At 69.0% G+C, this 114,701-nt stretch carries 97 protein-coding genes and 1 riboswitch (1 of these 98 running past the window's edge); of the genes, 37 read left to right on the top strand and 60 right to left on the bottom strand.

What is annotated here, in order from left to right; genetic code table 11:
- Positions 1–814, bottom strand: partial view of a 5'-nucleotidase C-terminal domain-containing protein gene (locus FHW79_RS16120; protein WP_183179868.1) — the 5' portion only. 722 nt of this gene lie to the left of the window's left edge; only the first 814 of its 1,536 coding nucleotides appear in the window; it begins with the start codon at positions 812–814; its stop codon lies off the left edge, out of view.
- A gap of 287 nt (positions 815–1,101) precedes the next feature.
- Positions 1,102–1,797, bottom strand: a complete 696-nt coding sequence (locus FHW79_RS16115) for a hypothetical protein (RefSeq protein ID WP_183179867.1) — start codon at positions 1,795–1,797, stop codon at positions 1,102–1,104.
- A 367-nt stretch (positions 1,798–2,164) separates the two neighbouring features.
- Between FHW79_RS16115 and FHW79_RS16110 the strand changes: the two genes are divergently transcribed.
- The gene (locus FHW79_RS16110) at positions 2,165–3,610 is read left to right on the top strand and encodes a PLP-dependent aminotransferase family protein (protein ID WP_183179866.1); all 1,446 of its coding nucleotides are present in this window, start codon (positions 2,165–2,167) and stop codon (positions 3,608–3,610) included.
- Between the two features lie 29 nt (positions 3,611–3,639).
- Here FHW79_RS16110 and FHW79_RS16105 read toward each other — a convergent pair whose 3' ends face one another.
- Positions 3,640–4,089, bottom strand: a complete 450-nt coding sequence (locus FHW79_RS16105) for a carboxymuconolactone decarboxylase family protein (RefSeq protein WP_183179865.1) — start codon at positions 4,087–4,089, stop codon at positions 3,640–3,642.
- Positions 4,090–4,215: 126 nt separating this feature from the next.
- The gene (locus FHW79_RS16100) at positions 4,216–4,815 is read right to left on the bottom strand and encodes a helix-turn-helix domain-containing protein (RefSeq protein WP_348984177.1); all 600 of its coding nucleotides are present in this window, start codon (positions 4,813–4,815) and stop codon (positions 4,216–4,218) included.
- Between the two features lie 73 nt (positions 4,816–4,888).
- On the opposite strand from FHW79_RS16100, the gene bdcA reads away from it, so the two are divergent.
- Positions 4,889–5,602 carry an SDR family oxidoreductase gene (bdcA, locus tag FHW79_RS16095; protein ID WP_145690016.1) on the top strand — a complete coding sequence of 238 codons (714 nt, stop codon included), beginning with the start codon at positions 4,889–4,891 and terminating at the stop codon, positions 5,600–5,602.
- Between the two features lie 9 nt (positions 5,603–5,611).
- On the opposite strand, the gene bluB is transcribed toward bdcA, so the two are convergent.
- From bluB to cobA, 3 genes are read right to left on the bottom strand one after another with little or no spacing between them, the layout of a single operon-like run.
- Positions 5,612–6,271 (bottom strand): 5,6-dimethylbenzimidazole synthase, encoded by a 660-nt coding sequence (gene bluB, locus FHW79_RS16090; protein ID WP_183179864.1) that lies wholly within the window; start codon positions 6,269–6,271, stop codon positions 5,612–5,614.
- A complete protein-coding gene (locus FHW79_RS16085; protein ID WP_211108320.1) occupies positions 6,268–7,614 on the bottom strand; it encodes a cobyrinate a,c-diamide synthase in 1,347 nt (448 codons plus the stop codon). The genes bluB and FHW79_RS16085 overlap by 4 nt, the downstream gene beginning before the upstream one ends.
- The gene (cobA, locus tag FHW79_RS16080) at positions 7,607–8,413 is read right to left on the bottom strand and encodes a uroporphyrinogen-III C-methyltransferase (RefSeq protein WP_183179863.1); all 807 of its coding nucleotides are present in this window, start codon (positions 8,411–8,413) and stop codon (positions 7,607–7,609) included. The genes FHW79_RS16085 and cobA overlap by 8 nt, the downstream gene beginning before the upstream one ends.
- Here cobA and FHW79_RS16075 point away from each other — a divergent pair.
- Positions 8,412–9,554 carry a cobalt-precorrin-5B (C(1))-methyltransferase gene (locus FHW79_RS16075; RefSeq protein ID WP_211108319.1) on the top strand — a complete coding sequence of 381 codons (1,143 nt, stop codon included), beginning with the start codon at positions 8,412–8,414 and terminating at the stop codon, positions 9,552–9,554. The genes cobA and FHW79_RS16075 overlap by 2 nt on opposite strands.
- A 125-nt stretch (positions 9,555–9,679) precedes the next feature.
- Here FHW79_RS16075 and cobM read toward each other — a convergent pair whose 3' ends face one another.
- Genes cobM through cbiE form a run of 3 tightly spaced genes read right to left on the bottom strand, consistent with a single transcriptional unit; the run spans position 9,680 to position 12,071 of the window.
- On the bottom strand, positions 9,680–10,441 hold the full coding sequence (cobM, locus tag FHW79_RS16070; protein WP_183179862.1) for a precorrin-4 C(11)-methyltransferase: 762 nt from the start codon (positions 10,439–10,441) through the stop codon (positions 9,680–9,682).
- A complete protein-coding gene (locus FHW79_RS16065; RefSeq protein ID WP_183179861.1) occupies positions 10,438–10,848 on the bottom strand; it encodes a cobalamin biosynthesis protein in 411 nt (136 codons plus the stop codon). Before FHW79_RS16065 ends, cobM begins: the two co-directional genes overlap by 4 nt.
- Entirely contained in the window at positions 10,845–12,071 is a 1,227-nt protein-coding gene (gene cbiE, locus FHW79_RS16060) for a precorrin-6y C5,15-methyltransferase (decarboxylating) subunit CbiE (protein ID WP_183179860.1), read from the bottom strand. The genes FHW79_RS16065 and cbiE overlap by 4 nt, the downstream gene beginning before the upstream one ends.
- A gap of 23 nt (positions 12,072–12,094) precedes the next feature.
- On the opposite strand from cbiE, the gene FHW79_RS16055 reads away from it, so the two are divergent.
- Complete coding sequence (locus FHW79_RS16055; RefSeq protein ID WP_183179859.1) at positions 12,095–12,829, top strand: cobalt-precorrin-6A reductase; 735 nt, start codon at positions 12,095–12,097, stop codon at positions 12,827–12,829.
- Positions 12,830–12,996: 167 nt separating this feature from the next.
- On the opposite strand, the gene cobJ is transcribed toward FHW79_RS16055, so the two are convergent.
- From cobJ to hexR, 7 genes are all read right to left on the bottom strand, one after another.
- A complete protein-coding gene (gene cobJ, locus FHW79_RS16050) occupies positions 12,997–13,776 on the bottom strand; it encodes a precorrin-3B C(17)-methyltransferase (RefSeq protein ID WP_183179858.1) in 780 nt (259 codons plus the stop codon).
- Positions 13,773–14,513, bottom strand: coding sequence for a precorrin-2 C(20)-methyltransferase (locus tag FHW79_RS16045; RefSeq protein WP_183179857.1), 741 nt, complete (start codon positions 14,511–14,513; stop codon positions 13,773–13,775). Before FHW79_RS16045 ends, cobJ begins: the two co-directional genes overlap by 4 nt.
- Positions 14,510–15,151: a precorrin-8X methylmutase gene (locus FHW79_RS16040; RefSeq protein WP_183179856.1), complete on the bottom strand. Its 642-nt coding sequence runs from the start codon at positions 15,149–15,151 to the stop codon at positions 14,510–14,512. Before FHW79_RS16040 ends, FHW79_RS16045 begins: the two co-directional genes overlap by 4 nt.
- Positions 15,141–16,508, bottom strand: a complete 1,368-nt coding sequence (gene cobG / locus FHW79_RS16035) for a precorrin-3B synthase (RefSeq protein WP_183179855.1) — start codon at positions 16,506–16,508, stop codon at positions 15,141–15,143. Before cobG ends, FHW79_RS16040 begins: the two co-directional genes overlap by 11 nt.
- Positions 16,505–19,891, bottom strand: a complete 3,387-nt coding sequence (gene cobN, locus FHW79_RS16030) for a cobaltochelatase subunit CobN (RefSeq protein WP_183179854.1) — start codon at positions 19,889–19,891, stop codon at positions 16,505–16,507. The genes cobG and cobN overlap by 4 nt, the downstream gene beginning before the upstream one ends.
- Before the next feature lie 161 nt (positions 19,892–20,052).
- Complete coding sequence (gene cobW, locus FHW79_RS16025) at positions 20,053–21,126, bottom strand: cobalamin biosynthesis protein CobW (RefSeq protein ID WP_183179853.1); 1,074 nt, start codon at positions 21,124–21,126, stop codon at positions 20,053–20,055.
- A gap of 187 nt (positions 21,127–21,313) precedes the next feature.
- Positions 21,314–21,530, bottom strand: a riboswitch (cobalamin riboswitch).
- 210 nt (positions 21,531–21,740) lie between these two features.
- Positions 21,741–22,625 carry a transcriptional regulator HexR gene (gene hexR, locus FHW79_RS16020; protein ID WP_183179852.1) on the bottom strand — a complete coding sequence of 295 codons (885 nt, stop codon included), beginning with the start codon at positions 22,623–22,625 and terminating at the stop codon, positions 21,741–21,743.
- A 443-nt stretch (positions 22,626–23,068) separates the two neighbouring features.
- Here hexR and FHW79_RS16015 point away from each other — a divergent pair, with 443 nt between their 5' ends.
- The 3 genes from FHW79_RS16015 (at position 23,069) to FHW79_RS16005 (ending at position 25,973) form a co-directional block, all read left to right on the top strand.
- Positions 23,069–23,587, top strand: a complete 519-nt coding sequence (locus tag FHW79_RS16015) for a TRAP transporter small permease (RefSeq protein WP_183179851.1) — start codon at positions 23,069–23,071, stop codon at positions 23,585–23,587.
- A gap of 18 nt (positions 23,588–23,605) precedes the next feature.
- Complete coding sequence (locus tag FHW79_RS16010) at positions 23,606–24,883, top strand: TRAP transporter large permease subunit (RefSeq protein WP_183179850.1); 1,278 nt, start codon at positions 23,606–23,608, stop codon at positions 24,881–24,883.
- A gap of 70 nt (positions 24,884–24,953) precedes the next feature.
- The gene (locus tag FHW79_RS16005; RefSeq protein WP_183179849.1) at positions 24,954–25,973 is read left to right on the top strand and encodes a TRAP transporter substrate-binding protein; all 1,020 of its coding nucleotides are present in this window, start codon (positions 24,954–24,956) and stop codon (positions 25,971–25,973) included.
- 164 nt (positions 25,974–26,137) lie between these two features.
- Here FHW79_RS16005 and FHW79_RS16000 read toward each other — a convergent pair whose 3' ends face one another.
- Together FHW79_RS16000 and FHW79_RS15995 are read right to left on the bottom strand one after the other, a co-directional pair.
- Positions 26,138–27,397 (bottom strand): hypothetical protein, encoded by a 1,260-nt coding sequence (locus tag FHW79_RS16000; protein WP_183179848.1) that lies wholly within the window; start codon positions 27,395–27,397, stop codon positions 26,138–26,140.
- Positions 27,398–27,429: 32 nt separating this feature from the next.
- Positions 27,430–28,281, bottom strand: coding sequence for a fumarylacetoacetate hydrolase family protein (locus tag FHW79_RS15995; protein WP_183179847.1), 852 nt, complete (start codon positions 28,279–28,281; stop codon positions 27,430–27,432).
- A gap of 156 nt (positions 28,282–28,437) precedes the next feature.
- Between FHW79_RS15995 and FHW79_RS15990 the strand changes: the two genes are divergently transcribed.
- From FHW79_RS15990 to FHW79_RS15970, 5 genes are all read left to right on the top strand, one after another.
- Positions 28,438–28,896, top strand: a complete 459-nt coding sequence (locus FHW79_RS15990; protein WP_183179846.1) for a hypothetical protein — start codon at positions 28,438–28,440, stop codon at positions 28,894–28,896.
- Positions 28,897–29,000: 104 nt separating this feature from the next.
- Positions 29,001–29,318, top strand: coding sequence for a hypothetical protein (locus tag FHW79_RS15985; RefSeq protein WP_183179845.1), 318 nt, complete (start codon positions 29,001–29,003; stop codon positions 29,316–29,318).
- Positions 29,319–29,420: 102 nt separating this feature from the next.
- Positions 29,421–30,584 carry an aminotransferase gene (locus tag FHW79_RS15980; RefSeq protein ID WP_183179844.1) on the top strand — a complete coding sequence of 388 codons (1,164 nt, stop codon included), beginning with the start codon at positions 29,421–29,423 and terminating at the stop codon, positions 30,582–30,584.
- A 147-nt stretch (positions 30,585–30,731) separates the two neighbouring features.
- Positions 30,732–32,360, top strand: a complete 1,629-nt coding sequence (locus tag FHW79_RS15975) for an ATP-binding protein (protein WP_183179843.1) — start codon at positions 30,732–30,734, stop codon at positions 32,358–32,360.
- A 186-nt stretch (positions 32,361–32,546) separates the two neighbouring features.
- A complete protein-coding gene (locus tag FHW79_RS15970; RefSeq protein ID WP_183179842.1) occupies positions 32,547–37,397 on the top strand; it encodes an alpha-2-macroglobulin in 4,851 nt (1,616 codons plus the stop codon).
- Positions 37,398–37,502: 105 nt separating this feature from the next.
- On the opposite strand, the gene FHW79_RS15965 is transcribed toward FHW79_RS15970, so the two are convergent.
- Entirely contained in the window at positions 37,503–37,685 is a 183-nt protein-coding gene (locus FHW79_RS15965) for a hypothetical protein (protein WP_183179841.1), read from the bottom strand.
- A gap of 289 nt (positions 37,686–37,974) precedes the next feature.
- Between FHW79_RS15965 and FHW79_RS15960 the strand changes: the two genes are divergently transcribed.
- From FHW79_RS15960 to FHW79_RS15940, 5 genes are all read left to right on the top strand, one after another.
- On the top strand, positions 37,975–38,460 hold the full coding sequence (locus FHW79_RS15960) for a MerR family DNA-binding transcriptional regulator (protein ID WP_247884418.1): 486 nt from the start codon (positions 37,975–37,977) through the stop codon (positions 38,458–38,460).
- Positions 38,457–39,620 (top strand): thiolase family protein, encoded by a 1,164-nt coding sequence (locus tag FHW79_RS15955; RefSeq protein ID WP_183179840.1) that lies wholly within the window; start codon positions 38,457–38,459, stop codon positions 39,618–39,620. The genes FHW79_RS15960 and FHW79_RS15955 overlap by 4 nt, the downstream gene beginning before the upstream one ends.
- Positions 39,621–39,647: 27 nt before the next feature.
- A complete protein-coding gene (locus tag FHW79_RS15950) occupies positions 39,648–41,981 on the top strand; it encodes a 3-hydroxyacyl-CoA dehydrogenase/enoyl-CoA hydratase family protein (protein WP_183179839.1) in 2,334 nt (777 codons plus the stop codon).
- A 17-nt stretch (positions 41,982–41,998) separates the two neighbouring features.
- Entirely contained in the window at positions 41,999–43,789 is a 1,791-nt protein-coding gene (locus FHW79_RS15945; RefSeq protein WP_183179838.1) for an acyl-CoA dehydrogenase C-terminal domain-containing protein, read from the top strand.
- Positions 43,790–44,237: 448 nt separating this feature from the next.
- Positions 44,238–44,882: a response regulator transcription factor gene (locus FHW79_RS15940; protein ID WP_183179837.1), complete on the top strand. Its 645-nt coding sequence runs from the start codon at positions 44,238–44,240 to the stop codon at positions 44,880–44,882.
- A gap of 93 nt (positions 44,883–44,975) precedes the next feature.
- Here FHW79_RS15940 and FHW79_RS15935 read toward each other — a convergent pair whose 3' ends face one another.
- The 7 genes from FHW79_RS15935 to FHW79_RS15905 all read right to left on the bottom strand — a co-directional run bounded on the left by FHW79_RS15935 (position 44,976) and on the right by FHW79_RS15905 (position 52,949).
- Positions 44,976–45,410: a CBS domain-containing protein gene (locus FHW79_RS15935; protein WP_183179836.1), complete on the bottom strand. Its 435-nt coding sequence runs from the start codon at positions 45,408–45,410 to the stop codon at positions 44,976–44,978.
- A 161-nt stretch (positions 45,411–45,571) separates the two neighbouring features.
- Entirely contained in the window at positions 45,572–46,270 is a 699-nt protein-coding gene (locus FHW79_RS15930; protein ID WP_183179835.1) for an OmpW family outer membrane protein, read from the bottom strand.
- A 160-nt stretch (positions 46,271–46,430) separates the two neighbouring features.
- On the bottom strand, positions 46,431–46,904 hold the full coding sequence (locus FHW79_RS15925; RefSeq protein WP_183179834.1) for a hypothetical protein: 474 nt from the start codon (positions 46,902–46,904) through the stop codon (positions 46,431–46,433).
- A 14-nt stretch (positions 46,905–46,918) separates the two neighbouring features.
- A complete protein-coding gene (locus tag FHW79_RS15920; RefSeq protein WP_348984176.1) occupies positions 46,919–48,064 on the bottom strand; it encodes an FAD-binding oxidoreductase in 1,146 nt (381 codons plus the stop codon).
- A gap of 114 nt (positions 48,065–48,178) precedes the next feature.
- Complete coding sequence (gene smc, locus FHW79_RS15915; protein WP_183179832.1) at positions 48,179–51,640, bottom strand: chromosome segregation protein SMC; 3,462 nt, start codon at positions 51,638–51,640, stop codon at positions 48,179–48,181.
- Between the two features lie 25 nt (positions 51,641–51,665).
- The gene (locus FHW79_RS15910; protein ID WP_348984175.1) at positions 51,666–52,346 is read right to left on the bottom strand and encodes a DsbA family protein; all 681 of its coding nucleotides are present in this window, start codon (positions 52,344–52,346) and stop codon (positions 51,666–51,668) included.
- 123 nt (positions 52,347–52,469) lie between these two features.
- On the bottom strand, positions 52,470–52,949 hold the full coding sequence (locus tag FHW79_RS15905; RefSeq protein WP_183179831.1) for a DciA family protein: 480 nt from the start codon (positions 52,947–52,949) through the stop codon (positions 52,470–52,472).
- Between the two features lie 128 nt (positions 52,950–53,077).
- Between FHW79_RS15905 and mutY the strand changes: the two genes are divergently transcribed.
- Entirely contained in the window at positions 53,078–54,160 is a 1,083-nt protein-coding gene (gene mutY / locus FHW79_RS15900; RefSeq protein WP_183179830.1) for an A/G-specific adenine glycosylase, read from the top strand.
- A gap of 46 nt (positions 54,161–54,206) precedes the next feature.
- On the top strand, positions 54,207–54,968 hold the full coding sequence (locus FHW79_RS15895; protein WP_183179829.1) for a DUF1194 domain-containing protein: 762 nt from the start codon (positions 54,207–54,209) through the stop codon (positions 54,966–54,968).
- 87 nt (positions 54,969–55,055) lie between these two features.
- On the opposite strand, the gene FHW79_RS32745 is transcribed toward FHW79_RS15895, so the two are convergent.
- Positions 55,056–55,223, bottom strand: a complete 168-nt coding sequence (locus FHW79_RS32745) for a hypothetical protein (RefSeq protein WP_247884417.1) — start codon at positions 55,221–55,223, stop codon at positions 55,056–55,058.
- 84 nt (positions 55,224–55,307) lie between these two features.
- On the opposite strand from FHW79_RS32745, the gene FHW79_RS15890 reads away from it, so the two are divergent.
- Positions 55,308–57,623 carry an ATP-binding protein gene (locus FHW79_RS15890; RefSeq protein WP_247884416.1) on the top strand — a complete coding sequence of 772 codons (2,316 nt, stop codon included), beginning with the start codon at positions 55,308–55,310 and terminating at the stop codon, positions 57,621–57,623.
- Between the two features lie 4 nt (positions 57,624–57,627).
- Here the strand turns inward: FHW79_RS15890 and FHW79_RS15885 are convergent, their stop codons facing one another.
- From FHW79_RS15885 to FHW79_RS15870, 4 genes are all read right to left on the bottom strand, one after another.
- On the bottom strand, positions 57,628–58,011 hold the full coding sequence (locus FHW79_RS15885; protein ID WP_246653798.1) for a dihydroneopterin aldolase: 384 nt from the start codon (positions 58,009–58,011) through the stop codon (positions 57,628–57,630).
- 133 nt (positions 58,012–58,144) lie between these two features.
- Positions 58,145–59,230, bottom strand: a complete 1,086-nt coding sequence (locus tag FHW79_RS15880) for a DNA methyltransferase (protein WP_035678616.1) — start codon at positions 59,228–59,230, stop codon at positions 58,145–58,147.
- Between the two features lie 90 nt (positions 59,231–59,320).
- The gene (locus FHW79_RS15875) at positions 59,321–59,992 is read right to left on the bottom strand and encodes a ribonuclease HII (protein ID WP_183179827.1); all 672 of its coding nucleotides are present in this window, start codon (positions 59,990–59,992) and stop codon (positions 59,321–59,323) included.
- Complete coding sequence (locus FHW79_RS15870) at positions 59,989–60,765, bottom strand: cyclic nucleotide-binding domain-containing protein (protein WP_247884415.1); 777 nt, start codon at positions 60,763–60,765, stop codon at positions 59,989–59,991. Before FHW79_RS15870 ends, FHW79_RS15875 begins: the two co-directional genes overlap by 4 nt.
- A 175-nt stretch (positions 60,766–60,940) precedes the next feature.
- Here FHW79_RS15870 and FHW79_RS15865 point away from each other — a divergent pair, with 175 nt between their 5' ends.
- Both FHW79_RS15865 and FHW79_RS15860 read left to right on the top strand, forming a co-directional pair.
- Complete coding sequence (locus FHW79_RS15865) at positions 60,941–61,438, top strand: YchJ family protein (RefSeq protein ID WP_183179825.1); 498 nt, start codon at positions 60,941–60,943, stop codon at positions 61,436–61,438.
- 242 nt (positions 61,439–61,680) lie between these two features.
- Positions 61,681–62,256 (top strand): cold shock domain-containing protein, encoded by a 576-nt coding sequence (locus FHW79_RS15860; protein WP_183179824.1) that lies wholly within the window; start codon positions 61,681–61,683, stop codon positions 62,254–62,256.
- Positions 62,257–62,460: 204 nt separating this feature from the next.
- Here FHW79_RS15860 and FHW79_RS15855 read toward each other — a convergent pair whose 3' ends face one another.
- From FHW79_RS15855 to FHW79_RS15810, 10 genes are all read right to left on the bottom strand, one after another.
- Positions 62,461–63,909: a S41 family peptidase gene (locus tag FHW79_RS15855; RefSeq protein WP_183179823.1), complete on the bottom strand. Its 1,449-nt coding sequence runs from the start codon at positions 63,907–63,909 to the stop codon at positions 62,461–62,463.
- Between the two features lie 317 nt (positions 63,910–64,226).
- Entirely contained in the window at positions 64,227–64,949 is a 723-nt protein-coding gene (locus tag FHW79_RS15850; RefSeq protein WP_247884414.1) for a sugar transferase, read from the bottom strand.
- Between the two features lie 174 nt (positions 64,950–65,123).
- Positions 65,124–66,170 (bottom strand): hydrogenase expression/formation protein HypE, encoded by a 1,047-nt coding sequence (gene hypE / locus FHW79_RS15845; RefSeq protein ID WP_183179822.1) that lies wholly within the window; start codon positions 66,168–66,170, stop codon positions 65,124–65,126.
- Positions 66,171–66,186: 16 nt separating this feature from the next.
- Positions 66,187–66,432 carry a HypC/HybG/HupF family hydrogenase formation chaperone gene (locus tag FHW79_RS15840; protein ID WP_183179821.1) on the bottom strand — a complete coding sequence of 82 codons (246 nt, stop codon included), beginning with the start codon at positions 66,430–66,432 and terminating at the stop codon, positions 66,187–66,189.
- Complete coding sequence (gene hypF / locus FHW79_RS15835) at positions 66,405–68,684, bottom strand: carbamoyltransferase HypF (protein WP_183179820.1); 2,280 nt, start codon at positions 68,682–68,684, stop codon at positions 66,405–66,407. Before hypF ends, FHW79_RS15840 begins: the two co-directional genes overlap by 28 nt.
- Entirely contained in the window at positions 68,681–69,586 is a 906-nt protein-coding gene (gene hypB, locus FHW79_RS15830) for a hydrogenase nickel incorporation protein HypB (RefSeq protein ID WP_183179819.1), read from the bottom strand. Before hypB ends, hypF begins: the two co-directional genes overlap by 4 nt.
- Positions 69,586–69,927, bottom strand: a complete 342-nt coding sequence (gene hypA, locus FHW79_RS15825) for a hydrogenase maturation nickel metallochaperone HypA (RefSeq protein WP_183179818.1) — start codon at positions 69,925–69,927, stop codon at positions 69,586–69,588. The genes hypB and hypA overlap by 1 nt, the downstream gene beginning before the upstream one ends.
- 3 nt (positions 69,928–69,930) lie before the next feature.
- A complete protein-coding gene (locus FHW79_RS15820; RefSeq protein ID WP_183179817.1) occupies positions 69,931–71,100 on the bottom strand; it encodes a nickel-dependent hydrogenase large subunit in 1,170 nt (389 codons plus the stop codon).
- Positions 71,097–71,798: a [NiFe]-hydrogenase assembly chaperone HybE gene (hybE, locus tag FHW79_RS15815; RefSeq protein ID WP_183179816.1), complete on the bottom strand. Its 702-nt coding sequence runs from the start codon at positions 71,796–71,798 to the stop codon at positions 71,097–71,099. The genes FHW79_RS15820 and hybE overlap by 4 nt, the downstream gene beginning before the upstream one ends.
- Positions 71,795–72,067: a HypC/HybG/HupF family hydrogenase formation chaperone gene (locus FHW79_RS15810; RefSeq protein ID WP_183179815.1), complete on the bottom strand. Its 273-nt coding sequence runs from the start codon at positions 72,065–72,067 to the stop codon at positions 71,795–71,797. The genes hybE and FHW79_RS15810 overlap by 4 nt, the downstream gene beginning before the upstream one ends.
- Positions 72,068–72,303: 236 nt before the next feature.
- Between FHW79_RS15810 and FHW79_RS15805 the strand changes: the two genes are divergently transcribed.
- From FHW79_RS15805 to FHW79_RS15795, 3 genes are all read left to right on the top strand, one after another.
- Complete coding sequence (locus tag FHW79_RS15805) at positions 72,304–72,906, top strand: HupE/UreJ family protein (RefSeq protein ID WP_183179814.1); 603 nt, start codon at positions 72,304–72,306, stop codon at positions 72,904–72,906.
- Positions 72,907–73,096: 190 nt separating this feature from the next.
- Positions 73,097–74,122, top strand: coding sequence for an MBL fold metallo-hydrolase (locus FHW79_RS15800; RefSeq protein ID WP_348984174.1), 1,026 nt, complete (start codon positions 73,097–73,099; stop codon positions 74,120–74,122).
- Between the two features lie 179 nt (positions 74,123–74,301).
- Positions 74,302–75,306, top strand: a complete 1,005-nt coding sequence (locus FHW79_RS15795) for an MBL fold metallo-hydrolase (RefSeq protein ID WP_183179813.1) — start codon at positions 74,302–74,304, stop codon at positions 75,304–75,306.
- 22 nt (positions 75,307–75,328) lie between these two features.
- Here FHW79_RS15795 and FHW79_RS15790 read toward each other — a convergent pair whose 3' ends face one another.
- From FHW79_RS15790 to FHW79_RS15765, 6 genes are all read right to left on the bottom strand, one after another.
- Positions 75,329–75,808, bottom strand: coding sequence for a HyaD/HybD family hydrogenase maturation endopeptidase (locus FHW79_RS15790; RefSeq protein WP_183179812.1), 480 nt, complete (start codon positions 75,806–75,808; stop codon positions 75,329–75,331).
- A gap of 152 nt (positions 75,809–75,960) precedes the next feature.
- Entirely contained in the window at positions 75,961–77,664 is a 1,704-nt protein-coding gene (locus FHW79_RS15785; protein ID WP_119506681.1) for a nickel-dependent hydrogenase large subunit, read from the bottom strand.
- A gap of 18 nt (positions 77,665–77,682) precedes the next feature.
- A complete protein-coding gene (hybB, locus tag FHW79_RS15780) occupies positions 77,683–78,852 on the bottom strand; it encodes a Ni/Fe-hydrogenase cytochrome b subunit (protein ID WP_183179811.1) in 1,170 nt (389 codons plus the stop codon).
- 12 nt (positions 78,853–78,864) lie between these two features.
- Positions 78,865–79,944, bottom strand: a complete 1,080-nt coding sequence (gene hybA / locus FHW79_RS15775) for a hydrogenase 2 operon protein HybA (RefSeq protein ID WP_183179810.1) — start codon at positions 79,942–79,944, stop codon at positions 78,865–78,867.
- A gap of 9 nt (positions 79,945–79,953) precedes the next feature.
- The gene (locus tag FHW79_RS15770) at positions 79,954–81,117 is read right to left on the bottom strand and encodes a hydrogenase small subunit (protein ID WP_183179809.1); all 1,164 of its coding nucleotides are present in this window, start codon (positions 81,115–81,117) and stop codon (positions 79,954–79,956) included.
- A gap of 320 nt (positions 81,118–81,437) precedes the next feature.
- Positions 81,438–83,129 carry a methyl-accepting chemotaxis protein gene (locus FHW79_RS15765; protein WP_183179808.1) on the bottom strand — a complete coding sequence of 564 codons (1,692 nt, stop codon included), beginning with the start codon at positions 83,127–83,129 and terminating at the stop codon, positions 81,438–81,440.
- 63 nt (positions 83,130–83,192) lie between these two features.
- Here FHW79_RS15765 and FHW79_RS32740 point away from each other — a divergent pair, with 63 nt between their 5' ends.
- The 3 genes from FHW79_RS32740 to FHW79_RS15750 all read left to right on the top strand — a co-directional run bounded on the left by FHW79_RS32740 (position 83,193) and on the right by FHW79_RS15750 (position 86,297).
- Positions 83,193–83,621 carry a hypothetical protein gene (locus FHW79_RS32740; protein ID WP_247884413.1) on the top strand — a complete coding sequence of 143 codons (429 nt, stop codon included), beginning with the start codon at positions 83,193–83,195 and terminating at the stop codon, positions 83,619–83,621.
- Positions 83,622–83,715: 94 nt separating this feature from the next.
- Positions 83,716–85,425 (top strand): adenine deaminase, encoded by a 1,710-nt coding sequence (gene ade, locus FHW79_RS15755; protein ID WP_183179807.1) that lies wholly within the window; start codon positions 83,716–83,718, stop codon positions 85,423–85,425.
- Positions 85,426–85,580: 155 nt separating this feature from the next.
- On the top strand, positions 85,581–86,297 hold the full coding sequence (locus FHW79_RS15750) for a hypothetical protein (protein WP_183179806.1): 717 nt from the start codon (positions 85,581–85,583) through the stop codon (positions 86,295–86,297).
- Positions 86,298–86,334: 37 nt separating this feature from the next.
- Here the strand turns inward: FHW79_RS15750 and FHW79_RS15745 are convergent, their stop codons facing one another.
- Positions 86,335–87,183: a DMT family transporter gene (locus FHW79_RS15745; RefSeq protein ID WP_183179805.1), complete on the bottom strand. Its 849-nt coding sequence runs from the start codon at positions 87,181–87,183 to the stop codon at positions 86,335–86,337.
- A gap of 180 nt (positions 87,184–87,363) precedes the next feature.
- Between FHW79_RS15745 and FHW79_RS15740 the strand changes: the two genes are divergently transcribed.
- Positions 87,364–88,302 carry an EamA family transporter gene (locus tag FHW79_RS15740; protein ID WP_183179804.1) on the top strand — a complete coding sequence of 313 codons (939 nt, stop codon included), beginning with the start codon at positions 87,364–87,366 and terminating at the stop codon, positions 88,300–88,302.
- Positions 88,303–88,775: 473 nt separating this feature from the next.
- Complete coding sequence (locus FHW79_RS15735) at positions 88,776–89,339, top strand: histidine phosphatase family protein (protein WP_348984173.1); 564 nt, start codon at positions 88,776–88,778, stop codon at positions 89,337–89,339.
- A gap of 156 nt (positions 89,340–89,495) precedes the next feature.
- Here FHW79_RS15735 and FHW79_RS15730 read toward each other — a convergent pair whose 3' ends face one another.
- From FHW79_RS15730 to FHW79_RS15680, 11 genes are all read right to left on the bottom strand, one after another.
- A complete protein-coding gene (locus tag FHW79_RS15730) occupies positions 89,496–89,765 on the bottom strand; it encodes a ribbon-helix-helix domain-containing protein (RefSeq protein WP_183179802.1) in 270 nt (89 codons plus the stop codon).
- Between the two features lie 322 nt (positions 89,766–90,087).
- On the bottom strand, positions 90,088–94,200 hold the full coding sequence (locus FHW79_RS15725; protein ID WP_183179801.1) for a hypothetical protein: 4,113 nt from the start codon (positions 94,198–94,200) through the stop codon (positions 90,088–90,090).
- 34 nt (positions 94,201–94,234) lie between these two features.
- Positions 94,235–96,103 (bottom strand): hypothetical protein, encoded by a 1,869-nt coding sequence (locus FHW79_RS15720; RefSeq protein WP_183179800.1) that lies wholly within the window; start codon positions 96,101–96,103, stop codon positions 94,235–94,237.
- Positions 96,104–96,148: 45 nt separating this feature from the next.
- Positions 96,149–97,651 carry a S41 family peptidase gene (locus FHW79_RS15715; protein WP_183179799.1) on the bottom strand — a complete coding sequence of 501 codons (1,503 nt, stop codon included), beginning with the start codon at positions 97,649–97,651 and terminating at the stop codon, positions 96,149–96,151.
- Entirely contained in the window at positions 97,648–98,433 is a 786-nt protein-coding gene (locus FHW79_RS15710; protein ID WP_183179798.1) for a hypothetical protein, read from the bottom strand. Before FHW79_RS15710 ends, FHW79_RS15715 begins: the two co-directional genes overlap by 4 nt.
- Positions 98,430–98,978, bottom strand: a complete 549-nt coding sequence (locus FHW79_RS15705) for a hypothetical protein (protein ID WP_183179797.1) — start codon at positions 98,976–98,978, stop codon at positions 98,430–98,432. The genes FHW79_RS15710 and FHW79_RS15705 overlap by 4 nt, the downstream gene beginning before the upstream one ends.
- Positions 98,979–99,002: 24 nt before the next feature.
- Positions 99,003–99,659 carry a glycine zipper domain-containing protein gene (locus tag FHW79_RS15700; RefSeq protein WP_183179796.1) on the bottom strand — a complete coding sequence of 219 codons (657 nt, stop codon included), beginning with the start codon at positions 99,657–99,659 and terminating at the stop codon, positions 99,003–99,005.
- A 28-nt stretch (positions 99,660–99,687) separates the two neighbouring features.
- Positions 99,688–101,418: an SUMF1/EgtB/PvdO family nonheme iron enzyme gene (locus FHW79_RS15695; protein WP_183179795.1), complete on the bottom strand. Its 1,731-nt coding sequence runs from the start codon at positions 101,416–101,418 to the stop codon at positions 99,688–99,690.
- Complete coding sequence (locus FHW79_RS15690; protein ID WP_183179794.1) at positions 101,408–103,273, bottom strand: FtsX-like permease family protein; 1,866 nt, start codon at positions 103,271–103,273, stop codon at positions 101,408–101,410. Before FHW79_RS15690 ends, FHW79_RS15695 begins: the two co-directional genes overlap by 11 nt.
- A 10-nt stretch (positions 103,274–103,283) precedes the next feature.
- Positions 103,284–104,060: an ATP-binding cassette domain-containing protein gene (locus FHW79_RS15685; RefSeq protein WP_183179793.1), complete on the bottom strand. Its 777-nt coding sequence runs from the start codon at positions 104,058–104,060 to the stop codon at positions 103,284–103,286.
- A 20-nt stretch (positions 104,061–104,080) separates the two neighbouring features.
- Positions 104,081–106,276, bottom strand: coding sequence for a vWA domain-containing protein (locus FHW79_RS15680; protein WP_183179792.1), 2,196 nt, complete (start codon positions 106,274–106,276; stop codon positions 104,081–104,083).
- Positions 106,277–106,926: 650 nt separating this feature from the next.
- Between FHW79_RS15680 and FHW79_RS15675 the strand changes: the two genes are divergently transcribed.
- The 7 genes from FHW79_RS15675 (at position 106,927) to FHW79_RS15645 (ending at position 114,667) form a co-directional block, all read left to right on the top strand.
- The gene (locus FHW79_RS15675) at positions 106,927–107,538 is read left to right on the top strand and encodes a VWA domain-containing protein (protein WP_183179791.1); all 612 of its coding nucleotides are present in this window, start codon (positions 106,927–106,929) and stop codon (positions 107,536–107,538) included.
- Entirely contained in the window at positions 107,442–108,347 is a 906-nt protein-coding gene (locus tag FHW79_RS15670; protein WP_183179790.1) for a PP2C family serine/threonine-protein phosphatase, read from the top strand. Before FHW79_RS15675 ends, FHW79_RS15670 begins: the two co-directional genes overlap by 97 nt.
- Positions 108,348–108,351: 4 nt before the next feature.
- Positions 108,352–110,124: a hypothetical protein gene (locus FHW79_RS15665; protein ID WP_183179789.1), complete on the top strand. Its 1,773-nt coding sequence runs from the start codon at positions 108,352–108,354 to the stop codon at positions 110,122–110,124.
- Between the two features lie 230 nt (positions 110,125–110,354).
- A complete protein-coding gene (locus tag FHW79_RS15660; RefSeq protein ID WP_211108316.1) occupies positions 110,355–110,549 on the top strand; it encodes a transcriptional regulator in 195 nt (64 codons plus the stop codon).
- 239 nt (positions 110,550–110,788) lie between these two features.
- On the top strand, positions 110,789–111,367 hold the full coding sequence (locus FHW79_RS15655) for a hypothetical protein (protein ID WP_183179787.1): 579 nt from the start codon (positions 110,789–110,791) through the stop codon (positions 111,365–111,367).
- A 1,108-nt stretch (positions 111,368–112,475) separates the two neighbouring features.
- A complete protein-coding gene (locus FHW79_RS15650) occupies positions 112,476–114,218 on the top strand; it encodes a class I SAM-dependent DNA methyltransferase (RefSeq protein WP_183179786.1) in 1,743 nt (580 codons plus the stop codon).
- Positions 114,215–114,667: a hypothetical protein gene (locus FHW79_RS15645; protein ID WP_183179785.1), complete on the top strand. Its 453-nt coding sequence runs from the start codon at positions 114,215–114,217 to the stop codon at positions 114,665–114,667. Before FHW79_RS15650 ends, FHW79_RS15645 begins: the two co-directional genes overlap by 4 nt.
- Positions 114,668–114,701 lie beyond the last annotated feature (34 nt).

Below are 114,701 nucleotides of genomic sequence, written 5' to 3'. Positions count from 1 at the left end.
CCTTGGTCACCTTTTCGGCGGTGATGTCCAGGGCCAGCGCCCAGGCGGCCTGCGGCTCCACCGTCGCGTTCAGGGTCTTGCCGTCATATTCCACGGCGACCACCCGCCCGCGGTCCTGGTAGAGCACGATGTCGGCGGCGCCGGAGGCGATCACCTCGCGGTGGGTGCCGCCGGAATCGCCGGTCAGCGCCACCACCAGATCGGCGCCGGCGTTGCGGAGGTCCTTCGCCTTCTGGGCCAGCACCGGACCCGGCGGCAGGAAGTCGGTGCGCGGCGAGCGGGTGATTTCCCCCGTCCGCGCCGGCGTCGCGGCCAGCACCCCGACGCGCACCGGCCCGGCGTTGAGCATCGCCCGGTCCTCCAGCCCGTCCAGCGGCTTGCCCGTCTGGCGGTCCACCGCGTTGGAGACGACCATGGGGAAGTTCGCTTCGAAGGCGCGGGTCATCAGCACGTCGTCACCGTGATGGAATTCCCGGTTCAGCGCCGCCATGGCGTCGATGCCGACCCCGTTCAGCAGGTCGATGACGTGCGCGCCCTGGTCGTAGAAGGACAGGACGGAGGGGGCGAGCGCCTGCCCGCCGTGCAGTACCAGCACGGTTCCGCCCGCTGCCCGTTCCTGCCGGACCAGCGTGGCGAGCCGGGCGATGCCGCCGCGTCCCTGCACGTCCTCCAACTCGGTCGTGCTGTGGGCGTAGAGGATGGTGAAGCGGGTGGGGTCCGCCCACGCAGGTCCGCCGGCCGAAATCTCGCTGGTTAGAATCCCGAGAACCAGCGCGACCACCGGGCGTAGCCAGACGCCCCTGCCGAATCCCATGCCGTCGTTCCCCATCCAGCGCCCGCACGGCCGTTTCCGCTGCGGGCCGCACCCCCAGTTCCGCGCCGGATTATGCGCGTTCGCGCGTCGGTGGTGAAGCTGTACCGAGGATGACAAATCGCCCCGTTCCACGACGGGACGGCACCTGAACACCATAGGACGGAGGAAATGCCGAAAGGCCATTGACTTCGGCGAGTCTAAAGCTTGCCCGAGCAGGCTTTGCGCCTGCTCTCAAATGGCGGACGCGGCTTGTGGGAGCGGATGCTCCTGCACGGCCGCGGGGCGGATTAGTCGGTGCGGTCCGCGAAGCCGGTGAGCATCTTGTAGGTAATCTCGGTGCTCGTTGCTGAGAGTATTTCAAATCGGGCTCCCTTGAAGCCGATGACTCGACTCTCTGAGAGATCGAATTTCAGATCCTGCGAAAAGGCCGGGCGGTCGAGCTCGCTGGTATGCTCCTTGTATCCGAGATGAATTACCGGCCCAGACTTGCCGGTGTAGACGAGGTAGCGCCGGAAACCAACGCTGTCGAACGCGGCCGCGCGGCTATACCGGATCAAGTTCGGATTGATGTTGATGGCTTCGAGTCCAAATTTTCCCAGAACATCAATTTGGGACGATGATTTTCCCTTAACAAAGCAGACGGGCTGCCCTTCCTGGCAATCGTTGTTAAACCCGCCGCAAATAAATCCCTGTCCACAGTAAGCTTTTTGGCCGTTGATGATCTGATCTGCCACATATGGGGTATCTTTTCGGAAGCCGACATACAATGCAGTCATGGCATATTTGAGATCATGGCTGAAATAGGCTGCAGGAAAGACTTTAATATTTTCCTGATCAATGATTGTTTCGCCGACTTCGCGAGTGACGGTCTTGCCAATTTCTGGGAAATCCTTGACGGAAACCTCCGGGGTGGCTGGTGTCATAGCAACACAGCCGCTCAATGTTAAGACAAAAGCTACGAAAATCGCGAGTCTCTGACCCATAACTATCTCCACACATGCAGGCGAGGGTGAGTCCCTGGAATATACCACGGTAGGTTTTGGGTTTTTTAAACCTCCCACGAACGGAAGAAGTGGTCAGTTCAGCTGCGACGCCGTTGCTCACAGGGCAACCCTGGCCTATGCGGGTGCTGCACTGCACCTATTCCTGATTGGTAATACCAGTTCGAAAGGGGTGCTCCTATTCTCCGCCAGCCCATTCTCGGGGCGTTTCCTCCCTAGACTCAAGGCCGGAGCGATTGCTCCGGCCTTTTTTTCGTTCACGACGCGCCGGACGCCGGGGCCAGCCGGCGTGAAACCGGGGGGCTTGCGTTGGATTGCGGACGGACAGGGTTGCGCTATCCTGCGGCCCATGCCCGCCCTGCCGCCGCCGGAAACTCTGAACATCGCCCTCAGCCGGACCACGAAGGTTCCGCTGTCCGCACAGATCCACGCCGCCTTGCGCGACGCCATCCGCAATGGCCGGCTGGCCGGAGGGGCGCGGTTGCCGTCCTGGCGGGATCTGGCTGTGCAACTCGGGGTGTCCCGCGGCACGGTGCGCGACGCCTATGAGCGGCTGATTGACGAACAGCTTGCGGTCGGCCTGGGCGCCGCGGGGACGCGGGTGGCCGAGGGGGCCATGGCGGGGCCGTCCCCCGACGGGCCGGTCAAGGCCCCGTCGATCCTGGAACTGTTCTCCAGTGTCGAGCGGGCGCCGCTGCCTTTCCAGATGGGCGTGCCGGCGCAGGACGCCTTCCCCTTCACGCTGTGGTCCCGGATCGTCGGGCGGGCCGCTCGGGCCGCGGCGGCGGCCCCGGTCGGCTATCCCGATCCTCGCGGCCATCCGGATTTGCGGCGCGAGATCGCCGCCGTGCTGGCCATCGCCCGAGGCATCCGCTGCACGCCGGAGCAGATTTTCATCACGGCAGGCTATTCCGGCGCGCTCGGGCTGGTGATTCGGGCCTTGCGGCTCGACGGCGCCACCGCCTGGATGGAGGAGCCCGGCTTTCCCCTGACCCGCCGCGCCCTTCACCTCGCCGGCCTGACCGTGGTGCCCGTGCCGGCGGACGCCGCCGGGATCGACGTGGATGCGGGACTCGCACGGGCGCCGTCGGCGGGCTTGGCCGTGGTGACGCCCGGCCAGCAGGCGCCGCTCGGCGTGACCATGACGTTGCAGCGCCGCCTCGCCCTGCTGGAATGGGCGTCGCGGGCCGGGGCATGGATCGTCGAGGACGATTATCTCAGCGAACTGCAGTTGAAGGGCCGGGCCGCTCCGGCGCTGGCCTCCCTCGACCGTGATGGGCGGGTGCTGCACGCCGGCACCTTCAGCAAGACGATCACCCCGGCGCTGCGGCTCGGCTTCCTGATGGTGCCGCCGGGGCTGGCCGGCCTGTTCGGCGAGGCCGCCGCCTGCCTGTCCCCGGCTCCGGCGGCGGCAATGCAGCGGGCGGTGGCCGACTTCATGGCGGGCGGGCATTACTTCCGACACCTGCGCCGGATGAAGCGGCTCTACGCCGTCCGCCAGCAAGCGCTTCTGGCGGCCATGCGTGACGCTGTGGGAGCGGAGTCGCCAATGGCGGTGGAGGCGTCGGGGAGCCTGTCGGTCCGGCTGGTCCTGCCACCGGGCAGCCGCGACATCGCCATCGCCGCGGCGGCGCAGGCGGACGGCCTCGCTCCGGTGCCGCTGTCGCCCTGGTACGCCGATGGCCCGGAGGCCGCTCGCCCCCGGGGCCTGCTGCTGGGCATCACCAACCTTCAGGAACGGCGCCTGTCCGACGACTGCCGCCGGTTGGCCGAGCTGGTGAGGCGGCACGGCTGATCCGGCATGACTGATCCGGCGGACCGCGCTCAGCGGGCCGCGGCGGGAACCGTGCGGAAGCTGATGGCGAGGCGGTTGTAGAGGTTCATCAGGCCGATGGCGATCGTCAGGTCGGCCACCTCCTTCTCGGAGAACTGGGCCGACACCGCCTGGAACTCCGCATCCGGGACGGCGGTGTTGGCCACCTGCGTCACCGTCTCCGCCCAGCGCAGCGCGGCGCGCTCACGGTCGGTGAACAGCGCTTCGGCCTCGTGCCAGACCGGCACCAGCACCAGCTTGTCGATGGTGACGCCGTTCTTCAACAGATCGCGGCTGTGCAGGTCGATGCAATAGGCGCAGCCGTTGATTTGCGAAACGCGCAGGTACACGAGATCGATCAGCGTGACCGGAAGCCCGCACTGGCTGACGTAGCCGTGCGCGCCGGCGAGGGCCTTCATGCCGGCGGGGGCGGTTGCGTGGTAGTCGAGACGCGGGGGCATGGCGGTTGGTCCTCAATGGGGATGCGGGAGTTTCCCGGCTGCCGCTGATCCTGCACCGCCCGCCGGTCAGCCGTAAGGACCAAGACGTGGCGAAAATCCTGCACTATCCACCGCAGGGGGAACCGGTCAGGCGCCCGCCAGCTCCCGGCGGAAGGCGCGGTCCATCATGGCGGCCACCCGCTCCAGCCTTTCCCGGTCCGCGCCGTCGCGGGCGGCGGCCGACATCCCCATCATCGCGACCACCACCAGATCGGCCAGCGCGTCGGCGCGGTCCGGCGCTTCGGTGGCGATGAAGTCGCGAACCGCGGCGCGGCCCTCCCGCTTGGCCGCGTCCGCCAGGGCCTGCGCCTCGGGGTCGGCGCTGTTGCGCGCCCCGTCGAGCACGAGACACCCCGCCGTTCCGCCCTGGCCGGGATAAAGCTCGGCGGCGAGCGCCAGCGTCCGTCCGATCACCGTCGCCACATCACCGCCCGCCGCCAGCGCCCGCGCGAAGACGTTGGCCTCGCCCGCCGCGTAGCGCCGCAAGGTCCGTTCGAACAGCCCGGCCTTGCTGCCGAAAGCGGCGTAGAAGCTCGGCGGCTTGATGCCCAGCTCGGCGCCCAGTTCGGCCACACCGACCGCGTCGTAGCCGCGGGCGTGGAACAGGCGCATCGCCGTCTCCACAGCCTCGTCCACATCGAAGGAACGCCGCCGTCCGCGCGGCTCCGATTTTTTTGTAGCGACCACTATAAAAAATCCTTGCGCGATGCCCCTCGCTGATTTTATATAGCGGTCACTACATTAAATCAAGGAACCGATCATGAGCGACTTCGCGGGCAAGAACATCCTGGTGCTGGGCGGCAGCCGGGGCATTGGCAAGGCCATCGTCCAGCGTTTCGCGGCAGGCGGCGGGCAGGTCGCCTTCACCTACGCCGGTTCGGCGGAGGCCGCCGCGGCGCTGGCCGCCGAGACCGGGTCCGAGGCGATCCGCACCGACAGCGCCGACCGCGACGCGGTGATCGCCACGGTGGCCGGGCGTGGCGCGCTGGACGTGCTGGTCGTCAACGCCGGGGTCGCGATGATCGGTGATCCGCTGACCTTCGACCCCGACGAGGTTGACCGCATGATCGACATCAACGTGCGCGGGCCCTACCACGCCGCGGTCGAGGCGGCGCGCCACATGACCGGGCCGGGGCGCATCATCGTCATCGGGTCGGTGAACGGCGACCGCATGCCTTTCGCGGGCGGTGCCGCCTACGCGCTCACCAAGGCGGCGGTCCAGGGCATGGTGCGCGGTCTGGCGCGCGACTTCGGGGACCGCGGGATCACCGTCAACGCCATCCAGCCGGGGCCGACCCACAGCGACATGAATCCGGCCGACGGCCCGATGGCCGCCGCCATGCACGGCTTCATGGCGATCAAGCGCCACGCCCACGCCAGCGAGGTCGCCGAACTGACCGCCTTCGTCGCCGGTCCGCACGGCGCGATGATCACCGGCTCGTTCCAGACCATCGACGGCGGCTTCGGGGCCTGACGGCGGTTCTTACGTCGTCCCGCCCCAGCGGTCGCGGAAGACGAGGTCCTCCAGGGGAAGCCGGCTGCGCCAGCCGGCTTTCTCCAGTTCCGGCGTCTCGTGGAAGTGGGAGACGTAGCCGAGGCAGAGATAGGCGACGGGCACGATCCGCTCCGGGATGCCCAGCGCCTCGCGCAGCCTGTCCTCGTGCAGGATGCTGACCCAGCCGACGCCCAGCCCCTCCGCCCGGGCGGCCAGCCAGAGATTCTGCACCGCGCAGACGCAGGAGTAGAGGTCCATGGTCGGAATGTGCGTCCGCCCCAGCACCACCGGGCCGGAGCGCTCACGGTCGCAGGTGATGCACAGGTTGACCGGCGCCTCGCGGATGCCTTCCAGCTTCAGGCGACTGTAGAGCGCCTTGCGTTCCCCGGTGAAGAGGGCGGCGGCCTCCTCGTTGGCCCGGGTGAAGTCGGCGTGGACCCGCGCCTTCACCGCCGGGTCCTGGACGACGATGAAGTTCCACGGCTGCATGAAGCCGACCGATGGCGCGTGATGCGCGGCGGTCAGGACGCGGGTCAGCACCGCGTCGGGCACCGGGTCGGGGGCGAACTGCCCGCGCACGTCGCGGCGCGAGAAGATCGCCTTGTAGAGCGCGTCCCGCTCTTCCGGTGCGAAGGCGTGGTCGCTCATCGGTCCGCTGCAATTACATGAAAGAAGGAGGCGAAGACGCTGCCGCGCCGCCCGCCGAGCGGCCCGAGGTCCGACCCGTCCGCCGCCATGGCGGTGACCAGCGGTTCGTCGGCCCCGCGGTCGAGGATCGAGGCGTAGTGGAACTCGTGCCCGCGCAGCGCGGTGCCCGCCCGGCCCAGCGGCGTGTCGCCCAGCAGGACGGCGCGGCGGTATCCCAGATGCAGCTTGCGCTTGGCGAAGGAGGTCCGCACCCCCAGCAGCCCGAGCATCGGATGGGTGGTGCCCGCCGCGTCCTCCAGCGACTCGCCCAGCGTCATGTAGCCGCCGCACTCGCCGTAGATGGGGCGCCCGAGGGTGGCGGCGCGGTGCATCCCGTCGCGGAAGCGTCCGGCGGCGGCGAGTCGTCCGGCGTGCAGTTCGGGATAACCGCCGGGCAGATAGACGGCGTCCGCGTCGTCGGGCGGCGCCTCGTCGGCCAGCGGAGAGAAGTGCGTCACCTCGGCGCCCGCCGCGTGCCAGCCCTCCAGCAAATGCGGGTAGACGAAGGTGAAGGCAGTGTCGCGCGCGATGGCGATGCGCTGGCCCAGCGGCGGCAGGGCGGGCGCGAAGCTCCCCTCCGGCGCGCGGGAGGGGGTTGCCAGAGCGGCCACCCGGTCGAGATCGACATGCTGCGCGATGAAGCGGCCGAGCGCCGCCAGACGTTCCTGAAGGTCCGCCGTCTCCTCCGCCTGGATCAGGCCGAGATGGCGTTCGGGCAGGATCACGTCGGGGGTGCGGGGAAGCGAACCGAGGACGGGGATGCCCAGCGCCTCGATGGCGCCGCCGGCCAGGGCGAGGTGGCGCGGGCTGGCGACGTTGTTCAGGATCACCCCGCCGATCCGGACATCGTCGCGGTAGGTGGCGAAGCCCTTGACCAGGGCGGCGGCGGACTGCGACTGGCCCTTGGCGTTGACCACCAGGATCACCGGCCAGCCGGTGCGTGCGGCCAGTTCCGACGTGGCCCCGGTGCCGGTCGCCCCGACGCCCGCCACCCCGTCGAACAGGCCCATCAGCGCCTCGCAGACCAGCAGGTCGGTGCCGTCCCCGGCGCGCCGGGCCAGCGAGTCCAGCAGGTCCGGCCCCATCGCCCAATTGTCGAGGTTGACGCTGGGCCGCCCGGTCGCCGCCTGATGGAAGGCCGGGTCGATGTAGTCCGGCCCCGCCTTCACCGCGCCGACGCGCAGGCCGCGCGCCTTCAGCGCGACCAGCAGACCCAATGTGACGGTGGTCTTGCCGGTGCCCGACGCCGGCGCCCCGACGATCAGCCCGCGCGGTGCAGCCTCGGACATGGGGGCCTCAGCCATGGGGAAGCTCATTGGGCAGCCAGTCGAGCACGGGGCGCAGCCGCACCACCTCGCCGATCACGATGATGGCCGGGGGCTCCATCCCGCTCGCCTCCAGATCCGCGACGCAGGTGCCGAGCGAGGTCACCAGCACGCGCTGCCGCTCGGTCGTCGCGTCGGTCACCACGCCGACCGGCGTGTCGGCGGGCCGTCCGCCCTCCATCAATGCCGCCGCGATGCCGGGCAGGCCCTTCCAGGCCATGTAGAGGATCAGCGGCGCGCCCGTCGCGGCCAGCGCCTTCCAGTCCGGCCCGCCGGCGCAGGAATGGCCGGTCGCCAGGATCACCGCCTGGTTCGCCGTACGGTGGGTGGCCGGAATGCCGGCGTAGGCCGGGCCGGCGAGGCCCGCGGTGATACCGGGGATGATTCGGAAGGGGATGCCCCGCTCGGCCAGGGCCTGCGCCTCCTCCCCGCCGCGCCCGAAGACGAAGGGGTCGCCGCCCTTCAGCCGCAGCACGCGGTGCCCCTCGCGCGCCAGCCCGATCAGGCGGTTGGTGATGTCGTCCTGGTGGGCGGAGGGCTTGCCTCCGCGTTTGCCCGCGAACTCCAGCCTTGCCGAGGGCGTCGCCAGCGCCATGATCCGTTCACCGACCAGCGCGTCGTGGACGATCACGTCGGCTTGCCTTAGACCTTGCAGGGCCAGCAGGGTCAGCAGGCCAGGGTCGCCGGGACCGGCCCCCGCCAGCCAGACGCTGCCGGGCCGGAAGTCGGCCAGTTCCAGAGGAAGAGAAAGGGAGTCGGGCGACGGCTCTGCGGTCATGGACGAGCACTCAGCGACGGAAAACGGTGTGGACGGCGACGGAAGCGGTAACGGCGACGGCAAGGCGCTGCGGCGGGGCTGGACGACGGGCGCCTGCGCCACCGCCGCCGCGCGGGCGGCCTGCGGGGCGCTGTTCTCCGGCGACTTCCCAGATCCGGTGACGGTAACCCTGCCCGGCGGCCAGACGCCAGCCTTCGCGCTCGCCTGGACGGAGCGCGGCGAGGGCTGGGCGGCGGCGGGGGTGGTGAAGGACGCCGGCGACGACCCGGACGTCACCCACGGCGCGCTGATCCGCGCCCGCGTCAGCCGCGCCGAACCGGGCCAAGGCGTCGTCTTCCGCGCGGGCGAGGGGGTGGGCACGGTGACCCGACCCGGCCTGCCGGTCCCCGTCGGCGAACCGGCCATCAACCCGGTGCCCCGCGCGATGATCCGCCAAGCGGTGGAGGAGGCTGCGGGGCTGGCTGGCGAGGGCCCCGACGTCGTTGTCGAAATCTCCGTGGAAAACGGGGAGGCGCTGGCCCGCCGCACCATGAACCCGCGCCTGGGCATCCTCGGCGGCCTGTCGATCCTGGGGACGACGGGGATCGTCGTGCCCTATTCCTGTGCGGCCTGGATCGCCTCGATCCAGCGCGGCGTCGACGTGGCGCGGGCGGCGGGCTTGAGCCACGTCGCGGCCTGCACCGGCGACACCTCGGAAAAGGCGGTCGTCGCGCGCTACGGCCTGCCGGAGCACGCGCTGCTCGACATGGGCGACTTCGCGGGCGGTACGCTCAAGTACCTGCGCCGCCACCCGATTCCGCGCCTGACCCTGTGCGGCGGCTTCGCCAAGTTCGGGAAGCTGGCGCGCGGCCTGCTCGACCTGCATTCCAAGCGCGGCAGCGTTGATCTCGACTGGCTGGCCGACCGCATGGCCGAGCTGGGCGCCGCTCCGGAGCGCGTGGCCGAGGCCCGGAGCGCCAACACAGCCGCGCAGGTCCTGGGCATTGCGAGGGAGGCCGGCCTGCCGCTGGCCGACCGCGTGGCGGTTCTGGCCCAGCGCACGGCGCTGGACACGCTCGACGGCGCCCCCGTCGCGGTCGAGGTGCTGGTCACCGACCGCCAAGGCAACATCGTCGGCGGTTCCGGATGGAGCGCCCTTTAATCCCCTCTCCCCTCCGGGGAGAGGGTTAGAGTGAGGGGGGCCGGCCATTGCCGAACGCACCGGTCCCCCCACATCCCCCTTACCCCGACCCTCTCCCCGGAGGGGAGAGGGAGTCAGCAGCTCCCTCACTCCCCAAGCCCCCGGTAGCGGCGCACGTGCGACCCGTCGTAGAGCGCGCTGCACCGGAAATCCTCCACCCCCAACGCCGGGCCGACCAGGATCAGGGCGGTGCGTTCCATCGGCGAGTCCGCCACCCGGGCGGCGATGTCGGCCAGCGTGCCGCGCAGCACGCGCTCTTCCGGCCAGCTCGCCCGGTAGACCACCGCCGCCGGGCAACCCGCGCCGTAGAGCGGGGTCAGCCGCTCCACCACCCGGTCGATGACGTGGATCGACAGGTGGATGGCCAGCGTGGCGCCCGAGCGCCCCAGCACCTCCAGCGTCTCGTTCGCCGGCATGGCCGAGGCGCGGCCCTCCGTCCGTGTCAAAATCAGCGTCTGACTGACCTCCGGCAGGGTCAGCTCCCGCCCCAGCGCGGCCGACGCCGCGGCGAAGGCCGGCACGCCCGGCGTGATGTCGTAGGGGATGCCCAGCTCCCGCAGCGCCCGCGTCTGTTCGCCGAGCGCGCTGTAGACCGACAGGTCGCCGGAATGCAGCCGCGCCACGTCCTGCCCGGCCGCGTGCGCCGCCTTGAATTCGGCGACGATCTGGTCGAGCGTCAGCGGGGCGGTGTCGACGATCCGGGCGCCCGGCGGGGCGTGGGCGATGATCTCCTTCGGCACCAGCGATCCGGCGTAGAGGCAGACCGGGCAGGACGCGATCAGGTCGCGCCCGCGCAGGGTCAGCAGGTCGGGCGCGCCCGGTCCGGCGCCGATGAAATGCACGGTCATGTGGGAATGCCTTCGGAAATCGCGAGCGCGCAGGTGGCGCGCGGGGTGGAACGACGCGGCAGCAGGAGGGTTGAGCCCGGCCCGGCGGCGGCCAGCGCCGCAGCCTCCGCGACCGAGGCGACGCCCACGGCGGCCTCGACACGGGCGGAGCGGGTCCGCACCCGGTCCTGAACCGCGGCCAACGCCGAATCGTCAACGAACCGCAGCGGCAGGGCGAGCAGCTGTGCCGCCTCTGCCATACCGGCCTCGTTCCGTTTGCGCATCGGTGCCGCCAGTTGAACGGAGCGGCGAACGGCCTCGTCCAGCGCGGCTTCGTCGAAGGCGGCGCGGACCAGCCCGGCGATCTCGTCGCCGGGGCAATCCGCCCGGCAACCGATGCCCGCCGCGATGATGCGATGCGCCGTCACAGCGGCTTCTCCGCCAGCCACAGGGTGACCGGCATCAGCGGGCGCCAGCCGGTGAAGCCGCCGATGGGCGCGGCGCGGCTGACCGCGATCTGCGACAGTTGCCCGCCCAGCCGCTTGTGCGTGGCGATCAGCATCGCCTCGCTTTCCAGCGTCACGGCGTTGGCGACGATCCGCCCGCCGGGCTTCAGCGCCGACCAGCAGGCGTCCAGCACGCCGTCGTTGGTCAGCCCGCCGCCGATGAACACGGCGTCCGGCGCCGGCAGGCCGTCCAGCGCTTCCGGCGCCTTGCCGCGCACCAGTTCCAGCCCCGGCACACCGAAGGCGGCGGCGTTGGCCGGGATGCGGGCGGCGCGGTCGGCCTTGTGCTCCACGGCGATGGCGCGGTTGGTCGGGTCGCTCAGCATCCATTCGACGCCGATGGAACCGGAACCAGCGCCGATGTCCCACAGCAGCTCGCCGCGGCGCGGCGCCAGCCAGGACAGGGTGACGGCGCGGATCTCCCGCTTGGTGATCTGGCCGTCATGCTCGAACCAGTCGTCGGGCAGGCCCGGCGTGCGGGGCAGGGCGCGGGCGCCGGGCGCGGCGACGCACTCCACCGCCAGCGTGTTCAGGTCGGCCACGCGCTCCGCCGACCACTCTTCCGCCGTCGCAACGATGCAGCGCTCGCGCGGGCCGCCCATGGATTCCAGGGCGATCAGGCGCGACGGTCCGAAGCCGCGCGCCGTCAGCAGCGCCGCCAGCTTGGCCGGAGTCGTTCCGTCCCAGCACAGAACCAGCAGCCGTGCGCCCGGTTGCAGATGCGGAATGACCAGCTCCAGAGGGCGCCCATGCACCGTCAGGGTGCCGCAGTCCTGCATGGGCCAGCCCAGGCGGGCGGCGGCGAGGCTGAAGGATGACGGAGCCGGAACGATCGACAGTTCCTCCGCCGGAACGAGTTTCGACAGGGTGGCGCCGATGCCGTACCAGGACGGATCGCCGCTCGCCAGCACGCAGACCCTCCGACCACGCCGTGCCAGCAGGGCGGGGTAGGCGTCCGACAAGGGGGAGGGCCAGTGCAGCCGCTCCTGTCCCGCGAATTCAGGCACCAGCGCCAGATGGCGGGCACCGCCGGCCAGCAACTCCGCGCCCTCGACCAGCGCGCGGGCGGTGGACGACAGACCGTCCCACCCATCCTCGCCGATGCCGACGACGCTCAGCCAACGCCCTACGGCCGTGCTATTCATGGTGCACCCCAAGGAGGACAAGCATGAAGGCGCTGATTCTGGGCGGCACCACCGAGGCCACGGCGCTGGCCCGCCTGCTCGACGGCCACCCGCGCATCGACGCGACGGTGTCGCTGGCCGGGCGCACCAAGCAGCCGGTCCTGCCGCCCCTGCCGACCCGCATCGGCGGTTTCGGCGGGGTGGACGGGCTGGCGGCGCATCTCGTGGAGAACGGCATTGGTGCGGTCGTGGACGCCACGCATCCCTTCGCCGACCAGATCTCCGCCAACGCCGCGGCGGCTTGCGCACGGCTGGGCGTGCCGCTGCTGGTGCTGACCCGCAAGCCGTGGGAGCCGGCCGCGGGCGACCGCTGGATCGGCGTGCCGGACATGGCCGCCGCCGCCGAGGCTCTGCGCCCGCTTGGCGAAAGCGTCTTCCTGACCATCGGCCGGCAGGAGGTCGCGGCCTTCGAGGCGGTGCCGGACAAGCGCTACCTGATCCGCGCCGTCGATCCGCCGGAACCGCCGCCGAACCTGCCGGATCACCGTCTGATCCTCGACCGTGGCCCCTTCACGCTGGAGGGGGAATGCGCCCTGTTGGAGGAGCATCGGGTGGAGGTGGTCGTCAGCAAGAACAGTGGCGGGAGCGCTACGGAAGCGAAGCTGGAGGCGGCGCGTCGCCGGGGCATTCCCGTGGTGATGGTCGAACGCCCGCCCGGCAACGGTGTGGCCGAGGTGCACGGTGCGGCTGCGGCGTTGGCATGGCTGGAGGCGCGGTAGAGTCGGGCCCCCCTCCCGACCTCCCCCTGCTTTGCAGGGGGAGGAGTCAATTCCCTCCCCTGCAAAGCTCTCGCGCAAACCAGAGGTTTGCGCTGACGCGGCAGGCGGACCAAAGGTCCGCCGCGAGCGGGGGAGGGTTAGGGTGGGGGCCCGTTTCGACACCGTCCTCACCCCCGCACCGCATAGCTGCGCGGCGTGTAGACCCACGGCTGCGCACCCTCGCGGGGCACCAGCCGGGTGTGCGAGGCGCCGATGATGACGCAGGTCCGCATGTCGGCCTGCGCCGCGTCCACCGCACCCAGCGTCGTGATCGTCAGCGCCTCGTCGGGGCGGCCGACCGCCTGGGCGAGGATCACCGGCGTTTCCGCCGAGCGGAGGTCGCGCAGCGCGTCGAAGGCGGCGCCGAGCTGCCAGGGGCGGGCACGGCTGATCGGGTTGTAGAGCGCAATGACGAAATCCGCCTCCGCCGCCAGACGCAGGCGCTTCAGCACCACCTCCCACGGCTTCAGATTGTCGGACAGCGAGATGGCGCAGAAATCATGGCCGAGCGGCGCGCCGGCCCGCGCCGCCGCCGCCTGCATCGCGGAAATGCCGGGGTCGACCGACAGCGGCACGCGGTGCCACGCCGCGGGGGCCGCTGGATCGTCCAGCGCCTCGAACACCGCGGCGGCCATGGCGAAGACGCCGGGGTCGCCGCCCGACACCACCGCCACCCGGCGGCCCTCCGCCGCCAGTTCAAGGGCGTGGCGGGCGCGGTCCAACTCGACCCGGTTGTCGGAGGCGTGGCGCACCTGCGGCCCCGGCGGCACACGGTCCACATAGGGGAAATAGCCGACGAGGTCGGTCGCCTCCGCCAGATCGCGCCGGGCCTCCGGCGTCAGCCAGTCCTCAGTGCCGGGGCCGAGCCCGACGACCTTCAACCATCCGGCCTGCGGATCGGCGGTCATCGCCGCAGCCCCTCGCCGGGGATGACGATCTGCGAGAAGTAGGGGGCCGTCTCCGGTGCCTCGCGGAAGGGCATCACGCGCTGGTCCGCCATGCTCGCCCGCTCGATGTACCAGGCGCGGTCGGCCAGCCCGGCGGCCTCCACGGCGCGGCGGACCTTCGGCAGGTTCTGGCCCAGCTTCATGATGACCGCGGCGTCGGCGTTGCGCAGCGCGCGCAGCAGCGCCTCTTCCCCCAGCGTGCCGGGGATGACCGCCAGGACGTCGTCGCGCAGGGTCAGCGGGCGCGGCAGCAGCGAGGCGCTGCACATCATCGACGTCACGCCCGGCACCACCTCCGTCGGGAAGCGCGAGGCCAGACGCAGGAACAGATGCATGAAGCTGCCGTAGAAGAAGGCGTCGCCCTCGTTCAGCGCGGCGATGGAGCGCCCGGCGGCGAGATGTTCGGCCAGACGCTCGGCGGACTCGTCGAAGAAGGCCTCGATCTGGCGGCCGTAGTCGGGGTGGCTGGGCGGCAGTTCCACCGTCACCGGATAGACCATCGGCAGCTCGATGTGCTCCGCCGTGATGCAGCCGTCGGCGATGCGCCGGGCCTGACCGGAGGTGCCGCGCTTGCAGAAATAGGCGACCACCGGGCAGGCGCCGATGGTCCGCATGGCGCGGACGGTCATCAGGTCCGGGTCGCCGGGGCCGACGCTGACGCCGTAGAGGGTGCCGGTGGGGTTGGTTTCGTTGCTCATTCCACGTCGCTCGCCAGGGCGTTGACCGCCGCCGCCGCCATGGCGCTGCCGCCGCGCCGGCCCTTGATCGCCAGGAAGGGCAGGCCGAAGGGCGCCTCGGCCAGCGCGTCCTTGCTTTCCGCCGCACCCACGAAGCCGACCGGGAAGCCCAGCACCGCCGCCGGCTTCGGCGCGCCGTCGCGGATCATCTCCAGCAGCTTGAACAGGGCCGTCGGCGCGTTGCCGATGGCGACGACGGAACCGGCCAGCCGGGGGACCCACAGCTCCAGCGCGGCGGCGGAGCGGGTGTTTTCGACCTGCTTGGCGAGTTCCGGCACCGCCGGGTCGCGCAGGGTGCAGACGACGGCGTTGTCGGCCGGCAGCCGCGCCCGCGTGATGCCGTGGGCGACCATCTCACTGTCGCAGAGGATCGCCGCCCCGCCGCGCAGGGCCGCCCGCGCCGCCGTCCCCACGTCGGGGGAGAACATCAGGTCTCGCGCCGCGTCCACCATGCCGCAGGCGTGGATGACGCGCACCGCCACCGGCTTCAGGTCGTCGGGGATGGCCGACAGGTCGGCCTCCGCCCGGATGGTGGCGAAGGACTGGCGGTAGATGGCCGCTCCATCGCGGATGTAGTCGTAAAGCGGCTCAGCGGACACGGGACAACTCCTCAACAGACAGATCGGCCACGGCGTCGACGGCGGCGTCGGGTGTCAGGGCGGACCGCCAGGGCGTGCCGCCGGGGGCGGTATTCAGCGCGACGTCGTAGACGCCTTCCCGCGCGGTGAGCGTGACATCCGCCGCACCGGGATGGGCGCAGCCCTTCGCGCAGCCCGAGACATGCACCATCCGCACCGCCTCCAGCAAGCCCGCCGCGCGCTCGGCGATGGCGAGACCGTCGGCGTGGGTGTCGGTGGTGCCGACGTCGCAGCCGGTGACGCCGCTGCAGGCGGTGAGCTTCAGCCGGATGTCGTGGTGGTCGAGGATGCCGCCGAGGGCGGTCGCTTTCTCCGCGGCGCCGTCCTGGGGGGCGGCCAGCAGCAGGGCGCGCCAGGGGGTGATGCGGATCTCGTGGGTGAGGGCGGCGAGCGCTTCCAGCTTGTCGACGTCGAGGCGGCCGAAGGGGAAGGCGACGCCCAGCCAGAAGGGTTGGGGGCCGAGGAAGACTCGCGTGGGCGGCGTTTGCCCCCACCCTGACCCTTCCCCGCTTCGCTGGGGAGGGGATTGAAACTCCCTCTCCTGCGAAGCGGGGAAGGGAAGGGGGCCATGCGCAGCATGTGAAGGGTGGGGGCAAGACAGCAGCCCCGCCACCCGCTCCCGCAGCGCCTCCACCCCCAGCGTCTTGACCAGCCCGGCCATGCGCCGCGGCGGCTCGGCCAGGGTTTGGCGGAGATCCAGGAAGGCCCGCGCCAGCGCCGCCGCAAGCTCGACCAGATCGTCGGGCCGGCAATAGCCCAGCAGCGCGGCGCTTTCGACGGTGCCACCCAGCCCGACGCGGAACAGCGGCCCGTCTACCGCGTCGAAGCGCACGTCGGTGCTGCTGTCGAACAGAGTGGCCTGACCGCCGCCATCGACCAGCCAGCCGAACTTCGGCGGCAACCGATGGAGGTCACGGTCGGACGCCAGCCGCGCGTCGAGCGCCAGAGCGTGGGGGCGCACGTCCAGCACCGCCGTCCCGTCCAGCCCGGCGGTGGGGGAGGTCAGCACGTTGCGCACCGCCTCGCTCTCCGCGTCCTCCGAGACGTAGCCGAGCGTGCGAAGCTCGGCGATCAGCGCCGCCATGTCCGCGGCGTCGACGCCGCGCAGTTGCAGGTTGCCGCGGTGGCTGAGATCGACCAGACCGTTGCCGTAGCGCCGCCCCAGCTCCGCGATCCGTTTCGCCGAGGCCGCGGGAAGCACCCCGGCGGGGACGCGCACGCGGACCAGCAGACCGTCGCCGACCTCCATCGGGGCCAGGACGCCGGGGCACATGCCGCGCCGGCGCGGTGGATTGCGGAGCTGGGTGATCGCGCTCATGCGGACATCTCCTTGCGGCGGCGCAGATCGTCGCCTGTCGAATTGCGGCGTGGGTGCCAGAGACCGCGCTCCAGGGCCTCGGTCAACCGGTCCAGGATATGCCGGGCAGCGGCCGGATTGGACTGCGCCAGGAAGTCCCACACCCGCTGGTCGTCCACATAGGCGTCGTACAACTGGTCGAAATGGTGGGGCCGCACCGCCGTGGTGGTCGCGGCGAAGGCGAACAGCGTGTCCACGCTCGCCGCCAGCTCCCCGGCGCCTCGGTAGCCGTGGCGCATCATGCCGTCGATCCAGCGCGGGTTGGCCGCCCGGCCGCGCAGCACGCGGGCGATCTCCTCGCCCAGCGTGCGGACGGTCAGGCTTTCCGGTTCCGAACTGTCGAGGTGGTACAGCGCCGGGTCGTTGTCGGTGAGCGCGGCAGCGGCGGAGAAGCCGCCCTCATACTGCATGAAGCCGTCGGTGGAGAGGACGTCGTGCTCCCGCTGGTCCTGGTGGTGGACCAGCGCGTCGGCCCCGCCGATGCGGCGGCGGAACAGGCTGGGCAGCGGAACGCCCTCCAGACCCTTGCCGTAGGCGTGGCAGCTTCCTTCAAGATAGGCGGCGCCGAAGTCGGCCCGCGCGCTCCAGTCACCCCGCGCGATCATCCCGGGCAACGCCGTGCCGTAGGCGCCGGGCGCCGCGCCGAAGACCCGCGCGCTGGCCCAGCGTCCGGCCTCCGCCGCCGGGGTGCCGCCGGCTTCCAGCTCAGCGCGGTCGGTGCGCAGGGCGGATGCGACGGGGTTCACGTCGTCGGGCTCGTCCTCCGCCATCACGGCGCGGACGGCCTGATCGAACAGGGCGATCTGCTGCGGGAACACGTCGCGGAACAGGCCGGAGATGCGCAGCGTCACGTCCACGCGCGGGCGGCCCAGGACGGAGGCCGGCATCACCTCGAAGCCGGTGACCCGGCCGGAGCCGTTCTCCCACAGCGGGCGCACGCCGAGCAGAGCCATGGCTTGTGCCAGCTCGTCGCCGCCGGTGCGCATGGCAGGGGTGCCCCAGCAATCCACCACCAGCCGCTTCGGCCAGTCGCCATGGTCCTGGAGGTAGCGGGTGATCAGCGCGTCCGCCGCCTGCCAGCCCAGCGTCCAGGCGGTCGGCGTCGGCACGCCGCGCGGGTCGAGCGCGTAGAGGTTCCGCCCGGTGGGCAGCGTGTCGGCCCGCCCCCGCGCCGGGGAGCCGCCGGGGCCGGGCTTCACGAACCGCCCGTCCAGCCCGTCGAGCAAGGCGGCCATCTCCGCCTCGCCGCAGGCGTCGAGCGCCGGGGCGACGTCCTCCGCCGTGGCGAAGCGCGCGACGGCGGCGAGCAGGCGGGCGCGGCGCTCCGGCTCCGGCGTGGTGCCGAAGACGTGCAGCCCGTCGCGGATCTGCATCTCCTTGATGTCGCAGAGATGGGCGTCGAGGCGGCTGAGGATGGCGTCGGGGTCGTCGTCGGGCCGCAGGTTGCAGTCGGCGGCGACGCCGGAACTCCAGGCCAGATCCAAGATGGTCTGCCGCAGCGTGCCCAGACGCCGCGGGTCCAGCCCGGTCGCCATGGAGTATTCGTCGATGGCCGTTTCAAGGTCTGCGAGGTCGCCGTGCAGCCCGGCCTCGACCGGTGGCGGGGTCAGGTGGCCGATCAGGACGGCGCCCAGCCGGCGGCGCGCCTGCACCCCCTCGCCGGGGTTGTTGACGATGAAGGGGTAGAGGCAGGGCAGGGGACCGGCGACGATTTCCGGCCAGCAGTCGGCGGACAGCGCCACCGCCTTGCCCGGCAGCCATTCCAGCGTCCCGTGCGCGCCCACCTGCACCAGCGCGTGGACACCCAGGACATGGCGGAGCCAGAGATGGAAGGCATAATAGCCGTGGCTGGGCGGCGTCTCCGGGTCGTGGTGCTGGGTGGTGGTCAGCGGGCCGTGGCCGCGGCTCGGCTGCACGGCGACGGTGGCGTTGCCGCAGGCCAGCACCGTGAAGCGGAAGGCGGCGCCGTCGGAGCGCGGGTCGGCCTCCTCATTGCCCCAGCGTTCCGCGATGCGGGCGCGGGCCTCGGCGGGGGCGAGGCGGCGGTAGTCCTCCAGGCTCAGCGCGGCGGTGGCGCCCCCGGTCAGAGCCTCCATCAGGGCGGCGGGGCCGGCGGGAAGCCCGTCCACAGCGTAGCCCTCGGCGCGCAGCCGTTCCAGGATACCGACGACGCTCGCCGGGGTGTCGAGGCCCACCGCATGGCCGATGCCGCCGCCCGGCCCCGGATAGTCGGACAGCACCAGCGCCAGCTTGCGCCCGGCCCGCGGCGTGGCGCCCAGCCGAACCCAGGCGGCGGCCAGATCGGCGGCGAAGGCCACGCGGTCGGGGACCGGGCGGATCAGCGTCAGAGCGAACTCCAGATCGGGGTCCAACTCCCCTTCGGCCTTGAAGGCGATGGCGCGGGTCAGGATGCGCCCGTCCATCTCCGGCAGCACGACGTTCATGGCGAGGTCGGACGGTCCCATGCCGCGGGCGGAGCCGCGCCAGCCCTCCTCCGGCGTGGTGGACAGAACGGCTTGCAGCACCGGCGTGCCATTGGCCTCCAGCGGCGAACCGTCCTCGCGCGCCGCCGAGAAGCCGGTCAGGTTCATCACGACGGCGGCGTCGCGGGCGGTCAGGGTGGCGCGCATCCAGGCGGCGGAGTCCGGCTCCTTCAGGCTCGCCACGAACAGCGGCAGCGGGGCGAGGCCGCGCGCGGCCAGCGCGTCGCACAGCGCGTGCACCGGCTCCAGGTCGCCGGCCAGCAGATGGGAGCGGTAGAAGACGACCGGCGCGCATGGCCCGGCAACTTGGCCGGACCACCCCTCATAGACGCCGAAGCGCGGCACGGGCGCCGGTTCGCGCCAGGGGCGCTCCTGCCCGCTCAGAGTGGCGGCGTAGGCCAGCAGGTTGGCCATGTTGTCCGGCCCGCCCTCGGTGAATCCACGCCACAGCCGTTGCGCGGCCTCGGCCGGAACGGTGCCGTAGCCCTCCAGGGCGGGGTTCGGCTGGGCGCAGCCGGGCAGCACGGCCAGCGCCACCCCGGACTCCCGGCAGGCGGCGGCGACATGGTCAAGCCCATAGCGCCAGTAGCCCGCCCCGCCGAGCAGCCGCAGAACGACCAGCTTTGCCTTGCGGATCACGGACTCGACGTAGAGGTCTACCGACAGCGGGTGCCCCAGCCGCGCGAGATTCGCCAGCCGCAGGGTCGGCAACGTGTCGCGGTGGCGCTTCCAGCAGGCGGCGAGCGCCGTCAGGTCGCTGTCGGAGAAGGACAGGACGACGACGTCCGCCGGGCTCTGCCCCAGATCCACGGCCTGGGGGCCGGCGTCGAGGTCTTCCTGGCGGGCGGCGAGTAGGTGCATGGGCCACAGCTTTGCAAACACTCCCTCTCCCGCCCCGGGAGAGGGTGGCGCCGAAGGCGCCGGGTGAGGGTGCAGGCAAGGATCGCTGCGGTCTCCGCGTGCGACCCTCACCCTCCCGCGCCTCGCGCGGGCCCCTCCCTCTCCCGGGACGGGAGCGGGTTTTACGACAGCGCCGCGGTCACGGCGTCGCGGTCCAGGCCCGTCTCGCCGATCACCACCAGACGGCTGCGGCGCGGCTCGTCGGGCTTCCAGAAGCGGTCGAAATGGGTCTGGATGCGCGTGCCGACGCCCTGTACGAGCAGCCGCATCGGCTTGCCCGGCACGTCGATGAAGCCCTTCAGGCGCAGCACGCCATGGGCGGCGGCGACCCGCTCCAGCGTCTTCGCCAGCGCCGCCGGGTCGGGCTGCGGGCCGAGTTCCACGACGAAGCTGGTGAAGTCGTCGTGGTCGTGGCCCTCCTCCTCGTCATGATGGCTGGGGCGGTTGGCGAGGTCGTCCTCGGCCCCGGCGCCGACGCCCAGGAGAACCACCGGATCGACCTTGCCGTTGCTGGCGCGCAGGATCTTGGGCTCACGCCCAGCGCCGCCTTCAGCCATGCCGCCCTCCGCCATGGCGGCGCGGATCAGGTCCTCGACCTTCGCCAGAGCGGCGGCGTCCACCAGATCGGTCTTGTTCACCACGATCAGGTCGGCGCAGAGGAGCTGGTCCTCGAACACCTCCTCCACCGGGGTCTCGTGGTCGAGCTGTCCGGCCTCGGCGGCCTGGGCGGCCAGGGCCGCCGGATCGGGGGCGAAGCGGCCCTCCGCGGCGGCGGCGGCGTCGACCACCGCGACCACCCCGTCCACCGTCACCCGCGTCTTGATCGCCGGCCAGTGGAAGGCCTGGACGAGCGGCTTCGGCAGGGCAAGGCCGCTCGTCTCGATGATGATGTGCTCCGGCGGCTGCGGGCGGGCCAGCAGCTTCTCGATGGCCGGGACGAAGTCGTCGGCGACGGTGCAGCACAGGCAGCCGTTCGCCAGCTCGATCACGTCGTCCTCGCTGCAGGTCGGATCGCCACAGGCGCGCAGGATCTCGCCGTCGATGCCGACGTCCCCGAACTCGTTGATGATCAGCGCCAGACGGCGCCCGCCAGCCTGCTCCAGCAGGCTGCGGATCAGCGTCGTCTTGCCGGCGCCGAGAAAGCCGGTGATGACGGTGGCCGGGGTCTTCCCGGCGGTCAGCGGGCCGGTGGTCATCGGCCGTCTCCTAAGACTAGGGAAAGATACAGGGTGGGTCGGTCCGCCGGTCAGCGGAGCGGGCGCCCGGTGGCCAGCGGCACGGCCAGCGACAGGAAGGCGGCCTGGAGCGGCAATGCGGACGGACTGGGGATGGCGCGAGGCGTCATGATCTGGCTTCCCTGTCTCCGCCACACCCGGCGGATTGGATGAGTGTCGGTCCGGCGGCAGGTTTCCTGGCTCGCGGGTCGTCGCCGCGCCTCCCGCCTTCCCGGCCTGTCGGCCCGTGGCATTTCCGGAGGCGGACTCGCCGCATACAGTTGCGGGGGCAGCCGCGGCCTTGGACCCCGTCCGGGTCCGCACCGCATTCCCTATTATCCCCGCGCCTTCACAGCGGACGGGGCACCGTCGGAGGCGCAGAATTGCAGGCGGACCCCCGATTTGCAAGCGGGCTTTTGGCGGTGGCGAACGGCGGGAATTGTTGGAACGGCTGGGCCGGAGGCCACCACAGGAGCGCGCGGACACAGAGGTTCGCGCGCCCCGGTCATGTGCCGCCGGTGAAGCGGGAGGGCTCGATCAACTCCTCCCGTCTGATTCGCGCGGCCGGATGGGCTCGTCTCCCGTGTCCGTGCGGTTCACGCCCGATGGCGGCTTCGGGCGGGCTTGCCGTGGGAGGAGCGGGTGCCGGACAGCACGGCTTTCACCTTCGCCAGATGGTGCCGCGCCTCGGCGCCCAACTTCAGCGCCACGCCGGTGGACAGCACGTCGATGATCGCCAGATGGACGAGGCGGGAGGCCATCGGCGTGTAGATCTCGGCGTCCTCGACCGGCGTGTGGCCGATGGCGACCGACGACACCGCGGCCAACGGCGAACCCGGCGCGGTGATCGCGATGACCGGGATGCCCAGGTCGCGGGCCATCTGCGCCAGTTCCGTGACCATCACGGTGCGCCCGGTGTTGGAGATCGCCAGCAGCACCCCGCGCGCTCCCAGATTGACCGCCAGCATGCGGACCATCATCGGGTCGGCGCTGGCCTGCGCCGCCATGCCGAAGCGCATGAACTTGTGCGCCGCGTCCTCCGCCACCACCGCCGAGGCGCCGGTGCCGATGCACAGGATGCTGGAGGCGTCGGCCAGCAACTCCACCGCCCGGGAGGCAGCCGCCATGTCGAGCGCACCCGCCGCGTCGTTCAGTGCGGCGGCAGCCGATGAAAAGATTTTTCGCGCGACGGTCGGAGTCTCGTCGTCCGGCGCCACGTCCTGGCTGACGAAGGGGGTGCCGCGGGCCTGCCCCTCGGCCAGCCGCAGCTTGAAGTCCGGGAAGCCGGCGCAGCCGATGCTGCGGCAGAAGCGGACGACGGTCGCCTCGCTCACCCCGGCGGCCTGGGCCAGCACGGTGATGCTCTGCCCCAGGACCTTCTGCGGCTCGACCAGCACCATCTCGGCGACCTGGGCTTCGGAACGCTTCAGCTCCGGCAGGCGGCCGCGGATGTGATCGAGGATGTTCACCGGCTGGAGCATCGAAACGGACCGTCCATCCCTAAAAGCGTTTTTTGGTCCCGGGCGTTCTTCGTCCCGGGGCGTCTTCGGGCGGCGGACCGTACCACCGCCGGCGCGAACGGCATAGCGCACCCTGGCATTTCGGCAGGGACGCCGCACCGCCTTCCATAATCCCCAAGCTATGCGGGGCGGGACGGATTGTGAAGATAATTTTCGTCGATACGTCCACGGCTTGGCGGTTTATCCGCCGATATGAAGAAAATCTTCTTCACTCGGTTGCGGGACTCCTCTATTTTCCGACACAGAAAATTCAAGGTCCCGGCAAGAGACCACGAGGGAGGAATTCCGACCCGCCGCCCGGCCCCGCTGCCGGTGCGTCGCGCCGCCCGTGTCCCCCGCGCTGTTCCCTGCCGCCGCCCTTTCGATCAGGTGAGCCCCGCCGCGAGGCAGGCCGAGGAGTGTGCATGAAGCGCTTGGTCGATGCGCTGGAGACCCTCACCGAATGGACCATGGGGCTGATGCTGGCCGCCATGGTGGTGCTGGTCTTCGGCAACGTGGTTCTTCGTTACGTCTTCAACAGCGGCATCGTCGCCGCGGAGGAGCTGGCCCGGCTTCTCTTCGTTTGGATGGTCTTCCTGGGCGCCACCGTGGCGCTGCGCACACACCAGCACATTGGGCTGGAAATGCTCCAGGAACGCCTATCGCCGAAGGCGCGGAAGGCCTGCGCGGTGGTCAGCCATCTGCTGATGCTCTACGCGCTGTGGCTGTTCGTTCAGGGAAGCTGGTTCCAGCTTCTGATCGGTCTCGACACCTATTCCACGGTCCTGCGCTTCCCCATGGCGCTCTACGCCGCGGCGGGCTTCTTCCCGGCGTTGGCGATGAGCTTCGCGGTGCTGGCCAATCTCGCGAAAATCCTCAGGGGCAGCCCCGACGCCCGCGTGCCCGGCGACCCGGCGGCCGGCGACCCCGCCTTCGCCGAATAGCGATCTGGAGTCCATGTCATGACGATTGTCGTCTTCCTGTCGTCGCTGTTCGGATTCATGCTGCTCGGCATGCCCATCGCCTTCGCCCTCATGCTGAGCGGCGTCGCGCTGATGATCCATCTCGACTTCTTCGACGCGCAGCTTCTCGCCCAGAACATGCTGAGCGGGGCGGACAACTTCCCACTGCTGGCCGTGCCCTTCTTCCTGCTGGCCGGCGGGCTGATGAACCAGGGCGGCATTTCCCGTCGCATCGTCGATCTGGCGGTCACCCTGTTCGGCCACATCCGCGGCGGTCTGGGCTTTGTCGCCATCGGCGCCGCCGTGGTGCTGGCCAGCCTGTCCGGTTCGGCCATCGCCGACACCGCCGCGGTGGCGACGCTGCTGATCCCGATGATGCGGTCCAACGGCTACAACGTCGAACGCTCGGCGGGCCTGATCGCGTCCGGCGGCATCATCGCCCCGATGCTGCCGCCCAGCATGTCCTTCATCATCTACGGCGTCACCACCAACATCTCGATCACCAAGCTGTTCATGGCGGGCATCGCGCCCGGCCTGATGATGGCGGCAACGCTGGTGCTGACCTGGATGTGGGTTCTGCGGCGCGAGAACGTGCCGACCGCCCCCCGCAAGTCCTGGGCGGTACGCGGCCGGGCCTTCGTGGACGCCTTCTGGGCACTGCTGCTGCCCTTCATCATCGTCGGCGGCATGCGCGGCGGCATCTTCACTCCAACCGAGGCCGCGGTGGTCGCCGCGGTCTACGCCTTCGTCATCAGCTGCTTCGTCTACCGCAGCCTGACCTGGGACATGCTGCCGGCCATCTTCATCAACGCCGCCCGGACGACCGCGGTCGTGATGTTCCTGGTCGCCTCGGCGCTCGTTACTTCCTACATGATCACGCTGGCCGACCTGCCGGGCATGCTGATCGACCTGCTGGAGCCGCTGCTCGACAACCCGAAGATTCTGATGGCCGCGATCATGGTGGTGCTGACGCTGGTCGGGACGGCGATGGATCTGACGCCGACCATCCTGATCCTTGGCCCGGTGCTGGTCCCGCTGATCACCCGCGCCGGCATCGACCCGGTCTATTTCGGCGTGATGTTCGTGATGGTCGGCGCGGTCGGTCTGCTGACGCCGCCGGTCGGCACCGTGCTGAACGTGGTGTGCGGCGTCGCCCGCGTCAGCATGGAAGGCATCATCAAAGGCGTCTGGCCCTACGTCATCACCTACACGCTGCTGCTCGGCCTCTTCGTCATCTTCCCGGAACTGATCACCGTTCCAGCGAGCTGGCTGCATTGATGGCCCGGCACCCGGTTTTGACCACGACCCGGTTTTGACCACGATAAGAACGATCGAGAAGGAAACACCCATGAAGACCAAGTTCGCGGCCCTCGCCGCCGCCCTCGCCCTCGCCGCCGGTGTCATCGGCAGCGCCGGCGTCGTCTCCGCCCAGGACATCAAGCCGCGCCTGATCCGCTTCGGCTATGGCCTGTCGGAGAGCAGCAACCAGGGCCGCGCCGTGAAGTTCTTCGTCGAGGAGATGTCCAAGCGCTCCGGTGGCAAGCTGAAGGTCAAGGGCTTCGCTGACGCCAGCCTGGGCAGCGACATCCAGATGCAGAACGCCCTGATCGGCGGGGCGCAGGAGATGATGGTCGGTTCGACCGCCACGCTGGTCGGCATCGTCAAGGACTTCGCCGTCTTCGACCTGCCCTTCCTGTTCAACAACGAGCAGGAGGCCGACGCCGTGTTCGACGGCCCGTTCGGCCAGAAGCTGGCGGCCAAGCTGAACGACAAGGGCCTCGTCGGCCTCGTCTACTGGGAGAACGGCTTCCGCAACCTGACCAACAGCAAGCGCCCGGTCGAGAAGGTCGAGGACCTGAAGGGCATCAAGCTGCGCGTCATGCAGAACCCGGTCTACATCGACATGTTCAACGGCTTTGGCGCCAATGCCGTGCCGCTGTCCTTCTCCGAGCTGTTCACCGCCATGGAAACGGGCACCGTGGACGGTCAGGAGAACCCGGTCACCACCATCCAGTCCTCGAAGTTCTACGAGGTCCAGAAGTACCTGACCATTTCCAAGCACGTCTACAGCCCGTGGATCGTTTTGGCCTCCAAGCGCTGGTACGACGGCCTGTCCGCCGACGAGCGCAAGATCATCGCCGAGGCCGCCGCCGCCTCGCGCGACTTCGAGCGCAAGGACAGCCGCGAGGCGTCGAAGCAGAGCATCGCCTACCTGAAGGAAAAGGGCATGCAGATCAACGAGCTGAGCGACGCCGAACTGGGCCGCATGCGCGAGATGGTCAAGCCGGCCATGGACAAGTTCGCGGCCGACGGCGGCGCCGACCTGCTGAATGAGCTGCAGGGCGAGATCACCAAGGTCCGCAAGTAAGGCTTTGAACCTCCCTCTCCCTCTCCGGGAGAGGGAAGGCGCCCGCGCGGCGCGCGGGAAGGGTGAGGGTCACGCCAAGAATCAGTCTCTTGATCCTCGTGCAACCCTCACCCGGCGCCTTCGGCGCCACCCTCTCCCAGGGCGGGAGAGGGGCTTTTCTTCCTTCACTTCACCCGCTCACCGGTGAACGGGTTCCAGCCCACGGCGGCCAGGACCGTCCAGGCCGTCACCGCCAGATGGGGGCGGCGGTAGTAGCGGAAATCGTCCGTGGTGCTGTCCGGCCCGATGGCGAGGCCGGTGGTGATGCTGTCCTCGCGCGTTGCCCAGACATGGCCGCCCCGGCTGACCTCCTTGGCGACCTCGGCCAGTAGCCGCTGCGCGTCCTCGGACCGTCCCAGCAGGCGGTAGACCAGCGCGGCCTGGGCCGTGCCCTCCACCCACATCCCGTCGCGGTCGTCGTTGAAGTCGAAACCGCCATCCACCCCGTGGGCCTTCTCGGCATAATCCAGCGCCGCCCGCCACGCCTCCGGCGCGCCGCGCAGCAGCAGCGGCCAGAGCTGGGCGTCGAGGCCGGACGTGGCCCGGTTGACCGTCACCCCGTCCGGCGCCGTGCCGGTGGGGAAATGCCCGCCGCCGTCCGCCCACATGCGGTCGAGGAAGCCGCGCGCCGCCTTCTCCGGCCCGGCCCAATCTCCCGCCGTGCCGCTGCGCTCCAGCCAGCCGAACAGGGCGACGAGGTCGGTGTTGTGCTCCGTCGCCTTCCAGGTCAGGGCCTGCGGCTTGTCGTCGAAGCCCTGGACGCCGCCGTTGAAGCCGCCCGGCCCGTGCGGGTCGGCGGTGTTGGCCACCACCCAGCGCGCCAGCTCCGCGGCGCCGTTGCGGAAGCGCTCCTCGCCCGTCGCTTGGCCCAGCGTCATCAGGGCCAGCCCCGCCCAGGCGACGTTGCCGGTGGCGGAGCCGACCTGATAGGCGTCCTCGAACCAGCGGTTGGCGGTGACGTCCCACCAGCCGTTGGGCGGGATCGGCTTCTGGGTCTGGGCGCCCGCACGATAGGTGTTTCGCAGCCGCCCCTGGCGCCGCGCGCGGTCCAGCGTGGCGGCAGAGAGCAGCGATTCGCCGATGCGCAGCGCCGGCTCGGTCTTGCCGCAGGCGACCAGGGCGATGACGGCCAGCGCGTTGTCGTAGGTGAAGGCGGCCTCGCGCAGCGGCAGCTCCGACGTCTGGCCGACGCCGAAGCTGCTGTCGTAGCTGCGCAGGAACACCGGGCCGGAGCCGGGGATCTCCGCCACACGCGATTCCAGCGTGCCGCAGGTCTTCCCGGCCAGCGCCGCGGCGCCGTCCTCGGCTCTGGCTGAAGTGGACACCGCCAGGGTGCCGAGACCGGTGGCGAGCAGCCACGCGGCCAGACGGCTTTTTCGCTTCATTGAAGACACTCCCCTTCCGGTCCCGGCGCCGTTCAGCCTTCGAAGGCGCGGACGGACTGGCGCTGCTCGCCCAGCCCTTCGACGCCCAGGCGCATGGTCTGGCCGGGTTGGAGCCAGGGGTGGTTCGGCCCGCGGCCCAGCGCCACGCCCTGCGGCGTGCCGGTGGCGATGACGTCGCCCGGCAGCAGGGTCATGAAGCGGCTGATGTAGGACACGATCTCGGCGACGCCGAAGATCATGTCGGCGGTCGTGCTGTCCTGCATCGGCTGGCCGTCGACCTCCAGCCACAGGCGCAGCGCCTGCGGGTCGGGCACCTCGTCGCGGGTGACCATCCAGGGGCCGATCGGGCAGAAGCTGTCGGCGCTCTTGCCCTTCACCCACTGGCCGGTGCTCTCGGTCTGGAAGGCGCGTTCCGACACGTCGTTGAGGACGCAATAGCCGGCGATGTGGTCGAAGGCGTCGGCCTGTTCGACGTAGCGGGCGGTGCGCCCGATGACGATGCCGAGTTCGACCTCCCAGTCGAGCTTGGTGGCGCCCCGCGGCATCTGGACCGGATCGTTGGGGCCGCAGATGGCGGTGGTCGCCTTCATGAACAGCACCGGCTCCGCCGGCTCGGGCAGGCCGGATTCGGCGGCGTGGGCGCGGTAGTTCAGCCCGACGCAGACCACCTTGGACACGCCGGTGACGCAGGGCCCGAGCCGGGTCCCGTCCGGCACCTGGGCCAGCCGGTCGGTGTCGAGCGCGCGCAGATGCGCCAGACCGTCCTCGGTCAGGGTGGACGGGCCGATGTCCGACACCACGCCCGACAAGTCGCGGATCACACCGTTGCGGTCCAGAAGGCCCGGACGCTCATGGCCCGGCGGGCCGAATCGCAGAAGTTTCATCAGGCTAAACCCTTCCCGTTCCCGAAGGTTGAGCCGCGCCTCTCCTCCGGTGAGTGCTGTCCGGTTCCGGCCGAAGCCGGAAAGGGGCTGTTCCGTCGCGGTCCGGTCTGGTGTACCCTTTTTTCAGCCCATGGGGAAACCAGACGGGAGGCGGAGATGCCGGTGTGGCGCCGTTACCTCGTGAAGGAGCCGACCGGGCGCCTGGTCGAGCTGCCGAGCCGCCAATACGACCGCGCCGACGACGGCACGGCGCCGATCCCCGACTATGCCGGTCGCTGCGTTGAACTGGTGTCTGCGGTGCTGGTCGGCAAGCAGGGTGCGGCGCCCACGGTGACCGAGGTCGCCTTCACCAAGCTGTATTTCGACCAGTCGGGCTTCGTCGACGCCGCCAAGCGGGAGCGGATGATCCGTCTGATGCTGGAAAGCTGCGCCGACCAACGCTGCCGCAGGCCGGCCCGGCGGACCGGCCGCACCGACTGCAACGCCCTGGCGGAGCGCGCCGACGCCGCCCGCAATGAGCTGATGCGCGATTTCGAATGGGCACCCGCGCCGGCGGAGGTCACCGCCGCGCTGTTCGTCCTGGGGCCGCCCGGTGGCGGCGCCCCGCTGCATTGACACCCCCTTTTCCCGCCTCCTCCCCCGAAAAGTCACATCCCCCGTCCTCTTCCCCTGTGCTCACAGGCCCCCATATGGCTTCTGGCACAGGAGGAGGAGCCCCGATGCATCGCCGCGCCGCCATCCGCCGCTCGCTGCTTGCCCGACCCACGCTGGCCCGCGTCCGGCAACTCGCGCTGATCGGCACGGGGTGGAGCCTGATCGGCCTGGGCGCCCTGATGTCGCCGTTGCCGGGGCCGTTCGGCTTCCCGGTGGCGCTTGCCGGCGGGGTGATCCTGCTGCGCAATTCCGCGGATGCCCGCCGCCTGTTCGTCCGGCTGAAGCGCCGCCATCCCCGGCTGCTCGGCCCCGTCGAACGCATCCGCGTCAAGCTGCGCCACCGCCGCAACGCCGCCAGGGCCAAGGTCGCCGCCACCGCCTGACCGAGAACGTCCGCCGCCGCCGGGCCGGTCTGCGGACGGGGCGCTGGACAGCGCCGGCCAGCTGCGGCATTCCTGTCCGCTTCGGTGGTCAGGAGGCTCAAGGTGAAGTCCGGCAACGCAATCCTGTCGAGCTACGGCACGACGATCTTCGAGGTGATGTCCCGCCTGTCGGACGAGCACAAGGCGATCAATCTCGGCCAGGGCTTCCCCGACGAGCGTGGCCCCGCCGACGTGCTGGACGTGGCGGCCAAGGCCATCCTGGAAGGTTGGAACCAATACCCGCCGATGATGGGCGCGCCGGAGCTGCGGCAGGCCGTGGCCGCGCACGGCAAGCGCTTCTACGGGCTGGACATTGACTGGAAGACCGAGGTGATGGTGACCTCCGGCGCCACCGAGGCGCTGACCGCCAGCCTGCTCGGCCTGATCAATCCGGGCGACGAGGTGGTGCTGTTCCAGCCCATGTACGACAGCTACCTGCCGATCGTCCGGCTGGCCGGCGGCGTGCCGCGTTTCGTCAGCCTTAAGGCCCCGGACTGGAGCTTCACGCGGGCCGACCTGGAGGCGGTCTTCTCGCCCAAGACCAAGCTCGTCCTCATCAACGACCCGCTGAATCCCGCCGCCAAGGTCTTCTCCCGCGCGGAGCTGGAGCTGCTGGCGGAGTTCGTCCAGCGCTTCGACGCCTTCGCCGTTTGCGACGAGGTGTACGAGCACATCATTTTCGACGGGCTTGCGCACATCCCGCTGATGACCCTGCCGGGCATGCGCGACCGCTGCCTGAAGATCGGATCGGCCGGCAAGACCTTCTCGCTGACCGGATGGAAGGTCGGCTACGTCACCGGCGCGCCGCACCTGCTCCAACCCGTCGCCAAGGCGCACCAGTACATCACCTTCACCACCCCGCCCAACCTCCAGGCGGCTGTCGCCTATGGGCTGGGCAAGGACGACGCCTATTTCACGGGGCTGGCCAACGGGCTGCAGGCCAAGCGCGACCGGCTGGCCGACGGGCTGCGCGCCGTGGGGTTCGAGGTGCTGCCGTCCGCCGGCACCTATTTCGTGGTCGCCGACGTGTCACCCTTCGGGTTCGACGGCAACGACGAGGATTTCTGCCGCCGCCTGACCGCCGAGGCCGGCGTGACGGCGATTCCGGTCGGCGCCTTCTTCGTCGAGGACGCGCCGCGCAGCTTCATCCGCTTCTGCTTCTCCAAGAGGGACGAGATCCTCGATGGTGCGGTTGAGCGACTTTCGTCCTATTTCGCGCGTCGATGATCAGAGCCTGCCCCGCATCAACGCGGGATGGAGGGGCTTGCCCGGTGCTTCCATGACATGATACCCCTTGTGGCGTAGGGTCGATGCCGGGCCGGAACGGATCATCGTCCGGACCCGCCCCGGTGGACCGCCTGTGGAAAGACCGGGATGCGTCTGCCGATCTCGTTCCGCTGGTGTGTGTTCGCCATCGCTGCCGTCGTGGTCACGGTGGTCTGGGGAGCCTACGCGCAGGTGGTGCGCGAGCTGCTGGACGCCCAGACGCGGGAGGGGGTGGCGAAGGCCGAGGTCATGGTCCAGGCCTTCGCCAAGAGCACCCACCGCGCGGTGCACGAGGTGGACATCACCCTGCGCTCCCTGGCGCTGGAATTCGGGGAGAACGGCCTGCCCGGAGTCCGCAACTTCCTCGACCAGACGCTCTATGATCCGACGCTGATCCATCATTTCACCGTTCTGGACGCCGACGGGACCGTGTTGTTGCGCAGCGAGGGGCCGGACGGGCGGCCGAACGAGCGGGACGAGACGGTTTTTGCTTTCCACCAGGGCACAGGCCGCGACCTGATGCACATCGGCACGCCCTTTCCGGGGACGACCGGCGGCGGGCCGCTTCTGCGCCTCAGCCGGCGGCTGACCGACAGGGACGGCGGCTTTGCGGGCATCGTGGTCGCCAACATCGATCCCGACGTGCTGGGGGAGTTCTACCAGCAGGCCAATCTGGGGCTGCGGGGGGTGGTGACCCTGATCGGGATGGACAAGGTGATCCGCGCCCGCGGCGCGTCGCGGGGCGTCGAGGCGGTGGGGCTCGCCATCCCACAGTCCCGCCTGTGGGCGGAGCTGGGCCGGTCACTCGCCGGCGTCTATTGGCAGGAATCGCAGACCGACGGCGTCCTGCGCGCCTTCGCCTACCGCTTGGTGGAGAATTATCCGCTGGTGGCGACGGTCGGCGTCGCACGGACGGACATCGACGCGGCGGTGGCCGACCTGCGCAACACGCTGTTCCTCCTGGCGGCGATCCTGACCGTGTCCATCCTGCTGGTGACGCTGTTCCTTCTGCTGCAGCACCGGACGGCGGAGCGGCTGCGCGCCGCCTTGGCCCTGAACCGCAATTTCCTGGCCCGCGTCAGCCACGAGCTGCGCACACCGTTGAACGCCGTACTCGGCTTTTCGGAGGTCATCCGCGACCAGATGCTCGGACCGCAGGCCGGCGGGCGTTATGCCGACTATGCCCGCGACATCCACGAGTCGGGGCGGCATCTGCTGGGGCTGATCAACGACATCATGGATCTGTCGCGGCTCCAGGCGGGAACGCTGCCCCTGCATCCGGAGGATCTCGACGTCGCTCCGGTCGTCGAGTGGGCGTTCCGCATGGTGGCGCCGCAGGCCGACGCCAAAAGCATCCGCTTGGACATGCATGTCGAGCCGGGACATCACTGCGTCTCGGCGGACGAGCGCGCGTTGAAGCAGATGCTCCTGAATCTGCTGGCCAACGCCATCACCTTCACCCCGGACAGCGGGCGCATCCTGGTGACGGTCGACGGCGGACCGGGCGGCGGGTGCCGCGTCCGGGTGACGGACAACGGCATCGGGATGACGCCGGAGCAACTCCACCAGGCCGCGGAGCCCTTCGGGCAGGCCGAGGTGCATGTGGCGCTGCCGGGGCAGGGCAGTGGGCTGGGGCTGTCCATCGTCAAGTCGCTGATGGAGGCCCATGGCGGGCGCCTGCGCATCGACAGCCGCCCCGGCGAGGGCAGCCACTTCACGCTTGAATTCGCCGGCTGATCCCAGCCTGATTCGCACCCCATCCACCTTGCGGGATTTTCCGGGTGGGGCCGCAAAGCCGTGGCGAAACCAGGGGCGCTTCGGCATACTCCGCGCCGGTTTGCCGAAAGCGTTGTTTTCGCAGGCCCGGAGTTTTCGTCGATGCCCGCGCGCGCCGCGCCGGGCGGCTGGTCCAGGGAAGATCGAATGTTGCGTGCAGTGGCGCGTGTCTGTGCCGTCCTCGTCGCGTCCTCAACCCCCGTCGTCGCCGCCGATGCGCCGCCCGAACCGGTGCCCTTCGGCGTGTCCTCCGCCGAGGTGGTGGCGGAGCGCGACGTGCCGCAGGCCTGCTTCACCTTCACCGACCGGCTGGAAAAGTCGCGCGCGGTGAGCTACCGCGACTATGTGGAGGTGACGCCGGCGGGAGGAGGAGCGCCCTTCGACGGGACCGCCGTGGCGCGCGACCGCACGCTCTGCGTCGAGGGGCTGAAGCACGGCCAGAGCTACCGCATCACCCTGCGCGACGGTCTGCCGGGCAGCGACGGCAAGCGCCTGCCCAACCCCGACGCGCGCGACATCGAGGTGCCGAACCGCAAGCCGGCGCTGGCCTTCCGCGGGGCCGGCTACATCCTGCCGCGCATCGGCGCCGACGGGTTGCCGCTGCGCTCCATCAACCTCGACCGGGCGAAGCTCCAGGTGCTGCGGATCAACGACCGCAGCCTGGTCGAGAAGATCTATTTCGGCCGCATCGGCCAGCAGATGTCCGACCACGAGGTCGGCGAGATCCTCGACCGCTCCGGCCAGGAGGTGTGGCGCGGCGAGATGGCGATCAGCAACAGCCGCAACCAGGCGGTGGTGACGCCCTTTCCCATCGACGCCGTTCTGGGCCGGCTGGAGCCCGGCGTCTACATCGCCGTGGCCAGCACCGAGGACATCAAGCCCGGCGGCTGGGACCACAAGGCGACCCAGTGGTTCGTCGTCTCCGACCTCGGCCTGAACGCCATCACCGGCGAGGACGCGCTGGTCGTCTTCGCCCGCTCCGTCAAGGGCGCGACGCCCGAGGCCGGCGTCGAGCTGCGCCTGCTCGCCCGCAACAACGAGGAGCTGGGCAAGGCGCTGACCGGCGCGGACGGGCTGGCGCGCTTCGACCTCACCGCCCTGCGCGCCGCCGGGCGGGAACCGGTGCAGGCGCTGTTCGCCTACCGCGGGGCGGGGGACTTCGGCTTCCTCGACCTCGTGACGCCGACGCTGGCCAACGCGCCGCCGGCGGCCGGGGCGCCGAACGCGGCGCCGGGCGGCGTCGCGGCGGTGGTCCCGGCGCGCCCGGTCCCCGGCCAGCCCGACGCCTTCCTCTACACCGAACGCGGCATCTACCGCCCTGGCGAGACGGTGCATCTGGCGATGCTGCTGCGCGACGCCGACGCCAAGCCGGTCACCGGCCGTCCCGTCACGCTGAAGATCCAGCGCCCCGACGGCTTCGAGGTGGACCGCCGTCCGCTCGCCGAATCCGGCGGCGGCAGCTTCGCCGCCCGCGTCGAGATTCCGGCCAACGCCATGACCGGCACCTGGGCGGTCACTGCCCACGGCGAGCCGGAGGTGGGGAGCCAGCCGAACACGATGGGCCCGGTGTTGGGCCGCGCCGAGTTCCTGGTCGAGGATTTCGTGCCGCCGCGCCTTGAGGTCGCTCTCTCCGCCGAAGCGACGGAGCTTCCGGCGGACGGCAAGACGACCCTGACCATCGACGGGCATTTCCTCTACGGCGCCCCGGCGGCGGGCCTGCCGGGCGAGCTGGCGGTGACGCTGCGCGCCGCGGCGAATCCCTACCCGAACCTGCCCGGCTACCGCTTCGGCCTCACTCAGGAAGAGGTGAAGCCGCTGCGCACCGACCTGCCGGGCTTCACCACCAACCGCAACGGGCAGGCCAAGGCCGACCTCGCGCTGCCCAAGGCGCCGGAGAGCACCAAGCCGCTGGAGGCGGTGGTCCGCGCCACCCTGCTGGACATCGGGGGCCGCTCGGTCAGCCGCGATCTGGTCCTGCCGGTGCGCCACCAGCCCTTCGCCGTCGGCATCCGCCCGCGCTTCGAGGGCGACGGGGTGCCGGAGGGCGCCACCGCCGGCTTCGACGTGGTGGCGGTGGGGCCGGACGGCCAGCCGATGGACAAGGAAGACCTCTCCTACGAGCTGTTCGAGGAGGAGTACGACTACGCCTGGTTCGAGGCCAACGGGCGCTGGGACTACAAGGTCACGGTGCGCGACCAGCGGGTGACCGGCGGCACGCTCGCCGCCCAGGCGGCCAAGCCGGCTTCCGTCGAAGCCCCGGTGACCGCCGGGCGCTACCGGCTGGAGGTGTTCGATCCCAAGACCGGCGTGGCGAGCAGCCTGCGCTTCGCCGCCGGCTGGTGGATGACCCCGACCGCCGGCGAGCGTCCCGATCAGGTGGACGTGACCGTCATGCTGCCCGCCTACAAGGGCGGCGAGACCGCCTGGGTCTACGTCAAGCCGCCCTATGACAGCGAGGTGCTGATCACCGTCGCCGATCGCAAGATCCGCCACGCCTCCACCCGCCGCATCGGGCCGGAGGGGGCCTTCCTGGAAATCCCCGTCGATCCGACCTGGACCGGCGGCGTCTATGTGCTGGCGACCGCCTTCGGCGCGCCGGACGCCGCGGGCGGCCCGTCGAAGGGCGTGGCGCGCCGCGCCGTCGGCCTGTCCTGGCTGGCGGTGGACGGGGACGAGCGGGCGCTGGACGTGCGCGTCGCCGTCCCGGCGCAGACCGAGCCCCGCCGCTCCGTCACCGCCGAGGTGGTGGTGGAGGGCGTGCCGGAGGGCCAGCCCGCCTATGTGACGGTCGCCGCGGTGGATGATGCCGTGCTCCAGCTCACCGACCAGCATTCGCCGAATCCCATCGACCATTATCTCGGCAAGCGCCGCCTCGGCGTGGAACTGCGCGATTCCTTCGGGCGGCTGATCGATCCGGCGGTCCTCGACGCCACCCGCACGCGCCCCGGCGCCGCTCCGCGGCTGCGTCAGGTCGGCGTCACCGTTCCGCAGAAGTCGGAGCGCGTCGTCTCCCTGTTCTCCGGCGTGCTGACCGTGGGGCCGGAGGGCAAGGTGGCGGTGCCGCTGGACGTTCCCGACTTCCAGGGCCGGCTGCGCCTGATGGCCGTGGCGTGGAGCGGGGACAAGCTGGGCCGTTCCGAATCCTCCATGCTGGTCGCCGATCCGGTGCTGGCCGACCTGGGCTTGCCGCGCTTCCTGGCGCCGGGGGACCGGTCGGTGGTCCCGGTGACTCTCGACAACGTCGCCGGTCCGGCGGGCGCCTACACCATCTCCCTGATCGCCAGCGGCGCCGTGTCGCTCGGCGAAGGGACCATCGCCGTGCCCGAGCTGGGCAAGGGCAAGCGGGCCACCGCCGGGCGGGTCCTGACCGCCAACGGCGTCGGCACCGGCCACATCGCGCTGGACGTGACCGGGCCGGACGGCCTGCGCATCACGCGCCAGTGGGAAATCCCGGTGCGCCCGGCCTCGCCGCTGGTCACCCGCCGCACCGCCTCCATGCTGGCCCCGGAGCGCAGCGTGGAACTGCCCGCCGACCTGCTGAACGGCCTGCGTCCGGAGACCGCGACGGCGGCCCTGTCGCTCGGCAACCTGCCGGACCTCGACATTCCCGGCCTGCTGACCGCGCTGGAGCGCGGCGGCCCCGGCGGGCTGGAGATGACGGCCAGCCGCGCGCTGCCGCTGCTGTCGCTGGGCGACGTGGCGGTGGCGCTGGGCGTCGCCTCCGACGAGCGGGTGAAGGCGCGGGTGCAGCGGTCGGTGGACCGGGTGCTGACCTTCCAGCGGATGGATGGCGCCTTTGCCGCTTGGTCGCCGAAGGGGGAGGCCGATTCCTGGCTGACCGCCTACGCCCTGGACTTCCTGGGCCGCGCCAAGGCCGCGGGCTACCGCGTGCCGGAGGGGCCCTACCGCAAGGGGCTGGACGGGCTGCGCGGCGCGCTCGACAACGCCTGGGTGGAGGCCGATGAGCAGCCGGCCCGCGCCTACGCGCTCTATGTGCTGGCCCGCGCCAAGATGATCGACGCCGGTGCGGTCCGCTACTTCCAGGAGACCTTCTGGGACAAGCTGCAGACCGACTTCGCCCGCGCCCAGGTTGCCACGGCCATCGCCGCGCTGGGCGACAAGGACCGAGCGGCGGAAGCCTTCGGCCGGCTGTCCGGCGCCCGCGTCGTGTCGGCCAGCCTGCGCGACTACGGCTCGTCCCTGCGCGACGAGGCCGGCGTGGTGGCGCTGATGGGGGAGAGCGGCGTGGTCGAGCGGGATCGCCTGACCCAGGCGACCGAGCGGCTGTCCAAGACCTACGCCGCCGTCCGCACCACCGGCGTGCAGGAGCAGGCGTGGCTTCTCCAGGCCGCCAAGGCGCTGATCGACCGGGCGCCGGCGATGAAGATCGCCCAGAAGGACGCGCAGGGAGCCGAACAGGTCGCCGAGGGCGTCAAGCCGCTGTTCCAGCGCATCGACCCGGCGGCCCCGCCGGCCATCCGCAACGCCGGGGGCGAGCCACTGCGCCAGATCCTGTCGGTGTCCGGCATCGCCGACGCGGCGCCGGGGGCGGAGGAGCAGGGCATGACCGTCACCCGCAGCCTGTTCGACATGACCGGCCGCCCCGCCGATCCAGGCGCCGTCCGCCCCAACGACCGGCTGGTGGTGATCCTGGAGGGCAGCGCCTCCGATCCGGTGGACCGGCAGATTCTGGTGTCCGATCCGCTGCCCGCGGGCTTCGAGATCGAGGCGGCCCGCTTCGCCGGGGGCGGGGCGCCGCTGGGCGACCTGTCCTGGCTGGGCGAGCTGACCGCGCCGCGCGCCGTCGATTACCGCGACGACCGCTTCGTCGCCGCGCTCGACATGACCAAGCAGGCGCCGCGCTTCCGCCTCGTCTATCTGGTGCGCGCGGTGACGCCCGGCGACTACGCCCAGCCCGGTGCGACGGTGGAAGACCTCTACCGCCCGCACCAGTCGGCCCGCACCGCCGCGTCGCGCCTGCGCGTCTTGCCGGAGTAAGCGGACCGAACGGAAAAGCCCCATCGTCCGCCGTGCGCGGGCGGTGGGGCTTTTGCTTTTTCAAGCTTGGCTTTTCCAGGGCTGGCTTTTCCGGCCCCGCCTGACTCAGACGATCCTCTTGTGCTCGTCGTCGCGCTGGCGGGTGACGAGCATCAGGATGGCCACCACGACCGCGAAGAAGGCGGTCAGCGCCACGTAGAACAGCAACGCGACTCCGACCGTCAAAGTGCCGATCAGCACCATGGCGAGTATCCAGACGCCCAGCGATACGATGGCGCGCGACGACATCGGCTGTCCCAACCCTGCTTGCCGTGACTCCGGTTTGTCCTGCCCTGTAACCGGCCGTTGCTCCCGACCATTCCTGGCCCGGGTTCGCCGGCGGCCTTTTTTGTTGAATGCCCCGAGCCTGCCATAGCTGGGCAGGCTCATCGCCCGTGGCATGCTGTCACAGCGCGCCCGCGCCGCACCCCTGCCTTGGACATCAGAAAGAGAGCGGGCTGCCCGCTTGACAGCAAATGGCAAGCGCCTTACCTTTACGTAAACGTCAACTAATGACGATCAAGGGAAGGGTGTGGGGATGTCGCAACCCGCAAGGTTGATGGGGCTGGGCGCGCGCGATGACGACGGACTCGCCCCCGGCGCGGACGGTGCCGGGCGCTCCTTCGCCATTGGGGAACTGGCCGACGAGTTCGGGCTGACCCACCGCACCATCCGCCATTACGAGGACGAAGGGCTGCTGGCGCCACAGCGCGACGGCACCGCCCGGGTGTACGGCCACCGCGACCGCGCGCGCCTCGCGCTGATCTGCCGGGGCAAGCGGCTTGGCTTCAGCCTCGCCGAGATCAAGGAATTCCTCACCCTCTACGACGCGGATGAAATCCAGAAGGAGCAGATGCGCTTCATGCAGCGCATCGCCCGCCGCCGCATCGCCGACCTGGAACGGCAGCTTCAGGACGTCCAGCAGACGCTGGGCGAGCTGCGCATCATCGACACCCAGATCTCCGACCATTTCCGCAAGAACGGAATCACGGAGACGCACACCCCGGAGGACTCGCAACCATGACCTCGGCGCCTTTGACCACGCCCGCCAATCCGGTCGTCATCGCCGGTTACGCCCGTTCCCCCTTCGCCTTCGCCAACAAGGGCGAGCTGGCGAAGGTCCGCCCCGACGACCTGCTGGCCCATGTCGTCGCGGCGCTGGTCGAGCGCACGGGCGTCAATCCGCAGGACATCGAGGATGTGGTCGTCGGCTGCGCCTTCCCCGAGGGCGAGCAGGGCATGAACATCGCCCGCACCGTGTCCTTCCTGGCGAAGCTGCCGCTGACCGCCGGGGCGACCACGATCAACCGCTACTGCGGCTCCTCCATGCAGGCGATCCATCAGGCGGCCGGCGCCATCCAGATGGGAGCGGGCGAGGTCTTCCTGTGCGGCGGCATCGAGTCGATGAGCCGCGTCCCGATGATGGGCTACAACCCGCTGCCCCATCCGGGCCTGAAGGACCATTATCCGGAAACCTACTGCTCGATGGGCGTCACGGCGGAGAACGTCGCCCGCCGCTATGAGATCTCCCGCGCCGACCAGGAGGCGATGGCCGCCGAGTCCCACGCCAAGGCCGCCGCGGCCCAGCAGGCCGGGCGCCTCGCCGAGGAGATCGTCGCCATCCAGACCGCCGCCGGCCTCGTGGAGCGCGACGGCTGCATCCGTCCCGGCACCAGCGGCGAGACGCTGAGCGGCCTGAAGCCCGCCTTCCTGGCCGACGGCTCGGTCACCGCCGGCACCTCCTCCCCGCTGACGGACGGCGCCTCGGCGGTGCTGGTGACGACGGAGGCCTACGCCAAGGCCAACGGCCTGCCGATCCTGGCCCGCATCCGCTCGGTTGCGGTGGCCGGCTGCGCGCCGGAGGTGATGGGGCTCGGCCCGGTCCCGGCGGCGCAGAAGGCGCTGGCGCGGGCCGGCCTGTCCATCCGCGACATCGACGTGATCGAGCTGAACGAGGCCTTCGCCGCCCAAGCCATCGCCTGCATGCGCGACCTCGACATCGACCCGGCCAAGGTGAACCTGGACGGCGGGGCCATCGCGCTCGGCCATCCGCTCGGCGCCACCGGCGCCCGCATCACCGGCAAGGCTGCGGCCCTGCTGAAGCGCGAGGGCAAGCAGTTCGCTCTCGCCACCCAGTGCATCGGCGGCGGCCAGGGCATCGCCACCGTCCTGGAAGCGGTCTGACGGCGGCGGCACAGGGAGGCACCAACCATGCAGATCAAACGCGCCGCCGTGATCGGCTCCGGCGTGATGGGCAGCGGCATCGCCGCCCATTTCGCGAACGCCGGCATCCCCGTCGTCCTGCTCGACATCCCCGCCAAGGAGGGTGACGACCGCAGCGCCATCGCCAACGGGGCCATCCAGAGGCTTCTGAAGACCGACCCCGCGCCCTTCATGCACCCGAAGAACGCCAGGCTGGTGACTCCGGGCAATCTGGAGGACGATCTGGCCCTGCTGGCCGACGTCGACTGGATCGTCGAGGCCATCGTCGAGAACCCGGCGGTCAAGGCCGACCTCTACCGCCGCATCGACCCGGTGCGCAAGGAAGGCTCCGTGGTGTCGTCCAACACCTCGACCATCCCGCTGAGCGTGTTGGTGGAGGGGCAGTCGGACGCCTTCAAGCGCGACTTCCTGATCACCCACTTCTTCAACCCGCCGCGCTACATGCGGCTGCTGGAGATCGTCGGCGGCGAGGCCACCCGGCCCGACGCGCTGGCCGCCGTCGCCGACGTCGGCGACCGCGCTCTGGGCAAGGGCGTGGTCCGCTGCAAGGACACGCCGGGCTTCATCGCCAACCGCATCGGCGTCTACTGGATCCAGACGGCGATCAACGCCGCCGTCGATCTCGGCCTGACGGTGGAGGAGGCCGACGCCATCGTCGGCCGCCCCATGGGCATCCCGAAGACCGGCGTGTTCGGTCTGGTCGATCTCGTCGGCCTCGACCTGATGCCGCACATAGCCAAGAGCCTGCTGGCGACCCTGCCGGACAACGACCCCTACCGCGCCGCCTTCCGCGAGCACCCCGTCATCACCAAGATGATCGCGGAGGGCTACACGGGCCGCAAGGGCAAGGGCGGCTTCTATCGCCTGAACCGCGAGGGCGGCGCCAAGGTCAAGGAGGCCATCGACCTGACGACCGGCGCCTACCGCCGCTCCGACAAGCCGCGGCTGGAGAGCGTATCGACCGCCGGGCGCGACCTGCGGGCGCTGGCCGACTTCCCCGACAGGACCGGCCAGTACGCCCGCCGGGTGCTCGCCCACACGCTGTCCTACGCGGCGTCGCTGGTGCCGGAGATCGCCGACAGCATCGTCGCGGTCGATGAGGGGATGCGGCTCGGCTACAACTGGAAGCAGGGCCCGTTCGAGCTGATCGACCGGCTGGGCACCGCCTGGTTCGCCGACCTCTGCCGCAGCGAGGGCATCCCCGTCCCGCCGCTGGTCGAGCAGGCCGCCGGGCGGCCCTTCTACCGGGTCGAGGACGGCAAGCTCCAGCACCTGACCACCGCCGGCCTCTACGACACGGTGGTGCGCCCCGACGGCGTGCTGCTGCTGTCCGACATCAAGCGGGCGTCGAAGCCGGTGTGGAAGAACGGCTCGGCCAGCCTGTGGGACATCGGCGACGGCGTGCTGTGCGTCGAGTTCACCAGCAAAATGAACGCGCTGGACGGCGACGTCATGGCCGCCTACGGCAAGGCGATGAAGCTGATCGGGGACGGAAAAGGGGACTGGAAGGCGCTGGTCATCCACAACGAGGCCGACAATTTTTCGGTCGGCGCCAATCTGGGACTCGCCCTGTTCGCGCTGAACGTCGGGCTGTGGCCGCAGATTGAGGAACTGGTGGAGGGCGGGCAGCGCGCCTACCGCGCCCTGAAATACGCCCCGTTCCCGGTGGTGTCGGCGCCCAGCGGCATGGCGCTCGGCGGCGGCTGCGAGATCCTGCTGCATTCCGACCATGTGCAGGCCCACGCCGAGACCTACATGGGGCTGGTCGAGGTCGGCGTCGGGCTGATCCCCGGCTGGGGCGGCTGCACCGAGATGCTGGCCCGCCACGCCGCCAACCCGCGGACCCCGAAGGGGCCGATGCCGCCGATCGCCGGGGCCTTCGAGACCATCAGCCTCGCCAAGGTCGCCAAGTCGGCGGCGGAGGCCAAGGATCTGCTGTACCTGCGCCCCGGCGACGGCATCACCATGAACCGCGACCGCCTGCTGGCCGACGCCAAGGCCAAGGCGCTGGAACTGGCCGCGAACTACACGCCGCCCGAGAAGGTCACCTACACGCTCCCGGGCCCCAACGGCCGCGCCGCGCTGGAGCTGTTCCTCGAAGGCTTCGCGCTCCAGGGCAAGGCGACGCCGCACGACATGGTCGTCTGCGGCAAGCTGGCCGGGATCCTGACCGGCGGGCCGAAGGCCGACGTCACCCAGCCGGTGACCGAGGACCAGATGCTGGCGCTGGAGTGCCGGGCCTTCATGGAACTGGTGCGCACCGAGGGCACCATCGACCGGGTGGAGCACATGCTGACCACCGGCAAGCCGCTGCGGAACTGATGGGGGAGGACTGAGCAATGCCGATCTACAAGGCTCCGCTGGAGGATGTCCGCTTCGTCCTCGACGAGATCGTCGGGGCTGGCAAGCTGGCCGAACTGCCGGGTTACGAGGACGCCACCCCCGACCTGATCGCCCAGGTCCTGGAGGAGGGCGCCAAGCTGTGCGAGGAGGTGCTGTTCCCGCTGAACCAGTCCGGCGATGGGGAGGGCTGCACCTTCGAGAACGGCGTCGTTCGCACGCCCAAGGGCTTCAAGGAGGCCTACGCCACCTACATCGAGGCGGGCTGGCAGGGGCTGTCCTGCGACCCGGCCTATGGCGGGCAGGGGCTGCCCAAGCTGGTCAACACCATGCTGGAGGAGTTCATCTGCTCCGCCAACCTCAGCTTCGGCATGTATCCCGGCCTGTCGCTGGGCGCCTACAACGCGCTGTCCACCTATGGGTCGGAGGAGCTGAAGCAGCGTTTCCTCGGCCGGCTGGTCGACGGCACCTGGGCGGGCACCATGTGCCTGACCGAGCCGCATTGCGGCACCGACCTGGGGCTGATCCGCACCAGGGCGGTCCCGCGGGAGGACGGCAGCCACGCCATCACTGGCACGAAGATCTTCATCTCCGCCGGCGAGCATGACCTGACCGAGAACATCCTGCATCTGGTGCTGGCGCGACTGCCGGATGCGCCGGCCGGGACGCGCGGCATCAGCCTGTTCCTGGTGCCGAAGTTCCTGCCCAACGAGGATGGCGGCGTCGGCCTGCGCAACGGCGTCGCCTGCGGCTCCATCGAGCACAAGATGGGCATCAAGGCGTCGGCGACCTGCGTCATGAACTTCGAGGACGCCACCGGCTGGCTGGTCGGCGAGCCGCACAAGGGCATGCGGGCGATGTTCGTGATGATGAACGCGGCCCGCCTCGCCGTCGGCATCCAGGGGCTGGGGGTCGCCGAGGTCAGCTACCAGAACGCGGTGGCCTACGCCAGGGAACGGCTGCAGGGTCGCTCGCTGAAGGGCGCGGCACACCCCGACAAGCCGGCCGATCCGATCATCGTGCATCCCGACGTGCGGAGGAACCTGCTGACCGCCCGCGCCTACACCGAGGGCGCCCGAGCGCTCGGCGCGCTGGTCGGCTACAAGCTGGACGTGGCGGAGAAGCACGCGGACGAAAAGACGCGCAAGGAGGCGGACGAGTTCGTCCAGCTGATGACGCCGATCGTCAAGGCGCTGTTCACCGACATCGGCTTCGAGTCGGCCAACATCGCGGTGCAGGTGCATGGCGGCCACGGCTTCATCTGGGAAACCGGCGTGGAGCAGTATGTGCGCGACGCCCGCATCTGCCAAATCTATGAGGGCACCAACGGCATCCAGGCGCTGGACCTCGTGGGGCGCAAGCTGCCCCAGGACATGGGCCGGCTGCTGCGCCGCTTCTTCCATCCGGTCGGCGCGGAGATCGAAGCCGACATGGAGCGGGAGGAGCTGGCGGAGTTCGTCCTGCCGCTCGCCAAGGCCTTCGCCAAGCTTCAGCAGGCGACCGCCATCATCGCGCAGAAGGGGTTGAAGGACCCGGAGGAGGCCGGGGCCGCCGCCACCGACTATCTGCGGCTGTTCGGTCTGGTGGCGCTCGGTTGGATGTGGCTGAGGATGGTCAAGGCCGCCCGGGCCAAATTGGCGGCGGGGGACGGCAACGCCGCCTTCCTCGAGGCCAAGATCAGGACGGCCCGATTCTACACGGCGAAGCTGTTGCCGCAGACCAACGCGCTGTTCATCACCATCATGGCGGGGGCCAGTTCCCTGATGGAGATGGACGAGGCCGCCTTCTGAGGATCAGCCTTACGGGGTCTATGTCTTTGGGCCGGGACCGGTGTATGCTGCACGGGTGCCGGCCTTTTCGTTTTGAGAGATGCGAAAGATAGAAAGTACGAAAACGACGGTTCCTTCTGATGAGCAAGCCTAAGGCTTGATACATTCGTGCTCACTTTCGTCATGGATGAACGAAGCGCGAAATGGATATTGCTGTAGCGCAGCAATGCCATTGCTCGGAGCCTTCAATGAGACAAAAGTTAAATTCGGGTTGTCCAACCCCACCGAATCGTGGTACATCTGATGTGTCATTACCCTGCATAAGGACTTTCTACACCTTTTGGAATTGGGTCATATGATGCTTGAAAATGACCTGCATTTTTTCCGAAACTGAAGGTCGGAACACTGGCCTTGTGTCAGGGCTGTACGTTCGGACCATTGAAAGCACTGAGTACGGGGGCACCACCAGATGAAAATCCTGATCGGAGACGACCATGTGCTTTTCCGGGAGGGATTGCGCAGGCTGCTGGAGCAGCTGAAGGAGGGTGCCAGCTTTGAGGAAGCCAGCAACTTTGATGAGCTTCTGGAAAAGGCTGGCAAGGGCGAGACCTACGATCTCGTCCTGACCGATCTGCGCATGCCCGGTTGGCCCGGCTTCTCCGGCATCCAAGACCTGCGGGGGAAGCAGCCCGACTCCAAGGTCGTGGTCGTGTCGGCGTCCGAAGCGCATCATGACGTCCGCGACGCTCTGGAGCATGGCGCCGCAGGCTACATCCCGAAATCCTCCAGCGTGAAGATCATGCTGAGCGCGCTGGATCTCATCTTCTCCGGCGGCGTCTATGTGCCGCCGACCGTGCTGCGCGAAGCCGGGGAAGCGGAGGTGCGCGTCGGCGCCATCCCGCCCAGCGACCCGCAACTCGACCATCTGCTGACCCAGCGTCAGCGCGAGGTTCTGGACCGCCTGCGCGAAGGCAAGTCCAACAAGCAGATCGCTCACGAACTGGGGCTGTCCGAAGGTACGGTGAAGATCCACATGACGGCGATCTTCAAGTCGCTGGGTGTGCGCAACCGCACCCAGGCCGCCATGGCCTTTCCGCAGTCGCACTCCGCCTGATCAAACGGGTCTGACCGCCCGCCTGCCCTATCTTTGAAAACGCCCGCGGGATCGCCCGCGGGCGTTTTCGTTTGTGGGATGGCGGGGTGGGGCTCAGCCCATTCCGGCAACGTAGCCGCGCAGGGACTCGACCTCCAGTTCCGCGTCGTCCAGCCGCGCCTTCACGATGTCGCCGATGCTGACCAGCCCGACGAGTTCGCCGTCCTCCAGGATCGGCAGATGGCGGATGCGGCGCTCGGTCATGACGCCCATGATCTGGGACACCGTGTCGGCCGGGCTCCCGGTGACGAGATCCCGAGTCATCAGGTCGCCGACGGGGCGCTCCAGGGCGGTGGCGCCATCCGCGGCCACGGCGCGCACGATGTCGCGTTCCGACAGGATTCCGGCGGGGCGGCCATCCTCCCGCATCACCAGGACGGCGCCGATTTTATGGTGGGCGAGCTTGCGGGCGACCGCGTCGATCCGGTCATCCGGATTGGCGGTGATGATCTCCGTGCCCTTCCTTTTCAAGACGGCGGCAATGTGCATGGTTGTGCTTCCTCCCGCACGGATTCACGAAAGGGAATGCTCACCCACAGATGCCGCTATAGGAAGTCGCAAAAAGGAACAGGCCGGCTACTCCTTTCGGAGTAACCGGCCTGAAGCTCAGGTTTCGCAGGGCCTCCCGTTGGAGGCCCCGGAGGCGCAGATCAGAAGCGGTAGCCGATGCCCAGGCCGACCAGCCACGGGTCGATCTTGACGTCGGAACGGACGGTGGTGCCGAGGTTGGTCTGCGCCGTGACGTCGGTCTTCAGGAAGATCTTCTTCACGTCGAGGTTCAGCGACCAGTTGCCGGTCAGGGCGACGTCCACACCGGCCTGCAGGGCCCAGCCGAAGCGGTTCTCATAGTCGGTGTCGACGATACGCAGGCCGATGCCGTTCGCCTTGTTGGCGGCGTCTTCGCGGTAGAACAGGGTGTAGTTGATGCCGGCGCCGACATACGGGCTGACGCGCTCCTTCGGGAAGAAGTGGTACTGCGCGGTCAGGGTCGGCGGCAGCAGCGACACCTTGCCCACGTCCACGGAACCGCCGAGGCCCGGCAGGATCGAGCCCTTGACGTTGTGGCGGCTGGTGCCGGCGATCAGCTCGAAAGCGATGTTGTCCGTGACGAAGTAGGAGAAGTCGAGTTCCGGAATGTAGTCGTTGTTGATCCGGGCCTCACCGATGTTGGTGGTGCCCTGGTGAATCAGGTCGCCCGACTCCTGCGGGATCACGGCCAGGGCGCGCGCGCGCACCAGGATGTCACCGGCGGACTTGCCCTTGAAATCCTGGGCCAGCGACGGGGAGGAAACGGCGGCAAGAGCCGTGGTCGCCAGCAGGGCGGCGGCGGCGCGCTTCAGGAAAGTCATGGGATTCGCTCCAGGGCAGAATTAGCTGATGTCGTTTTTTTGGCTTAAAGCCTGGAGATGTATTACCAGAGTTTTTCTAGGGTTGCTATGCCGCCTCAACCAAAACGTCATAGTGAGGCGGCTTTGCAACAGCGACGAGTTGTCGCATGGACTGGAACTCTTACCGCGCTGGGGCCATGGAGGGTTGTGGGGACTGTGAGGGGACTTGCTGCAGGCAGTTCTGTACGATCACGTAGCACTGGCCGAGTCGGCTTCCTCCGCTGGACGACCCGCCATAGACGATGCGTTCCACCGCGCCATTGCGCAGGGTGAAGGTCGCATCGCAGTCGACGCTTCTCACATCATAGCCGTAGCCGCCCCAGGCGCCATAGGGATAGCCCCAGTAGCCGCCATAGCCGCCCCAGGACGGATAGGAATACAGCCGGTTGCTGCGGTAGGTGAAGAATTCCAGATCCCCGGCGGTGGCCTGCCGTTCCGGAACCCCGGCGCAGGACAGCAGCGTCTGCTTCGGCATGCCGACCAGCGCGTTCTGGGCAACCATTGCCTGATCGGCGGCCGGATTGGCGCAGCCGGCCAGAAGACCGCCGGCCAGAAGAACCGCAACGAAACCGCTTCCCGTCATCGTCCCGCGCATCGCCGTTTCTCCCGTCAGGGGCGCCGCAGCCGGGCCGGCGCCAGATCCTCCTCACGCACGCCGAGTGCCGCGACCTCCACCGGCAGGCCGCTTCCGGTAACCAGCGCCGCCGCGGTGCGGCCCATGGCCGGCGCCGTCTGGATGCCGTAGCCGCCCTGGCCGGCCAGCCAGAAGAAACCGTCCGCGGACTCGTCGTAACCCACCACCATCACCTTGTCGGCGACGAAGCTGCGCAGGCCCGCCCACTTGTGCGTGATACGTCGAACGGAGAAGCGCACCGCCTGTTCCATACGGTCGATGGCGACGGCGATGTCCAACTCCTCCGGTTGCACGTCGCAGGGCTCGACGGGCGTCTCGTCGGCGGGGGAGAGCAGCAGCCGGCCCGATTCCGGCTTCATGTAGAATTGCTCATCCACATCGATGGTCATCGGCCAGCCGGCGAGTCCCGCCGCGTCCGCCGGGGCGGCGAACACGGGATCGAAGGTGATGGCGGTGCGTCGCTTCGGCACCAGCCCGATGGGGCTCACACCGGCCATTCCGGCCAGACCGTCGGCCCAGGCGCCCGCCGCGTTGACCAGAACCGGCGCGGCGAAGCCGCCCGCCGGGGTGGTGGCGATCCACAGCCCGTCGCGCCGCTCCAGCGCCGTCACCCCGGCGTCGGTCACCAGCCGCCCGCCGCGCGCCCTCAGCCCGCGCAGGTAGCCGCCGTGGATGGCGTGGACGTCCATGTCCATGGCCTCTGGCTCCCACACCGCGCCGTCCACGTAATCGGGGTTCAGGAAGGGCGCGCGGGCCAGCGTCTCGGCGCGGTCGAGGCGCTCGACGGTCGGGGTCAGCCGACGCCCCTCGGCGAAGTCGCGGTCGAGCGCGGCGGTCTGCTCGCTCCGCCCGATCAGCAGGACGCCGCGCGGAGTCAGCAGGGGATGGTCTGAAAAACCCTGCGGCGGGTTGGTGTAGAAGTCCCAGCTCGCCACCGTCAGCGCGCGGACCACCGGATGCCCGTAGGTCTGGGTGTAGAGCGCCGCCGAGCGGCCCGTGGAGTGGTAACCGGGCTGGCTTTCGCGCTCCAGCACGATGACGCTGCCGTGCGCCGCCAGCTCATAGGCCGCCGAGGCGCCGGCCATGCCGCCGCCGACGATCAGGAAATCCACCCGTTCCACGTCCACTCTCCCTTGCCGGTGCCTGTGCCGGCCCGATTGTCCGACACGCATCTTAGGCGTTGGGAAAAGCCGAATGAAGCCGCGAAAGCGGCATGGCTGGCGCAACGGTGCCCGTCAGGCCGCCCCGCGCAGTTCCTCGGCCTTCTGCAGGTCCACGCTGACCAGCTGCGACACGCCCCGCTCGACCATCGTCACGCCGAACAGCCGGTCCACGCGCGCCATGGTCAGGCGGTGGTGGGTGATGATGAGGAAGCGGGTGTTGCCTTCCCGCGCGATGTCTTCCACCAGATCGCAGAAGCGGCCGACATTGGCCTCGTCCAGCGGCGCGTCGACCTCGTCCAGCACGCAGATCGGCGCGGGGTTGGAACGGAAGACGGCGAACAGCAGCGACAGCGCCGTCAAGGCCTGCTCGCCGCCGGACAGCAGCGACAGCACCTGAAGCTTCTTGCCCGGCGGGCTGGCGTAGATCTCCAGCCCGGCCTGCAGCGGGTCCTCGGCGTTGACCAGCTCCAGATGGGCCTTGCCGCCGCCGAACAGGCGGATGAACAGCTCCTGGAAATTGCGGTTCACCGTGTCGAAGGAGGCGACCAGACGCTCCCGCGCCTCGCGGTTCAGGCTGGCGATGCCCTGGCGCAGGCGGGCGATGGCGCTGACCAGATCCTCGCGCTCGGTCTGCAGCGTGCCGATCTGTGTTTCCAGCTCCGCCGCCTCGATCTCGGCGCGCAGATTGACCGGCCCCATGTTCTCCCGCTCGCGGGTCAGCTTGTCGAGCCGCGATTCCACGACCGCCACGTCGGGCATTGCCTCGTCGGGAGGAAGGTCGGCGGCAGCGCGGGTCTGCTCGGGGCGGCAGTTGAGCCGCTCGGCGATGCGCTCCGTCAGGGTCTGGCCGTTCTGCAGCGCGGCGGAGACGGCGGCCTCGGCGTGGGCGCGGGCCTCGCGGGCGTCGGCCAGCCCGGATTCGGCCTGCTTCAGCAGCGACTCGGTTTCGGCCAGCCGGTTCTCGGCCTCGGCCAGAGCGTCGGCGGCGCGCTTGCGGGCGCGCTCGGCCTCGCTGATCCGGCCGAGCAGGGCCTGCCGGTCGGCCTCGATCGCCGCCGGGCGGCTCTGCAACTGGGCGAGGTCGGTTTCGGCGGCGGCGGCGCGCTGCTTCAACTCGGCCACGCGTCCGCCCGCCCCGGCGGAGCGGGTGCCCCAGGAGGCGACGTCCTGTTGGATGGCGGCCAGACGCTGGCGGCGGGACTGCGCCTCGCGGGTCAGGCGGTCCAGCGCATTCTGTTTCTCGGCGAGGACGGCGCGGTGCTCGGCGAGCGTGGCGCGGCGGTCGTTGACGGCGTCGCGGCCCTCGCGCGGGTCGGGCAGGGCGTCCAGCAGCTCCCGTGCCTCTTCCAGAGCGGCTTCGGCCTCCTGCCGGTCGGTCTCCAGCCGCGCGATGCCATCGACCACGGCCGCCAGCTTCGACGCGGCGGCGTCGGCCTCGCGGGCCAGCTTGGCGTGGCGGTCGCGGGCGGTGGTCACCCCGGCGAAGGCCTCGCGCACCGCGTCGCGGGCGCGGCGGTCGGCCTGGGCGGCCTCCTCGACGGCGCGCCTGGCGTCGTCCAGGGCGTCGTGGGCGACCTCCAGCCGCTCGTCGGCGAGGTCCAACTCGCCGCGCAGCTCGTTCAGGCGGTTGCGCTGCTTCAGGCGGACGGCGGCGGCGGTCGGCGCGCCGGCCTGCACGGTCAACCCGTCCCAGCGCCACGCCCCGCCGTCGCGGCTGACCAGGGTCTGGCCGGGCGCGAGACCGGCGGCCAGGGCCGCACCCGCCGCGTCGTCGGCGACCACGCCGATGTGCGACAGGGCGCGGGCGGCGGCCTCCGGTCCCTGGACGCGGGCGGCCAGCGGCTCGGCCCCGGCGGGCAGGGCGGCGGCGTCGGTGTAGGGCGGCAGGTTGCGCCAATGGACCGGGGCGGCCTCGTCCAGCGGCGCGGTCAGCGCGTCGCCCAGCGCCGCCGCCAGGGCGCCCTCATAGCCGGGGGCGACGGTGACCGCGTCGACCAGCGGCGGGAACAGGTCGCCCGCCCCGGCGGACAGCAGCTCGGCCAGCGCCTTCTCCTCCGCCTTCAGCTTGGCGCGGGCGGATTCGGCGGTTTGCAGCGCCTCGCGGGCGCGGGCCTGGGCGGGTTCGGCGTCGGTCTTGGCCCGCTCGGCCCGCTCGGCGGCCTCGCGGGCGTCCTCCAGCCGCTGTTCCGCCAGCTCGACGGCCAGCTCGGATTCGGCCACGTCGGCGCGGGCGGCGATATCGCGCTCCAGCGCGTCGCGCTGCGCCTGCTGTTCGGCGAGGCGCTTGGCGAGCCCGGCAGCGCGTGTTTCAAAATCAGCGACCTGCCGCTGCGTGGCGGCGCGGCGCGCCTCGTCGGCGGCGGTCTGCTCGGTCAGGCGGGTCAGCTCGCGGTCGAGCGCGTCCACCGCCTCCCGCGCGTCGGCCAGCGCATCCCGCGCGGCCTCCTCCAGCATCTCCTCGTCGGCCTGGGCTTCGAGAAGCCGGTCGCGCTCGGCCTCCAGCCGGGCCAGGGCGTCGCCGGCGTCGGCGGCCAGAGCCTCCTCGCGGCCGAGGTCGCCGGCGATCTGCTGAAGGCGGGAGAGCAGGGCGCGCTGCTGCTCGGCGACGCGCTTCTCCTCGGCGTCGAGCTGTTCCTTGGCGATGACCAGCCGCTGCAGGGCGGCGGCGGCGGCCGCTTCGGCCTGACGCTTTTCCGGCAGGCCGGCGGCATCGTCGGTGCGGCGGGTGGTCAGCCGGGTGACCGCCAGCATCAGGTCGCGCACCGCGCTCTCGGCCTTGGCGAAGGCGCCGCGGGCACGGGCCAGTTCGCCTTCATGGGCGATCCAGCGCAGGTGCCAGAGCACCGCCTCCGCCTTGCGGATCTGTTCGGAGAGGTTGCGGTAGCGGGCAGCCTGCCGGGCCTGTTTCTTCAGGCTCTGAAGCTGGGTGTCCATGGCCCCGATCACGTCGTCGAGGCGCATGAGGTTGCTTTCGGCCGCCTTCAGCCGCAGCTCCGCCTCGTGCCGGCGGGAGTGCAGGCCGGTGATGCCCGCCGCCTCCTCCAGCAGCATGCGGCGGTCCTGCGGCTTGGCGTTGATGATCTGGCCGACCTTGCCCTGGCTGACCAGCGCCGGGGAGGCGGCGCCCGAGGCGTTGTCGGCGAAGAGGAGCTGGACGTCGCGGGCGCGCACCAGCTTGCCGTTGATTCGGTAGTCGGAGCCGTTGCCCCGCTCGATCCGCCGCGTCACCTCCAGCTCGTCGTGCTCGTTGAAGCCGGCGGGGGCGGTGCGCGTGCGATTGTCGATGAGGAGGGCGACCTCGCCCAGGTTGCGCGCCGGACGATTGGCCGTGCCGCCGAAGATGACGTCGTCCATGTCGTCGCCGCGCATCCGCTTGGCGGAGGTTTCCCCCATCACCCAGCGCAGCGCCTCCACCAGATTCGACTTGCCGCAGCCGTTGGGGCCGACGATGCCGGTCATGCCCGGCTCGATCACCAGATCGGTGGCGTCGACGAACGACTTGAAGCCGGACAGGCGGAGGCGCGTGAAGTGCACGGGATCGAAGCCTTCTGCCCGGTCCTTACTTCACCAGCTTGTCGATGGCCGCGGCGAAGGTCTCGAAGGACTGTGCGCCGCTGATGGTGGCCGCGCCCTCGTTGAGGACGAAGGTCGGGGTGGCCTCCACCTTGTACTTGTCCTGGCCGACCAGACGGCTCTGCAGGATGCCGTCGGCCAGCGCCTGGTTGGCCATGCAGGCGTTGATGACCTGCTCGCTCATGCCGGCGAGCTTGCCGTACTGGGCCAGCGCCTTGACCGGGTCGGCGGCGCGGCTCCACTGGCCCTGGCTCTTGAACAGCACGTCGAGCAGCGGGTAGTAGCGCTCCGCCGGGGCGCAGCGGGCCAGCATGGAGGCGCGCAGCGCCGCCTGATCGAACGGGAAGTCGCGGAAAATCAGCTTCGCCTTGCCGGTGTCGATGTAGGCTTCCTTGATCTTCGGCAGCGTCTCGGTGTGGAAGGCGGCGCAGTGCGGGCAGGTCATCGACGAATAGTCGAGGATCGTCACCGGCGCGTTGGGGTTGCCGAGCACGCGGTCGGCCAGCAGATCGGCGGTCGAAGCGGCAGGAGCTTGCGCCGTCTGCACGGGCGGCTGCACCGGCAGAGTCTGTCCGTTCGACGGCCGGGAGCCGACGACGGCGAGCCCGATGATCAGCGTCATGCCGACCGCGATCAGGGCGGTGATGCCCAAAAGGTTGCGGTTCACTTTGGCCTCATCCCTACCAGATGTTGATGGTATAATCGAAACTCCCCTTTTGCGGCAAGAGTATGGCCCAGCCCGAGCCGGCTCCCGCTCTCCAAGGGGATAGCATGATGCATCGCTTGATCTTCAGCGGCGGCGCGGCGCCGGACGCGGGCGCGCCAGCAGCGACCGCCCGAAACGCTCCAGCGTGGCCCGCAACTCCTCGTCCTCCACCGTCGCGGCGGTGGTCATCACCGACAGTTCCTCGTCCATGGTCAGGTCACGCGGGCGCACCGCCGGCTTCTGTATGGTCAGCGGGGCGGCATGGATCAGCTTGATCTTCGCCACCGCGCGGTAGCCAAAGAAGCTGTTGATCCGCTCCACGATCTGCGGCTCCAGATGCTGAAGCTCCAGCGCGATGGCGCCCATGGCGCGGATGTGCAGGACGGCGTCCTCCCGCTTGCCGCGGGGAAAGCTCAGCTTGTCGGGGGCGGTGCGCAGGCTCAGCTGGTGGCCGACGATGGACGGCCAGTCGTTGATGAGCGAGCCGAAGGCCAGCCCGCGCTTGCCCAGCGCCTTGCCGGCCACCTCGGGGACGGTCTGGCCGATTCGCCGCGGTCCGTTCATATCAGAGCTTCCTGGTGATGGTGCGCGCACCCTAGCGCAAGCGGGTGGGGCTTCGCCAGCGCCCCCGCGGGTGCCCCTTTATCGGCAAGCCTTTATCGGCGTCAGGGTTCGCCCTATGTCTTGCCGCCATGACGACGCCTCCCCACAACGCCCCCAAGAGCGCCCCCAGCGACGCCGCCCCACGGCTGCTCTCCTGGTACGATCACAACCGCCGCGACCTGCCCTGGCGCGCCAAGCCGGGAGAGGTCGCCGACCCCTACCGGGTCTGGCTGTCGGAGATCATGCTGCAACAGACCACGGTGCCCGCCGCGGCACCCTATTTCCGCGCCTTCACCGAACGCTGGCCGACGGTGCGCGACCTTGCGGCGGCACCGCTGGATGATGTGCTGGTGGCCTGGGCCGGGCTCGGCTACTACGCGCGGGCGCGCAACCTGCACAAATGCGCGCAGGTGGTGGCGACGGAGCGGGCGGGGCGCTTCCCCGACAAGGAGGTGGCCCTGCTGGAGTTGCCGGGCGTCGGCGTCTACACCGCGGCGGCGATCACCGCCATCGCCTTCGGCCAGAAGGCGACGGTGGTGGACGGCAACGTGGAACGGGTGGTTTCCCGCGTCTTCGCGGTGGAGGACCCGCTTCCCGGCGTGAAGCCCAAGCTGCGCGCGTTGGCCGCCCTCCTGACGCCGGACGAGCGGCCCGGCGACTACGCCCAGGCGATGATGGACCTCGGCGCCACGGTCTGCACGCCGCGCAAGCCGAAATGCATGCTCTGCCCCTGGTCGGACTGGTGCGCCGCCCGTGCCGCCGGCATCCAGGAGCAGCTTCCCCGCAAGGCCGCCAAGGCGGACAAGCCGACCCGGCGCGGCGTCGCCTTCTGGCTGATGAACCCGGAGGGGGCCGTGCTGCTGCGCCGCCGGGCGGAAGAGGGGCTGCTGGGCGGCATGACCGAGGTTCCCTCCACCCCCTGGGCCGGCCACGCGCCGACGGATGCGGAGGTCGCGGCGGCGGCCCCGCTCGATCGGTCCTGGCGCCGCCTGCCCGGCGTGGTCCGCCATACTTTCAGCCATTTTCACCTCGAACTTGAAGTCGTCGCGGCCAAGGCCGGGGACGGATGGCGGATGGCCGAAGGGCTGTGGGTTCCGGTGGACCGGCTGGGCGGTCAGGCCCTTCCCTCCGTCATGATGAAGGTGGTGCGGCACGCGCTGGCGCACGCGTAAACGGCACGTGTCGGCGCAGGCGCAAACGGAAGGTGGACGGAGCGAGATGAGGCGGCGGACGATCCTGACCCTGCCGGCCTTCCTGGCCGGGGCGTGGCTTGCCGGGCCCCTGCGGGCGGAGGCGCCCAAAAGTGCAGAGCCCAAGGCGAAGAAGGCCCCGGCCCCCGCCGGGCGCCGCGTCGCCTTGGAACTGGTTCTGGCCGTGGACGGATCGGCCTCCATCACCGACGGGGATCTGGAATTCCAGTTGCAGGGCCACGCCGCGGCCTTCCGCGATCCGGACGTCCGCGACGCGGTGACGGCGGGCGGCGTGGCGGCGACCCTGGTGGTCTTCTCCGGCCCGCACAGCCTGCGCGTCCTGGTGCCCTGGACGGCCCTGACCAGCGCGGAGGAGGTGGCCGCCTTCGCGACCCGGATCGACAAGGCGCCGCGCGGCTTCCAGGGCGACTCCACGGCGCTGGGCAGCGCCATCGAAGAATCGGCGAAGCTGTTCGCCGGCAACGGGTTCGACGCCGCGCGCAAGGTCATCGACATCGTGTCGAACGGCTTTTCCAACAGCGGCCCCGACCCCGCAGGCGTCCGCGACCGGGTCGAGAGGCAGGGGATCACCATCAACGCCCTGGCCATCCTCGACGAGTTTCCCTGGCTGGAAGAGTATTACCAGGAAAATGTCATTGGCGGCATGAATGGATTCGTGAAGACGGCAATGGACCGCAACAGTTTCGTCGAAGCGCTTCGGCAGAAACTCATCCAGGAAATCGCCGCTCGTCCAGTGCCTGGATCAGTTATCGTCGCCGATAATTTTTAAGCGCCACGGCTCAGCCGTTGCGAATTCTGGAAAATCGTCTGGAGGAAGGAGGCTGGATCGGGGTACTTTACCGGCGCGTGCAGGAACTCAGAGAAACACATCGCATGGGATGTTGTTCTGGTGAGGGATGCGGCCTGTCAGGTGCGCTGGAACGGTGGAATGGATGATCGGAAGCCGGTTGGGCCGGGCGACATCGCGGCAGCGGACATCGTGGCGGCGGCCGGCGCAACGGTCACCGGAGAAGCCGCCGCTCATGGTGCGGCTCCTCCATCCGACGCCGCAAAAGCCGGAGCGCGCAGCCGCGGCGGGCGGAAGCCTCGACTGCGGACCGTGGCAACGATGCTTGCCGTCGCCATTGTCCTGTGGCTGGGGGCGCTGATCGTGATGATCAGCGCAGCCTTTCTTGGCATCGTCAGCGTCGCGGAGGAGGCGCGCACCGTCGCCATGCCGCGCGCCGGCGCACAGCATCGTGACGCCCAGGCTGTTGCGGAGATGAGCCGGTTGTCCGAGGTGATCCTCAACAGCCGCGACCGCGCCCGCCGGGCCGCTGCCCTGGAAGGCGTGGAGGCGCTTGCCGGCCGGTTCGCCCAACCGGTGGACTCCGGCGCTTTGAACAGGCTCGACGAGGCGTTGGACGCCTTGCGGCGCGGCAACCATCATGCCGATCTGCTCGACGCTCTGTCCGCCAGCATCGACGAACAGCTGGCCGGCGTGGACGACGCGCTGTCCGGTGCCACGGTGCTGCTGGCGGAGCCGGACAAGGCGGTCCAGGACTATGCCTTTCTCAGCAACCTGTACCACCTGCGCCGGCTGTACGGGCAGGCGTCGGCCAGCGAAACGGTGGAGAAACTCAGGCTGGCGGACCTTGAGATCATGGGGCTGCTGCGCAATCAGCAAATCCTCCTGAACAGCCTCTCCAGCATGAGGACGGGGCCCGCAGCCCAACCCAACCGCCTCGCCATCGTCCTGGACCGCTTCGCATCGGCGCGCGCGGTGACCGACCTGCAGCGGGGTCGTCTGTCCGTGCTGGTCCAGGTGCGGGCCGACGGGGACCTTGTTCATCGACGGTTGGCGGCGCTGTCCACCAGCCTGTCGAACGATGGCGCCGGCACCACGCTTGGCATAATGGACCGCATCGTCTCCGACGGCTGGCGGGGATTGTGGATCGGGGCGGTGGGGGGAGCGGCGGTCATTCTGCTGTTGGTCGGCGCGACGGCGCTGCTGCTGCGCCACGTGGTGGCACCGGTCCGGCGCCTCGGCGGCGTGCTGCACGCCTTGCAAGAAAACCCGCGGGCTGTGGCGTCGCAGCCCGCTGCTCTCGAGGAGTTCGAGCGCATCGGAACGGCGGTCGAACGGTTCGCCGGGGCGTTCGCCGCGTTGCACCGCCAAGCCGCGGCTTCACGGGCCAATGAGGGGCGGCTGGGTGCTGTGCTGCAGTCCTCCTCCTTTCCCATCCTCGTGGCAGGACGCGGCGATGGGCGGATTCTGTTCGCGAACACCGCCGCCGCCGACCTTTTGGAGACCACCACTTCAGCCCTCCTGGAGCGCGGGGTGGCGGGCTTCCTGGAATCGGCGGACGACTGGCGCGGCTTCGCCGACGGTGTTTTCCGCCGTGGGCGGTGGGCGGATGTCGAAACGCGGTGGAGAACCGCCGAGGGCCGGCCCTTCTGGAGTGTCGTGTCGGCGACCGCGATGGATCAAGACGGCGTGGAGGCCATGGTCATGGCGCTTCGCGACATCTCCGCGCGCAAATACGCCGAAAAGGCGCTGGTCGCCGCGAAGGAGGAGGCGGAACGCGCGCTTCGCGATCTTCAGCGGACTCAACGGAGCCTCATCCAGGCGGAAAAGCTGGCGTCGCTGGGGGCTCTGGTGGCCGGGGCGGCGCATGAGATCAGCACGCCCGTCGGACTCGGCGTGACCGCCACCAGCCATCTTGCCGAACAGGCCCGGCGGTTCAAGGCCGGCTTGACGGATGGGCACCTGCGCCGTCGTGATCTGGAGGATTTCGTGGACCGGGTCGAGGAGGGTGCCTCCATCATCCTGACCAACCTGGAACGCGCCTGCACCCTTGTGGAGAGCGTCAAGCAGGTGGCCGTGGACCGCTCGTCTGAGACGCGGCGGACCTTCGAACTGCGCGGCTATCTGGACGGCGTTCTGGGCAGTCTGACCCCACGGCTGAAAGACACCGGGCATCGGGTGGCTCTGGAGTGTCCGGACGGGCTGGTCATGGACGGTTATCCGGGCGCCCTGTCGCAGGTCGTGTCGAATCTGGTCATCAACGCGTTGCTGCACGCCTTCCGGTCCGACGTGCCTGGCACCATCACCATCGCCGTGCACGCCGAGGGAGGGACCTCCGCCGGCACCGCGGGTGTCGTGATGGACATCGCCGACGATGGCCGCGGCATCCCGCCGGACCACATCGAGCGCGTTTTCGAGCCCTTCTTCACCACGCGCCGCGCCGAGGGCGGCAGCGGGCTCGGCCTGCACATCGTCTACAACATCGTCACGGGGACCCTTGGCGGGCGCATCGCCGTTGCGTCGCAGCCGGGGGCCGGATGCCGCTTCACCCTCCATCTGCCGCTGACCGCGCCGCCCATGGCACCGTCCGCCGTCAAGGCCGGCCGCGTGACGGTGGAGGAGACGGAACCCGCCTGACGGGTCAGGCGCGGGCTCGTTCGATCTCGACGCCGACGCTGGCGGCGTCCGGGAAAACGTCCAGCTTCTCCACCCGCACCTTGACGCTGGCGATGCGCTCGTCGGACAGGCAGCGCTCGGCGATCCGCTCGGCCAGCGTTTCGATCAGGGTGACGTGCCCCTGGCTGACCAGCCCCTTCACCACCGCCGCCATGTCTTCGCCGGTGACGCCGGGGGCGGCGACGTCCAGGTCGAGGCTCAGGCGGATGCGCTGCGGCTTGATCCGTTCGTGGGCATAGACGCCGATCAGCGCATCCATGACCAGATCGCGCACGAAGCAACGGGTGGAAAGCGCCGCCGGGGCCGAACGGGGCGCCGGAGCGGTGACGGTGGCGAAGAGCTTGTTCATGGCGCACACGCCTATCACGCCGTCCCCGTCCTGCCAAGGCATGCGGGCGGCGCTGGATGAAGGGCTCCAATGCCGAACTTGCGGGAACGGGGCGCCGTCGACGGCCGCCCCGCTTCGCGTCCGGCGCCGGGGATCAGGCGGAGGCTTCGGAACGGATGCGCTCGCGCAGCACGTCGATGGGGCGCAGGTCGCCGCCGTCCTCATAGTGCCAGAAGGTCCAGCCGTTGCAGGCCGGCAGCCCGGCCATGGCCGCACCCACCTGATGGATCGACCCGCGATGCTCGCCGCGCGGGCCGGCCCCGATCAGCGTGCCATCGGCGCGCACGCGGGCGACCACGCGGCGGCGCAGATCGAACAGCGACGTGCCGGGGCGCAGCAGGCCGCGCTCCACCACCCAGCCGAAGGGAATGCGCGGCGCCGACCGCTTCGGCGGCGTGTCGAGGACGGCGGCGTCGGGCGCCTCCTCCACCGCCGCGATGCGGGCGGTGGCCGCCTTGGCGTAGGTCGGGTCGCGTTCCAGCCCGATCCAGTTGCGGCCCAGCCGCTTCGCCACGGCACCGGTGGTGCCGGTCCCGAAGAAGGGATCCAGCACCGTGTCGCCGGGGCGGGAGGACGACAGGATGACGCGGTACAGCAGCGATTCCGGCTTCTGCGTCGGGTGGGCCTTGCGGCCGTCCTCGTCGCGCAGGCGCTCCGCGCCGTTGCAGATAGGCAGCAGCCAGTCGCTGCGCATCTGCAGGTCGTCGTTCAGCGCCTTCATGGCGTCGTAGTTGAAGCGGTAGCGGGCGTCCTTCTCGCGCGAGGCCCAGATCATGGTCTCATGCGCGTTGGCGAAGCGCGTGCCGCGGAAGTTCGGCATCGGGTTGGTCTTGCGCCACACGATGTCGTTCAGAATCCAGAAGCCCAGATTCTGCAACGTGGCGCCGACACGGAAGATGTTGTGGTAGCTGCCGATCACCCACAACGATCCCTCGGGTTTCAGGATGCGGCGGGCCGCGGCGAGCCAGTCCCGCGTGAAGCGGTCGTAGGTCTCGAAATCTTCGAACTTGTCCCAGTCCTCTTCCACTCCGTCAACACGCGAGTGGTTCGGGCGCAAGAGTTCGCCCCCCAACTGGAGGTTATAAGGCGGATCGGCAAAGACAAGGTCCACCGATTCAGCCGGCATTTCATTCATGAGGGCGATGCAATCGCCCACGAGAATTTTGTTCAGGGGGAGCATTGACGAAACCAAAACAGCGAATCAGTCGTTGGGACAATGATTCGCCGCCGAGTCGCCGTCAACTGATTTCTTGCAGCGGAATCGTGGCGGTCAGCCGGCCCGCTCGATTTGGGCGCGGACTGGTGCAAAAGTGACTCGGTGGTGGGGCGTCACGCCGTGGCGGCGGAGCGCCTCCAGATGCTCCGGCGTCGGGTAGCCGGCGTTGCGGTCCCAGCCATATTCCGGGTGAAGCGCGGCCAGCCGCATCATCTCGCGGTCGCGCGCCACCTTGGCGACGATGGAGGCGGCGGCGATCGACTGGCTGCGCCCGTCGCCCTTGACGATCGCCTCCATCAGGCAGGACAGGGCGGGCTTGAACTTGCCGTCGATCAGAGCGACGGCCGGCGGCTCGCCGGGCAGCGCCTCGTAGGCGCGCTTCATGGCCAGCAGCGTGGCCTTGTGGATGTTGAGGGCGTCGATCTCCGCCGCGGACGCCTCGGCGAGCGCGACGGCCAGGGCGTGGGCGCGGATCTCCGGCTCCAGCGCCTCGCGGGCGCGCAGGCTCAGCGCCTTGCTGTCGTTGATGGCGCGGGCCAGCGCGTCGGGCAGGCCGCCCGCCGGCAGCACCACCGCGGCGGTGACCACGGGGCCGGCGAGCGGGCCGCGCCCCACCTCGTCGATTCCGCAGACCAGCCGCCCCTGGCCCAAGGCGATCTCGAAGGACAGATCGGGCTGCGGGCGGGGAACCTTGACGCGGACGGCTTTGGTGGTCTTGGGAGTCATGGAGAGTCGGTTCTTGCGGGTTCGGCGTGGTGGGGCAGGAGCCGTCCGCCGGACAGCTGCTCGATGTAGATGCGCGTCAGCGAGCGCAGGATGGGCGGCATCGTCTCGATGGCTTTGGCGAACTGGTCCTTGCGGATGATTTCGCAGACCGTGGCCTCCAGCGCAACGACCGTGGCGGCGCGCGGCCGGTTGGCGAGGAGGGCCAGTTCCCCGAAGATGCGCCCCGGCCCGAGCACGCCGAGGTCGGCCCCGTCGCGCTGCACGCCGACCGAGCCGGACTGGATCAGGTAAGCCGCCGTTCCCTCGTCCCCCTGGCGGAAGAAGCTGTGGCCGCTCCGGAACATGCGGCGGTCCGCCACCGTGGCGAAGGAATCGGAGGAGCGGATCGCGGCGCCCCCTTCCTGCCGTTCGGGCTGGGACAGGCCGTAGCTGCGGCGGATCGCGGCGACGAGGCTCTCCAGCAGGTAGGAGGTCAGCGGCGGGCAGCGCCCGCGCAGCGCACGGAAGGTCTCGCGCGACAGCTCAACCGCGTCGACGGGCGTCAGGGCCCGCACCGTGGCGCTGCGCAGCCCGTCGTCGAGCAGCGCCATCTCCCCGACGATGGCGTTGGCGCCGACGGTGCCCAGACGGTGCGGGCCGTCCGGACCGTCCAGCAGAACCTCCAACTCGCCCGACTGGATCAGCCAGGCGCAGTCCCCGGCCTCGCCCTGGCGGATCAGCACGGTGTCCGCGGCGATGCGCCGCGTGGAAAGGTCGGGTCCGCGTCTCGTCATCACCGGTTCCATCGCTCCGCGCTCCGGGCCGGCCGCCCGTGTTCCATGGAGTTTAGCGCGAATGCCGATACGCTTCAGGCGAATTTGCCGTGGCCGACATGCGGAGGCGGTGACGCTTGGCGGAGGCCGTCGGCTGCGCTATGCATGGCGCCCTCAAATCGAGAGGCCGGAAGTCATGACCACCATCGCCACCACCGAATGCCCCTGCCGTTCCGGCAAGCCCCTGGACGCCTGCTGCGGCCCCTATCTGGACGGCACCGCGTCGGCGCCGACCGCCGAAGCGCTGATGCGGTCGCGCTATTCGGCCTTCGCCCGTGGGAAGATCGATTACCTGCAGGAGACGCTGCTGCCGGAAACCCGCGAGGACTTCGACCGCAAGGAAATCGAGGCCTGGGCCGCCAACAGCCAGTGGACCGGACTTGAGGTCCGCAGCACCGAGGCCGGCGGGGTGGGTGACGAGGACGGCGTGGTCGAGTTCGTCGCCCACTTCACCATGAACGGCAAGCCGCAGAAGCATCACGAGACCAGCCGCTTCACCAAGCGGGACGGCCGCTGGTACTATGTGGACGGTACCCTGGGCGCCCGCCCGCGCAGCGGTCCCAAGGTCGGCCGGAACGATCCCTGCCCCTGTGGCAGTGGCAAGAAGCATAAGAAGTGCTGCGGGGCGGCCTGACGGCCCAGTCTTGAAAGTGCGGTCCTGAGAGCCCGGACTTGACCGGCAATCCGCCGATTCTTGCAGCAATTGCGACATTTTTGGTCGCCCGGTGACCGCCGGGTGGCCTTCGCCGGGTTTTGGTCGAATCTTTCTTTCCGCCACGCGCGATCTCAATTGAAAAGCGCGGCGGAACGGATCATCTTCGGGGGGCCATGTTCCGCCGGTTGGGGCATGGCCTATCACGACAGATGAGACCACGTATGTTCGACCGTCCGCAGCGCAACAGCTTCCGCGCTCCCGAGATCACCCAGCGCAACATCCGCGCCACCGTCAAGTGGTTCAACGCGACCAAGGGCTTCGGCTTCGTCACGCCCGAAGACGGTTCGCCGGATGCCTTCCTGCATTCCACGGTTCTGCAGTTCTGCGGACACGACAGCCTGCCCGAGGGTGCCACCATCACCTGTGACCTGTCCCGCGGCCCGAAGGGCCCGCAGGTCGCCACCATCCACGACGTCGACACCTCGACCGCCAGCGAGTCCCCGCGCCCGGCGGCGCGCGCTCCGCGTGGCGACAGCTACGGCGGCTACGGCGGCGGCAGCAGCTACGGCGGCGGCGCCGGCGGCGCCGAGGAGACGGTCGACGGCACCGTGAAGTGGTTCAACGTGTCGAAGGGCTTCGGCTTCATCGCCCCGTCCACCGGCGGCAAGGACATCTTCGTCCACATCCGCGCTCTGGAGCGTTCGGGCCTGGACGTGCTCGCCGACGGCGAGCAGGTGCGGGTCACCGTCCGCCAGGGCGTCAAGGGTCCGGAAGCGCAGCGCGTCGAAGTGGTCTGACGTCGAACAGCCGGGTGTGAGGGGGCGGGGCGGACCCATCCCCACACGCCCGGTCGCGGAAGCAGCACCATTCCCTTCACCGTCATGATCCGCCCATAGGGTCTGAAACGGTGCGCGGGGCACAAAGAAAAAGCCCGCCGTTCCATTGGAGCGGCGGGCTTTTTTTGTTTGATCTCGCCTTTGATCTTGTGGGAGGGGCGGCTTTTACGGCCGTCCGATCAGCGTGCCCATCAGGCGGGTGCGAATGGCGGCCACGGCGCAATCCAGCGGGCGGTCGGCGTCCGGCTTCGACGGGGCGGCGGCCACATCCGGGCACAGATCCTCGATCCGCCAAGCGCGCGGCGGCGGCGGCGGGGTGGCGTGCGGGTCGCAGGTCGCCGGATCGGGGTGGGTTTCCTCGCTGTTGTCGTTGGCCGGCTTGATTTCCAGGTTCGGCGACACGCCGAAGCAATCGACCAGCCCGCCGGACGGACGGAAGTAGCGCGCGGTGGTCAGGCGGATGCCGATGTCGCCGGACAGCGACGAGATGGTCTGCACCGACCCCTTGCCATAGCTGCGCGTGCCGAAGAGAAGCGCCCGGCTGTGGTCCTGAAGGGCGCCCGCGACGATCTCCGACGCTGAGGCTGACCCGCTGTTGATCAGCATGACGATGGGCAGCCCGGCCAGCAGGTCGCCCGGCGTGCCGGTGTAGCGGCGGTTCTCGTCCGGATCGCGGCCGCGCACCGACACGATGTCCACCGCCTCCAGGAAGCGGTCGGCGACGTTGACCGCCTGGTCGAGGAGGCCGCCGGGGTTGTTGCGCAGATCCAGCACCGCGCCGGCCAGCCGGCCATGGGCCTGTCGGCGCATGTCCTCCACCGCGTCGTCCAGCGCGTGGGAGGTCTGCTGGTTGAAGGCGGCAATGCGGATATAGGCGACGTCGCCCTCCAGCCGGTAGCGCACGGGCTGGATCTTCACGATGGCGCGGGTCAGCGACACGCGGAAGGGCGCGTCGGGACCGCCGTTGCCGTTGGTCCCACCGTTGCGCCGCATGGTCAGGGCGACGGAGGTGCCGACCGGGCCGCGCATGCGCGCAACCGCGTCGCGCAGATTCATTCCCTTGACCTGTGCCTCGTCGATGCGGGCGATCAGGTCGCCGGTGCGCAGGCCGGCGCGGGCGGCGGGGGAGCCGTCGATGGGCGACACGACGCGGATCAGGCCGCTGTCCTCGTCCATCGTCACCTCGATGCCCAGCCCGCCGAATTCGCCCTGGGTCTGCTCCCGCATGTAGCGGAAATGCTCCGAGTCGAGGAAGGCCGAGTAGGGGTCGAGGGAGGTCAGCATCGCGTCCAGTGCCGCCTCGGTCAGCACCCGGTCGGTGGCCCCCGGCTCCTCCTTCTTCTTCTTCTGAAGGCCGGCGACAGCCTTTTCGACCAGCACCTGCGGCGTGCCCGGCTTCACATGCTCCGCCAACACGCGGCGCAGGACGTCGGAGAAGAGGAGGTAGTTGCGGTCCGCCGGAGAGGGGAGGGAGGAGGTGCCCTTGGCCTTCGCGAATTCCTGCCGGTAATGCTCCAGCGCGATGCTGGTGTCGGCGCGGGAGGCGGGCACCACCGCGCAGGCGGGTCCCATCGCCACCATCAGCAGCAACAGCGCCGCCAGCAGTTTCGCCATCCTGCGCCCCTCTTGACTGACCGGCCCGGCCGGCGGAATCAAAGCCATCAACGCGACTGCAAGCCTTATTGTACCAGGGGTTTCGCCTGCCGGACGCCCAAGGCCGGTGCATGTGTGCGTCTGTACCGCGGAACACGGCCTTCCGGCCGGTCCCGCCGGTCGTCCATCCGCAACCTAGCACGTTGACCGGGCAATCTCAAATCCTGGCCCCTGGTGCCGCGGGACCCATCGCCTCGCGTCGGATAGGATATATGTCTCCGCGTCCCGCGCCGCCACTCTCCGGGCGGGGGAGGGCGGCGGCGCGGGGATTCTACGCCTTAATAGGCACCTTTTCCGCTGAGCATCACGCCGACCGTGCGCAGCAGGATGCGGATGTCGCCCCACAGGCTCCAGCCCAGTAGATAGGCGGTGTCGAGTTGGACGCGCCGGCCGTAATCCACGTCGTTGCGGCCGCTGACCTGCCACAGCCCGGTCAGTCCGGGGCGGCACCGCATGTAGAAGGGGAAGCAGACGTGATAACGCGCCACCTCTTCCTGCACGATGGGGCGCGGACCGACCAGACTCATGTCGCCGGTCAGAACGTTGAAGAGCTGCGGCAACTCGTCCAGGCTGGTTCGGCGCAGGAAGCGGCCGATCCAGGTGATGCGGGGATCGTTGCGCAGCTTGCGCGTGGCCTCCCACTCGGCGCGGGCCTCCGGGTCGGATTCGATCAGCTTCTCGAAGACCTCCGGCGCGTTGACCACCATGGAGCGGAACTTCCAGCAGGTGAAGTCGCGGCCCTCCGTCCCGATGCGCCGATGGCCGAACACCGCGGGACCGCCGTCCAGCGTGATGAGGAGCCCGACGATCAGCATCAGCGGTCCAAAGAACAGGATCAGCCCGACCGCACCGACAATGTCGAAGGCCCGTTTCACCCGGTTGCGGTGCAGCGGCTCCGTGGCCGGCAGACGCGCGACCAGCTCCGCGGCGGACGCCGTGCCGGCGAGCGTCGCCGGCTCCAGCGGTGCAGCACCCAACTGGATGGACTGCGGAATACCCATCGATCCCCCGTACTCACAATTCGGCTGGCGGAAACACGACCGCCTTCCGGGGGAGGCAACGCACGAGGCGCGTCCGGGGTCCCCCGGCTGGTCCGATCCGTCGCAACTCCATTGCGGTACGCCGGGTGGCGGGGATGGGGTCGGCGGGGTGCCTCTTTCGGCGGAAGCGGGGGCTTAGCAGATGCGGGGAAGCTGTTCGCCGGACAGCCAGTCGACGATGCGCTTGCCGCCGAAGCGCGTCTCCATCTGCACGAAGCGGTGCGAGTCCGCGACCACCGCGCCGATGACCGCGGCCTCGGCCCCCAGCGGATGGGCGCGCATGGCCGCCAGCAGGCGGTCCGCATCTTCCGCCGCGCAGATGGCGATCAGCTTGCCTTCGTTGGCGACGTAGAGCGGGTCGAGCCCGAGCAGTTCGCAGGCCGCCGTGACCTCCGCCTTCAGCGGGATGGCGGCCTCGCGCAGCAGCATGCCGACTTCCGACTGGTGGGCGATCTCGTTCAGCGTCGTCGCGAGCCCGCCGCGGGTCGGGTCCCGCAGCACATGCACGTCCGGCACCGCCGCGACCATGCCGGCGACCAACCCGTGCAACGCGGCGCTGTCCGAGCGGATGTCGGTCTCGAAGCTGAGATTCTCGCGGGTGGACATGATGGCGACGCCGTGGTCGCCCATGGTGCCGCTGACCAGGATCGCGTCGCCGGGCCGCGCCCGCTCGCCGGACGGGGCGACGCCGGGGGGCACCACGCCGATGCCGGTGGTGGTGATGAAGACGCCGTCGCCCTTGCCGCGCTCCACCACCTTGGTGTCGCCGGTCACGATGGAGACTCCGGCCTCGCGCGCGGCCTGGGCCATGCTGTCGACCAGCCGCTTCAGGTCGGCCAGTGGGAAGCCTTCCTCCAGGATGAAGCCGGCGGTCAGGTAGAGAGGCACGGCGCCGGCCATGGCGACGTCGTTCACCGTGCCGTGCACGGCCAGCGATCCGATGTCGCCGCCGGGAAAGAACAGGGGTGAAACGACGAAGCCGTCGGTCGTCACCACCATGCGCCCGGCGGGCGGATCGAAGGCCGCCTGGTCGTTGCCCTGGTCGAGCAGCGGGTTGGCGAAGGCGGCGGCGAACAGCTCCCGCACCAGCTGGGCCATGGCCTTGCCGCCCGATCCGTGGCTCATGTCCACGGCGCCGCGGGCGAGGTCGAGCTTGCGGGTGAAGAGGCGGCGGTCGGTCATGGCGGAGTCCACAAAGTCAGGCGGCGTCGGAGGCGGGCGGCAAGGTGCCGGTGCCGGTTTCGGCGAGCAGGGCGAGCGTGCGCTCGGCCTCCTCCGGGTCGAGCTTGGACAGGGCGTAGCCGACATGGACGATGACGTAGTCGCCCACCGCCACGCCCTCGACCAGCGCCAGGGAGCAGGCGACCTTCACCCCGCCCAGGCTGACGGTGGCACGGTCCTCCTCCAGAAGCTCGATCACGCGGGCGGGGACGGCGAGGCACATGGGGGCGGTCCTTTCTGAAGCAAACTCTGCATGGCGACCCAGGCCTGTCCCAGGCTCAGCCCACCGTCGTTGGCCGGTGCCCGGCGCGGCAGCAGCGCCGAGACGCCGCGCGCCGCGAAGCCGGCGGTCAGCCCCTCGGCCAGCACGGCGTTCATCAGGCAGCCGCCGGACAGGGCGATGCGGTCGAGGCCGCGCGCCGCCAGTTCCGGCATGGCCCACGCGACCAGCGCCGCGGCCAGGGTGCCATGGAACCGGTCGGCCCCTTCCTGCGCATTGATCTGCAACAAGCTCTCCAGCAGGGGGGTGAGGTCCAGAACGCCGCCGTCGATCCGCCAGCCGCCCTCCAGCACCGTGGGGCGGCGGACCAGCGATTCCAGGACCATCGGCCCCTCGCCCTCGAAAGCCGAGACCGCCCGCACCCCCAGCAGGCCGCAGGCGGCGTCGAACCAGCGTCCGCAGGAGCTGGTGGGCGGCGCGTTGACGCCGGCCTCGATCATCCGCCGCACGCCGTCGGCCGGGCCGCAGGCGGCGAAGCGCCCGGCGATATCCGCGCCGCGTCCCATGCGGGCCAGCGCCGCCGCCCCCATACGCCAGGGCTGGCGCGCCGCCACGTCGCCGCCCGGCTGGGCCAGCGGCGCCAGATGACCGAGGCGGGTGAAGCCGGTGCCGTCCACCAGCAGCATCTCTCCGCCCCAGGACCCGCCGTCCGCCCCCAGCCCGAACCCGTCCAGCGCCAGCCCGAGCGCCGGGCCAAGCGTTGGGCCGCCCTCGCCCTGTTCGGCCAGCACCGCCGCGATATGGGCGTGGTGATGCTGCACCGGCAGCGTCGGCAGGCCGAGCGATTCGGCAAAGCGCGTGCCCTGGAAGTCGGGGTGGAGGTCGTGGGCGACGGCGACCGGCTCCACCGCCAGGATGCGGCGCAGATGGTCGACGCTTTCCTCCAGGAACTCCAGGGTCGCGGCGTTGTCGAGGTCGCCGATGTGCTGGCTGAGGAAGGCTTCGTTGCCGCGGGTCAGGCAGACGGTGGCCTTCTGGTGCGCGCCGACCGCCAGCACCGGCGGGCCGGAGCACGGCAGGCGGATGGGCGCCGGCGCATGGCCGCGCCCACGCCGCAGGAAGGCCGGCGCGCCCGCCACCACCCGCATCACGCTGTCGTCGGCGCGGATCAGGATGTCGCGGTCGTGGTCGACGATCAGGTCGGCGATGCCGTCCAACCGCCGCCTCGCCTCGTCGTTGCCGATGGCGAGCGGTTCGCCGCCGGGGTTGGCGGAGGTCATGACCAGGGCGAGGTGCTGCGGCCGCTCCAGCCACGCCGTGCCGTCGGGGCGCCCGGCGGCCTCGTGGAACAGCAGATGATGGATCGGCGTGTAGGGCAGCATGATCCCCAGCCGGGCGAGGCCGGGGGCGATGGTGTCGGGAAGGGGCGGCGCGTCGTCCCGCCGCCGCACCAGCACCACCGGCCGCGCCATCCCCTCCAGCAGCGCCCGTTCCGCCGCCCCCACCTCTACGAACCGCTCGGCGGACGCGGCGTTGGCGACCATCAGGGCGAAGGGCTTGCCGTTGCGCTGCTTGCGCGCGCGCAGCCGCTCCACCGCCGCCGCGTCGAACGCGTCGCAGGCGAGGTGGAAGCCGCCCAGCCCCTTGATGGCGACGATCCGTCCGCCGCGCAGCGCGGCCAGCACCTCGTCGATGGAATGGGACAGGCGCGGGCCGCAGGCCGGGCAGGCGGTCGGCTGGGCGTGGAAGCGGCGGTCGGTCGGATCGGCATACTCGGCGGAGCAGTCCGGGCAGAGCGCAAAACCCGCCATGGCGGTCTGCGGCCGATCGTAGGGCAGGGCGCGCGTGATGGTGAAGCGGGGGCCGCAATGGGTGCAGTTGAGGAACGGGTAGCGGTAGCGCCGGTCCGCCGGGTCGAACAGTTCGGCCAGACAGGCCGGGCAGACGGCGGCGTCGGGAGCGATCCCGGTGGTCACCGCGCCGTGCCGCGAGGCCAGGACGGCGAAGCCCGTCTCGCCGGGCTGGCTGGGAATTGCGTCCGTCTCGACCGCGTCGATCCGCGCCAGCGGCGGGGCGTCCTCCGCGAGCGCCGTCAGGAGGCGTTCCAGGCTGTCGCCCTGCACCTCCGCCAGCACGCCGTCCCCGTCGTTCAGCACCCAGCCGGTCAGGGCGAAGCGGTGGGCCAGCCCATGCAGGAAGGGCCGGAAGCCGACCCCCTGCACCTGCCCGCGGACCCGGACCCGCAGCCGTCTCACCGCGCGGCAACCGCCTTGGCAAGCCCCTCCGCGATCCAGCCGTACCAGTCCTCAAGCCCTTGACCGGCAGTCGCGGACACCTCGATCACGCGCAGGTCCGGCTTCAATTGGCGGGCGTAGGCGATCATGCGCGCCACGTCGAAGGTCAGGTGCGGCAGCAGATCGACCTTGTTGACCAGGAGCAGGTCGGCGCCGGCGAACATCGCCGGATACTTCAGGGGCTTGTCCTCCCCCTCCGTCACCGAGAGCACGACGACCTTGTGGGTCTCGCCGAGGTCGAAGCCCGCCGGGCAGACGAGGTTGCCGACATTCTCGATGAACAGCACGCTGCTCGTCTCCACCGGCAGGCGCCCCACCGCCTGGGTGACCATCTGGGCGTCGAGATGGCAGCCCTTGCCGGTGTTGACCTGGATGGCCGGCGTGCCGGTGGCGCGGATGCGGTCGGCGTCGAAGGAGGTCTGCTGGTCGCCCTCGATCACCGCCATCGGGAACCTTCCCTTCAGGTCGGTCAGCGTGCGGGTCAGCAGGGTCGTCTTGCCCGACCCGGGGCTGGACATCAGGTTCAGCACGAACACGCCCTTGGCCGCGAACAGCTGGCGGTTTACCGCGGCGAAGCTGTCGTTCTTGGCGAGGATGTCCTGTTCGATGGCGACCAGCCGGGTCTGCGACAGGCCCGGAACCTCCGTTCCCGCCGGGCCGCGGCCGAGGTCGATGGTGCCGTGGTCGTTGCCGTGGGTGTGCCGGTAGACCTTGCCGTCCGGGCCGACATGCTCGTGGCTGTGGTCGTGAGGATGGTCGTGGTCATGATCATGATGATGGTCATGACCATGGTGGTGATGGCCGTGCGCGTGGCCGGCCTCGATTTTCGTTTCGCCTTCGGCGCAGCCGCAGACCGTGCACATCACTCCACCTCCAGTTCCTTGACGCGCATTTCCTCGCCGCCGGTCACCATGAGCTGATGGCCGCCGCAGTCCGGGCAGGGGTCCGACCGCTCGGGCAGTGGCACCGGCTTCTCGCAGGACAGGCAGAAGGCCTGACCCGGCGGGCGTTCGATGTCCAGGACGGCGCCCTCCGCGATGGTGCCGCGGCTGACGGCGTCGAAGCCGAAGGCGATGGCCTGCGGTTCGACATGCGACAGGGTGCCGATGACCAGCCGGACCGTCTTCACCTTCACGAATCCCTGGGCCGCCGCCTGATCGCGGATCACGTCGATGATGCCCTGGCTGAGCGCCAGCTCGTGCATGGGTCAGTCCTCGTTCTGGATCGTGATGGTGGAGGCCACGCAGGGGTCGAGCGCGGCCACCAGCAGGCCCGCGCGCTCGGCCAGCCCCTCATCGGCCGCCGCGCCGGCCAACCCCGCGGCCAGCGGACCGTCCGCGGCGAAGTTCCATTCGGTTGGCGCGACGATGCGGCAATCGGCGATGCGGCCGTTGTCAAGCCGAAGCCAGTGGGCGAGGCGCCCGCGGGCCGTTTCGACGGCGCCGCTTCCCACGCCGTGCCCGGTGCGGCCGGGGTCCGAAGCCGGTTCGGCGTCCTTCAGGCGGTCGGCCTGGGATGCCAGCCGCTTCGCCAAGTCCGCCAGTTCCACGAGCCGTGCGGCGGCGTGGGCGGCGAGGCCGGGGCCGTGCGTCGACAGCAGCGCGGCGACCAGCGGGTGCGCGCTCCGGCGGGCCAGCGGGCCGGTGTGGGCGGGGGCGCCGTCCTGCCGGGGGAACTCGGAGAAGGCCGCATCGGCGGACAGCCGTTCGCCGAACCAGCCCGCCGGATGCGGTTCCAGCGCCGGCACGCGGCAGGCGCCGAAACCCGCCATATCCGGCGCCAGGACGCGGCGCATCAGCCGGGCCGCGGGAGTGCCGGCGGCTCCGGCCCAGCGTTCCAGCTCCGCCGCGTCGGTGGGAAACGGGGCGGCGAAGACGGTGCGCTCGACACCCTCGCGCAGGGCCGCGATGGCGGCGGCCAGGGCGGCGCGGTCAGGGCGCAGGGAGCCGCCGCCGGGACGCAGCCCGTCGCGGGCCGGGTAGAGCGCGGGATGGAGCGCCGCCGCCGCGGCGCGCAAGGCCGCCAGCTCCCTGGGCCGCGGCGCCTCGCCCAGCCGCGCCGGCCAGTCGATCAGAACCTGCCAGGCGTGGTTCGTCGCGGCTTCCGCATCGGCGAGCAATGCGCGGGCGGGGGCGTGGGGGCGGGCGTTGAGGCCGAGCGCGCCCTCCAACGCCTCCGCCGCGGCCAGCGACTGGGCGGTGCCGCACAGGCTGAACAGCAGCGGCACGAGGCGCATCGCCTCTTCGGGCGTGCGCCCGCACAGGGCACGGGCGGCGGCGGGCCGGCGGACCTGCACCGACACGGCGCGCACACGCCCGTCGGCGGTCGTCAGCCGCACCGACACACCGCCTTCCAGCCCGGCGCCCGCGACGCTCATCGGCGCGCTCTTCCGAACAGGGTGCGGCGCGACAGGGCGGGCTTCGTCGCCTTCGCATCGCTTGCGGACGGCTCGGTCGGTGGCCCCGGCTGCTCCGGCGCCCGCATCAGATGGTCGAGCGCCAGGACGGCGGCGGCGCGGGCGTCCGCCTGATCGGTGAACACGTTCATGGCCGAGGCGAGCGGGATCACCGCCAGAGTTCCCAGCACGCCCACCCGCGCCGCGGTGAAGCGGTAGGCGCCGGAGGGCAGGGTGATCTCCATCTTGTCGCCGTCGCGCCGGTCCGCCCACAAAGCCGGATCGCGCGGGATCAGCACGGCGTTGAGGAACCAGGGGGCGATGACGCAGCCGACCCAGCCCGGCCCATGGGGGCGGAACTCCAGTGCCTCCACCGCCAGGGCGGCGTTGCAGATGGGAACGCCGGCCATGTCGCGCTCCGCGATCAGGCGGTAGCTGGCCGTCAGGGCGGCGATGCGCGCGCCCATCGCATCTCCTCCGGGCGTCGCCGCGACGGTGAAGCCGTGCTGCGGTCCGCCGCAATCCGGGCAGCGCCAATAGTCGGGCAGTCCGCCGAAGGGTGTTCCCGGCGGCACCTCCCGTCCCGGATCGCCTGCCGCGGGGTCGTAGACCGCCCCGCAGGACTCGCAGGCCGGACACGCGTCGGCGGCGAAGCCCGCCTCGGGGCCGCCGGGAGTCATGGTGTCGCCGTCTCCAGCAGGTCGGCGAACAGGTGGTCCACATTCTCCCCCTTGGCGGCCAGCAGGATGGCGTCGAGCGCGCGGTTCAGCGGTTCCACCTCATCGACCTCCAGCGGGCGGACGGCGCGGTCGAGATGGACCAGCACCCAGCCACCCTCTGGCACCTCCTCGATCAGCATGACGTTGACGCGCCGCTCCTCGCCCCGGCCGGCGCAGCGCGCGGTGAAGCCGTCGGTCTCCAGGACCTGCATCGGAATGCCGAGACACATGCGCGCGCCCTCACGCGGGGAAGCCAATCCATCGGGATGATGTCCGTTCAACTGCGGCATCTTGACCGAGGGTTGAATCCGCACATTGATGTGCGTCAAACATGCGGTCCGGCGTAATTTCCTAGCGCTCCGCCATTTCCAATCGGAACGGTTCTGCTAAAGTGGCGACCGCTTCGCGCGCGATGGGGTAGGGGTCGGTCGTGCGCCGCTCAACGATACAGCAGGGGTTTTCACGGATGAAACGTTTCGCTCTCGCGTCGGCCACCGCGGCGGCGGCCCTGGCCGCGCTGCCCAACGCGGCGCTCGCCCACACCTTCGGCGCCCACGACGCCGGGTTCGTCCATGGGTTCCTGCACCCGGTCGGCGGTTGGGACCACCTGCTGGCCATGGTTGCCGTCGGCCTGTGGGCCGCGCAGCGCGGCGGCAAGGCTCTGTGGGCGCTGCCGACGGCCTTCGTCGGCGCGATGATCGGCGGCGGCCTGCTGGGTCTGGCCGGCATCGAACTGCCGCAGGTCGAGCTTGGCATCGTTCTGTCCGTGGTCGCTTTGGGCGCTCTGATCGCCCTGCAGTCCCGCCTGCCGCTGCTGGCTTCCGCCGGTGTGGTCGCCCTGTTCGCCGTGTTCCACGGCCACGCCCACGGCGCCGAGATGCCGGAGGCAGCGCAGCCGCTGCTCTACGGACTGGGCTTCGCCCTGTCCACCGCCCTGCTGCACGGCGCAGGCATCGGCGCCGCCCTGTCGCTGCGCCGTCTGGTCGAGGGCCGCAAGGGCACCCTGGTCCTGCGCGGCACGGGTGCCGTGGTCGGTCTGGCCGGCGTGGCGCTGCTCGCGCTGGGCTGATCGCCTGAAGGACGGTAGGGACGGGCGGCAAGACGCCCGATCCAAGGGAAGGCCCGGCGGCACGGTTCGCCGGGCTTTTTTTGTCTTTTCCCGAAAATTTCATAAAATGCGTTCTTTTTTCTGGTGCCTGCCCTCGCTCTTGCCCGTATGTTTGGTTGCCCTTCCTGGGCGTTTCCCAATCAGGAGTCGTGTGTCGCCGATAACGCCGCCGACCTTCGCCACCCTGCGCAAAGCCCTGCTTGCCCTGGCCGTCGCCGCTCCCGCCTCATTGGCCGCCGGAGCCGTCCTGGCTCCCGCAGTGGCGGCGCTGGCGGAGGTGCCGGGCCAGCAGCGGACCCAGGCGCCGGGCTTCTACCGCATGGCCATCGGCGATTTCGAAATCACCGCGCTGTTCGACGGCTTCATCGACCGCGACCGCAAGTATTTTGTCGGTGTGAAATCCGAGGACATCATCGGCCTGCTCGACCGCATGTTCCTGGCGGAACGGCCGGAAATCCAGGCGGCGGTGAACGCCTATCTGGTGCACACCGGCACCAATCTGGTCCTGGTGGACGCCGGGGCGGCCAAGTCGCCGGGACCGACGCTCGGCTTCATCGCCGACAACATCCGCGCCGCCGGCTACAGCCCGGAGCAGATCGACACCGTCCTGGTGACCCATCTGCATCCGGACCACGCCAACGGCCTGCTGCGCCTGGACGGCTCCATCCTGTTCCCCAACGCCGAGGTCCGGGTTGCCAAGGCCGAGTTCGATTTCTGGCTGGGCGGGGGGGCGGTGGCCAAGGCCCCGGCGCCGCTCAAGCCCTTCTTCGCCATGGCCCGCGCCGCGGTGGCCCCCTACGAGGCGGCGGGGAAGCTGAAGCCCTACCAGCCCGGCGACGGCCTCCTGCCCGGCGTGGAGTCGGTGGCGGCCTACGGCCACACGCCGGGACACAGCGGCTACCTGTTCCGCTCGAAGGAGCAGAGCATCCTGCTGTGGGGCGACACCGTGCACAGCCACGCCCTTCAGTTTGCCCATCCGGAGGTCGTCATCGAGTTCGACGTGGATAAGGACGAGACCATCGCCTCGCGCCGGCGCTTGCTGGCCGAGGCGGCGGCGCTGAAGCTTTGGGTCGGCGGTGCCCATCTGCCCTTCCCCGGCATCGGCCATGTCCGCACCGAAGGGGATGGCTACGCCTGGGTTCCCGTCGAGTTCGGTCCGATCCGCAGCGACCGATGAGCGGCCCGATTCGGCGCCCGGGTCCGGCAGGATGCCCCGCCGAACCACCTCCACGTTTGTGCCAGCGCCGAAAATCTGGAACGAATCCAATTGTTTGGCGCATTCCTCCCGGGACACTTCCCCGGCGCGTCCAGGACGGCCATGCTGGGCGCCGACCGTCCTGAAGGGGAACCACGCCGATGACACCGCCGACCTTTGCCACCCTGCGCAACGCGCTGCTCGCCCTGGCCGTCGCTCTTCCCGTTGGCGCCACCCTGGCCCCTGCGGCGCCGGCCCTGGCGGAGGTGCCGGGCCAGCAGCGGACCCAGGCGCCGGGCTTCTACCGCATGGCGATCGGCGATTTCGAGGTCACCGCGCTGTATGACGGCTTCATCGACCTCGACCGCAAGATCCTCAGCGGCGCCAGCGCCGACGACATCCAGGGCCTGCTCGCCCGGATGTTCCTGGCCGACACTCCGGGCGTCCAGACGGCGGTGAACGCCTATCTGGTGCACACCGGCACGAATCTCGTCCTGGTGGACACCGGGACGGCCAAGGCCTTCGGCCCGGCGCTGGGCTTCATCGCCGACAACATCCGCGCCGCCGGCTACAACCCGGAACAGGTCGATACGGTTCTGCTGACCCACCTGCACCCGGACCATGCTAACGGTCTGCTGCGTCCGGACGGCGCCATGCTGTTCCCCAACGCCACGGTCCATGTCGCCAAGGCCGACGCCGACTTCTGGCTGAGCGAGGAGGTGGCGGCCAAGGCCCCGGCCGACAGCCAGCCCTTCTTCGCCATGGCCCGTGCGGCGGTGGCGCCCTACGCGGCGGCGGGCAAGCTGAAGCCCTACCAGCCCGGCGACAGCCTGGTTCCCGGCGTTGAATCGGTGGCGGCCTACGGCCACACGCCGGGTCACAGCGGTTACCTCTTCACGTCGGGGGAGCGCAGCATCCTGATGTGGGGCGACGTCGTGCACAGCCACTCCGTGCAGTTCGCCCGCCCGGAGGTCGTCATCGAATTCGACGCCGACAAGGCGCAGGCCGTCGCCTCCCGCAAGAAGCTCTTCGCCGACGCCGCGGCGCAGAAGCTGTGGGTGGCCGGCGCCCATCTGCCCTTCCCCGGCATCGGCCATGTCCGCACCGAGGGCAAGGGCTATGCCTGGGTCCCGGTGGAGTTCGGCCCGATCCGCGCCGACCGCTGAGGACCGACCGTGATCGCCACGCTCAGTTTCTGGGCGTGGCGGTCACACCCAGGCGGGCCAGTTCCTCGACGATCAGCGTCACCATCCGCGGGATCACCGCCTCGATCTCCGATGACATCATCAGGCCGGTGCCCAGCGCCATCGGCACGCAGCCGACCACCGTCACGCTCTCCGGCGCCTCGTCCTGCAGGCGCAGCGAGGCCAGCAGGTCGCTGAGGCCGAGCTGGTGGGGCGACAGCTTGCCCTTGAAATAGGCTGGAACCTCATCGCCGCGCAGAACGGTCAGGCTGGCCGGCGGCGCGCCGGTCTTCACCGCGTCCACGGCGATCAGGTGCTTGTGGCTGGCGATCAGGTCCAGCATGTCCATGCCGCAGGTGCCGCCGTCAACCACGCTGACATGGTCGGGCACGCTCCAGGCGGCGTCGAAGGCCTCCATGGCGCGCACGCCCACCCCCTCGTCCATCAGGAGGATGTTGCCGAGGCCGAGGACGAGGATGGACATGGCGTGGAGACTCCGTTCGACGATTTTGAAACAGAAGGATGGGGCGGGACCGGCGCCGGGCGCCGTGAACTGGATCAATCGACAGGCGTGACGACGCGAAAAGCCCCTCTTCCGCGGGGAAGAGGGGCTTTCGGCCGGTCAGAAGGCTTTGGTCAGACGACCTTCACCTGATAGTGCGACTTCGTTTCCGTGTCGGTCAGGTGCACGGCGCAGGCCAGGCACGGGTCGAAGCTGTGCAGGGTGCGGATGATCTCCAGCGGCTGGTCGGCGACCGCCACCGGGTTGTCGATCAGGGCCGCCTCGTAGGCCGAGATGTTCCCGTCCTCGTCGCGCGGGCCGGCGTTCCAGGTGGTCGGCACGACCGCCTGGTAGTTTTTGATCTTGCCGTTCTCGATCACGACCCAGTGCGAGAGCATGCCGCGCGGCGCCTCGTGGAAGCCGAAGCCGCGGATCTCGCCCTTCGGGAACACCGGCTTGTTGAAGGTCTTGGTGTCGCCCTTCGCGATGTTCTCCATCAGCAGTTTCCACTGGTTCTGCAACTCCTCATGCAGGACGACGCAGCGCACCGCGCGGGCGGCGTGGCGGCCGATGGTGGAGTGCAGGGCATCGACGCCCACCTTGCTGCCGAGATGGCCCGACACCGCGTCCAGCACCGCGTTGACCCAGAACTGCGTGCGCTGGTGGCCGGACGCGTACATGCCCAGCACATTGGCCAGCGGGCCGACCTGGGCGCGCTTGTCGTAGAAGGTCGGCGACTTGATCCAGCTGTACTTGCCGTCGTCCTGCCAGTCGGTGAAGTTCGGGATCGTCTCGCCGTCGTAGGGGTGCAGGGGACCCTTGCCGCCCTGGTACCAGGAATGCTTCACGCTCTCCTTCACGCCCTTCTCGAAATAGGGGTCGTGGAAGTCCTTGATCGGGGTGAACTTGGTGAGGTCGCCGCCGTCGATGTAGCCGGCGGGCAGGGCGAAGGTGGTGCCCTTGGTGTCCAGCGGCATGTCCGGGATGGACAGGTAGTTCACCACGCCGCGGCCATACTGCGTCCAGTCGGCGTAGAAGGCGCCGATGGCCGCCACGTCGGGGATGTAGACCTGGGTGATGAAGTCGCCCACCTCGTCGATCAGCTGCTTGATGTACATCAGCTTTTCGAGGGTCAGGGTGGACTGGCTGTCCATGTTGATCGGGTTGGTGACGCCGCCGACCGCCATGTTCTGGATGTGCGGGGTCTTGGAGCCGAGGATCGCCACCACCTTGTTCATGCGACGCTGGTAGTCGAGCGCCTGGAGGTAGTGGGACGCCGCCATCAGGTTGGCTTCCGGCGTCAGCTTCATCGCCGGATGGCCCCAGTAGCCCGAGCCGAAGATGCCGAGCTGGCCGGAGTTGATGAAGGCCTGCAGCTTCTTCTGCGCGGTGGCGAATTCCTGCGTGCTGTTGCGCGGCCAGCCGGAGATCGACTGGGCCAGCTTGGCGGTCGCCGCCGGGTCGGCCTTCAGCGCCGACACGATGTCCACGAAGTCGAGCGCGGACAGGTGGTAGAAATGGACGATATGATCGTGAACGTTGTGGGCGCCCTGGATCATGTTGCGGATGTACTGGGCGTTGAGCGGCACCTCCAGCTTCAGCGCGTTCTCCACCGCGCGAACGGAGGTGATGGCGTGCACCGTGGTGCAGACGCCGCAGATGCGCTGCGCGAAGACCCAGGCGTCGCGCGGGTCCTTGCCCTGAAGGATCAGCTCGATGCCGCGCCACATCTGGCCCGACGCCCAGGCGTTGGTGACCTTGCCGCCGTCCACTTCACAATCGACCCGCAGATGACCCTCGATGCGGGTGACCGGATCTACAACAACTCGCTGAGCCATAATGAAACTCTCCTAAACTCAGCCGTGCTCGGGATGGACGGCGTGCATGACGGGCAGCTTCTTCACGAAGAGGAGATACAGCGCGATCTCCAGCGCGAAGACGCCGACGGTGACCATGATTTCCTTGACCGAGGGGAAGTAGTGCCAAGGGCCGACCGCCGGCGTGAAGCCGATGAGATAGACGTTCAGGCGGTAGAGGATGCCCGCCGCCAGCAGGAGCGAGGCCGACAGGAACAGCGCCCGCGACCGGTTGCGGTTGGCCTTGGGGATCAGCAGCGCGAGGCCGGAGATCATCAGCGCCATCTCCACCACGAACCAGCCGGACTGCGGGCCGCCGAAGATCTGGCCGATCTGGCCGCGCACGATCAGGTCGACGACGCGCAGCACGACGAACAGCGAGGCCACGACCAGCATCAGCCCGGCCAGCTTCGACAGCACCGGCGTCTCCATCGGGCGGCGGAAGTTCAGCGAGGCCATCACCGATTCCCAGACCACGATGGCGAAGCCCATCAGGATCGCGGTCAGCAGGAAGAAGACCGGCAGCATCTGCGACTGCCACAGCGGCGACAGCTTGTGCCCGACGATGACCATCATGGTGCCGAGCGACGACTGGTGCATCGTCGGCAGCAGCACGCCCAGCGCGATGAACACCCACAGCACCCGGTTCAGCTTGGCGCGCAGCCCCTCGATCCCGAAGCGCTCCAGGAAGGCCGGGGCGAATTCCACCACCAGCACCAGCGTGTAGGTCGCCACGCACAGGCCGACCTCCAGCATCACGGAGTTGGGCTGCGCGTACCACGGCAGCATCATGTGGTAGAAGTTCCAGTAGCGGCCGAGGTCGACCAGCACCGCCAGACCGGCGAGGCCGTAGCCGAACAGGCTGGCCAGCACCGCCGGCCGGACCAGCGGGTGATACTCGCCGCGGTTCAGGATGTAGCAGAGCAGCGCGATGACGTAGCCGGCGCAGCCGAAGGCCGAGCCGATCACCACGTCGATGGCGACCCAGATGCCCCAGGGATAGCCGTCGTTCAGGTTCGACACGGCGGCCAGACCCTGCGTATAGCGCTGGAACAGGATGACGCCGGCGACGGCGACCAGCGCGGCGCAGATCAGGAAGGGAAGGGTGAGGACCCGGCCGCCGAGCGGCTGATGCTCATGCCCATGATGCTCTTTAACGTGCGAAGACATGGCGTGGCCCCCTCACTCGTCGGTGTGGTTCTTGGTGTTGCGGTGCGCCAGATAGGCGAGACCGGCGAACACCGTGGCGGGGGCGATCATGCCCGCGTAGAGCGTGTGCTGGATGCCTTCCGACAGGGTCGGATAGCCATTCTCCGGCACGTTGGTGGGCAGGTTCAGCTTGTCGAACGGCACGGCGGACACCGCGAGGCACTGGGTGCCGCCCAGCTCCTTCTCGCCGTAGATGTGCGTCTGGTAGGCCGCTTCCACCAGCTTCTCATGGCCGGAGCGCGGGCCGCCGACCTTGCCGGCGATGTCGCCGCGCGGGTAGTGCGCATACTCGCCCACCTTCAGAGCGGTGCGGCGCTTGGCCTCCGCCTTGAGGTCCTCCGTGCGGCCGAACAGGGTCGCCCCGGTGGGGCAGACGTCGGCGCAGCCCGGAAGCTCATTCTTGGCGAGCTGCTGCTTGCAGAGCTGGCACTTTTTGATCTCGCCGAAGGCGTCGTTGTAGTCGTACTTCGGCACGCCGAACGGGCAGGACAGCACGCAGTAGCGGCAGCCGATGCAGGCGCTCGGGTCGTGGTTGACGATGCCGGTCTTGGCGTCCTTGGTCATCGCCGACACCGGGCAGACCGACACGCAGGACGGATCGGCGCAGTGCAGGCACTGCCGCTTGATGAAGGCGAAGCCGTTCTCCGCCGCGTCCTTGGTGGCGCCGGTGCCGTGGCTGTAGGCCTTGATGACGTTCAGCGTCCTGGCCGACAGCTCCACCGGGCTGTCGTAGATCGGCTTGTCGCCGCCCCCGGCGTTCCAGCCCTGCTGGGCCGGGCCGACGTCGGGCGGCATGTGGTTGACCTCCTTGCAGGCGGTCACGCAGGCCTTGCAGCCGATGCACAGCGTGCTGTCGTAGAGCAGGCCGACGGCGTCGGGCGGCAGCGGCTTGGGCGGACGGACCAGCGCGTTGGCCTCCGGCGGGGCGGCGACCACGGTAGTGCAGGCCGCCGCGGCCGCGGCCGCGCTGCCCTTGACCGCGTTGCGCAGGAAGCCGCGCCGCGAGACCGACGCCCCCGATGTCTTGTTCTTCGACATCATGTTCTTGGACATGGCGTCACCTCACTCGGCGGCGGTGGAGGAGGATTCGGTCTTCGCGTCCTGCTTGCCGAGACGGCTGGAGATGACGGCGCCGGCACCGACCGCCGCGCCGACGATGCCGGCGACCACCGCCGCGGCCCCGGCCGACATGCCCTCGCCCTTCTCGACGGCGACCGCCGGGTAGCTGTTGGGCGGCGCCACCGACTTCAGCGAGGCCAACTCATGGATGCTCTTGGTGAAGCCGACGCCCTTCTCGGTGCAGCCGAAGCAGGGATGCCCGGTGCCCACCGGCCAGGTGCCCTGACCGACGTCGTTGAAGCCGATGGACGGACAGTTCGCGTAGGTCTCCGGCCCCTTGCAGCCGAGCTTGTACAGACAGTAGCCCTGGCGGTGGCCGTAGTCGCCGAACTCCATGGCGAAGCGCCCGGCGTCGAAATGCGGGCGGCGCTCGCAGTTTTCATGGATCAGCCGGCCGAAGGCGAACTTCGGGCGCATCTTGTCGTCCAGCTCCGGCAGCTTGCCGAAGGCGACGAAATGCAGGACCAGCGAGAGGAAGTTGTAAGGGTTCGGCGGGCAGCCGGGGACGGAGACGACCGGCTTGTCCTTGATGATCTCGTTCAGCCCGACGGCGCCCGTGGGGTTGACGCCGGTCGACGGCCAGCCGCCCCAGGAGGAGCAGGAACCCATGGAGATCACCGCGGCCGCACCCTTGGCGCACTCCAGCACGGCGTCCTTGTAGGTCTTGCCGGCGACCTTGCAGTAGACGCCCCCGTCCTTCGTCGGGATGGAGCCGTCGGTGACCATCAGGTACTTGCCCCAATTGTCCTTCATCGCCTGCTGCTTCCAGTTCTCGGCCTGGTGGCCGGAGCCGGTCATCAGCGTCTCGTTGTAATCGAGCGAGATGGTGTCGAGGATCAACGTCTCGAGCGACGGGTGGTGGGTGCGCAGCAGCGATTCGGTGCAGCCGGTGCAGGCCTGGCCCGACAGCCAGATCACCGTCGGGCGCGGCGCGGCCACGGCGGCGTTGGCGATCTTCACGCCGAAGGCGGGGGAGAGGCCCAGCGTGGCGGCCACGCCGGTGCAGTAGGCCAGGAATTCCCGGCGGGACAGGCCGGCGAGCGCACCCTCATACTCGTCGAGATCGCCGATGTGCTCGGCGTCGAGATCCACATGTCCGTCGGGCATGACTTTCCCCCAAAGACCCTTTTGCATTGATCCGCTGGTCGCCCGGTGGCCGGACGCCGGATGCGCAGCACGCCACGGCGCGTCCTGGGAAACCCGATGCGGGAACCCAACGATGCGGCGTAATCCCTATCTATTGTAGGGGTATTTGGACGCGAAACGCTCGCCGGCATTGCACCAGTTTCGATGCGGACGCGGCATTGATCTGCATCAAATGGGGTATAAGGCGGGTAAGCTTCGAACGCTCGGGGCGCATCAGTGGAAAGGATGCGTCGGGAAAAGCCTCCTCCCCGGCATAAAGCCCGGGGAGGAGGGGGAGAGGATCAGACCGCCTTCATCTGGCGGGTGAAGTCATCCACGTCGCTCTGCAGGGTGCGCGCGTGGACCGACAGGCCCTTGGCGGCGCTCAGCAGGCCGCCGGCGGCTTCCCCGGTGTGGTCGGCGGATTGCGACACGCCGGAGATGGTCGAGGAGACCTCCTGCGTGCCGATCGCCGCCTCCTGCACGTTGCGGGCGATCTCTTGGGTGGCCGAGCCCTGCTGCTCCACCGCGGCGGCGACGTTCGTGCTGATGTCGCTGATCCGCTCGATGGTGCCGACGATGCCGCTGATCGCGCCGACCGCCTGCTGGGTCTCGTTCTGGATGGCGACGATCTGGGCGGAGATCTCCTCGGTGGCGCGGGCGGTCTGGTTGGCGAGGCTCTTGACCTCCTGCGCCACCACGGCGAAGCCCTTGCCCGCCTCGCCGGCGCGCGCCGCCTCGATCGTTGCGTTCAGCGCCAGCAGGTTGGTCTGGCTGGCGATCTCGGTGATGAGGTTGACGACTGCGCCGATCTTCTCCGCCGCCTGGGCCAGGCCCTGGATGGTGCTGTTGGTGCGCTGGGCTTCCTGCTCCGCCTCGCTGGCGATGCGGGCGGCCTCGCCGAGGCGCTGGCTGATCGAGCCGATGGAGGCGGACAGTTCTTCGGTCGCCGCGGCCACGGTCTGGACGTTGCCAGTGGCCTGTTCCGCCGCGGCGGCGACGGTCGAGCTGCGGCGCGAGGCGTCGGCGGCCGAATGGGTCAGCGATTCGGCGCTGCTGCGGATGCTGTCGGCCTCGCCGTTCAGGGTGCGGCACAGCCCTTCGATCTTCTGGGCGAAGCCATGGGTCAGGGACTCCAGCCGTTCCTGCCGCTGGCGGCGCACCTCGATCTCGCGGCGTTCCTGCTCGGCCAGATCGTTGGCGCGGCGCAGCCCGTCGCGGAAGACCAGCACGGCCTCCGCCATGTCGCCGACCTCGTCGCCCTGGCCGGTCCCGGGGACCTCGGCCCCGGTGTTGCCGGCGGCGATGGTCTTCATCGCTGCGGTCATGCGGGCGATGGGGCGCGCGATCATGTTGCGGGCGACTAGAACGGCCAGCAGGATGCCGAAGAGCACGCCGCCGACACCGATGGCGAGCATCAGCGTGGTCCAATGCTGGCGGGCCGACACCAGTTGATCGTGCAGACGGTCGATCATAGCGTCCTGATCGGCGCTGAGCGCCTGGATCGCGGCGTTGAGCGCTTGGCGGTTGCTGCGATTGGCGTCGTTGTCGCCGTAGGTTCGGGCTTCCGCCGGCCCTTTCTCGCGGGCGAGGCGCACCGTTTCGGTGCGGAAGCGGATGAACTCCTCGGCCTTTGCCGCCACCGGGGCCAGCGTGGCTTGTCCCTCCGCCGGGGTCAGGCGCTTCAGGGTGCCGAGCCGCTCGCCGAGGGTGTTCAGGTTGTCCAGCAGGGGCTTGCCGAACTTGTCCACCTCGGCCCGATCACGGGCCATGTAGACGCCGCGCGAATCCATGACGACGGCCAGGACGAGGCTGTTGAGCTGCTCGCCCAGCACCTGCCGGTCCGACGCGCGTTCGATGGCCTCGGACTTGCCGGCCAGATCCTGCATGGCGGCCAGCCCCATCAGGCCGGTCACTGCGGCCACCGCCGCCTGCAGCCCCACGAGAAGATAGACCTTCGGGCCGATCTTTAGATTCCTAAGTGCTTTCAACATGCTGGACGTCCCCATTACGGCGGTCTTGGGCCGCCTCTGTGCACGACGATAATGAGGTACCTATTGGTTTCCGAAGCGTTAAATCGTTCTATGACACGTTGCCGCGCCACTATTGGGTCTGAACTAGACGAAGTGCATATTGTTTTTCAAACGAACAAATTTTTCGGGAATTTTGCTGGTGTCGGCGTGTTCGTCTTATTGGAGGTGCAACGTAAAGGGCAGGGGAAGCGGAACATGGAAGCCATGGACACCGTCATCGCAGGCATTATGCAATCTTTTGTTGTGATTGTTCTTCTGGCGCTGACGGCCTGCGGAGAAGGTGGCGCGCCGCCAGGGGGCAGTTACGGCGTCGCCTATGGCGGAAGCGGGCCGGTCTACACGCTGGGGGCCGGCCTTCCGACCTACCGGCTTGAGCCGCGGACCTACTGGAACTACCCGGATTACCGCGGCACCGGACCAGTCATCGAACTGGCGAGTCGTCCGGGAAGCTGACCGCGCAACTTGATGTTATGGAATATCCGATTGAAGGGTCCCGCCCGGCCGTTTACCTAAAGAAGACATGAAAAGGGCAGGACGAGGCGGAGACATGGCGGTCACCCGGGACGAACTGAAGACGCGCATCGGTCAGGCCCTGGGTGAGACCAAGGCCGATCTGGTCATCAAGAACACCCGTTTCCTCAACGTCGTCACCGGAGAGATCGCCGAAGGCGACATCGCCCTGTGCGGCGACCGGATCGTCGGCACCTACGAGTCCTACGACGGGGTGGAGGAGATCGATGGGCGCGGCGTGACCGTCGTTCCGGGCTTCATCGACACCCACGTCCATTGCGAATCCACCTGTGTCACGCCGATGGAGTTCGACCGCTGCGTCCTGCCGCGCGGCACCACCACGGCGATCTGCGACCCGCACGAGATCTGCAACGTGCTGGGGGAAAAGGGGCTTCGCTATTTCCTGGACTGCGCCGAGGGGACGGTGCTGGACCTGCGGGTGCAACTTTCCTCCTGCGTGCCGGCAACGGAGCTGGAGACCTCCGGCGCGCGGCTGGAGGCGGCGGACCTGCTGCGCCACAAGGATCACCCGAAGGTGCTGGGGCTGGCCGAGTTCATGAACTTCCCCGGCGTCTTCCACAAGGTGGACGGTGTGCTCGACAAGCTGGCCGCCTTCGACGGGCGCCACATCGACGGACACGCCCCGCTGCTCAGCGGGCGGGAGCTGAACGCCTATCTGTCCTGCGGCATCCGCAACTGCCACGAGACGACCAGCGCGCCGGAGGCGATGGAGAAGCTGCGCAAGGGCATGCAGGTGCTGATCCGCGACGGGTCGGTGTCGAAGGACGTGCACGCGCTGGCCCCGGTGATCCAGCCGGAAACCTCGCCCTTCCTGGGCTTCTGCACCGACGACCGCAACCCCCTCGACATCGCCGAGGAGGGGCATATGGATCACCTGATCCGCAGCGCGATCCGGCTTGGCGCCCCGTTGGCCCATGTCTATCGCGCCGCCACATGGTCGGCCGCCCGTGGCTTCGGCCTGTTCGACCGGGGCATGATCGCGCCGGGACAGCGCGCCGACCTCGTCCTGCTGGACGATCTGGAGGACTGCGCGGTCAACCGGGTGATCCGCAACGGGCGGGTGGTGACCCCGGAGACCTTCGCCGGGCGCCCGGCGATCAGCCCGGTGGGCCTGCGCTCGGTCAAGCTCCACCCGGTAACGGCGGAGGATTTCGCGGTGCCCGCCCGCGGCTCCGTCCAGTCGGTGATCGGGGTTCTGCCCGGCAAGATCATCACCGCCCATCTGCGGCTGGAGGTGCCGGCCAGGGACGGCAAACTGGTGGCCGATCCGGACCGCGACATCCTGAAGATCTGCGTCTTCGCCCGCCACGGCACCAACCAGAATGTCGGGCGCGGCTTCGCCAGCGGCTTCCGGTTCCGCGAGGGCGCGCTGGCCTCCTCGGTCGGGCATGACAGCCACAACATCTGCGTGGTCGGCGCGTCGGACGAGGACATGGCCATCGCCGTCAACCGCCTGATCGAACTTCAGGGCGGCTTCGTCGCGGTGCGCAACGGCAAAATCGTGGGGGAACTGGCCCTTCCGCTGGCCGGGCTGATGAGCCTGGAGCCCTTCGAGACGGTGGAGCGCCATTTGCGCAGCCTGCGCGCCTCGGTGAAGGAGATGGGCTGCCCGCTGGCCGAGCCCTTCCTGCAACTGGCCTTCCTGCCGCTGCCGGTGATCCCGCATCTGAAGATCACCGACCGCGGCATGGTGGATGTCGACAAGTTCGCGCTGGTCGAAGCGTGACCCCGGCAATTCCTGCCGGAGGGGCGGCGGAACTTGCCGCCCCCTTTGCGGGGAGTCACCGCCTAACCCATTGAAGTTCAAGGAAAGCCTTTTGGCCCGCTGCCTGCAAGGATCGGCCCGACAAACACGAAGAATGCCGGTCGGAGAGGCGTGCCATGGTTGGAATGAGCGACATCAGCGGCTTGGCCCAAAGCATCCAGACGTCCATCGACGCGGCGATGAAGCGCGTCCAGGAGCAGGCCAAGCAGGCGACCGACGCCAAGCCCAGCGGTGAGGTCCAGGAGTATGAGCAGACCGTCCGCAAGTCGGCCCTGAACGCCGCGCCCTTCGCCACCAACGTCGGGACGCTGGTCAAGGACACCAGCCGCCTCAACGTGCTCAGCACGCTGGCCGCCAACGACCCGGCGGACTTCTACAAATTCAATCTGGCGACGCCCGGCGAGGTCGCCCTCGGCCGCGTCGGCGACACCGGCGTGCGCGTCCAGCTGATGGACAAGCAGGGCAAGATCGTCGCCGACAGCAACAGCGAAGCCGGCTCCACCTACGACGCCTACAAGAAGTTCGAGGCGGGCACCCTGTCGCTCGACCGCGGCGACTACACGCTGCGCGTCTCGCGCGACAAGGGCGTGGCGGCCAAGGAGGAGAAGAACTACGGCCTCCAGCTCCGCATGGGCGACTACAGCAAGGACTACGACACCATCGCCAAGCAGCCGGTCAAGGGCGACAACCCGCTCCAGCAGACGCCACAGCTCCAGCGCCTGACCTCCCTGCTGACCGGCGGCACCACGACCAGCTCCGGCGCACTGGGCATCCTCACCGGGGGAAGCGGCGGCTACAGCGGGCGCGGCTCCCTGCTCAACGGGCTTTTCTGAGGCATCAGACCATCCTTGCCATCCATCTGCGGCGTCGTCAGGCGGCGACGCGCAGCGACGCGGCGCCGAGGACGATGACGACGCCGGAGGCCAGCCGCACCGGGCCGACCCGCTCCTTGAGCACCAGCGCGGCCAGCGCAATGGCGAACAGGATGGAGGTTTCGCGCACCGCCGCCACCACGGCGACCGGCGCGATGGTCATCGCCCAGAGGGCGAGCCCGTAGGAGGCGATGCTGGCCGCCCCGCCGCCCAGAGCCACCATCCAGCGCCGGCGGGCATGGCTCAGGAAGCCCCTGGCGTCGCGCAGCAGCGCTCCACCCACCATGGGCACGCTCAACAGCAGGAAGCACCACAGCGTGTAGCCGGCCGGTGCGCCGGACAGCCGCACGCCGATGCCATCCACCACCGTGTAGGCGGCGATCACCAAGGCGTTGGCAAGCGCGCAGGCGGTGCCCCGCCACGATCCCGAGGAGCCCGATCCCCTCCCCAACAGGGTCAGGGCTAGAATGCCGCCGCAGACCAGCACCGTCCCGGCCCAGGCGCCGGCGGACAGGCTCTCGCCCAGCAGCAGGCCGCTGCCCAGTGCCACGATCAGCGGGGGCGTGCCGCGCATCAGGGGATAGGCGTGGCTCATCGCCCCTTCGCGATAGGCGGCGGTGAGCAGCCGGTAATAGGCGACGTGCAGAACCGTGGTCACGCCGAGATAAGGCGCGCTGGCGAGCGACGGCGGCGGAAGGACGGGAAGCAGCAACAGGGCGATGAAGGCGGACCCGGCGACCACCAGGACCGCGTCGGACCGGCTGCCGCCCCCAGCCTTCAGCGCGGTGTTCCATCCGGCATGGAGAAGGGCGCCGGCCAGGACGGCGAGAAGGGCTTCGGTTGGCAAGAGGGGAACCGTGGTCGGGAGAGGGGACGATGCGGACGGAGGGGCGGCCTTTGGCCCGCCGGATGGCAGGATACACGCACAGGTTCGGTGCCGGACAGTCCAAATGCCCCGGCCCAAATACCCTGGCCCAAATGCCCCGGCCCAATTGCCCGGCGTCGTTCTTTGCGCTAAGCGTTCGCCATGTCGACCGATAGCCTCCCGACCCAGAGCCTTCCGACCGCGGCGGCGTCCGCCCCGGCCGCGGTCCGCCGCGCCACCGCCATCGGCGGCTTGGCCATCCTGATGTGGTCCACGCTGGCGCTGCTGACGGCGCTGTCGGGGACCATCCCGCCGTTCCAGCTCGTGGCGATGTCCTTCGGCGTCGCCTTCATCGTCGGGACGGCGGCGGGAGCCGCCCGGGGCAAGGACGTGATCGGCGTGCTGCGCCAGCCCTGGCGGGTCTGGCTGCTCGGCGTCACGGGGCTGTTCGGCTACCACTTCTTCTATTTCCTGGCCTTCCGCCTCGCCCCCGGCGCGGCGGTCGAGGTCAATCTGCTGAACTATCTCTGGCCGCTGCTGATCGTGCTGTTCTCCGCCCTGCTGCCGGGAGAGCGCCTGAAGCGCGGCCATGTGCTGGGTGCGCTGTGCGGGCTCGCCGGGACGGTGCTGATCGTGACCGGCGGCTCGCGCGGGCTGTCGCTCGACGCCGGGGACACCCCGGGTTATCTGTCTGCGATGGCCGCGGCGGTGCTCTGGGCGTCCTATTCGGTGCTGTCGCGCCGCTTCGGCGACGTCCCGACCGAGGCGGTCGGCGGCTTCTGCCTCGCCACGGCGGTGCTGGCCGGGCTGTCGCACCTGCTGTTCGAAACCACCGTGGCGCCGTCCGGCGGGGAGTGGCTGGCGGTGCTCGCCATGGGGATCGGGCCGGTCGGCGCAGCCTTCTTCGTATGGGATCACGGGGTGAAGCGCGGTGACATCCGGGCGCTGGGCGTGCTCTCCTACGCCACGCCGCTGACCTCCACGCTGCTGCTGATCCTGTTCGGGCAGGCGGCGGGGGGCTGGACCGTCTGGGCGGCCTGCGGCCTGATCATGGGCGGCGCCGTGCTGGCCAGCCGTGACGTTCTGCGCGGTGATCGGTAGGGCGGACGCCGACCGGACGGCGACACTGAATTCATAGGCTTTTCATGCGGCGCGGCGCTGGTCGGCAAGGGCGCTTCCCTCCTTGCCGGACCTGCCCGCCACGCCGACCGAGGCCAATCGGGATCGCGGCGCCGCGCTGTCCCCAGTGGCCGTCGGAAGCGACGGAGGCACCGTTGTATGGACTGTAGGCGTGTAGGCGGAGCGCCTGCCCAGCACGACGGCTGGCAGCGTCCGGGCACCGGGCGAGGCTGCCGGCGCATCACGGCCGAACCGTCACGGTGGGAAAGGGTGTGACGGGCTGGGGCGCTCGGTCGGGTATCAAGGTCCATGCCCGGTGGCGAAGCGCCGAGTTCGGGATGCGCAGAGCAAGGAGGGCTTGGTCTTTCGGTCCACGCGATCAATATCGTTGTCGTTTCGTCACCAACCGCCGTGGTCCGATGCCGAGGGTCGTTTGCCGCAGGTCGCTGGCCGCCGTGCTTGCCGCCGCCGTCGCCGCCATCCCGGTCGCCGGCTCCGCCTCGGTGAGTTGGGCGACATCCCCAGGCATGGTTGATCCGAAAGGACTGATCGTCCTCATGAGGCATGCGGACGCGCCCGGAGTTGGCGATCCAGCGAACTTCCGGCTTCGCAATTGCACCACCCAGCGCAACCTGGACGCAAACGGCCGCGAACAGGCCAAGCGCACCGGCGATCTGCTGCGCACCATCACCGGTCGACCGGCCGCCGTCTATTCGAGCCAGTGGTGCCGCTGCCTGGAAACCGCCCGGCTTTTGGATGCCGGACCCGTGCAGGAACTTCCAGCGCTCAATTCATTCTTTGATCGGCGGGAGGAACAGGAGGCGCAAATCGCATCGCTGCGCCGGTTCCTGGCCGGATTGCCGGACGACGGAGCGCCGGTCGTTCTGGTCACCCATCAAGTGGTTGTGACCGCCTTGACCGGCGTCTTCCCGGCGTCCGGCGAGGCGGTGCTCCTCCGGGCCAACGGAACGGGCGAGCCGGCCATCGAGGGACGCATCAAGGCTGATGGCTTCAGATAGATCATGGAGCCGCCCATCCGCCGGATGCGACCGGCAACGGCGAGGCAGCGGCCATGATGCTTCCGGATGGGTAACCGACCTTCCGGGGCCGGCTTTCAGGATGCGTTGAGGCGCCTGACGACGATGCGGACCGCCGCCGTGGTGCGGCGGGTTCGTTCACTCCGCCGCGACGGCGAGCCCGTAACGAGCCCCTTCCGGCTTCGGCGTGGCCGCCATGAAGTATTCCAGCACGTAAATCCGTACGGCGCTGGACAGGTTGCTGGCATCCACGGCCTCCACCCGCTCGGCGAGGCGGTTGCACAGCTCACCCAATGTAACGCTTTCCCTCTCCGCAATCTCCTCCAGGCCCTCCCAGAAGGCAGCTTCCAGCCGCAGGCTGGTGCGCTTTCCGGCGACATAGACGTTCCTAAGCTTCTTCGATGACATCGCATACCCGCCGCGCGACACGTTGCACTCTTATGTGTGAAGCCTCGCGGAGTCCGAGCCGAAAAACATGTGATGAACTTCACATGAAACGCAGGAGGCGCTCCCGTCGATCAACAAAGTCACAGCGCCGCCGCCGTGTCGCATCCATGTGCGTCGATTTTCGGCAAGGCCTGCAACAGGCTGGATCGTCGCCGACCGGATTGGAGACGCACGCCCAGCGCCAGCGGTGCGGCGCCCTGAAAGGCGTCACAAACGTTCTCCTGCAAAGCGGCGAAGGGAGAAGGGACAGGATGGGGGGCCTGCCCCCGTCCTGTCCGCCCCGTTATTTGCCGAGCTTCGCCCTGGTCGCACCGGCCGCCATCCGATCGCCATCCACCCAGCCTTTGACGGTCTGGAAGAGAACCTGCGAGATCTCGGTCGGCTCCTGCGTGTCGAGAGAGATGTTCAGGATCGACGCCACAGGCGAAGCCGCGACCCAAGCCGGAACATCCATGGCGTGGAGTTGCGCCGTCACCATGGATGCCTGCACACCGTCGCGCGCGGCCGGCACCGTGTAGTTCGTCACGACCGCCCGGACGCCGCCGAAGCAGAAAGCCTCGCGCGCCGCGTTCCAGCTTTTCCGCCCCTCGGCGGTAAGGTCGATGTTGACAACCTGCTGCATGCCGGCGAAGCCGGCGTTGCGCTGTTCGGTGCTTGCCACGCGGACCAGACCGCTGGCGGTCAACGCCTCCAGCTTCGACGTGTTCTGACTCCAGGGGCCGGTGGCGACCACGGGCAGAGGCCACTGGTTCTTGGGGTGGGCATACCCCGTGGAGGCGCAGACGAGCCGCCCGTCCTCGATCCCGGCGGCCATGTCGGCCTTCGTCGCCTCCTCGCTGTTCGGGTCGAGAAGACGGGGAAGCCGCCGCCAGTCCTCCATGAGCGACTGCCAGACAGCCGGCTGCACGTCCACCGACCTGCCGGCGGCCTCGACCGCGACGCCAACCAGCCCCTTGCCCTTCTCAAGCTCCTTCAGGCTCACCTTGGCAGGCGTCCTTCCGGACAGTGTCAGCGTGTGGGTCCGGCCGAACAGGCCGGGCGCTTCGTACCCGGCGACCCGCACCGGGGCGGACGGATCGGTGGCCAAGGCGCAGGTCAAATCCCGCAGCGTCCGTGTGCCGTCGGCAACAGCCAGCGCAACGGCGGGAGCGCCATCCTTCAGATTGGCTTTTCCGACGGCGTTGTCGCAGATCGTCTGCTTCTGCTGGGCGCGAATGGCGACGATCCGGTCGTTGGCCGCCGCCGCAAAGCGCTGCGCCACTGGATCGGGCAGTTCGCCCCCCGTCCGGTCACGCAGCTCGATGATTTGCGACACCCCCACGTCGGACGCGGGAAACTCGGCCAGCTTGGCGCGGATTCCGACGTCGAGCTTGGCCAGGATCGCGTCCGCCCGGTCCTTGCCCGCCTTGCGGACGGCGGCGCTTGTCGCCGCGTCCAAGCCGACGGCCGGTCTGTCGGCGACGTCCATGGCGGCGGTGAACCCCTCGGGGGTGTCGGGCAGCTCGGCCAGGTTCTTCCGGATGGTGGCGTGAAACTCCTTGCCGATCTCCGTCTTGCGCCGCGTGATGACGTCGGCAATGCGGGTCGCCGCGTCGTTGGGCAGCCTCGCGGCGTCCGCCGACCGCGCCAACTCCTCGATCCTGCTCAGCCCGATCCCGTCCGCGCTGACGGCGGCGATGTCCTTGACCAGCACCTCCTCCATGATGGCTGTGCGGCGCTGCGATGCGGCCTCCGCGAAGGGCTTGGCGATCGCTTCGGGCAGGGCGGCGATGCTCGGCCGCGCCATCAGATCGTCGATGGTCCCGAGGCCGTTCCTCTCGGCCGGAACGGCGGCGACGGAGGCCCGGAACTCATCGACCGCCTTGCTGGCGATGACACCACGCCGATCCTCGAATTCCTTTTCCAGACCCTGCGCGGCGTCGGCCCACAGCGCCGGAGCGGAGGAGCGAACGTTGCGTGCCAAGGCCTGAAGCCGGTCGAGGCCCTCCAGCGTCTCCGGAGCCTGCGCCAATTGCTCCTTGATGGCGGCGGCGACACGGGCGGTGTGGACCTCGGCGAGCGCCTTCAACTCCGCCGCGGCCACCGTGCCCTCCGCAACGGGGAGAGCGGCGAGGATCGGGCCGGTGCGGCCGCCGTTGCGCAGTTCGGCCATCGCCTCGGTGGTCGGCGGCAATTCCTTCAGCCGCGCCAGTTCACCAGCCAGGGCGGAGCGCTGCTTGGGAATGTCGCGCAGCCGTTCGATGTGTGGAGCGAGCGGCTTCAAGAGCTTGATGTTCGCGGCGATCCGGTCGGCACGCCGGGTTCCCATCATGCCGTGTGCGCAGCTGTCCAGCTTCTGTTCCACCTCGGTCACCTGCGCCGGCTCCCAGCGGGTCGCCGGAACACCGAAGCTGGCGCTTGAGAGAGGGTCGAGAACACCCTTCGGAACGGGCGGCTTGTCGCCGAGCACCAGGTCCAGCGGAACGCCGTCAAGCGCCCAGGACAGGACGGAAGCGCAATCGCCGGTGTTGAAGCTCCCGGCCGCGGGCGGCTTGCCCTTGGCGAGGTCGGGTTCGGGCAGGGCGGAGGCGAAGCTGCCCAGATCCTGCCCCTGATACACGAAGCCTGTCGGCTTGTGGCTTTGGAAGGCGTCGAGCAGCGCCGTACGCTCCTCCACCGTGACGTCAGACGTGAGATTCGGCAGCAGGATGGGGATCAGCGTGTGGACGTGGTCGAGTTTGACATCGCGCAGGATCGCCGCGAACTCCCTGGGGGGCAACGGCTTTTGCAGCGCGGGAACGAGATGGAGATACGCCTGCCGCCGGTGGTAATCGGCTTGCGGCAACCCTCCGATGTCCAGGAACTCCGCGGCGGACAGGCCGCTCCGCCGCGCCGCGATGGCCTTGATCAGGTCGGCGCGCGCGTCGGCGTGGAACGGCTGCATGTACAGCGCCAGTTCGTTCGCCGTCAGTCCGGGGTCGAGCCGGTCGGCCAGCGCCGCCAGGGCGGAGAGGCGCGGGTGGTCGGAGAGATTGCCCAGCAGCGTCGGAAGGTCGCCGGGCTTCAGGGTGCCGACCATGACCGGGGCGAGAACGCCGACGGCCTGCGCGCGGCCGTGAGCTTGCAGCGCACCCAGAATTGTGGCGGCGTCGGCCACGGTGAGGTCGGGCTTGAACAACGGAGCCAGCGCCGTGATGGCTTCGACCCGATCATGGTCCTTGATGCCGCCGAGGAGCGAACGCGCCGCCTCGTGCCGCTCATTCGGCGGAATCGGCAGCATCTGCGGCGCCAGCGCCTTTATCCCCTGCGAACGGTTCCGTTCCTGCATGGAACCCAGCGCCGTGTTCACCTCCGCGACCGTGAGATCCTGGCCGAGTTGACGAAGGATGGTGCGCAGGGCGTTGTCGCGCTCACCGTCCTTGAGGTTGCCGAGCAGGTCCCGAAGAACCGCGATTCGTTCCGCGCCGGGGATCGGGGCCATGATGGGGGCGAGCCCCCGTTGCAGGGCCTGCACACGCTGATAGCCCTCAAGCCCCTGGAGAAAGGCGATGGCGGTTCCGGCCGACAGTTCGCCTCCGAAGGCGGGCGCAAGCTGCTCGACCGCGGGGACGCGGTCGCCTTCCTTGATGCCGGCCAGAAGGGTTGTCGCCGCGGCCGCCTGCTGATCCGCTGGAACAGGGGTGAGCTTGGTCACCAGTTCGCGGATCGCCCGCACGCGGTCGTACCCCTGGACGCGATCCAGCAGCGCGGCGATCTCCGTCGGAGACTGGCCCCGCTCGGGCAGGCGCGGAGCCAGCAGGGCGATGACGCCCAACCGGGCGTCGCCCGCCAGATCACCCAGCACAAGATTCAGGTCGGCGAAGGACAGCGTGTTCGGAAGCCTGTCCGCCCCCTGGCGGATGCCGCGGTGGCGCTCGGAGTCCTTGGCCGGCAGCGTGGCGACGAACAGGCGGACCTCCTCCGACGCGGCGGCGCTGGCCGGGGCTCGCAACGGCGCGTTCCTGGCCGCCGTCGACTGCGGTTTCGCCTCGCCTTTCGGCTCCGCTTTGGGCTCTGCCATCGCCTCGACCGGTGCGGCGGCTTTGGCCTCGGCGAGCAGACGTTCGAGATCCTTCGGGTCGAAGGCGCCGATCTTCTTGCCTTCGGCCAGCAGCCTGCCGAGCTTGGTCTCCGCGTGCTCGGCGACGATGCGCTGGACATCGGCCTGGGCCCTTGTCAGCAAATCCAGCCGCGTGGCCGCGTCGGCTTCGGCACGCGCTTTGGCGGTCAGGTTCATCGCCTCCACGAAGAGTTCCTGCGCGGGGTCGGCGGCGAGAGCGGCATGGATTGGCGCGCCGGCGGCGGCGGCCAGCAGGAAAACCGCCGCACCCCGGCCCAGCCATTTCTTGCCCAGCGGCGCCTTGCTTTGCATGGTCATGGATTCGTTGTCTCCGAACGTGGCGCGGCGCGGATCAGGGGCGCTTCTTGGGGATGAGCGTTTCCCAAGGGGTGTTGTTGATGGTGATGCCGCCATCGGTGTTGATGTCGACGCGGTACGAGTGCGCGTTGCGGTCGCCGAGCTTCGACGGCTCGCCAAGGCCGCGCAGCCCGACGACGACCGGCACCATCTCGGCAAGCTGCGGCTGGGTGGCGCCGTCCTTGTCGAGCCGGGCCTTGATGAGGTCCAGTCCGACGACCTGAACGTCGAACCCGCCGGACACCATCAGCTTCGCAATGGGATTGATCGCGATGGCACCGGTCGTGCTGATTTGTGCCTGCTTCGCCGCGACCGCCAGTGTTTTGATCCCCAGTTCCGGCTTCGCCTCGAACACGGCGTTCTGCATGGCGGAGAGGGGGGCGGCCGCGGTGGTCCTTCCCGTTTCGCCCTGGAACCACGACTTGCCCAGTTCGGCGATGGTCTTGGCGGGCAGTCGGTCGAGCCGCGTCGAAACCGTGAGGCTGTGGGGAAGCAGTTCGTCCGGAACCTGCTTGACCTCCTGAAGCGCGGTCGTGACCTTCTGCACGTCCACGCCGACCTCGACGGCGGCCATGTCGGCCTTGTTGTCAAAGCCTATGTCGAGGGCCAGGCGCTCCGCCGACAGGACGGTCTGCGCTCCCTTGGCGAAGGCGAATCCGTCGACCGCATAGTGGAGCTTTATGCCGTCCCACGCGGCTTGCGCGAGGATGTCGAGAAACTGCAAGGCGGAGTGGGCTTCGCCCTGCATTGCGCCAATCGCCTGAAGTCCGCCGAAGTCCTGAAGCCGCTTCACGGTCTCGACGCTGATGCCCCGGCCTTCGCTCCCGATGACGACGCGCTTCACCGAAAGGCGCGGATCGCCGGGTTCGGGCGGGGTCATGAGGAGGGAATTGATTTCCAGAAGGCTGGTCATCGACAGCGTGCCGTCGGCCTCCTTCGTCGCCTGCCGTCCCTTCAGCGAATCCAGGCGGCAGATGTCAATGATCGCGTCGCCCTTGTGGGCGCGGGCGCGAAGGCCCGTCAGGTCGAGGTCGCCGTCGGTCAGGAAGCCCAAGTCCTTGCGCCACGTTCCGGACGCCGAACCTTCGGCGATGGTGAAGGACATCAGCTTCTGCGTGTGGCTGACGAACATCGCCACTTCGGGCGGGACCTTGAAATCGACGACGTAGCCAGTGTCTCCAGCCAACCGCTTCACGCCGACGTCGATGTCGCCGAATTCGAGCCGCGCGCTGCCCATTTCCACCTGAAAGCCGCGGAGTTGGACGACGATCCGGTCTCCCTGCTCGACCGCGCGCAACGGCTCGCGCACGCTGGGGGAGAACGGCACCGTCCGCGTTGCCAGGAAGCTGTCGATCCCGACGGCGATGTCGGACAACATTTGGCCGGTCGGGGTGGTCGGATCGGCGTCGATGGGCAACCCGCGCCCGTGGGCAGGGCGCGGCGGTTCCGGTGCCGCATCCGGAGCGGCGGCGATCTGGGGCGATGTTTGCTGCACCGGCGGGGGCTCCGCGGGCTGCGGCGCGGTTTGCGGCGCGGTCTGGACGCCGGTCTCCGCGAGAAGCTGTTCGACCTGCTTGCGTTCGAAGGCGCCGATGGGCTTGCCGTCGCGGAGCAGCACGGCGAGCTTGGTGTTCGGGTGCTCGGCGACGATCTTGTCCAGGTTGCCGATGACACGCCGGAGCATGTCGGCCCGCTTGACGGCGTCCGGCTCGTTGCGGGCCTTGGTGGTCAGGGTCAGCGCTTCGGAGAACAGGGTCTGCGCCGGATCGGCTGCCCCTGCGGCCATCGGCCCGCCGATCGCGGCGGCAACCAGAATGAACGCCGCCGCACCCCGGCCCAACCACGTCTTGCCTCGCGTCTTCATTCGTCGTCTTCTCTCTGCTTGTGTCGTCCCGGGCTGGACGGCGGTTCAATCGTCACGGTTGGTCGGCCGAAGCGGCGCCGCCGGGTCGGTGGCGTCGTCGCGGGCCGGTGGCGGGGCTGCGGCGGCTTTCGACGGGACCTTCGGAGCGTCCCGCGTGGGCACCGGGCGCGTGATGGCAGGCGGGGGGACGGCTGCAGGGGCGGCCGGGGGAGCGTGGCGCAGGTCCAGCGGGCTCGTGGCGGTTTTGGCCTGCTCGCGCCGCAAGGCGGCGGCGGCGGCGGCCGGCAGCGGCGGCATCAGGCACAGCTGTGTCGTGCCGCCCGGCCCGTTCAGCGCGACCGGCCGCATCCGGCCGACGCCGTTCTTCCACCCCAGTTCGTCTTCCGCCTGTGGGGCCGCCTGTGGGGCCGCTCGGCGGTTCGGCAGAGGGGCGGCCCGGCACACGACCCGCGCGTCGTCAAGGAAGGTATCGAGCGTGCGCAGCACCCGCGCCGTGTCATGGATGTTTCCGGCCACCGGCAGGTCCGGGGTGAGGCCCTTGCCCGCGCAGTCCGTCCCGGCGGGATCGAGGATGCGCGCCGTCGTCAGCACCAGCCCGCCGCCATCGGGCAGTGGAAAGGTTTTCTGAGCCACACACTTGCCGTAGGTCGTCTGACCGATGGTGAAACCGTACCGCCAGTGAGCCAGGGCGCGGACGAAGACCTCGGCGGCGCTGGCGGTCTGCGGGCCGACCAGGATGTAGACGACCGGGGCGACCACGCTCTGGCCGGGACGGCTGCGGAACGGGGTCTCCCGGCCGGTCCCGTCGCGCGTCACGGCGACCGGCACGGCACGGTCGAGCAGCAGCGACACGGAGTCGATGGCTTCCAGCAGGTCACCGCCGCTGGCGTACCGCAGGTCGAGAACGGGGGCGCCGGACCCTGCGGCGGCGCGGGCCAGCGCGGCACGCAAAGCCGGCACCGTCCGCCCGCTCTCGAACACGTGCAGGCGGATGATGGTGCGCCCGCTCACCGTCAGGGTTTCGACCGGCGGGATCTCGAACGCGCGGAGGGGGACGCGGCGCGTGGCGCGCTGGCCGGTCACGAGATCGCGCAGCGTCAGGTCCACCTCGCCGAGGGGGTCGAGCAGGACGCGCAGGTCATCGACGTCGGCGGGCGGTGTCCGCCCGTTCACGGCGAGAAGGAGCGAGGGGCCGGAGATTCCCGCCGCCGCCGCCGGGCTGCCCTGGAGGGGAACGACCAGCAGGCCCTCCGGCGACTCCGTGACCAGGGCGCCCACGCCGCGGTGAGCGGCGCCCACGGCCCTGCGCGCCGCCACGTCCTGCGGTGTCAGATAACGGGAATAGGGATCCAGCGTCGCGAGATAGTCCTGGAACGCCGCTATGGATCGGCGCGGGATGCGCGCCGGCTCCGGACGGGCCAGATGGTTCGCCGACACGATCAGCGCCGCCGTGTCCAAATCGGCCCCGGCCGCGGCCAGGACCGGGGATTCACGCCACGCCGGAGTGGCGGCCAGCAGCAAGCCGGACAGCAGGACCGCACGCCTCACCGCGCCACCTCGCCGGTGCGACCGCATCGCTGCACGATGAGGGCGGCCAGCTGGTTCTCCCAGGACCCGTTTCCGGACAGGATGCGGCTGGGATGGAAACCAACCACGGCGCCCGGCTGAAGATTGCCTCCCCAATCGGTGAAGCTGACGGGGCTGTGACAGATGCGCCGGTGTGGGACGCACCACCAGTCCGTCGCGTCGACGCTGTCGGGCGCGTCGGGGTGGTGACGGAAGCCCAGCCGCCGGTCGATGCGGACCGGAACCAGCCCGTTCGGCGTGGACGAGTCGGCTACCCGTTCACCCTCATAGACCAGCGCCCATTCGCCGGACGCGTCTTCACAGCGAAGCTCTTCGACGACCACGACCCGGTTCTCCCGCGCCACGCCGGGCGCTGGCGCGCTGCCCAGCCGGCGTTGCAGGGCTTCGTCCACCAGCGGTTCCTGTGCGGGCAGGCCGGCGTCGAGGCGGAAGGCCCGCACCGCCGCGACCACGCGGGCGGCGTCCGGCTTGTCCGTCGCTCCGCCGTAATAGCCCAGCCGGGCCATCTCCTCGGCCAGCCAGCGCAGGGTGGCCGCGTCCATGCGGTCGGTCTGGTGACCACCGGCCGGCAGTGCGGCGCCGGCCTGCGCCGGCCGGTTCGGCGCGACCCAGGTGATGGTGCGCGAACCGGCCCCGTCCGGAGCGGCGGGTGCCGCTCCGGGGTCGGAGCAGGCGGCCACGCCGCCGGCCAGGAGCCCGCCGGCCACCCCGATGAGAATCCGCTTGCGGAAAGCGCGCATCATTGCCCCTTGAGCGCCGCCGCGATGTCGTCGCTGAGGGCGTCGCGCTGCCGCGTGAGGCGTTCGACCTCGCGCTGCACCTCCGCGTCGTCCGCTCCGCCGGCGTTCGCCTTGGCGCGCGCTTCGCCGATGCGGCGGTTGATGTCGGCCAACTGCTGGTTGAGCGCCTTCTTGCGGCTGGCCTGCTCCTCCGTCGATGCCTTGAGGCCGTTCAGACGGCGCTGGAGCGTCGCGTTGTCCTTGTCCAGCGAGGCGAGCTGGGCCTGGGCCCGGGTCCGCTCGCCGGCCGAGGCGGTCTTCTCGCCCTGAAGGCGGTTGTTCTCGGACTGAAGCTGCTGCGCGATGCTCTGCGCCGAGGACAGGGTCTGCTTGCGCTCCTCTACGCGCTGTTCGTAGCAGCCGCTCATCAAGCCGGCGGCCCCGCCGATGAAGCCGCCCTGCCGCGGATCGCATTGCTGGGGCGTGGACTGGCAGGCCGAAAGGGCGAGCAGGGCGGCGCCGGCGGTCAGCAGGACGCGCGTCCGGGTCGCGATGCGAACGAAAACCATGTCGGATTCCTTGGAGTCGTGGGCTTACAGGTACTGGCCGAGGGTCGCGCTCTGCGTGCCCATGTCGTTGACCATTTTCTGAAGCTCGCCGATTTCCTTCTCCAGGGAGGCGACCTGGACCTTCATCGCCTGCGCGCGCGGGTTGGCGGCGCCGCCCGGCGCGGTTTCGGCCTTGGCCAGCACTTCCTTCTGGACCAGCAGTTCCTTGTCCAGTTCAGCCATCAGCTGTGTGTTCTTCTGGCGCCGCTCGTCGAGCGAAGATTTCTGGGCGACCAGCTGGTCCTTGCGGGCCTTGCCGGCCTTGGCCTGGGTGGCCAGACGCTTGGTTTCCTTCTGGTCCAGGGCGATTTCCTCGCGCAGAAACCCGTTGCGCTTGCTGACTTCGGTGTTCAGGGCGCGGGTCTGCGCGATCTGCCCGTCGTAGAAATCCTCGTCCGACGCATAGGCGTTCCGGCGCTCGTCGATGACCGACCCGGCGACCAGACCGACGCCGCCGCCGATGGCCGCGCCGATCAGGGCGCCCTGCCGGCCGCCGACCAGCGCCCCGATGAGGCCGCCGATGGCCGCGCCGCCGACGCCGCCCTGGACGGTGGCGTCGTTCTTGCCGGAGGTGGCGCAGGCGGTGAGCAGCAGCGACCCGATCACGGCCGTGCAGACGGACATCTTCAGGGTGCGTTTCATGGGAATTCTCCTTCCGACCGGGCTGCGGTCAAAGCTGGTTGAAAACGTTGATGTCCTTGAAGCGCTGGATGATGGCGTCGCGCCACGCCTCGAAATCGGCCTTCTTGGTTGTGAGCGCGGCCAAGTGGTCGGCGAAGAGGTCGAAAGCGACCTTGCCGGCCAGGTTGACCTTGCCGGCGGCGATCTGCGCCTTGAAATGTTCGGCGCTGGCGGACGCCAGACGGTCGCCGCAACCGCCGACCTCGCTCAGCTTCTCCTGGTACTTGGCGAAATAGATGTCGGCGTCGACGCGGTTGCTCGCCGCGTTCTTCAGGACGTCGGCAACCTGCTGCTGGTCGGTGGCGCTGAGATCGGTGCGCTTCGACCGCAGCGCCGCGAAGCGCTCGTAGAATTCGGCCTGGCGGACGGCGCGGCCGTACAGCGTGGCGAAGAACACGCCTTCCTCGAGCGACTTGGAGCAGACTTCCTGGTTGCGCAGATCGAGCTGCTTGGACGCATCGGTCAGCGCCGAGCGGACCTGGGCCAGTTCGCGTTCGAGCTTCGGGTCGCGCGTCTCGCTCATGGTGCTGGAGATCTGCACGAGGCTGGTCTGCGCGGTCTGCAGCGCGTTCGACGCCTGCGCGCCGCCGTTCAGCAGGGATTGGCCGGCCGGAGTCTTGGCGCGGATCGTCTCCATGTAGGCTTGGTGCTCGCGCTGGAGCTGTTCCATGTAGCCTTTGGTCGGCAGCACCGGGCTGCCGATGGCCAGACGGAAGCCGGTGGTGGGCGAGCGCACCTCGACGATGGCGTCGCCCTTTTCCTGGTAGAGACCGACCTCCGACCGCGCCGCGGAACGGATGCTGCGGTCGGTGTCGAGGAAGCTGCCGCCGCGCGCCACCAGCGCGCCGGCCTTGCCCTGGCCGAGCTCGGCCTGGAACAGGTTGGCGGTCAGCTCCTGCACGTTTCCGAACATGTCGTGCAGGCCGCTGACGCTGTCCAGCGAACCGATGCGCCGGGGCTTGCTCTTCGCATTGGGCTTTACGAAGGCGTAGGTTTTCCAGTCCTTGCGGTCGAAGGGCAGGGCGGCGCCGAAGTTCGCGTTGTCCACTCCGCCGCGCGCCGCGTATTCCCACTCCACTTCCGTCGGCAGGCGCAGAAAGCCGGGCATGCGGTAGTTTTCGCCCTGCGCGCCGATGGTGGGCAGCTTGGACCGGCAGGTTTTGTCGGCATAGCACCAACGGTTGTACGCGGCGAGGAAGTTCTGGACGTCGTACCAGGAGATCCAGGCCATGGGCATGGACAGCTCGCGGTCGAGGTCCTCGCCGGTGAGCTGGGCGAGGTCCTTTTCGTCGGGGTTGCCGGAGATCTCGATCAGGCGCTGCACACCCTTGGCCATGTCGCCTTGGCCGAGCACGGCGGCGACCTGGGCCTTCGACACCTCGTACTTGCCGATGTGGTAGACCCAGCGCTTGTCCTGGTCGTCCTGGAACGAGCCGCCGACCATGGCCTTTTGTGGAGATTCGAAAATTTCGCCTTGCGGATCGCCGATCTGCACGACGCGCTCGAAGCTGCCCCAGAAATTCTCGCCTGGCACGGCGATCTTGCGGAACACCATCTGCAGGCCGCTTGGCATCGGCAGAAGGAAGTCATCCGGGGCCGGGCATGGGTCGAAGCGGGAATCGCCCTCACCCTCGTGGTCGCATTTCGCGAAGGCCGGCGCCGACAGGACGGTGACGATGGCGGCCAGCGCGGCCAGGACCGTGATGCGGTTATTCGACACGAATTGCCTCCGCAGGATCGATGCGGGTGGAGCGCCACGCCGCGTACAGGGATGCCAGGACGGCGCCGACAACGGTGGCCGACGCGGCGCCGGCCAGGACGGATGGGGGCAGGTGGCACAGCCGTTCGCCCAATTCGAGGTCGCCGGCGAAAACCCCGTTGATGACGGACGCCAGCGCGTGGAAGCCGCCGATGGCCAAGCCGGAGGCCAGCAGCGCCAGCACCGCGCTCTGCCACACGGGAAAGCCGAATACGGAGCGTGGCGGCAGGCCCATCAAGCGGATCAGCGACAGGTCGCGCCGTTTGCGCTCCACCGCCGCGTAGAGGCTGGCGACCAGTGCCGCCATGCCGCCCAAGATGCCGACCACCGCCACCAGCCAGAAAATCCGCGTCAGGCCGCGGTCCAGGGTGCGGATGCGTTCGATGGCCTGGACCTTGGCGTTGGTTTCGATTCCCTGGTCCCGCAGATGCCGGTGCAGGCTGGCCACGTCGTCGATGCTGCGGGCGTAGAGCCGGAAGCCGCGGTAGCCCGCCGGCGCCAGGAGCAGCGCCCCCTGCGCCGGGTCGTGGACGACCTGACGCAGGGTGGCGGTGCGCAGCGCACCCAGAAGCTCGGACGGAACGATCGCGCGCGGTCCGGCCACGACGCCGTCGACACGGACCGGCAGGGCGGCGACGGTGACGCCGGAGGCTCCCCCCATGGACAAACGGACGCCGACGGTCCCGGTGACGGCGCTGCCCCGAGGGAGCAGGATGCGGGCGTAGTCGTCAAAGCGTCGGGCTTCGCTGGCCGGCCCCCAGGGCTGCTCCGGCAGGCCGAGGGCCGCCGTTTGTTCCGGTGACAGCGACAGGCCGAGCACCGGCACGGCCGCGCCATCCAACTGCAGGGCGCTGTCGTGCAGGAAGGGGATCACGATGGCGTTGCGGCCGCGCAGCTTGTCCCTGACGGACCGCACGGCCTCCCAGCCGACCGGATTCTGGACGATCTCCAGCGTCAGCGCACCCCAGCCGTCCGGCAGCGCGATGCCGGTCCGCTCGGCCAGAGATGTCGCGGGCAATGGGTCCATTCGGGTGAAGCCGGTGCCGATGGTCAGCGTCCGCGCGGTCAGCGGGTCGATCCGCTCCCGCGTCAGCACGTAGGCACCGTCAAAGCTCTGGTGGGCGTGGGGCGTTCCGCCGGGCCAGCTTCGGGTCGGCACGGCAAGTCCTTCGCGGTAGTTCTCCACGTCCATGGCCAGCGGCAGGGTCGTGTAGACGCGCGGCAGCGGATCCGCGCGCGGCGGCAGAACGGCGGCCACGGTCAGAAGCTGGGTCGCCATCTCCCGTCGTCCCTGGCGCACGCGGGCGACCTGAAGTTCGACACGGTTGCCTGTGGTGACCTTCAGCTTGTCGGCGGCGTCCGCGGACAGGATGGCCTCGCCGGAACCGGGGATCGGCGTCTTGTTTTCCACAAGCAGAGGGTCGCCCGGCGCCGTCGGCAGCAAATCCAGCGGTTCGCTGCGGTCGCTCCCTTCCGGCGCCAGACGGACAATGGAGGAGCCGCGCAGAATGGTCGACACCACGAAGCTGACGCGAGGGTCGCTTGCGGTTGCCGCAAACCAGGAGTCCGGCAGGGTGAGAGTGCCGTCGGGTTTAAGTTCCCGGAACACCGGGTCCTCCACCAGCCGGTTGCGCAGCGTCTCGATCGTGCCGTTCTTCAGCCCGAGCAGAAGCAGCAGCGGCGCCAGGATGGCCGCCAGCGCCAGCACCATGCACAGGCTGAGGATCCACTCATGGCGCAGATCGGCCAGGGCGAGCCGCCCGATGGTCCAGCGTTCAGGCGTGCCGGCGGGATGGGAAGGGACGCGTCGGGTCATCGGTGCGCCCTCATGAAAGCCGGTGGCAGACCGAGCGAATTTCGGTCTGCGACGTCTGCGACAGGGTGAAGCTGTAGGTCGCGTCCGCGAAGGGACGGACGAGATCGCGGTCGTGCGTGACCATAACGATGGTCGTGCCGCGGTCGCGGGCCAGGGCGGCGAAATCCGCCACGATGGCACCGGCGCGGGCCTTGTCCACGGCGGCGGTCGGTTCGTCGGCCAGGATGAGTCGCGGCTTGTGGATCAGCGCGCGCAGGATCGCCGCCCGCTGGCGCTGTCCGCCGGACAGGTGCTGCGGCTTCTTGGACAGCGTGTCCGCGATGCCGATGCGCGTCGCCAGCGCCCGGATCTCGTCCCTGTCTGCGGTCGTCCCGGCGAGGCGGGTCGGCAGGCGGATGTTTTCCTCCACCGAGAGGAAGGGCAGCAGCCCACCGGTCTGGAGCACGTAGCCAAGCTGCGTGCGCCGGATGGCGGCCAACCCGTCCTGGTCGCCGAGCGCCCAGAGATCCTGCAGATCGGCGGCAGGGAAGCCATGCCCGGCGCCGAGCACGAAGTCGGCGCAGGACGTCGGCCGCAGCACCAGGGCGAGCGTGTCGAGCAGCGTGCTCTTGCCGCAACCGCTGTCGCCGACGATCGCCACGAACTGCCCGGGCGCGACCGCGAAGTCGGGCACGTGCAGTTCGAAGCGCGCGTCGGCCTGGCTGCGCGCCTTGCGCAGGTCGCGGACGGACAAGAGGGCACCCGCCGCCGTGGCGACAGCGGCGGGCTTGCGGATCGTGGTGGTCATGGACCGGGTGGTGCCTTGGATCAGGGCAGGGCGTCGAGCGGCAAGGCGTAGACCTTCGCCGTGTCGGCGCCTCGTCCGTCCAGAACCTTCCAGGCGTCCACGTTGGCGTTCACCTCGACGTAGTACTGGAGCTTGGACTGGAGCGACTGCTCCAGGGTCACGCGCTCGTCGGGGGTCAGCGCCTCGTAGGTCGCGTTGTTCATCTCCATGATCGCGCTGCGGTACGGCAGCTTCTCGATCCACTTGGGCATCAGCTCGGTCTGCGACAGCTTCTGCGCCTTTTCGAAGTCGATCGGCGTGCCCGTGGTCGTCTGGGCCATGACGGACTGGAGCGCGGTGAAGAACTCCAGCTGCGCCACCTCCGCGGTGGACAGCGCATCGGTGACTTTCTGCAAGGCGCCGATCAGGTCGTTCAGCTCCGTCTTGCTGACCAGGACGCGGACGTCCAGCGCCTTCTTGCGCGGGTCGATCAGGTCGCGGTCCATCGCCCAGAAGGTCAGGTCGCGGACGGTGTCGCCGCCCAGATAGTTGATAAGGGCGGCTGCCGCGACCTCGTTGATCTTCTGGGCCTGCTCCTTCACCTCGGGCCGATCGGCCTGGGGGCCAAGCAACTCCTTCTGGCGGGCCTCCGGGTTCCAGCCTTCGTCCTTCAGTTCGGCGTCGCCGCCGGCTGGGGCCCCGGCGGTGGAGGAGGCCGAGGAGAGAACGGTCGCCGACTCGCTCAGCGTGTCCGGGACGACCTCGCGGCCCTTGCGCGCCGCGTCGACCAGCTCCGACAGTTGGCTGGAGATCTGCTTGACCACCGTCGCGTATTCGTCGGGCTTGTCGGCATCGAAGGAGAAAAGGGCCGGCGCGCTGGTGCCGGGGTTGTTGGCCAGCGTCGAGAACTGCTCCTCCGCCTTCGGGTGGTCCTTGGCGTAGCGTTGCGCCTTCAGATGGACCGAGAAGACGGACACATGCTGGTCGTTGGCCATGTGACGCAGTTCGGCCGCGCTGAGGCGCGTGGTGCTCTGCTTGTGGCCCGGCTCATGGGCGGAGGCATCGCCGACCATGACCATGAAGCGCAGGGCGCCGTCGGTCCAGGCGGTCTCGTTCAGTGCGGTCTTGACGCCAGCATAGCCCTCCTCGGCGTAATCGTCGCTGCTGACGGCGGAGGCGCGGACCTGCTGGTCGATCACCGATACGAAATCGGTGTCCTGGAGCAGCGTCGGCGTGAAGTTCTTTGATACGAACTCCAGCTTCGGCTCGACCCGCAAGTCGTCGCGGTAGCCGACGATACCGAAGCGCACGGCCTCCTTCAGCATCGGGTCTTTGGTGATGGCGCGTGTGAGGTCGGTGATGGCGGTCTTGGTGCTCTCCACAAACGGTCCCATCGAGCCGGTCAGGTCCATCACGAAGACGATGTCGACCCTCAGCCCCTTGGCCGCGTCGCCGGACAGGGTGGCCTTCGCGGCGCTCGCCTGCGCGTAGGCGGCATTGCCCAGCGTGGTCTGGTTCGTCTCGTCCGACCGTTTGCCCGGAACCGCCGCCGCGAGCTGGAGCAGCCGCGTCTCGTCGTCGAACTTGGTGACGGACTTGAAGTCCAGGACGGGCAGAACGTAGAAATTGTCTTCGATGTCGGCGAAGCGCTTGGGCTCGATCGACACGACCGACTTCGGCTTCTCGCCCTTCTCGACCGCCTCGTAAATCTTGCCGGCTTCGGACTCCCGGTCCTTGCCCAGGGCGATCTGTTCCAGGGCCGCCTGGTTGTCGAACATCAGGACGGGATGGCGCGCTTCCCGGCCGACGCCGGGGTGGGTGTAGGCGACGACCAGCGCCTGCCGCCATTCCATGACATCCTTGGCCGGCATCCAGCCCTCCGGCGTGGCTTCGCCCCCGCCGACCTGATACCAGCCCTTCGGGTTGGTCGGGTCGGTGTAGTCCACCCCCTCGCGCGCGAAGACGAACAGCGGGCGGAAGGCCGGCACGTTCTCGACGGCGACATTGCCGGGGGCGGAGTCCTTGGACTTGAAGATGCTGGCGCTCGGACGCGGCAGCACGCGCAACGGCAGCAGGGTCTCGGTCTCGCGACAGGGCTTGCCCGTCTCCTGGCACTGGATCTGATAGCTCGTGCCGGCGGCGGCCGGCAAAGCGTTCAGCAAAGTGGTCGGCACCGCGGCGAGGAGCGCACAGCCTGCAACCGAGGAGCGCAGGCTGAGTTTCGCGAGGGAGGGCATTTGCAATTACCTCTTGCGCGTCTTAAGAATCGTTCGCGGCGGAGTTCGCCAGCGTTGCGAAAACAAAACAAAACAAACCAAGACTCGCAAGTGGAATTTCCGCTTCCTGAAGGCGGTTGGTGAGGGCTGTCAAAAAGAAATATATTGTTAACCATGAAAAATCGGCGATCGTTTGTGATATGGCATTGCGCTCGCCAAGGCCTCCAAAAATGCACTTTATCTTCTAACTACTCAACCCTTAAGCTGTTCGAAGCCGTGGAGGAGCGCTGGAGTGGGTTGAAAATTTGCGGATTAGCATATTGACGTTGCTGATTTTCCGGTGTATGCCGGGAAAAAGCCGCCGATTTTGATCGGAAATCCGCCGGATTGGTCAAGCACCAAAACGAACGCTTTAACTGTATCTGGCGCTCAATGCGCTGGCTTTCATTGTGAAGAATGCAAAAGATATTTGCCTTCGGCGTAGGATTTCTTGGAATCGAAAGTTGGTTTTGAATCTCCCGGAGGCGAGCGGCCTGCGCGCTCCACGGGTGAAGTCCCCGCCCAGCGTCGTGCCGCGGCTCACAGCCTGAAGGTGTCTTATGGATGAACAACTCATTCCCGATGTTGCGCTGAAGAGGAACAAGGCGGAACGTCTTCCGTGCGTCGTGGTTGTGGACGGATCGCTGTCGATGGGGCACAGCGGGGCCATCGCCGACCTGAACGAAGGCTTGAAGCTGCTCGCTGCGGATCTGAAGGACGACGACGACGCCTGCGACGCCGTGCAGGTCGCGATCATCCGCATGGGCGACGACGATCAGGTCGAAACGCTGGTGTCGTTCACCGATGCCGCCGATTTCCAGGCCCCGGCCGTCCGCGCCAACGGCTCGACGCCGCTGGGCAAGGCCGTGGACATGGCCATGTCGATGATCGAGGACCAGAAGCAGCGCTACCGGCAGGCCGGTGTCACCTACAAGCGGCCCTGGCTGTTCGTCATGTCCGACGGTGAGCCCACCGACGAGATCCAGGAGGTTGCGTCGCGCGCCCGTCAGGCCCAGGACGACAAGAGGTTCATCCTTTGGGCGATCGGTATCGGCCGCCAGGTCAACCTTGGACCGTTGTCGCAGTTCTGCACCTCCGATCGCCAACCGGTCCGCCTGGAGCAGAGCAAATTCAAGGAGATGTTCAAGTGGATGTCGGAGTCGGCCAAGTCCGGCTCGAAGAAGGCATCCGGCCAGCAGGTCGCCATGGCCAATCCGAGCGGCTGGATGTCCGCGGCGCTCTGACCCGGCCGATGCTCTTTCACCAAACCGACAGCGAGGGCGCGCCCGGTGGCTTGATCGCTCCCGGGTGGCGCCTGATCGGGGCCTGTGTGCGTGGTCCCGCCCATGAAGCCAAGAACCAGGAGGGACAGGACGCGCTGGCCTTTGGCGTTGAGAACGGCTGCGCCGTGGCGGTGGTGTGCGACGGTGCGGGCTCGGCGAGGCACGCCCGGGCCGGCTCGACGCGTGTGTCGTCGATGGTCGCTTCGGCCTTCCTGGCCGCGCCCACGACGAGCTTCGAGGGAGCCGAGGCCTTTCGTGCGCTGGTTGTCCAGGCGGTTGATTTTGCCCGTGGATCGTTGCTGGCCGACGGTCTGGATCTGGAGGATTGCCACGCCACCCTGGTCGCTCTGGTGGCGACACCGGAACGGACGCTGCTTGCCCATGTGGGGGACGGCTTGGCCGCGGTGGCGCCGACGGCGGCCTGGGGCGACGTTGTCCTGTCGGAACCGCGCAACGGAGAGTACGCGAATCAGACCTGGTTCGTGACGATGGAGGACTGGCCGGACCAGTTGCGCGTCAGCGAAGCGCCCCCGTTGGCTCAAGGCGGCGTGGCGGTTGCGATGACCGATGGCGCCATGCCTTTCGTGATCTCCGCCGATGGGGCTGCGCTGGAACCGGACTTCATGGGGCCGGTGTCCCGTTTCCTGTACTCCAGCGATCCGGAAGCGGCAGCGCGGGCGCTGCACGGCACGCTTGGCAGCAAGGACGCCCGCCGCATCAGCGGCGACGACAAGACTCTGATCTGGATCGGCCGCGAACCGGCCGGCTGACCGCATGGACATCGTCTACGAAGGCCCGATGGGGCAGACCGTTTTGCGCGACTTCACCGCCGCGGCTGTGAGGCTGGGAGGGGGAGGCGCCGGCACCGTTTATCGCCATCCGGCTTTGCCGAACCTCGCGCTGAAGCTCTACAACGATCCGGCGACGGCGGCGGAGCACGCCGAGAAGGTGCGGGCGATGGTCGCCCGGCCGCCGCGCAACGTCAAAACGCTGAACGGCACGGTCCAGATGGCTTGGCCGGAAGGCATTCTGACCGAAAACGGGGTCCTCCGAGGTTTCGCGATGCCGATCGTCGATTTCGGCCACGCCTGGACCCTGCAGCAGGTGACCCGTCCGACACAGCGCGCGCGCCGAGGGATCCCGGAGAGCCTGCGCCTGCGCCTTTACGCGGCGCTGAACCTGTCCATCGTCCTGGACGGCCTGCACGAGATCGGTCATTACGTCATCGATCTGAAGCCCCAGAACGCGCTGGTCTACGACACCAGCGATTCCAGGCGTTCGGCTTACGTCGTGCTGGTGGATTGCGACGGCTTTCAAATCCGCGGACCGGACGGCCGCCGCCATGACGCAACGTTGGCCACGCCGGAATTTCTGCATCCCAAAGCCGCCACGCCGGGCGCCGACGGCAGCGTCTCATTCGATGGCAGATCGATTAACGACAACGCCGGACTTCAGGACCAGTTCGCGCTGGCGATCATCATCTTCCAACTCCTCAATGAATCGCTCCATCCAATGTCCGGCCGGGAGACCGGCGTGGCGGCGCTGCCATCCGAACTGGGCGCCAGGCTGATGCACGGCGGGCGGTTTTATCCTTATGGGGTGAAGGACAACCCTTACATCAAGCCCGATTCGGACAGCATCCACACATGGTTTTCGCCCACGTTGCGGGTGTTGTTCGACCGGGCCTTTTCCGGCGACACCACGCCGCCGCGCCCGGCTGAATGGGTCGCGGCCCTGCGCGAACTGACCGAGCCGCAGACGTTCGAATGTCCGAATGACGAGAGCCATTGGATGCTGGGCAACACCTGCGGCCTGTGCGCGAGGCTCGACCATACGGCTAAACCACTGGCGCCTACGGCAAAACCTGGGTCCGTCGGTCAGGTTCCCATGCCGCCCAAGCGACCGCAACGCCCAAAGCCGGCGCCGACCAGGGCGCCGACCAGGACGTGGCGCCGGCGCCTGAAGAAAACGCTGTTGCATGGCGGCGTAGCGACGGGTCTGGCACTTGGCGCTTGGCAGTTCATGCCGCCGGAGATGCGCACGCAGGTCGAAGACGGGGCGATTGCGGTGGTGGCGCAGGTTTCGGATGCCGTTCCTGTGATCGAGCGGGCGCTGCGGCCGGCTGTTCAACGCGTGATCGAGCAGGTCAAGGCCCTTTCCCGCAACGCCGAGACCACGGCAGTCGCATCAGCCCAGTCCCCATCGCCCGTACAAACGGCGGCGTCCCATCGTGCGGCGCCGAAAGATCTTCCCATTGTGGCGCTTGCGGTCAAGGATCTCAGTGTCTTCAGTAGTCCCCACTTCGCCGACAAGGAGGAACTCGGCAAAGTGGAGAAGGGGGCGAAGGTGCCCGCCCGGGTTCATGATGCAGGGTGGTACCAGATCAGTCTCGCCGGTCTGTCCGGTTATGTGCCTCGCAGCAGTTTCCGTGTCGTCGGATATCGCGATATGGACGACTGCCGCATGGGCTGGGATGCGCGCACCGCCAAGCCGAGCCTCACCTGCCGGACCAAAACCGGCACCCGCGAAATCATCGAGTTGGAATGATCGTCCAGGCGAAGCCATGGAACGCCCTGGAGCGCTCCTGTAAATCAGGCGCCTAAGGCAATCAGTTCCGGAAGGGCCGCCCATTAAACGTTGCGTTGTGCCTTCCGATAGCTGCAACGCATCGACGCAGGGAGCGTCGTTAATACATAATCGCAATTCATAGGTACTGAGTACACTCGCATGATCACGGGAAATCAAATCCGAATGGCAAGAACTGCACTACAGCGGGCGTGCGTGACCTCGCCAAACAGGCTGGCGTGACGTCGAATAAGATCAGCAGGATCAAGGGAAGCGGTGCCGCACTCGCCGGGGCGTCGGGGAAGACTCAACCGGCGTTAGAGAATGGTGGCGTCGAGTTCATGCCCACCGGCACCTACCAGGGCGAGGGCGGGCCGGGCGTGCGGCTGAAAGAGCAGCAGGACTGATCGACGCCGACTGGCAATGCCAACACTGCCCTTCAGCCTTCAGGCCCGCATAGGTGTCTGTACGCTCTTCTGAGCCAGACGAAAGCACGGGCGGCTTGGCCTGAAACAAGGCATCAAGTTGCTTTGGTTGGCCCTCTTCAGTCATAAACTGTTTAGATTTCCTCTCCACACTCTCTCTGGTGGCGCTTAATAGGAAGCGCAATCCTAAAACGCGCATGCGTACTTACTGGGGGAAGTTAATGATCCGTCCTCTCGTCGCGCTCGTCGCGCTTCTGGGAACATCTGCCTGCGCCTCGATTACCGCAGGTACAACCCAATCCGTGGAGGTAAATACGCCTCCGAAGGGTGGGGCTGAATGCAAGCTGGCGAACGAGAAGGGGTCGTGGACGGTGCCGAAGACGCCCGGCTCCACAACCGTTACCAAGGCTTATGGTGATCTCACTGTGTCGTGCCAGCATCCAGACGGATCGAAGGGCTCGTCTGCAGTTCAATCCTCAACGGCGGGCGCGGCATTCGGTAACATCCTTGCCGGTGGTATAATCGGAGCAGCGGTCGATATGGGCTCTGGGGCGGCCTACGTTTACCCGTCTTCTGTCAGCGTGGCTATGACCCCGCCGGAGCAGCCGGTCGCGCCAACTCCCGATCCGGTTGCCATTCAGCCAGCCCGACTCGCCAAGGATGACGCAGAACGCCTGTTGCGGGATCTAGCCGACCTGAAGGCCAAGAAGCTTATCACCGAAGCCGACTATCGCGAGCGCTCGCAGGTGATCCTGGAAGATGTGACCGCGGCGCGGCTGGGCCTGCCGCTCAGCCGCTAGCCCGCGTGGCGGAGGTGAGGGAGGGGGATGGACCCGCGCGAAATGATAGTGGTGCATAAGTCGCTGTCCAAAAGCACGGCGTGGTCAACAGCCGACCTCCCGCCGCGATACTCGATATTTCCAAAGTCTCAGAGAATGCCGCCTGGATGGGAATGGAAGTCCGCAAGTGCTGTCTCGTCAGCCGGGACAGAGTTCTTATTGCCGGTTAAGGCTCTCTCCGGAACGGATAAATAGAGTGCCATGTGTGAGGCGCCCTGGCCAGAATTCATTGGCGATTGGCAGCATCCGAAGTTTCCCAATCCGCTGAGCCTGATGGCTGTATGATCAGTAAAGGTGATCCAACTGCCGTGGTGGCGTCCGACCAATCGCCACATGCCTCCCGCCGCACACCACCGCATGATCAGGTCTCTAAGGACTCCACTCCGATGGTGATCCCTTTAGGCGAGAGGAATCCGAAACCTGAATGCGGAGATGCGCGTCGTCGACAGGAGAACGTGCAACGCCGCTTGGGTGCGCAGCAAGCGTATCAACCCGTTGGCACTGCTTATGATTTCCGGAAAACAGCGGTTCGGAACCGTCTCGCTTATGCGTGAGGCAGTCTCACGTATAAGCGGCAATTGCCGCTTAAAGGGAAAAGCGACAAAGTACCTGAACTCTCAGGGAATTAGGTGGCTGGGGCGCCAGGAGCCTGACGTTGCTCCACCATTCCTGTTGTAGATCAACAGCTTAGCCGGTCTGTGCGGTCAGCTTGGGGATGATTGTGGCCCCACGTCGCGACCTCGTCAATGGCCACAACGTACCCACATTTTCCTGCCGTCGGCCGCCAGCAGTGAGCAGCGCCCCAACTCGCGCATTCCCGTCCCTCGTCGCCAGATGTGGACGGCAACGGCTACGTGACACATGACATCCAGCCACGCTGAATATCAGGGCGGCAATTCATCTTGGCGTGTTCTCCTGGAAGGCAACATACTATCGTATGATCCCTTGCAAAGCGACATATCGCGCGTCTTAAACAACCATGATGACTCATCGGTGGTATCTCGCTTAGCCTCTCAGCGGTTGCGCTTCTTAAAGCGCAACCGGAGGGAAGCGCAGGAATGCCAACGTCATGAATCAGCAAGCCTTATCCGCATTCATCTGGTCGGTCGCCGACCTCCTCCGCGGCGACTACAAACAGTCGGAATACGGGCGGGTGATCCTGCCGCTCACGGTGCTGCGGCGGCTCGACTGCGTGCTGGCCCCGACGAAGGCCGCGGTCCTGGCGGAGTTCGAGGAGAAGCAGAAGCTCGGCATCAACCCGGAGCCGTTCCTTCTGCGCAAGGCCGGGCAGAGCTTCTACAACACGTCGCCGCTCGACCTGAAGACGCTGATGGGCGACCAGGACCATATTCGCGAGAACCTGTTCAGCTACGTCGCCGCCTTCTCCCCGGCCGTGCGGGACATCTTCGAGCGGTTCGAGTTCCACGCCCAGGTGGAGCGGCTGGCCAAGGCCGGGCTGCTCTATCAGGTGGTGGAGAAGTTCACCCAGGTCGACCTGCACCCCGACGCGGTGGACAACCACCAGATGGGGCTGGTCTTCGAGGAGCTGATCCGCAAGTTCGCCGAACTGTCGAACGAGACGGCCGGTGAGCACTTCACTCCGCGCGAGGTTATCCGCCTCATGGTGAACCTGCTGTTCATCGAGGATGACGAGGCGCTGTCCAAGCCGGGCGTGGTCCGCACCATCTATGACCCGACGGCCGGCACCGGCGGCATGCTGTCCATCGCCGGCGAGTACCTGGCGGAGCACAACCCCAAGGCCCGCCTGACCGTCTTCGGCCAGGAACTGAACCCCGAGTCCTACGCCATCTGCAAGGCGGACATGCTCATCAAGGGGCAGGACGTGGCCAACATCGTCTTCGGCAACACGCTGTCCGACGACGGGCACCCGCACAAGCGCTTCGACTACATGCTGTCCAACCCGCCCTTCGGCGTGGAATGGAAGAAGGTGGAGAAGGAGGTCCGCAGGGAGCACGAGACCCAGGGCTACAACGGCCGCTTCGGCCCCGGCCTGCCGCGCGTGTCGGACGGCTCCATGCTGTTCCTGCTGCACCTGATCAGCAAGATGCGCCCGGCGTCCGAAGGCGGCAGCCGCTTCGGCATCGTCCTGAACGGCTCCCCGCTGTTCACCGGCGGGGCGGGCAGCGGCGAGAGCGAAATCCGCCGCTACGTGCTGGAGAACGACCTGCTGGAGGCCATTGTCGGCCTGCCCACGGACATGTTCTACAACACCGGCATCAGCACCTACGTCTGGATCCTCAGCAACCGCAAGCCCGAGCACCGCAAGGGCAAGGTGCAGCTCATCGACGCCGGCGGCATGTGGCAGAAGATGCGCAAGAGCCTGGGCAGCAAGCGCAAGGAGTTGTCCGACGCCCACATCGACGAGATCACCCGCCTGTTCGGCCAGTTCGTCGAGGCCGAGCGGGACGGCAAGCCCATCAGCCGCATCTTCCGGAACAGCGACTTCGGCTACCGCACCATCACGGTGGAGCGGCCCGAGCGCGACGAGGCCGGCAAGATCGTGCTGGGCACGCGCGGCAAGCAGAAGGGCAAGCCGCAGGCCGACGCCAAGCTGCGCGACACCGAGAACGTGCCGCTGAACGAGGACGTGGACAGCTACTTCAAGCGGGAGGTCCTGCCCCACGCCCCGGACGCCTGGATCGACCACGACAAAACCAAGATCGGCTACGAGATCCCCTTCAACCGGCACTTCTACTTGTTCGCCGCGCCGCGTCCGTTGGAGGTGATCGACGCGGAACTGAAGCAGACCACCGACCGCATTAAGGCGATGATCGAGGAGCTGAGCGCATGAGCTTCCCGAGGTATCCCGAGTACAAAGATAGCGGTGTCGAGTGGCTGGGGGAGGTGCCTGATGGCTGGACTCTGGTGCCTCTCTACAGCGTTGCGACTGAGTGCGACCAGCTCAACAAGGGAATGATTGAGGATAACCTGCTGTCGCTGAGCTATGGGCGGATTATTCGCAAAGACATCAACTCGAACGATGGTCTTCTACCGAGTTCCTTTGAGACTTATCAGGTCGTAGACAAAGACGAAATCGTACTGCGTCTCACAGACCTCCAGAATGACCAAAGAAGCCTCCGCTCAGCAATTGTCAACGAGAGGGGCATAATCACATCTGCCTACACGGCAATCCGCCCTATCTTCGTGCTGCCGATGTACTTGGCATACCTGCTCAGGGCTTATACCAAGTCCTGCGGAGTACGACTCATGCGGCGATTCCCGCTGAGCCGGGCGGTGTGATTCACGGGAGGGACCACAGCGACGAGGTCCCCCT

The sequence above is a fragment of the Azospirillum sp. OGB3 genome (genome assembly GCF_014192915.1).
Taxonomy (GTDB): Bacteria; Pseudomonadota; Alphaproteobacteria; order Azospirillales; family Azospirillaceae; genus Azospirillum.
This window is presented reverse-complemented; position numbering and strand designations above follow the sequence as displayed.

Excerpts from the sequence above, each read along its gene's own strand:
- FHW79_RS15975 (WP_183179843.1), top strand. The coding sequence starts at position 30,732 with ATGCGTCTGCCGATCTCGTTCCGCTGGTGTGTGTTCGCCATCGCTGCC.
- FHW79_RS15705 (WP_183179797.1), bottom strand. The coding sequence starts at position 98,978 with ATGGTTTTCGTTCGCATCGCGACCCGGACGCGCGTCCTGCTGACCGCC.
- FHW79_RS15950 (WP_183179839.1), top strand. The coding sequence starts at position 39,648 with ATGCAGATCAAACGCGCCGCCGTGATCGGCTCCGGCGTGATGGGCAGC.
- FHW79_RS15770 (WP_183179809.1), bottom strand. The coding sequence starts at position 81,117 with ATGCCCGACGGACATGTGGATCTCGACGCCGAGCACATCGGCGATCTC.
- ade (WP_183179807.1), top strand. The coding sequence starts at position 83,716 with ATGGCGGTCACCCGGGACGAACTGAAGACGCGCATCGGTCAGGCCCTG.
- cbiE (WP_183179860.1), bottom strand. The coding sequence starts at position 12,071 with ATGAATAGCACGGCCGTAGGGCGTTGGCTGAGCGTCGTCGGCATCGGC.
- FHW79_RS32745 (WP_247884417.1), bottom strand. The coding sequence starts at position 55,223 with ATGAGCGGCGGCTTCTCCGGTGACCGTTGCGCCGGCCGCCGCCACGAT.
- FHW79_RS15905 (WP_183179831.1), bottom strand. The coding sequence starts at position 52,949 with ATGAACGGACCGCGGCGAATCGGCCAGACCGTCCCCGAGGTGGCCGGC.
- cobM (WP_183179862.1), bottom strand. The coding sequence starts at position 10,441 with ATGACCGTGCATTTCATCGGCGCCGGACCGGGCGCGCCCGACCTGCTG.
- FHW79_RS15820 (WP_183179817.1), bottom strand. The coding sequence starts at position 71,100 with ATGAGCGTCGCGGGCGCCGGGCTGGAAGGCGGTGTGTCGGTGCGGCTG.
- FHW79_RS15860 (WP_183179824.1), top strand. The coding sequence starts at position 61,681 with ATGTTCGACCGTCCGCAGCGCAACAGCTTCCGCGCTCCCGAGATCACC.
- FHW79_RS15885 (WP_246653798.1), bottom strand. The coding sequence starts at position 58,011 with ATGAACAAGCTCTTCGCCACCGTCACCGCTCCGGCGCCCCGTTCGGCC.
- FHW79_RS15945 (WP_183179838.1), top strand. The coding sequence starts at position 41,999 with ATGCCGATCTACAAGGCTCCGCTGGAGGATGTCCGCTTCGTCCTCGAC.
- FHW79_RS15855 (WP_183179823.1), bottom strand. The coding sequence starts at position 63,909 with ATGGCGAAACTGCTGGCGGCGCTGTTGCTGCTGATGGTGGCGATGGGA.
- FHW79_RS16075 (WP_211108319.1), top strand. The coding sequence starts at position 8,412 with ATGGACGAGCACTCAGCGACGGAAAACGGTGTGGACGGCGACGGAAGC.
- cobA (WP_183179863.1), bottom strand. The coding sequence starts at position 8,413 with ATGACCGCAGAGCCGTCGCCCGACTCCCTTTCTCTTCCTCTGGAACTG.
- FHW79_RS15730 (WP_183179802.1), bottom strand. The coding sequence starts at position 89,765 with ATGTCATCGAAGAAGCTTAGGAACGTCTATGTCGCCGGAAAGCGCACC.
- FHW79_RS15680 (WP_183179792.1), bottom strand. The coding sequence starts at position 106,276 with ATGCCCTCCCTCGCGAAACTCAGCCTGCGCTCCTCGGTTGCAGGCTGT.
- FHW79_RS15810 (WP_183179815.1), bottom strand. The coding sequence starts at position 72,067 with ATGTGTCTCGGCATTCCGATGCAGGTCCTGGAGACCGACGGCTTCACC.
- FHW79_RS15865 (WP_183179825.1), top strand. The coding sequence starts at position 60,941 with ATGACCACCATCGCCACCACCGAATGCCCCTGCCGTTCCGGCAAGCCC.
- FHW79_RS15750 (WP_183179806.1), top strand. The coding sequence starts at position 85,581 with ATGGTTGGAATGAGCGACATCAGCGGCTTGGCCCAAAGCATCCAGACG.
- FHW79_RS15765 (WP_183179808.1), bottom strand. The coding sequence starts at position 83,129 with ATGTTGAAAGCACTTAGGAATCTAAAGATCGGCCCGAAGGTCTATCTT.
- FHW79_RS15880 (WP_035678616.1), bottom strand. The coding sequence starts at position 59,230 with ATGCTCCCCCTGAACAAAATTCTCGTGGGCGATTGCATCGCCCTCATG.
- hybB (WP_183179811.1), bottom strand. The coding sequence starts at position 78,852 with ATGTCTTCGCACGTTAAAGAGCATCATGGGCATGAGCATCAGCCGCTC.
- FHW79_RS16110 (WP_183179866.1), top strand. The coding sequence starts at position 2,165 with ATGCCCGCCCTGCCGCCGCCGGAAACTCTGAACATCGCCCTCAGCCGG.
- cobG (WP_183179855.1), bottom strand. The coding sequence starts at position 16,508 with ATGAGCGCGATCACCCAGCTCCGCAATCCACCGCGCCGGCGCGGCATG.
- FHW79_RS15995 (WP_183179847.1), bottom strand. The coding sequence starts at position 28,281 with ATGAAACTTCTGCGATTCGGCCCGCCGGGCCATGAGCGTCCGGGCCTT.
- FHW79_RS15985 (WP_183179845.1), top strand. The coding sequence starts at position 29,001 with ATGCATCGCCGCGCCGCCATCCGCCGCTCGCTGCTTGCCCGACCCACG.
- FHW79_RS16115 (WP_183179867.1), bottom strand. The coding sequence starts at position 1,797 with ATGGGTCAGAGACTCGCGATTTTCGTAGCTTTTGTCTTAACATTGAGC.
- FHW79_RS15655 (WP_183179787.1), top strand. The coding sequence starts at position 110,789 with ATGATCCGTCCTCTCGTCGCGCTCGTCGCGCTTCTGGGAACATCTGCC.
- FHW79_RS16000 (WP_183179848.1), bottom strand. The coding sequence starts at position 27,397 with ATGAAGCGAAAAAGCCGTCTGGCCGCGTGGCTGCTCGCCACCGGTCTC.
- FHW79_RS15685 (WP_183179793.1), bottom strand. The coding sequence starts at position 104,060 with ATGACCACCACGATCCGCAAGCCCGCCGCTGTCGCCACGGCGGCGGGT.
- FHW79_RS15795 (WP_183179813.1), top strand. The coding sequence starts at position 74,302 with ATGACACCGCCGACCTTTGCCACCCTGCGCAACGCGCTGCTCGCCCTG.
- hexR (WP_183179852.1), bottom strand. The coding sequence starts at position 22,625 with ATGCTCCAGCCGGTGAACATCCTCGATCACATCCGCGGCCGCCTGCCG.
- mutY (WP_183179830.1), top strand. The coding sequence starts at position 53,078 with ATGACGACGCCTCCCCACAACGCCCCCAAGAGCGCCCCCAGCGACGCC.
- hypE (WP_183179822.1), bottom strand. The coding sequence starts at position 66,170 with ATGACCGACCGCCGCCTCTTCACCCGCAAGCTCGACCTCGCCCGCGGC.
- FHW79_RS16005 (WP_183179849.1), top strand. The coding sequence starts at position 24,954 with ATGAAGACCAAGTTCGCGGCCCTCGCCGCCGCCCTCGCCCTCGCCGCC.
- bluB (WP_183179864.1), bottom strand. The coding sequence starts at position 6,271 with ATGAGCGACCACGCCTTCGCACCGGAAGAGCGGGACGCGCTCTACAAG.
- FHW79_RS16085 (WP_211108320.1), bottom strand. The coding sequence starts at position 7,614 with ATGGCTGAGGCCCCCATGTCCGAGGCTGCACCGCGCGGGCTGATCGTC.
- FHW79_RS15955 (WP_183179840.1), top strand. The coding sequence starts at position 38,457 with ATGACCTCGGCGCCTTTGACCACGCCCGCCAATCCGGTCGTCATCGCC.
- FHW79_RS15805 (WP_183179814.1), top strand. The coding sequence starts at position 72,304 with ATGAAACGTTTCGCTCTCGCGTCGGCCACCGCGGCGGCGGCCCTGGCC.
- FHW79_RS15725 (WP_183179801.1), bottom strand. The coding sequence starts at position 94,200 with ATGACCATGCAAAGCAAGGCGCCGCTGGGCAAGAAATGGCTGGGCCGG.
- FHW79_RS15890 (WP_247884416.1), top strand. The coding sequence starts at position 55,308 with ATGCTTGCCGTCGCCATTGTCCTGTGGCTGGGGGCGCTGATCGTGATG.
- FHW79_RS15965 (WP_183179841.1), bottom strand. The coding sequence starts at position 37,685 with ATGTCGTCGCGCGCCATCGTATCGCTGGGCGTCTGGATACTCGCCATG.
- cobN (WP_183179854.1), bottom strand. The coding sequence starts at position 19,891 with ATGCACCTACTCGCCGCCCGCCAGGAAGACCTCGACGCCGGCCCCCAG.
- FHW79_RS15970 (WP_183179842.1), top strand. The coding sequence starts at position 32,547 with ATGTTGCGTGCAGTGGCGCGTGTCTGTGCCGTCCTCGTCGCGTCCTCA.
- FHW79_RS15785 (WP_119506681.1), bottom strand. The coding sequence starts at position 77,664 with ATGGCTCAGCGAGTTGTTGTAGATCCGGTCACCCGCATCGAGGGTCAT.
- hybA (WP_183179810.1), bottom strand. The coding sequence starts at position 79,944 with ATGTCCAAGAACATGATGTCGAAGAACAAGACATCGGGGGCGTCGGTC.
- FHW79_RS16015 (WP_183179851.1), top strand. The coding sequence starts at position 23,069 with ATGAAGCGCTTGGTCGATGCGCTGGAGACCCTCACCGAATGGACCATG.
- FHW79_RS15850 (WP_247884414.1), bottom strand. The coding sequence starts at position 64,949 with ATGGGTATTCCGCAGTCCATCCAGTTGGGTGCTGCACCGCTGGAGCCG.
- hybE (WP_183179816.1), bottom strand. The coding sequence starts at position 71,798 with ATGACTCCCGGCGGCCCCGAGGCGGGCTTCGCCGCCGACGCGTGTCCG.
- hypA (WP_183179818.1), bottom strand. The coding sequence starts at position 69,927 with ATGCACGAGCTGGCGCTCAGCCAGGGCATCATCGACGTGATCCGCGAT.
- FHW79_RS15665 (WP_183179789.1), top strand. The coding sequence starts at position 108,352 with ATGGACATCGTCTACGAAGGCCCGATGGGGCAGACCGTTTTGCGCGAC.
- FHW79_RS15895 (WP_183179829.1), top strand. The coding sequence starts at position 54,207 with ATGAGGCGGCGGACGATCCTGACCCTGCCGGCCTTCCTGGCCGGGGCG.
- FHW79_RS15710 (WP_183179798.1), bottom strand. The coding sequence starts at position 98,433 with ATGATGCGCGCTTTCCGCAAGCGGATTCTCATCGGGGTGGCCGGCGGG.
- FHW79_RS15790 (WP_183179812.1), bottom strand. The coding sequence starts at position 75,808 with ATGTCCATCCTCGTCCTCGGCCTCGGCAACATCCTCCTGATGGACGAG.
- FHW79_RS15930 (WP_183179835.1), bottom strand. The coding sequence starts at position 46,270 with ATGACTTTCCTGAAGCGCGCCGCCGCCGCCCTGCTGGCGACCACGGCT.
- FHW79_RS16055 (WP_183179859.1), top strand. The coding sequence starts at position 12,095 with ATGAAGGCGCTGATTCTGGGCGGCACCACCGAGGCCACGGCGCTGGCC.
- FHW79_RS15875 (WP_183179827.1), bottom strand. The coding sequence starts at position 59,992 with ATGACTCCCAAGACCACCAAAGCCGTCCGCGTCAAGGTTCCCCGCCCG.
- FHW79_RS15690 (WP_183179794.1), bottom strand. The coding sequence starts at position 103,273 with ATGACCCGACGCGTCCCTTCCCATCCCGCCGGCACGCCTGAACGCTGG.
- cobJ (WP_183179858.1), bottom strand. The coding sequence starts at position 13,776 with ATGACCGCCGATCCGCAGGCCGGATGGTTGAAGGTCGTCGGGCTCGGC.
- FHW79_RS15740 (WP_183179804.1), top strand. The coding sequence starts at position 87,364 with ATGTCGACCGATAGCCTCCCGACCCAGAGCCTTCCGACCGCGGCGGCG.
- FHW79_RS16010 (WP_183179850.1), top strand. The coding sequence starts at position 23,606 with ATGACGATTGTCGTCTTCCTGTCGTCGCTGTTCGGATTCATGCTGCTC.
- FHW79_RS15940 (WP_183179837.1), top strand. The coding sequence starts at position 44,238 with ATGAAAATCCTGATCGGAGACGACCATGTGCTTTTCCGGGAGGGATTG.
- FHW79_RS15960 (WP_247884418.1), top strand. The coding sequence starts at position 37,975 with ATGTCGCAACCCGCAAGGTTGATGGGGCTGGGCGCGCGCGATGACGAC.
- FHW79_RS15935 (WP_183179836.1), bottom strand. The coding sequence starts at position 45,410 with ATGCACATTGCCGCCGTCTTGAAAAGGAAGGGCACGGAGATCATCACC.
- FHW79_RS15925 (WP_183179834.1), bottom strand. The coding sequence starts at position 46,904 with ATGCGCGGGACGATGACGGGAAGCGGTTTCGTTGCGGTTCTTCTGGCC.
- hypB (WP_183179819.1), bottom strand. The coding sequence starts at position 69,586 with ATGTGCACGGTCTGCGGCTGCGCCGAAGGCGAAACGAAAATCGAGGCC.
- FHW79_RS15650 (WP_183179786.1), top strand. The coding sequence starts at position 112,476 with ATGAATCAGCAAGCCTTATCCGCATTCATCTGGTCGGTCGCCGACCTC.
- bdcA (WP_145690016.1), top strand. The coding sequence starts at position 4,889 with ATGAGCGACTTCGCGGGCAAGAACATCCTGGTGCTGGGCGGCAGCCGG.
- FHW79_RS15990 (WP_183179846.1), top strand. The coding sequence starts at position 28,438 with ATGCCGGTGTGGCGCCGTTACCTCGTGAAGGAGCCGACCGGGCGCCTG.
- FHW79_RS15645 (WP_183179785.1), top strand. The coding sequence starts at position 114,215 with ATGAGCTTCCCGAGGTATCCCGAGTACAAAGATAGCGGTGTCGAGTGG.
- FHW79_RS16045 (WP_183179857.1), bottom strand. The coding sequence starts at position 14,513 with ATGAGCAACGAAACCAACCCCACCGGCACCCTCTACGGCGTCAGCGTC.
- FHW79_RS15870 (WP_247884415.1), bottom strand. The coding sequence starts at position 60,765 with ATGACGAGACGCGGACCCGACCTTTCCACGCGGCGCATCGCCGCGGAC.
- FHW79_RS15720 (WP_183179800.1), bottom strand. The coding sequence starts at position 96,103 with ATGAAGACGCGAGGCAAGACGTGGTTGGGCCGGGGTGCGGCGGCGTTC.
- cobW (WP_183179853.1), bottom strand. The coding sequence starts at position 21,126 with ATGACCACCGGCCCGCTGACCGCCGGGAAGACCCCGGCCACCGTCATC.
- FHW79_RS15700 (WP_183179796.1), bottom strand. The coding sequence starts at position 99,659 with ATGAAACGCACCCTGAAGATGTCCGTCTGCACGGCCGTGATCGGGTCG.
- FHW79_RS16105 (WP_183179865.1), bottom strand. The coding sequence starts at position 4,089 with ATGCCCCCGCGTCTCGACTACCACGCAACCGCCCCCGCCGGCATGAAG.
- FHW79_RS15840 (WP_183179821.1), bottom strand. The coding sequence starts at position 66,432 with ATGTGCCTCGCCGTCCCCGCCCGCGTGATCGAGCTTCTGGAGGAGGAC.